At 62.8% G+C, this 112864-nt stretch carries 113 protein-coding genes, 6 tRNA genes and 3 rRNA genes (2 of these 122 only partly in view); 29 read left to right on the plus strand and 93 right to left on the minus strand.

Annotated elements, in window-relative coordinates; translation table 11 throughout:
• Both P5W98_RS13245 and P5W98_RS13250 read right to left on the minus strand, forming a co-directional pair.
• Nucleotides 1–1324 carry the 5' portion of a cytochrome c biogenesis protein ResB gene (locus P5W98_RS13245; protein ID WP_421024915.1) on the minus strand. The gene continues 881 nt to the left of window position 1, outside the view, so only the first 1324 of its 2205 coding nucleotides appear in the window; its start codon is at nt 1322–1324; the stop codon falls past the left edge of the window.
• A 137-nt stretch (nt 1325–1461) separates the two neighbouring features.
• A complete protein-coding gene (locus tag P5W98_RS13250) occupies nt 1462–2133 on the minus strand; it encodes a c-type cytochrome (RefSeq protein WP_421024916.1) in 672 nt (223 codons plus the stop codon).
• Nucleotides 2134–2370: 237 nt separating this feature from the next.
• Between P5W98_RS13250 and yihA the strand changes: the two genes are divergently transcribed.
• Together yihA and hemB are read left to right on the plus strand one after the other, a co-directional pair.
• Entirely contained in the window at nt 2371–3015 is a 645-nt protein-coding gene (gene yihA / locus P5W98_RS13255) for a ribosome biogenesis GTP-binding protein YihA/YsxC (RefSeq protein WP_421024917.1), read from the plus strand.
• A 326-nt stretch (nt 3016–3341) separates the two neighbouring features.
• Nucleotides 3342–4340: a porphobilinogen synthase gene (gene hemB, locus P5W98_RS13260; RefSeq protein WP_213299019.1), complete on the plus strand. Its 999-nt coding sequence runs from the start codon at nt 3342–3344 to the stop codon at nt 4338–4340.
• A 95-nt stretch (nt 4341–4435) separates the two neighbouring features.
• On the opposite strand, the gene dsbD is transcribed toward hemB, so the two are convergent.
• From dsbD to P5W98_RS13575, 63 genes are all read right to left on the minus strand, one after another.
• The gene (dsbD, locus tag P5W98_RS13265; protein WP_421024918.1) at nt 4436–6403 is read right to left on the minus strand and encodes a protein-disulfide reductase DsbD; all 1968 of its coding nucleotides are present in this window, start codon (nt 6401–6403) and stop codon (nt 4436–4438) included.
• Nucleotides 6396–6728, minus strand: a complete 333-nt coding sequence (gene cutA, locus P5W98_RS13270) for a divalent-cation tolerance protein CutA (RefSeq protein WP_213299013.1) — start codon at nt 6726–6728, stop codon at nt 6396–6398. Before cutA ends, dsbD begins: the two co-directional genes overlap by 8 nt.
• A 247-nt stretch (nt 6729–6975) precedes the next feature.
• On the minus strand, nt 6976–7368 hold the full coding sequence (gene rplQ / locus P5W98_RS13275; protein ID WP_027797304.1) for a 50S ribosomal protein L17: 393 nt from the start codon (nt 7366–7368) through the stop codon (nt 6976–6978).
• A gap of 129 nt (nt 7369–7497) precedes the next feature.
• Nucleotides 7498–8475, minus strand: coding sequence for a DNA-directed RNA polymerase subunit alpha (locus P5W98_RS13280; RefSeq protein ID WP_028222614.1), 978 nt, complete (start codon nt 8473–8475; stop codon nt 7498–7500).
• Nucleotides 8476–8599: 124 nt separating this feature from the next.
• Nucleotides 8600–9223: a 30S ribosomal protein S4 gene (gene rpsD / locus P5W98_RS13285; RefSeq protein WP_042269728.1), complete on the minus strand. Its 624-nt coding sequence runs from the start codon at nt 9221–9223 to the stop codon at nt 8600–8602.
• Nucleotides 9224–9387: 164 nt separating this feature from the next.
• The gene (gene rpsK, locus P5W98_RS13290) at nt 9388–9792 is read right to left on the minus strand and encodes a 30S ribosomal protein S11 (RefSeq protein WP_006052224.1); all 405 of its coding nucleotides are present in this window, start codon (nt 9790–9792) and stop codon (nt 9388–9390) included.
• A 28-nt stretch (nt 9793–9820) separates the two neighbouring features.
• A complete protein-coding gene (rpsM, locus tag P5W98_RS13295) occupies nt 9821–10186 on the minus strand; it encodes a 30S ribosomal protein S13 (RefSeq protein WP_035531705.1) in 366 nt (121 codons plus the stop codon).
• Nucleotides 10187–10221: 35 nt separating this feature from the next.
• Complete coding sequence (rpmJ, locus tag P5W98_RS13300) at nt 10222–10338, minus strand: 50S ribosomal protein L36 (RefSeq protein ID WP_027819338.1); 117 nt, start codon at nt 10336–10338, stop codon at nt 10222–10224.
• Nucleotides 10339–10358: 20 nt separating this feature from the next.
• On the minus strand, nt 10359–10577 hold the full coding sequence (gene infA, locus P5W98_RS13305) for a translation initiation factor IF-1 (protein WP_004521905.1): 219 nt from the start codon (nt 10575–10577) through the stop codon (nt 10359–10361).
• 8 nt (nt 10578–10585) lie between these two features.
• Entirely contained in the window at nt 10586–11932 is a 1347-nt protein-coding gene (secY, locus tag P5W98_RS13310) for a preprotein translocase subunit SecY (RefSeq protein ID WP_129562996.1), read from the minus strand.
• Between the two features lie 59 nt (nt 11933–11991).
• Nucleotides 11992–12426 carry a 50S ribosomal protein L15 gene (gene rplO, locus P5W98_RS13315; protein WP_028222618.1) on the minus strand — a complete coding sequence of 145 codons (435 nt, stop codon included), beginning with the start codon at nt 12424–12426 and terminating at the stop codon, nt 11992–11994.
• A 34-nt stretch (nt 12427–12460) separates the two neighbouring features.
• Complete coding sequence (gene rpmD / locus P5W98_RS13320; RefSeq protein WP_006400644.1) at nt 12461–12643, minus strand: 50S ribosomal protein L30; 183 nt, start codon at nt 12641–12643, stop codon at nt 12461–12463.
• 11 nt (nt 12644–12654) lie between these two features.
• Nucleotides 12655–13173 carry a 30S ribosomal protein S5 gene (gene rpsE, locus P5W98_RS13325; protein ID WP_028206522.1) on the minus strand — a complete coding sequence of 173 codons (519 nt, stop codon included), beginning with the start codon at nt 13171–13173 and terminating at the stop codon, nt 12655–12657.
• A gap of 14 nt (nt 13174–13187) precedes the next feature.
• Nucleotides 13188–13553 (minus strand): 50S ribosomal protein L18, encoded by a 366-nt coding sequence (gene rplR, locus P5W98_RS13330; RefSeq protein WP_027819343.1) that lies wholly within the window; start codon nt 13551–13553, stop codon nt 13188–13190.
• 12 nt (nt 13554–13565) lie between these two features.
• Nucleotides 13566–14096 carry a 50S ribosomal protein L6 gene (rplF, locus tag P5W98_RS13335; RefSeq protein WP_421024919.1) on the minus strand — a complete coding sequence of 177 codons (531 nt, stop codon included), beginning with the start codon at nt 14094–14096 and terminating at the stop codon, nt 13566–13568.
• A gap of 18 nt (nt 14097–14114) precedes the next feature.
• Entirely contained in the window at nt 14115–14510 is a 396-nt protein-coding gene (gene rpsH / locus P5W98_RS13340) for a 30S ribosomal protein S8 (RefSeq protein ID WP_027819345.1), read from the minus strand.
• Between the two features lie 14 nt (nt 14511–14524).
• A complete protein-coding gene (rpsN, locus tag P5W98_RS13345; RefSeq protein WP_035531713.1) occupies nt 14525–14830 on the minus strand; it encodes a 30S ribosomal protein S14 in 306 nt (101 codons plus the stop codon).
• A gap of 7 nt (nt 14831–14837) precedes the next feature.
• Nucleotides 14838–15377, minus strand: a complete 540-nt coding sequence (gene rplE, locus P5W98_RS13350) for a 50S ribosomal protein L5 (protein ID WP_035531716.1) — start codon at nt 15375–15377, stop codon at nt 14838–14840.
• A gap of 16 nt (nt 15378–15393) precedes the next feature.
• The gene (gene rplX / locus P5W98_RS13355; RefSeq protein WP_421024920.1) at nt 15394–15702 is read right to left on the minus strand and encodes a 50S ribosomal protein L24; all 309 of its coding nucleotides are present in this window, start codon (nt 15700–15702) and stop codon (nt 15394–15396) included.
• Between the two features lie 9 nt (nt 15703–15711).
• Nucleotides 15712–16080 carry a 50S ribosomal protein L14 gene (gene rplN / locus P5W98_RS13360; RefSeq protein WP_028213345.1) on the minus strand — a complete coding sequence of 123 codons (369 nt, stop codon included), beginning with the start codon at nt 16078–16080 and terminating at the stop codon, nt 15712–15714.
• Between the two features lie 353 nt (nt 16081–16433).
• Nucleotides 16434–16706, minus strand: a complete 273-nt coding sequence (gene rpsQ / locus P5W98_RS13365) for a 30S ribosomal protein S17 (RefSeq protein ID WP_027797289.1) — start codon at nt 16704–16706, stop codon at nt 16434–16436.
• A complete protein-coding gene (rpmC, locus tag P5W98_RS13370) occupies nt 16703–16897 on the minus strand; it encodes a 50S ribosomal protein L29 (protein WP_035967606.1) in 195 nt (64 codons plus the stop codon). Before rpmC ends, rpsQ begins: the two co-directional genes overlap by 4 nt.
• Nucleotides 16898–16907: 10 nt before the next feature.
• The gene (gene rplP, locus P5W98_RS13375; protein WP_042269753.1) at nt 16908–17324 is read right to left on the minus strand and encodes a 50S ribosomal protein L16; all 417 of its coding nucleotides are present in this window, start codon (nt 17322–17324) and stop codon (nt 16908–16910) included.
• 2 nt (nt 17325–17326) lie between these two features.
• Nucleotides 17327–18109: a 30S ribosomal protein S3 gene (gene rpsC, locus P5W98_RS13380; protein WP_129562998.1), complete on the minus strand. Its 783-nt coding sequence runs from the start codon at nt 18107–18109 to the stop codon at nt 17327–17329.
• Nucleotides 18110–18120: 11 nt separating this feature from the next.
• A complete protein-coding gene (rplV, locus tag P5W98_RS13385) occupies nt 18121–18450 on the minus strand; it encodes a 50S ribosomal protein L22 (RefSeq protein ID WP_004199272.1) in 330 nt (109 codons plus the stop codon).
• Between the two features lie 12 nt (nt 18451–18462).
• Nucleotides 18463–18738 carry a 30S ribosomal protein S19 gene (gene rpsS, locus P5W98_RS13390; protein WP_027797286.1) on the minus strand — a complete coding sequence of 92 codons (276 nt, stop codon included), beginning with the start codon at nt 18736–18738 and terminating at the stop codon, nt 18463–18465.
• Nucleotides 18739–18748: 10 nt separating this feature from the next.
• Nucleotides 18749–19576 (minus strand): 50S ribosomal protein L2, encoded by an 828-nt coding sequence (gene rplB / locus P5W98_RS13395; RefSeq protein ID WP_421024921.1) that lies wholly within the window; start codon nt 19574–19576, stop codon nt 18749–18751.
• A gap of 2 nt (nt 19577–19578) precedes the next feature.
• Nucleotides 19579–19893, minus strand: coding sequence for a 50S ribosomal protein L23 (rplW, locus tag P5W98_RS13400; protein ID WP_028206513.1), 315 nt, complete (start codon nt 19891–19893; stop codon nt 19579–19581).
• The gene (gene rplD, locus P5W98_RS13405; protein WP_028213350.1) at nt 19890–20510 is read right to left on the minus strand and encodes a 50S ribosomal protein L4; all 621 of its coding nucleotides are present in this window, start codon (nt 20508–20510) and stop codon (nt 19890–19892) included. Before rplD ends, rplW begins: the two co-directional genes overlap by 4 nt.
• On the minus strand, nt 20510–21169 hold the full coding sequence (gene rplC, locus P5W98_RS13410; protein ID WP_421024922.1) for a 50S ribosomal protein L3: 660 nt from the start codon (nt 21167–21169) through the stop codon (nt 20510–20512). The genes rplD and rplC overlap by 1 nt, the downstream gene beginning before the upstream one ends.
• A gap of 199 nt (nt 21170–21368) precedes the next feature.
• Nucleotides 21369–21680, minus strand: a complete 312-nt coding sequence (gene rpsJ / locus P5W98_RS13415) for a 30S ribosomal protein S10 (protein ID WP_027819357.1) — start codon at nt 21678–21680, stop codon at nt 21369–21371.
• A gap of 142 nt (nt 21681–21822) precedes the next feature.
• Nucleotides 21823–23013 carry an elongation factor Tu gene (tuf, locus tag P5W98_RS13420; protein WP_129563002.1) on the minus strand — a complete coding sequence of 397 codons (1191 nt, stop codon included), beginning with the start codon at nt 23011–23013 and terminating at the stop codon, nt 21823–21825.
• 96 nt (nt 23014–23109) lie between these two features.
• Nucleotides 23110–25212: an elongation factor G gene (fusA, locus tag P5W98_RS13425; protein ID WP_421024923.1), complete on the minus strand. Its 2103-nt coding sequence runs from the start codon at nt 25210–25212 to the stop codon at nt 23110–23112.
• A 146-nt stretch (nt 25213–25358) separates the two neighbouring features.
• On the minus strand, nt 25359–25829 hold the full coding sequence (gene rpsG, locus P5W98_RS13430; protein ID WP_006053291.1) for a 30S ribosomal protein S7: 471 nt from the start codon (nt 25827–25829) through the stop codon (nt 25359–25361).
• Between the two features lie 185 nt (nt 25830–26014).
• Complete coding sequence (gene rpsL, locus P5W98_RS13435; protein WP_027797953.1) at nt 26015–26395, minus strand: 30S ribosomal protein S12; 381 nt, start codon at nt 26393–26395, stop codon at nt 26015–26017.
• Nucleotides 26396–26673: 278 nt separating this feature from the next.
• Entirely contained in the window at nt 26674–28521 is a 1848-nt protein-coding gene (gene recQ, locus P5W98_RS13440) for a DNA helicase RecQ (protein ID WP_421024924.1), read from the minus strand.
• Between the two features lie 146 nt (nt 28522–28667).
• Nucleotides 28668–29495, minus strand: coding sequence for a hypothetical protein (locus tag P5W98_RS13445; protein ID WP_421024925.1), 828 nt, complete (start codon nt 29493–29495; stop codon nt 28668–28670).
• A 52-nt stretch (nt 29496–29547) separates the two neighbouring features.
• On the minus strand, nt 29548–29838 hold the full coding sequence (locus P5W98_RS13450) for an acyl carrier protein (RefSeq protein WP_421024926.1): 291 nt from the start codon (nt 29836–29838) through the stop codon (nt 29548–29550).
• Between the two features lie 13 nt (nt 29839–29851).
• Complete coding sequence (locus P5W98_RS13455; protein WP_421024927.1) at nt 29852–30448, minus strand: hypothetical protein; 597 nt, start codon at nt 30446–30448, stop codon at nt 29852–29854.
• A 15-nt stretch (nt 30449–30463) separates the two neighbouring features.
• Entirely contained in the window at nt 30464–31219 is a 756-nt protein-coding gene (fabG, locus tag P5W98_RS13460; protein ID WP_421024928.1) for a 3-oxoacyl-ACP reductase FabG, read from the minus strand.
• Between the two features lie 17 nt (nt 31220–31236).
• Entirely contained in the window at nt 31237–31602 is a 366-nt protein-coding gene (gene acpS / locus P5W98_RS13465; RefSeq protein WP_421024929.1) for a holo-ACP synthase, read from the minus strand.
• A 579-nt stretch (nt 31603–32181) separates the two neighbouring features.
• Nucleotides 32182–32457, minus strand: coding sequence for a hypothetical protein (locus P5W98_RS13470; protein ID WP_421024930.1), 276 nt, complete (start codon nt 32455–32457; stop codon nt 32182–32184).
• A gap of 397 nt (nt 32458–32854) precedes the next feature.
• Nucleotides 32855–33052: a group II intron maturase-specific domain-containing protein gene (locus tag P5W98_RS13475; RefSeq protein ID WP_434718057.1), complete on the minus strand. Its 198-nt coding sequence runs from the start codon at nt 33050–33052 to the stop codon at nt 32855–32857.
• A 258-nt stretch (nt 33053–33310) separates the two neighbouring features.
• On the minus strand, nt 33311–33988 hold the full coding sequence (locus tag P5W98_RS13480) for a reverse transcriptase domain-containing protein (protein WP_434718058.1): 678 nt from the start codon (nt 33986–33988) through the stop codon (nt 33311–33313).
• 587 nt (nt 33989–34575) lie between these two features.
• Nucleotides 34576–38826, minus strand: coding sequence for a DNA-directed RNA polymerase subunit beta' (rpoC, locus tag P5W98_RS13485; RefSeq protein WP_421024931.1), 4251 nt, complete (start codon nt 38824–38826; stop codon nt 34576–34578).
• Nucleotides 38827–38847: 21 nt separating this feature from the next.
• Nucleotides 38848–42954, minus strand: a complete 4107-nt coding sequence (gene rpoB / locus P5W98_RS13490) for a DNA-directed RNA polymerase subunit beta (protein WP_421024932.1) — start codon at nt 42952–42954, stop codon at nt 38848–38850.
• A gap of 363 nt (nt 42955–43317) precedes the next feature.
• A complete protein-coding gene (gene rplL, locus P5W98_RS13495) occupies nt 43318–43692 on the minus strand; it encodes a 50S ribosomal protein L7/L12 (RefSeq protein WP_027821097.1) in 375 nt (124 codons plus the stop codon).
• A gap of 75 nt (nt 43693–43767) precedes the next feature.
• A complete protein-coding gene (gene rplJ, locus P5W98_RS13500; protein WP_421024933.1) occupies nt 43768–44265 on the minus strand; it encodes a 50S ribosomal protein L10 in 498 nt (165 codons plus the stop codon).
• A gap of 342 nt (nt 44266–44607) precedes the next feature.
• Nucleotides 44608–45303, minus strand: coding sequence for a 50S ribosomal protein L1 (gene rplA, locus P5W98_RS13505; protein ID WP_129563025.1), 696 nt, complete (start codon nt 45301–45303; stop codon nt 44608–44610).
• A complete protein-coding gene (gene rplK, locus P5W98_RS13510) occupies nt 45304–45735 on the minus strand; it encodes a 50S ribosomal protein L11 (protein WP_027821100.1) in 432 nt (143 codons plus the stop codon).
• A 189-nt stretch (nt 45736–45924) separates the two neighbouring features.
• Nucleotides 45925–46482 (minus strand): transcription termination/antitermination protein NusG, encoded by a 558-nt coding sequence (gene nusG / locus P5W98_RS13515; RefSeq protein ID WP_027821101.1) that lies wholly within the window; start codon nt 46480–46482, stop codon nt 45925–45927.
• Nucleotide 46483: 1 nt separating this feature from the next.
• Nucleotides 46484–46864, minus strand: coding sequence for a preprotein translocase subunit SecE (gene secE, locus P5W98_RS13520; RefSeq protein ID WP_183733352.1), 381 nt, complete (start codon nt 46862–46864; stop codon nt 46484–46486).
• A 37-nt stretch (nt 46865–46901) separates the two neighbouring features.
• A tRNA-Trp gene (locus tag P5W98_RS13525) sits at nt 46902–46977 on the minus strand.
• Between the two features lie 70 nt (nt 46978–47047).
• Nucleotides 47048–48238, minus strand: a complete 1191-nt coding sequence (tuf, locus tag P5W98_RS13530; protein WP_129563002.1) for an elongation factor Tu — start codon at nt 48236–48238, stop codon at nt 47048–47050.
• Nucleotides 48239–48346: 108 nt separating this feature from the next.
• Nucleotides 48347–48421: transfer RNA gene (locus P5W98_RS13535), tRNA-Thr, on the minus strand.
• A gap of 32 nt (nt 48422–48453) precedes the next feature.
• Nucleotides 48454–48527 (minus strand) — tRNA-Gly (locus tag P5W98_RS13540).
• A 51-nt stretch (nt 48528–48578) separates the two neighbouring features.
• Nucleotides 48579–48664 (minus strand) — tRNA-Tyr (locus P5W98_RS13545).
• Nucleotides 48665–48805: 141 nt separating this feature from the next.
• Nucleotides 48806–48919 (minus strand): 5S ribosomal RNA (gene rrf / locus P5W98_RS13550).
• 169 nt (nt 48920–49088) lie between these two features.
• Nucleotides 49089–51968, minus strand: a 23S ribosomal RNA gene (locus tag P5W98_RS13555).
• 292 nt (nt 51969–52260) lie between these two features.
• A tRNA-Ala gene (locus tag P5W98_RS13560) sits at nt 52261–52336 on the minus strand.
• Nucleotides 52337–52385: 49 nt separating this feature from the next.
• Nucleotides 52386–52462, minus strand: a tRNA-Ile gene (locus P5W98_RS13565).
• Nucleotides 52463–52527: 65 nt separating this feature from the next.
• Nucleotides 52528–54060 (minus strand): 16S ribosomal RNA (locus P5W98_RS13570).
• The 16S, 23S and 5S rRNA genes sit together here with 5 tRNA genes alongside, the layout of an rRNA operon.
• A 453-nt stretch (nt 54061–54513) precedes the next feature.
• A complete protein-coding gene (locus P5W98_RS13575) occupies nt 54514–55773 on the minus strand; it encodes an SGNH/GDSL hydrolase family protein (RefSeq protein ID WP_421024934.1) in 1260 nt (419 codons plus the stop codon).
• Nucleotides 55774–56047: 274 nt separating this feature from the next.
• On the opposite strand from P5W98_RS13575, the gene paaA reads away from it, so the two are divergent.
• The 8 genes from paaA to P5W98_RS13615 all read left to right on the plus strand — a co-directional run bounded on the left by paaA (nt 56048) and on the right by P5W98_RS13615 (nt 62496).
• A complete protein-coding gene (gene paaA / locus P5W98_RS13580; protein ID WP_421024935.1) occupies nt 56048–57046 on the plus strand; it encodes a 1,2-phenylacetyl-CoA epoxidase subunit PaaA in 999 nt (332 codons plus the stop codon).
• 29 nt (nt 57047–57075) lie between these two features.
• A complete protein-coding gene (paaB, locus tag P5W98_RS13585) occupies nt 57076–57360 on the plus strand; it encodes a 1,2-phenylacetyl-CoA epoxidase subunit PaaB (RefSeq protein WP_134747545.1) in 285 nt (94 codons plus the stop codon).
• A 10-nt stretch (nt 57361–57370) separates the two neighbouring features.
• Entirely contained in the window at nt 57371–58177 is an 807-nt protein-coding gene (gene paaC / locus P5W98_RS13590; RefSeq protein WP_421024936.1) for a 1,2-phenylacetyl-CoA epoxidase subunit PaaC, read from the plus strand.
• Between the two features lie 36 nt (nt 58178–58213).
• Complete coding sequence (gene paaD, locus P5W98_RS13595; RefSeq protein WP_421024937.1) at nt 58214–58741, plus strand: 1,2-phenylacetyl-CoA epoxidase subunit PaaD; 528 nt, start codon at nt 58214–58216, stop codon at nt 58739–58741.
• Nucleotide 58742: 1 nt separating this feature from the next.
• On the plus strand, nt 58743–59831 hold the full coding sequence (gene paaE, locus P5W98_RS13600; RefSeq protein WP_421024938.1) for a 1,2-phenylacetyl-CoA epoxidase subunit PaaE: 1089 nt from the start codon (nt 58743–58745) through the stop codon (nt 59829–59831).
• A 227-nt stretch (nt 59832–60058) separates the two neighbouring features.
• Nucleotides 60059–60970 carry a DUF1835 domain-containing protein gene (locus P5W98_RS13605; RefSeq protein ID WP_421024939.1) on the plus strand — a complete coding sequence of 304 codons (912 nt, stop codon included), beginning with the start codon at nt 60059–60061 and terminating at the stop codon, nt 60968–60970.
• 6 nt (nt 60971–60976) lie between these two features.
• A complete protein-coding gene (locus P5W98_RS13610) occupies nt 60977–61579 on the plus strand; it encodes a TetR/AcrR family transcriptional regulator (protein WP_421024940.1) in 603 nt (200 codons plus the stop codon).
• 251 nt (nt 61580–61830) lie between these two features.
• Nucleotides 61831–62496 (plus strand): GNAT family N-acetyltransferase, encoded by a 666-nt coding sequence (locus tag P5W98_RS13615; RefSeq protein WP_421024941.1) that lies wholly within the window; start codon nt 61831–61833, stop codon nt 62494–62496.
• Between the two features lie 87 nt (nt 62497–62583).
• On the opposite strand, the gene P5W98_RS13620 is transcribed toward P5W98_RS13615, so the two are convergent.
• On the minus strand, nt 62584–63078 hold the full coding sequence (locus P5W98_RS13620) for an Lrp/AsnC family transcriptional regulator (protein WP_421024942.1): 495 nt from the start codon (nt 63076–63078) through the stop codon (nt 62584–62586).
• A 143-nt stretch (nt 63079–63221) separates the two neighbouring features.
• Here P5W98_RS13620 and hppD point away from each other — a divergent pair, with 143 nt between their 5' ends.
• Nucleotides 63222–64319, plus strand: a complete 1098-nt coding sequence (gene hppD, locus P5W98_RS13625; protein ID WP_421024943.1) for a 4-hydroxyphenylpyruvate dioxygenase — start codon at nt 63222–63224, stop codon at nt 64317–64319.
• A 144-nt stretch (nt 64320–64463) separates the two neighbouring features.
• Here hppD and P5W98_RS13630 read toward each other — a convergent pair whose 3' ends face one another.
• On the minus strand, nt 64464–64658 hold the full coding sequence (locus P5W98_RS13630; RefSeq protein ID WP_421024944.1) for a hypothetical protein: 195 nt from the start codon (nt 64656–64658) through the stop codon (nt 64464–64466).
• 429 nt (nt 64659–65087) lie between these two features.
• Here P5W98_RS13630 and P5W98_RS13635 point away from each other — a divergent pair, with 429 nt between their 5' ends.
• Nucleotides 65088–68687, plus strand: a complete 3600-nt coding sequence (locus P5W98_RS13635; protein ID WP_421024945.1) for an indolepyruvate ferredoxin oxidoreductase family protein — start codon at nt 65088–65090, stop codon at nt 68685–68687.
• Nucleotides 68688–68812: 125 nt separating this feature from the next.
• On the opposite strand, the gene P5W98_RS13640 is transcribed toward P5W98_RS13635, so the two are convergent.
• Nucleotides 68813–71095: an NADP-dependent malic enzyme gene (locus P5W98_RS13640; protein WP_421024946.1), complete on the minus strand. Its 2283-nt coding sequence runs from the start codon at nt 71093–71095 to the stop codon at nt 68813–68815.
• Nucleotides 71096–71488: 393 nt separating this feature from the next.
• Nucleotides 71489–72670 (minus strand): MFS transporter, encoded by a 1182-nt coding sequence (locus P5W98_RS13645; protein WP_421025283.1) that lies wholly within the window; start codon nt 72668–72670, stop codon nt 71489–71491.
• Nucleotides 72671–73220: 550 nt separating this feature from the next.
• Between P5W98_RS13645 and P5W98_RS13650 the strand changes: the two genes are divergently transcribed.
• On the plus strand, nt 73221–73907 hold the full coding sequence (locus P5W98_RS13650; protein WP_421024947.1) for an orotate phosphoribosyltransferase: 687 nt from the start codon (nt 73221–73223) through the stop codon (nt 73905–73907).
• A 122-nt stretch (nt 73908–74029) separates the two neighbouring features.
• On the opposite strand, the gene P5W98_RS13655 is transcribed toward P5W98_RS13650, so the two are convergent.
• Complete coding sequence (locus P5W98_RS13655; protein WP_421024948.1) at nt 74030–74728, minus strand: response regulator; 699 nt, start codon at nt 74726–74728, stop codon at nt 74030–74032.
• Nucleotides 74729–74995: 267 nt separating this feature from the next.
• On the opposite strand from P5W98_RS13655, the gene P5W98_RS13660 reads away from it, so the two are divergent.
• From P5W98_RS13660 to argC, 3 genes are all read left to right on the plus strand, one after another.
• Nucleotides 74996–75598 (plus strand): YbhB/YbcL family Raf kinase inhibitor-like protein, encoded by a 603-nt coding sequence (locus P5W98_RS13660; RefSeq protein ID WP_421024949.1) that lies wholly within the window; start codon nt 74996–74998, stop codon nt 75596–75598.
• A gap of 124 nt (nt 75599–75722) precedes the next feature.
• Nucleotides 75723–76304 carry a flavodoxin family protein gene (locus tag P5W98_RS13665; protein ID WP_421024950.1) on the plus strand — a complete coding sequence of 194 codons (582 nt, stop codon included), beginning with the start codon at nt 75723–75725 and terminating at the stop codon, nt 76302–76304.
• A gap of 157 nt (nt 76305–76461) precedes the next feature.
• Nucleotides 76462–77409, plus strand: coding sequence for an N-acetyl-gamma-glutamyl-phosphate reductase (argC, locus tag P5W98_RS13670; protein WP_421024951.1), 948 nt, complete (start codon nt 76462–76464; stop codon nt 77407–77409).
• A gap of 354 nt (nt 77410–77763) precedes the next feature.
• Here the strand turns inward: argC and P5W98_RS13675 are convergent, their stop codons facing one another.
• Together P5W98_RS13675 and P5W98_RS13680 are read right to left on the minus strand one after the other, a co-directional pair.
• Nucleotides 77764–78132, minus strand: a complete 369-nt coding sequence (locus P5W98_RS13675) for a response regulator (protein WP_421024952.1) — start codon at nt 78130–78132, stop codon at nt 77764–77766.
• Between the two features lie 177 nt (nt 78133–78309).
• The gene (locus P5W98_RS13680; protein WP_434715267.1) at nt 78310–79182 is read right to left on the minus strand and encodes an NAD(P)-dependent oxidoreductase; all 873 of its coding nucleotides are present in this window, start codon (nt 79180–79182) and stop codon (nt 78310–78312) included.
• Between the two features lie 115 nt (nt 79183–79297).
• Between P5W98_RS13680 and P5W98_RS13685 the strand changes: the two genes are divergently transcribed.
• Both P5W98_RS13685 and P5W98_RS13690 read left to right on the plus strand, forming a co-directional pair.
• Complete coding sequence (locus P5W98_RS13685) at nt 79298–80080, plus strand: Mut7-C RNAse domain-containing protein (protein ID WP_421024954.1); 783 nt, start codon at nt 79298–79300, stop codon at nt 80078–80080.
• A gap of 75 nt (nt 80081–80155) precedes the next feature.
• The gene (locus P5W98_RS13690) at nt 80156–80437 is read left to right on the plus strand and encodes a hypothetical protein (protein WP_421024955.1); all 282 of its coding nucleotides are present in this window, start codon (nt 80156–80158) and stop codon (nt 80435–80437) included.
• Nucleotides 80438–80547: 110 nt separating this feature from the next.
• Here the strand turns inward: P5W98_RS13690 and P5W98_RS13695 are convergent, their stop codons facing one another.
• Complete coding sequence (locus tag P5W98_RS13695; protein ID WP_421025284.1) at nt 80548–80775, minus strand: hypothetical protein; 228 nt, start codon at nt 80773–80775, stop codon at nt 80548–80550.
• Between the two features lie 315 nt (nt 80776–81090).
• Between P5W98_RS13695 and P5W98_RS13700 the strand changes: the two genes are divergently transcribed.
• Nucleotides 81091–82008, plus strand: a complete 918-nt coding sequence (locus P5W98_RS13700) for a DMT family transporter (RefSeq protein ID WP_421025285.1) — start codon at nt 81091–81093, stop codon at nt 82006–82008.
• Nucleotides 82009–82449: 441 nt separating this feature from the next.
• Here the strand turns inward: P5W98_RS13700 and P5W98_RS13705 are convergent, their stop codons facing one another.
• Entirely contained in the window at nt 82450–82926 is a 477-nt protein-coding gene (locus tag P5W98_RS13705; protein WP_421024956.1) for a CinA family protein, read from the minus strand.
• 91 nt (nt 82927–83017) lie between these two features.
• Nucleotides 83018–83800 (minus strand): SIR2 family NAD-dependent protein deacylase, encoded by a 783-nt coding sequence (locus P5W98_RS13710; protein WP_421024957.1) that lies wholly within the window; start codon nt 83798–83800, stop codon nt 83018–83020.
• Between the two features lie 225 nt (nt 83801–84025).
• On the opposite strand from P5W98_RS13710, the gene P5W98_RS13715 reads away from it, so the two are divergent.
• Entirely contained in the window at nt 84026–84307 is a 282-nt protein-coding gene (locus P5W98_RS13715) for a hypothetical protein (RefSeq protein ID WP_421024958.1), read from the plus strand.
• Between the two features lie 9 nt (nt 84308–84316).
• Here the strand turns inward: P5W98_RS13715 and P5W98_RS13720 are convergent, their stop codons facing one another.
• The 6 genes from P5W98_RS13720 to P5W98_RS13745 form a co-directional block, all read right to left on the minus strand.
• Complete coding sequence (locus P5W98_RS13720; RefSeq protein ID WP_421024959.1) at nt 84317–85087, minus strand: L,D-transpeptidase; 771 nt, start codon at nt 85085–85087, stop codon at nt 84317–84319.
• A 238-nt stretch (nt 85088–85325) separates the two neighbouring features.
• Nucleotides 85326–87143 carry a glutamine--fructose-6-phosphate transaminase (isomerizing) gene (glmS, locus tag P5W98_RS13725; RefSeq protein ID WP_421023242.1) on the minus strand — a complete coding sequence of 606 codons (1818 nt, stop codon included), beginning with the start codon at nt 87141–87143 and terminating at the stop codon, nt 85326–85328.
• Between the two features lie 80 nt (nt 87144–87223).
• On the minus strand, nt 87224–88597 hold the full coding sequence (glmU, locus tag P5W98_RS13730; RefSeq protein WP_421024960.1) for a bifunctional UDP-N-acetylglucosamine diphosphorylase/glucosamine-1-phosphate N-acetyltransferase GlmU: 1374 nt from the start codon (nt 88595–88597) through the stop codon (nt 87224–87226).
• Nucleotides 88598–88802: 205 nt separating this feature from the next.
• On the minus strand, nt 88803–89789 hold the full coding sequence (gene ttcA, locus P5W98_RS13735; protein ID WP_421024961.1) for a tRNA 2-thiocytidine(32) synthetase TtcA: 987 nt from the start codon (nt 89787–89789) through the stop codon (nt 88803–88805).
• 3 nt (nt 89790–89792) lie between these two features.
• Nucleotides 89793–90188, minus strand: coding sequence for a dihydroneopterin aldolase (locus tag P5W98_RS13740; RefSeq protein WP_035534057.1), 396 nt, complete (start codon nt 90186–90188; stop codon nt 89793–89795).
• 255 nt (nt 90189–90443) lie between these two features.
• Nucleotides 90444–91223, minus strand: coding sequence for an SDR family oxidoreductase (locus tag P5W98_RS13745; protein ID WP_421024962.1), 780 nt, complete (start codon nt 91221–91223; stop codon nt 90444–90446).
• A 169-nt stretch (nt 91224–91392) separates the two neighbouring features.
• On the opposite strand from P5W98_RS13745, the gene P5W98_RS13750 reads away from it, so the two are divergent.
• Nucleotides 91393–92619, plus strand: coding sequence for a class I SAM-dependent methyltransferase (locus P5W98_RS13750; RefSeq protein ID WP_421024963.1), 1227 nt, complete (start codon nt 91393–91395; stop codon nt 92617–92619).
• A 6-nt stretch (nt 92620–92625) separates the two neighbouring features.
• On the plus strand, nt 92626–92820 hold the full coding sequence (locus tag P5W98_RS13755) for a DUF2905 domain-containing protein (RefSeq protein ID WP_035534054.1): 195 nt from the start codon (nt 92626–92628) through the stop codon (nt 92818–92820).
• A gap of 65 nt (nt 92821–92885) precedes the next feature.
• Here the strand turns inward: P5W98_RS13755 and P5W98_RS13760 are convergent, their stop codons facing one another.
• From P5W98_RS13760 to P5W98_RS13775, 4 genes are all read right to left on the minus strand, one after another.
• Complete coding sequence (locus P5W98_RS13760) at nt 92886–94142, minus strand: multifunctional CCA addition/repair protein (RefSeq protein ID WP_421024964.1); 1257 nt, start codon at nt 94140–94142, stop codon at nt 92886–92888.
• Nucleotides 94139–94786, minus strand: a complete 648-nt coding sequence (locus tag P5W98_RS13765) for a glutathione S-transferase family protein (protein ID WP_421024965.1) — start codon at nt 94784–94786, stop codon at nt 94139–94141. Before P5W98_RS13765 ends, P5W98_RS13760 begins: the two co-directional genes overlap by 4 nt.
• 117 nt (nt 94787–94903) lie before the next feature.
• Nucleotides 94904–95860, minus strand: a complete 957-nt coding sequence (locus P5W98_RS13770) for a complex I NDUFA9 subunit family protein (RefSeq protein WP_421024966.1) — start codon at nt 95858–95860, stop codon at nt 94904–94906.
• A gap of 94 nt (nt 95861–95954) precedes the next feature.
• Nucleotides 95955–97934, minus strand: a complete 1980-nt coding sequence (locus P5W98_RS13775; RefSeq protein WP_421024967.1) for a lytic transglycosylase domain-containing protein — start codon at nt 97932–97934, stop codon at nt 95955–95957.
• A 20-nt stretch (nt 97935–97954) separates the two neighbouring features.
• Here P5W98_RS13775 and P5W98_RS13780 point away from each other — a divergent pair, with 20 nt between their 5' ends.
• Complete coding sequence (locus P5W98_RS13780; RefSeq protein WP_421024968.1) at nt 97955–98569, plus strand: 5-formyltetrahydrofolate cyclo-ligase; 615 nt, start codon at nt 97955–97957, stop codon at nt 98567–98569.
• A 60-nt stretch (nt 98570–98629) separates the two neighbouring features.
• Here P5W98_RS13780 and P5W98_RS13785 read toward each other — a convergent pair whose 3' ends face one another.
• On the minus strand, nt 98630–99142 hold the full coding sequence (locus P5W98_RS13785; RefSeq protein ID WP_421024969.1) for a winged helix DNA-binding protein: 513 nt from the start codon (nt 99140–99142) through the stop codon (nt 98630–98632).
• Between the two features lie 175 nt (nt 99143–99317).
• On the opposite strand from P5W98_RS13785, the gene pxpB reads away from it, so the two are divergent.
• The 5 genes from pxpB (at nt 99318) to P5W98_RS13810 (ending at nt 103797) form a co-directional block, all read left to right on the plus strand.
• Nucleotides 99318–100010 carry a 5-oxoprolinase subunit PxpB gene (pxpB, locus tag P5W98_RS13790; protein ID WP_421024970.1) on the plus strand — a complete coding sequence of 231 codons (693 nt, stop codon included), beginning with the start codon at nt 99318–99320 and terminating at the stop codon, nt 100008–100010.
• Entirely contained in the window at nt 100007–101086 is a 1080-nt protein-coding gene (locus tag P5W98_RS13795; RefSeq protein WP_421024971.1) for a biotin-dependent carboxyltransferase family protein, read from the plus strand. Before pxpB ends, P5W98_RS13795 begins: the two co-directional genes overlap by 4 nt.
• Nucleotides 101087–101168: 82 nt before the next feature.
• The gene (gene pxpA, locus P5W98_RS13800; RefSeq protein WP_421024972.1) at nt 101169–101924 is read left to right on the plus strand and encodes a 5-oxoprolinase subunit PxpA; all 756 of its coding nucleotides are present in this window, start codon (nt 101169–101171) and stop codon (nt 101922–101924) included.
• A 179-nt stretch (nt 101925–102103) separates the two neighbouring features.
• A complete protein-coding gene (locus P5W98_RS13805; RefSeq protein WP_421024973.1) occupies nt 102104–102847 on the plus strand; it encodes a DUF969 domain-containing protein in 744 nt (247 codons plus the stop codon).
• Nucleotides 102844–103797, plus strand: coding sequence for a DUF979 domain-containing protein (locus tag P5W98_RS13810; RefSeq protein WP_421024974.1), 954 nt, complete (start codon nt 102844–102846; stop codon nt 103795–103797). The genes P5W98_RS13805 and P5W98_RS13810 overlap by 4 nt, the downstream gene beginning before the upstream one ends.
• On the opposite strand, the gene P5W98_RS13815 is transcribed toward P5W98_RS13810, so the two are convergent.
• Entirely contained in the window at nt 103794–104627 is an 834-nt protein-coding gene (locus tag P5W98_RS13815) for a glycosyltransferase family 2 protein (protein WP_421024975.1), read from the minus strand. The two genes, P5W98_RS13810 and P5W98_RS13815, sit on opposite strands and share 4 nt — an antisense overlap.
• Nucleotides 104628–104868: 241 nt before the next feature.
• Between P5W98_RS13815 and P5W98_RS13820 the strand changes: the two genes are divergently transcribed.
• A complete protein-coding gene (locus P5W98_RS13820; protein ID WP_421024976.1) occupies nt 104869–106980 on the plus strand; it encodes a tetratricopeptide repeat protein in 2112 nt (703 codons plus the stop codon).
• On the opposite strand, the gene P5W98_RS13825 is transcribed toward P5W98_RS13820, so the two are convergent.
• From P5W98_RS13825 to P5W98_RS13850, 6 genes are all read right to left on the minus strand, one after another.
• Nucleotides 106961–108235 (minus strand): TraB/GumN family protein, encoded by a 1275-nt coding sequence (locus tag P5W98_RS13825; RefSeq protein ID WP_421024977.1) that lies wholly within the window; start codon nt 108233–108235, stop codon nt 106961–106963. The two genes, P5W98_RS13820 and P5W98_RS13825, sit on opposite strands and share 20 nt — an antisense overlap.
• Complete coding sequence (locus P5W98_RS13830; RefSeq protein WP_421024978.1) at nt 108213–109238, minus strand: peptide ABC transporter ATP-binding protein; 1026 nt, start codon at nt 109236–109238, stop codon at nt 108213–108215. Before P5W98_RS13830 ends, P5W98_RS13825 begins: the two co-directional genes overlap by 23 nt.
• A complete protein-coding gene (locus P5W98_RS13835; RefSeq protein WP_421024979.1) occupies nt 109235–110245 on the minus strand; it encodes an ABC transporter ATP-binding protein in 1011 nt (336 codons plus the stop codon). The genes P5W98_RS13830 and P5W98_RS13835 overlap by 4 nt, the downstream gene beginning before the upstream one ends.
• Before the next feature lie 83 nt (nt 110246–110328).
• The gene (locus P5W98_RS13840) at nt 110329–111246 is read right to left on the minus strand and encodes an ABC transporter permease subunit (protein WP_421025286.1); all 918 of its coding nucleotides are present in this window, start codon (nt 111244–111246) and stop codon (nt 110329–110331) included.
• Nucleotides 111247–111300: 54 nt separating this feature from the next.
• On the minus strand, nt 111301–112314 hold the full coding sequence (locus tag P5W98_RS13845) for an ABC transporter permease subunit (protein ID WP_421024980.1): 1014 nt from the start codon (nt 112312–112314) through the stop codon (nt 111301–111303).
• Between the two features lie 128 nt (nt 112315–112442).
• Nucleotides 112443–112864: the end of an ABC transporter substrate-binding protein gene (locus P5W98_RS13850; RefSeq protein ID WP_421024981.1), read on the minus strand. 1213 nt of this gene lie beyond the right edge of the window; only the last 422 of its 1635 coding nucleotides appear in the window; the start codon falls outside the window, past its right edge — the gene reads right to left on this strand; the stop codon is at nt 112443–112445.

Genomic DNA, 112864 nt, shown 5'->3' on the forward strand with positions numbered 1-112864 from the left:
TGTACTCGCGCGCCTGGCCGTCCTTGTCACGCACCTTGTACTGCACCGAGGGGCCGACGTTGTGCAGATCGATCGGCTTCGAGCTCTTCGCGCCGGAACCGAGGCGCTCGTCGAACGCTTCCTTGAGGGTCTGATGCGCGACGCCGCGCACGTCGGTCTGGCCGCTGCCGTTCGAAATGTTCTCGACGTTTATCGCGCGGAAGTCGGCGAATTCGATGGTCTGGCCATCCACGCCCGGCACGCTCTGGCCCGCGGGCAGCGCAAGCTTCGCCGAATTGCCGATGGTGCCTTCGAACGGAAAGCTCTTCGCGCTCGCGCCGGCCATGGGCCACGCGGTCATGTGCATCTGCGAGCCGCCGTCCTGGAAGCTCGACTGGTAGATCGACACGCCGTCGTACTCGAACGGCTCGTTGACCTCGATACGCGCCGGAATGCGCTGGCCGGTCTTGTGATCGATCACGACGATGTCGCTCGCGAAGAGCTTGGGCATCCCGGTCGAGTAGTAATCGACGATGAACTTGTTGAGCTGGATCGAGAACGGCAGATCCTGGATCAGCGAGCCGTTGGGCTGGTTCAGGATGGCCGTGGAGACGTACTGGCCCTCGGGCACCCACGCGTAGCCGCGGAACGTCGGGTTCGCGGTGGAAAGCCGATGCTCGGGCGGAATGTCGTTGATGACGGCATTGCTCTGGATGGGCGTCTTGTTGAAGAGCCACATCTGGAATTTGATCGGCAGATTGCTGTCGAGCAGGCCGCCAATGCAGATCACCACGATGGCGAGGTGGGCAAAAATATAGCCGATTTTCGCGAGGGCGCCGCGCTTGGCGGCGATGAGTGTCGCGCCCTCGCTTTCGCGCGTGACGAACTTGTAGCCGAGGCGCTGCGCGAGCTTGCCTAGCGTCGCGGCGGTCTGCGCGCGCGAGCCGCCCTCGAGCACGAACTCGCCCTTGTGGTGGAACGCGCGCAGGCTGCCTTCGCGGACTTTGTCCTTCCAGCTCTTCGTGTCGGCAATCATCTTCGGCGCGTTACGGATCACGCACAGCGAGATCGACACCACGAGAAAGCCGAGGATGGTCATGAACCACCACGCGCTATATACGGTGTAGAGGCTCAGGGCGCGGAAGATGTCGGCCCAGAACGGGCCGAACTGATTGACGTAGTTGGGATACGGGTCGTCCTGCGTGAGCACCGTGCCGATAATGCTCGCAATGGACAGCACCACGAGCAGCGCGATGGCAAAGCGCATCGAGCTGAGCAGCTCGATGGTGCTTCTGACCGCTCTCTGGCGGATATTCAACTGCAGACCCTGCGTGGTGACGCTCATTCAAACTCCGCTTCTCATGGCACTTCTCACTGCGCTTTTCGTCAGCGCATTACAGCAAAAAAGGGTGCGGGACCGCCGCATCCATGCGGCGCCCACACCCTTTTCTTGTTCTTGGACTGCCCGGCGCGACGCCGGGATCAGTGCAGGCCGGCTGCGTAGTCGGCGACAGCCTTGATCTCGTCGTCCGAGAGACGGTGCGAGATTTCACGCATCGGCTCGTTGTTGTTGCGCGTGCGCTGCTGGAACGCCTGCAACTGCGCGACGATGTACTCCGACCATTGGCCCGACAGCCGCGGGTACTGAACCGGAATGCCCTGCCCCGTGGGTCCGTGGCACCCGGCGCATGCAGGCACGCCTTTGTCCGCGATACCGGCGCGCCAGATCTTCTGGCCGACCGGCACGGTCTTCGCGTCGTGGGCGGTGCCGGGCTTGGGCGTCTGCGATGCGAACCACGCCGCAACGTTGATCATATCCTGATCGTTAAGCGCGCTGGCAAAGCCAACCATAATTGGATTATTACGCACAGGGGGCTTGCCACCGGGCTGTGGCTTGAAATCCTTGAGCTGCTTGACGAGATACTCGGCGTGCTGACCGGCGAGCTTGGGATAGGCGCCGCCGCTGCTGTTGCCATCGGCGCCATGACAGGCGGCGCAGACCTGCCCCGCGATGGCCTGCCCCCGGGCCAGATCGGGCTTGGCCGGCGCCGACTCGGCTGCCGTCGCCATCATCGAAACACTTGCTACGAGACCTGCTGCTGTCGCACCTATCGCAAATTGGAGTACCTTCAAGGACTTGCCCAATCGATTCATTCGCGCACCTTGTTTCGTCTTGTGGGAATCAGGTTCTGCAAATACACGACAGCGACCGATCTACCCGAAAAGCTCCGCGCTGGCCTTCCCGGTATTCAGTAAACCGTCGCATTGTACAATAGCGCGCAAGGCGCCACGGCGCCAGTCGGGCCTCCCCCCGATATCTTCAGATCGTTCCCGGCACCTCCGGGCTTGGGCGGTCCCGCCCGCCTCGCTACTTCACTTGTGGTCCTACCGATGGCCTTCCTGCTGCACCAAGCCCGTTTCTTCACGACGGTGAATCATCTGCGCGACCTGCCCGCTACGGCACGGCCCGAAGTCGCGTTCGCCGGCCGCTCGAACGCGGGCAAATCCACGGCAATCAATCTGCTGTGCAACCAGAAGCGCCTCGCCTTCGCGTCGAAGACCCCGGGCCGCACGCAGCACATCAACTATTTCGGCGTGGGCAGCGCCGACGATCCCACAGGCTATCTGGTCGACTTGCCGGGGTACGGCTATGCCGAAGTGCCGGAAGCCGCGAAGGCGCATTGGGAGCAACTGCTCTCGCTCTATCTGCAAACGCGCGCCCAACTCGCCGGCCTCGTGCTGATGATGGATGCGCGCCGGCCGCTCACCGAACTGGACCGGCGCATGATCGAGTGGTTCGCGCCGACCGGAAAGCCCGTCCACGCGCTTCTGACGAAATGCGACAAATTGACGCGCCAAGAAAGCGTTCTCGCACTGCGCACGACGAACAAGGCCTTCGACGAGTACCGCAAGCTGGGTTATGAAGGGAAGCTGAGCGCACAGCTCTTTTCCGCGCTCAAGCGCGTGGGGCTCGACGAGGCGCACGCGGTCATCGAAAGCTGGATCGCGCCCGAGGTCAAATCCGGCGAGGTTTAAGGCCGGCGCGCTCGCACGCGAAGCCAGGCCGACGCTTCGCTTGCCACGTTCGGTGCACGAATGTGCGTTAGCCACATAACGGGACGTGCGACGCCGCACGTCCTCGCCGGCGTACCGGCATTGCTCAATTTCGGCGGCACATAAAAAAACCCGCCGTAAATGCCGGCGGGCCAAACAGCCTTATCGAAAAACGACAGGCACCCGCTCAGGGAGGAGAAGCGGGGAGTCCGGCGCCAGGCGCCTCGCTCGATCGGTATGATATACCATTGTCCTGAAAAGTTTCCTGTGCGCCAAGGCGCGCCCCGTTTCAAGATATCCCTGCCGACATGAGCTTCTATCCGCATCATCGTCCGCGCCGCATGCGCCGCGACGACTTCTCGCGCCGCCTGATGCGCGAAAACCTCCTCACCACCAATGACCTGATCTACCCCGTATTCGTGGTCGCTGGAACCAACGTGCGCGAAGCCGTGCCGTCGATGCCCGGCGTCGAGCGCGTTTCGGTCGATCTGCTCATGGGCGTGGCCGAGCAATGCGTCGAACTGGGCATTCCGGTGCTCTCGCTCTTCCCCGCCGTCGATCCGGCGCTGAAGACACCCGACGGCATCGAAGCGACCAACCCCGACGGCACGATTCCGCGCGCCGTGCGCGAACTCAAGAAGCGCTTTCCCGAACTCGGCGTGCTATGCGACGTCGCGCTCGACCCGTACACGAGCCACGGCCAGGACGGCGTGATCGACGAAAACGGCTACGTCATCAACGACGAAACCATCGAGATCCTTGTCGCTCAGGCACGCGCGCAGGCTGAAGCGGGCGTCGATATCGTCGCGCCTTCGGACATGATGGACGGCCGCATCGGCGCGATCCGCGAGATGCTCGAGAGCGAGAACCACATCCATACGCGCATCATGGCGTACTCGGCGAAGTATGCTTCGGCGTTCTACGGACCGTTCCGCGATGCCGTGGGCTCCGCGTCGAATCTGGGCAAGGGCAACAAGATGACCTACCAGATGGACCCGTCGAACTCGGACGAAGCGCTGCGCGAAGTGCGCCTCGACATCGAAGAAGGCGCCGACATGGTGATGGTCAAGCCCGGTATGCCGTATCTCGACATCGTGCGCCGCGTGAAGGACGAGTTCCGCTTCCCGACCTACGTGTACCAGGTGAGCGGCGAATACGCGATGCTCAAGGCTGCAGCGCAAAACGGCTGGCTTGACCACGACAAAGTGATGATGGAGTCGCTGCTCGCGTTCAAGCGCGCGGGCGCCGACGGCATTCTCACGTACTTCGCGCTCGACGCCGCTCGCCTGTTGCGCGCGCAGAAATAAGCGCCGCGCGGATTCGCGCTTGACGCATGAAAAAAGGCACGTCTCGCGACGTGCCTTTTTGTTTGCGCGAATGCTCGATGCGTCGTGCGGTGTGCTTACGATCTGCCCGTGAGCGTCGAAAGCACCGATTGCACGGACTTGGCCGAAGGCGCCGGCGTCTGTCCCTGCGCCACCACGCGATCGAGCCGGGCGAGGAATTTATCCGCGTTTTCGTAGCCCACCACGCGCAGCACCTCCTGACCGCTTGCATCGAAGAAAATGATGCCCGGCGGGCCGAACAAGCCAAAGCGCTTGAGCAGCGCCTGATCGTCGCGGTTATTGGCCGTCACGTCGGCGCGCAGCAGACCGAGTTGCGCGAGGCGCGCCTGCACGCGCGAATCGCTGAACGTGAGGCTCTCCATCTCCTTGCAACTCACGCACCAGTCTGCGTAGAAGTCGAGCATCGAGGGCTTGCCCGCCGTCTTGAGCATCGCGTCGAGTTGCGCCGACGAGCGCACCGGGGCGAAGGTCAGTGCATCGGCCTCGGCCACCCGCGCCGCGTCGTTGCCTGCAGCGCCGCCCGCGCGTGCGGCCAGCACGGCGAGCGGGCGCAGCGGATCGGTCGAGCCAGCCGAAAGACCGACGATGAGCGTAGCGGCCCAGATCGCGAACGCCGCGCCTACGCCGCGCCCCAGACGCCACCAGACATTGGAGCCGCCCGCATTCGGCGTAAAAAGTCCAAGCCCGGCGGCGGCGAGCAGGAGCCAGAGCGCAGCCAGCAGCATTTGCGCGCTCGCGCCCAGCACAGGCCATACGATCCACAGCGCGGCTGCGAGCAGCGCGATGCCGAAGAAGACCTTCACGCCATCCATCCACGTGCCCGCGCGCGGCAGCAGCGTGCCTGCGCCGAGCCCGATGATCATGAGCGGCACGCCAAGGCCGATGCCCATTGCGAAAAGCGCGGCGCCGCCGAGAACGGCGTTGCCTGTGTGCGCGATGAACGCGAGCACGGCGAAGAGCGGCGCGGTCATGCAGGCGCCCACCACCAGGGCGGACAGCGCGCCCATCACGGCAACAGCCACGAACTTGCCGCCCGAGCGGCCCTGAGACGCGCGAGATGCACCATCCTGCCAGCGCTGCGGCAATGCGAGGTCGTAGCCGGCGATCAGCATGAGCGCAAAGGCGGTCAGCAGCCCGGCGAACACGCCGAGCACCCACGGGTTCTGCAACCACGCCCCAAGGCTTTGCCCGATCAGCGCCGCGGCAATGCCGAGCACCGTGTAGACCAGCGCCATGCCGAGCACGTAGACGAACGACAACGCGAAACCGCGTGCGCGCGTCACCTGCGCGCCCTCGCCCACGATGATGGCCGAGAGGATCGGAATCATCGGATACGAGCAGGGCAGCAGGCTGAGCACGATGCCCGCGAGAAAATACAAACCGACTACGCCGAAAAAGCCACCGCCTTGCAGCAGCGATTGCGCATAGTCCGCGCTCGTCGCGCGTTCGTACCACGACTGCCGTGCGTTGTCCGCCGGTGCCGAAGGCGTGGCCGAAGTGGCCGGCGCAACGGTGGCCGCCGCACTCTGCCCGCCGGCCGCGGCTTGAAGCGCCGCGCCGCTCACGTGATAGACATGCTCCGCCGGCGGATAGCAGATGCCGGCGTCGGCGCATCCCTGGGACGTCACCGCAAGATCGAATGCCCCGCGCGCCTGCTTCACGGGCACGCGGATCGTAAGTTCCTTGCGATAGGTCTCGACGTTCTTGTTGAACGTTGTATCGAACTTCACATGCCCTGGAGGAATCTGTGCATCGCCGAGCGTGGCCGTATCGTTGCGCGTCGCAAATGCAAAGCGCTCGCGGTACATGTAATAGCCATCGGCAATCTTGAAGTGAACATCGACGACGCCCGGCTCCTCGCTCGCAGTGAACGTGAAGGCCTGATCGGGCGGCAGGAAGTCGTCGTCGGCGCGGGCGGGCGCTGCACCGAACAAGAGCGGCAGCACGCAACCGACGAGTGCGAGGAAAGCCAGAAACGAGGTGTACGGCACGGCGCGCAAGCGCCGATCGAAACGCTTAAACATGAATGGGACGCTGTGTCTCGGCATTGACCCATTGGCCATAGGCGTTCGACGCCGTGACCTGCCACGAGAGAATCTCGGGCGTCTCGTAAGGATGCTGGGTCTGGATGAACTGTTCGAGCTCGGCCGCGCGCGCGAGACTCGTCTTGAAAAGAAGCTGCACCTCGTCGCTGGACTCGATCCTGCCCTGCCAGTGGTACTGCGAATGGACCGGGCCAAGCCGCGTCACACAGGCCGCGAGATGGGCTTCGAGCGCCGTCGACGACAGCTTTTCGGCGGCGTCCTCGTCGGGCAAGGTGGTCAACATCAAGATTACATTGAGGGTCACGACAAGCTCCGTCATGGTGCCCCGCCCCCACGGCGCGAGAGCCGGGGGCGCCTGAGGCAGAACGTTATCGTACCACCGGCGTCAACTGGCTTCGCTCATGCGCCGTAAGCATGCGGAGCGACGACACAGCGGTGACATACAGCAAACACATTCCCGAGCCGTTTAATCCACTGCTGAAAACAAAAAAGCCAGGCTAGGCCTGGCTTTTTCGCACGCCGCTTGATCCGGGGACCAGGCGACCGAAAGCTTATTCCGCTTCCTGGACGTTCTCTTCCGCGACTTCCGGACGGTCGAGCAGTTCGACCAGAGCCATCGGTGCGTTGTCGCCAACACGGAAACCGAACTTCAGGATGCGCAGGTAGCCACCCGGACGGTTCGCGAAACGCGGACCGAGCACGTCGAACAGCTTCGTGACCGAGTCACGATCGCGCAGGCGGTTGAACGCCAGACGACGGTTCGCCAGCGAGGGCTTCTTGCCGAGCGTGATGAGGGGCTCGACCACTTTACGGAGTTCCTTCGCCTTCGGCAGCGTCGTCTTGATGACTTCGTGCTCGATGAGCGAGTTGGACATGTTACGGAGCATTGCCAGACGGTGGCTGCTCGTGCGGTTCAGTTTCCGCAGACCATGACGGTGACGCATTTCAATTTCCTTGAAACAAAGTTTTGGTCCAGCTCTTCTATCGCCAGAGCATCAAACTCGGGCACGGGCCGGTACAGAAAAAAGCAAGACGCGGATTTTAAAGGAAAATCCGCGTCCGTGCCACTTACATTACTTGTCGAGACCAGCCGGCGGCCAGTTTTCGAGCTTCATGCCGAGCGTGAGACCGCGCGAAGCGAGCACTTCCTTGATCTCGTTGAGCGACTTGCGACCCAGGTTCGGGGTCTTGAGCAGCTCGTTCTCGGTACGCTGGATCAGGTCGCCGATGTAGTAGATGTTCTCGGCCTTCAGGCAGTTCGCCGAGCGAACCGTGAGTTCGAGATCGTCCACCGGACGCAGCAGGATCGGGTCGATCTGCGGCGCGCGCGACGGGGCTTCCGCTGCCGTTTCCGTGCCTTCCAGAGCCGCGAACACCGACAGCTGATCCACGAGGATGCGCGCCGACTGGCGAATCGCTTCCTCAGGCGAGATCACGCCGTTGGTTTCGATGTTCATCACGAGCTTGTCGAGGTCGGTACGCTGCTCGACACGCGCGCTCTCGACGGCGTAGCTCACGCGGCGAACCGGCGAGAACGACGCGTCCAGCACGATGCGGCCGATGATCTTGGCCGACTCGTCGCCGTAGCGGCGCACGTTGCCCGGCACATAGCCACGGCCCTTCTCGATCTTGATCTGCACGTCGAGCTTGCCGCCCTTCGTCAGATGCGCAACCACGTGTTCCGGGTTGATGACTTCGCAGTCGTGCGAGAGTTCGATGTCGCCAGCGGTGACAACGCCTTCGCCTTCCTTGCGCAGCGTAACCGTCACTTCGTCACGGTTATGCAGCTTGAACACCACGCCCTTCAGGTTCAGCAGCAGGTTGACCACGTCCTCTTGCACACCATCGAGCGTCGAGTATTCGTGCACGACGCCTGCGATCGTCACTTCGGTCGGCGCATAGCCCACCATCGACGACAGCAGCACGCGCCGGAGCGCGTTACCCAAGGTGTGGCCATAACCGCGTTCGAACGGCTCCATGACCACTTTCGCGTGGTTCTCGCCGAGCGATTCCACAGCGATGATCTTGGGTTTCAACAAACTGGTTTGCATAGGTTTTCCTTTTCAATACCCTCGGCTCGTTACACCGATAAGGCTGAGATGGCAACAACCTGAAAAAAACAGCCGAGGCCACCTCCTGCGCGAAGCACAGAGGCTACCCCGGCCGTCAATCCGATTAACGCGAATACAATTCGACGATCAGGCTTTCGTTGATGTCGCCAGCGATGTCGCTGCGCTCAGGCATGCCCTTGAACGTGCCTTCGAACTTCTTCGCGTCGACCGACACCCAACCTGCCATGCCGCCTTGCTCAGCGAGCGACAGCGCTTCGACGATACGCGCCTGCTTCTTCGCCTTTTCGCGAATTGCGACGACGTCGCCTGCCTTCACTTGCATCGACGGGATGTTCGCGACGACGCCGTTCAGCGTGAGAGCCTTGTGGCTCACGAGCTGACGCGCTTCAGCGCGGGTCGATGCGAAGCCCATGCGGTACACGACGTTGTCGAGACGCGATTCGAGCAGCTTGAGCAGGTTTTCGCCGGTGTTGCCCTTGATACGGTCAGCTTCCGCGAAGTAGCGGCGGAACTGGCGCTCGAGCACGCCGTAGATGCGCTTCACTTTTTGCTTTTCGCGAAGCTGCGTGCCGTAGTCGGACGTGCGGGCGCCCGAGGTGCGGCCGTGCTGACCCGGCTTGCTGTCGAGCTTGCACTTGTCGGCGAGCGAGCGGCGTGCGCTCTTCAGGAAGAGGTCGGTGCCTTCACGGCGGGACAGCTTGGCCTTCGGGCCGATATAACGTGCCACGTTGCTTTCCTTCGATAATTGATCACGCGAAACCTGAATGGGCGAACCCGCGGTTTCACGCTAGTCCGGCTCTTTGAACCGAACGGTGGGCTTAGTCAATTCAATAACGCCGAGAGCCTGGGTCGCCGTTTCCGGCGGCTCAGGCGTTCGGCTCAAGCGACGCCTTAGATGCGGCGGCGCTTCGGCGGACGGCAGCCGTTGTGCGGGACCGGCGTCACGTCGGAGATCGCGGTGATCTTGATGCCAAGACCATGCAGCGCGCGCACCGCCGATTCGCGGCCAGGGCCGGGGCCCTTGATACGCACTTCGAGGTTCTTGACGCCGTATTCCATCGCGACACGGCCAGCCGACTCGGCTGCGACCTGAGCTGCGAAGGGAGTCGACTTGCGCGAGCCCTTGAAGCCCTGACCGCCCGAGGTTGCCCAGGCAAGCGCGTTGCCTTGACGATCGGTGATCGTGATGATGGTGTTGTTGAACGACGCGTGAACGTGAACCACGCCCTCGGCGACGTTCTTCTTGACCTTCTTGCGAACGCGTTGCGCCGCGGAGTTGTTCGAAGCCTTAGCCATTACGTTTTCCTGTAACTGTCAGTTCCGCTTACTTCTTCAGCGACTGTGCTGCGCGGCGCGGACCCTTGCGCGTACGTGCGTTGGTGCGCGTGCGCTGGCCACGCAGGGGCAGGCCCTTGCGATGGCGCACGCCGCGGTAGCAGCCGAGGTCCATCAGGCGCTTGATGTTCATCGTCACTTCACGGCGCAGATCGCCTTCGACGACAAACTTGCCCACTTCCTCACGCAGCTTTTCGAGATCCGCGTCGTCCAGGTCCTTGACCTTCTTGTTGAACGGCACACCCGCGGCAACGCAGATGTTGCGCGAACGCGTGCGGCCAACACCGAAAATTGCCGTCAGGCCGATTTCAGTGTGCTGGTGGTTCGGGATGTTAACCCCTGCAATACGAGCCATTGTTTTTCCTCAAACAAAAAGCGCAAGCGCGCTAATCAGCCTTGACGCTGCTTGTGGCGCGGGTCCGAGCTGCAGATCACGCGAACGACGCCGTTGCGCTTGATGATTTTGCAGTTGCGGCAAATGCGCTTTACCGATGCCATCACTTTCATGATATTACCCTTTTTCTAAATCACTTCGCCCGGAACACGATCCGCGCACGCGACAGATCGTAAGGCGTCAACTCAACCGTCACCTTGTCGCCCGGGAGAATGCGGATGTAGTGCATCCGCATTTTTCCGGAAATATGCCCGAGAACGACATGGCCGTTTTCCAGCTTCACCCGGAAGGTTGCGTTGGGGAGGTTTTCGATGACCTCACCCTGCATCTGGATTACATCGTCTTTGGCCATAGGTCCTTTCAACGCATCGGGACGCCGCCGCCCTTGAAGTTGGCCTTCTTGAGCAGCGATTCATATTGTTGCGACATCACGTACGACTGCACCTGCGCCATGAAGTCCATTGTGACGACGACAATGATCAGCAGCGACGTACCACCAAAATAAAACGGCACATTCCAGCGCAGCACCAGAAACTCGGGCAGCAGGCAAACGAACACGATATAGATCGCACCGGCCAGCGTCAGACGCGTGAGGATGCGGTCGATATAGCGAGCCGTCTGATCGCCCGGGCGGATGCCAGGTACGAACGCGCCACTCTTTTTCAGGTTGTCGGCCGTTTCCCTGCTGTTGAACACCAGAGCGGTGTAGAAGAAGCAGAAGAAGACGATCGCCAACGCGTACAGCAACACGTACACAGGCTGACCAGGCTTGAGAGCTTCGGCCACGTTGTGCAGCGTGTCCGCGAACCAGCCGGTCCGCGACCCCGAACTGAACCAGTTCAGGATGGTTGCCGGGAACAGGATGATCGACGACGCGAAGATCGGCGGAATCACGCCCGACATGTTCAGCTTGAGCGGCAGGTGCGACGACTGCCCACCGTAAATCTTGTTGCCAACCTGACGCTTCGCATAGTTCACGAGGATCTTGCGCTGGCCGCGTTCGATGAACACCACCAGATACGTCACGGCTGCGATCAGCACCACGATGATGATCGCCGAGATGGGACCCATCGAGCCGGTGCGAACCAGTTCGAAGAGACCACCAATCGCATTCGGGAAACCCGCTGCGATCCCGCCGAAGATGATGATCGAAATGCCGTTGCCAAGCCCGCGTTCCGTGATCTGCTCACCAAGCCACATCAAGAACATCGTGCCCGTCACGAGCGTCACCACCGTCGTCAGGCGGAACACCATGCCCGGATCGATCACGAGGCCAGGCTGGTTTTCCAGCGCGACCGCGATGCCGAAAGCCTGAAAGGTTGCCAGCACCACCGTGAAGACCCGCGTGTACTGCGTGATCTTGCGTTGTCCAGCCTGCCCTTCCTTCTTCAGCGCCTCGAGCTGCGGCGAGACGATCGCCATCAGCTGCAAGATGATCGACGCCGAGATATACGGCATCACACCCAGCGCGAAGATCGTGAAGCGAGACAGCGCGCCACCCGAGAACATGTTGAACATGCCCAGGATGCCGCCTGACTGGCTCTGGAAGAGCTTCGCCAGTTGGTCCGGGTCGATACCGGGAACCGGAATGTGCGCTCCGATCCGATAAACGACCAACGCCAGCAGCAAGAACATTGCACGCCGGCGCAGGTCGCCGAACTTCGGAGCGCTGCGACCGGTTTTTGCGAGACTCGGGCTGTTAGCCAAGTAGCTTCTCCGATGCAGATGTTAGTGACGGCGGGCAAGCCCGCACGCACCACCCACAATCACTCGGCAAAAGAACCGCCTGCTGCTTCGATCGCAGCACGCGCATTCTTCGTCGCACCCAGGCCCTTGACCACGACCTTGCGCTTGATCTCGCCAGTAGCGATGATCTTCGCGCTGCGGGTCATTTCGCCAACGAGGCCTGCCTGCTTGAGAGCCAGCAGATCGATTTCGTCGACCGGCAGCTTCTCGATATCCGCGAGGCGCACTTCACCAACGAATTCCTTCGTCAACGAGGTGAAGCCACGCTTGGGCAGACGACGTTGCAGCGGCATTTGACCGCCTTCGAAGCCGACCTTGTGGAAGCCGCCCGAACGCGATTTCTGACCCTTGTGACCACGGCCAGCGGTCTTGCCGAGGCCAGAGCCGATGCCGCGACCGACGCGACGCTTTGCGTGCTTCGCGCCTTCTGCCGGCTTCAGGTTATTCAATTCCATTTTCAACTCCTGGAGTCTTTTGGTCCGAGTGCGCTTAAGCGATGACCTTGACGAGGTACGAGACCTTGTTGATCATGCCGCGCACTGCCGGCGTGTCCTGCAGCTCGGAAACCGAGTTCAGGCGACGCAGGCCGAGACCGCGCACGGTGGCACGGTGCGATTCGCGGGTCCCAATCAGGCTCTTGACGAGCTGAACCTTGACAGTTTTTTCAGACATGGTGCCCACCCTTAGCCCAGAATGTCTTCGACGGACTTGCCGCGCTTCGCCGCGATGTCAGCCGGGGTCGACTGCTTGCGCAGGCCGTCCAGCGTCGCACGAACGAGGTTGTACGGATTCGTCGAACCGTGGCTCTTGGCCACGACGTTCTGCACGCCCATCACGTCGAACACGGCACGCATCGGGCCGCCGGCGATCACGCCCGTACCTGCCTTCGCCGGAGCGAGGAGGACGACCGATGCGCCGTGCTTGCCGTGCACTTCGTGTTGCAGGGTGCCGTTCTTCAGGGGCACCTTGAACATGTTGCGACGAGCTTGTTCCATCGCCTTCTGGACAGCAACCGGCACTTCCTTCGACTTGCCCTTGCCCATACCGACGCGGCCATCACCATCGCCAACCACGGTCAGTGCGGCGAAGCCGAGAATACGGCCACCCTTCACGACCTTGGTCACGCGGTTGACCGAAATCATTTTTTCGCGAAGGCCGTCGTCGCGTTCGTCAGCCTGAACTTTCGCTTGCATCTTTGCCATGACGAATTCCTTCCTTAGAACTTGAGCCCGGCTTCGCGCGCAGCATCAGCCAGCGCCTTGACGCGGCCGTGATAGCGGAAACCCGAGCGGTCAAAGGCGACGGATTCGATGCCGGCGGCCTTAGCCTTTTCTGCAATACGCTTGCCGATCAGCGAGGCAGCGGCGACGTTGCCGCCCTTGCCCGACTGGTCAGCCAGTTGCGCACGCACTTCGGCTTCAAGCGTCGACGCGCTGGCCAGCACCTTGGTGCCGCAGGGCGAGAACACTTGCGCATAGATGTGCGTGTTCGTGCGATGCACGGCCAGGCGCGCGACCTGCAGCTCAGCGATCTTGAGACGCGTCTGACGAGCGCGGCGCAGGCGAGATTGAGTCTTATCCATGATTGCGCACCCTTACTTCTTCTTCGTTTCTTTGAGGATCACAACCTCGTTGGCGTAACGCACACCCTTGCCCTTGTAGGGCTCCGGCGGGCGATAACCGCGCACTTCGGCAGCGGTTTGGCCAACTTTCTGCTTGTCGATCCCCTTGATCACGATTTCCGTTTGCGACGGGGTTTCAGCCTTGACGCCTTCCGGCATCTGGTGCACCACGGGGTGCGAGAAACCCAGCGACAGGTTCAGCTTGTCGCCTTGCGCTTGAGCACGGTAACCAACGCCAACCAGCGTCAGCTTGCGCTCAAAACCCTTCGTCACGCCTTGCACCATGTTCGCGACGATCGCGCGCATCGTGCCCGACATCGCATTGGCTTCGCGGCTGTCGTCCGTCGGCTCAAACTTGAGCTGACCGTCTTCGCTCACCACCTTCACGAGGCGGTTCGCAGCTTGCGAAATCGTACCCAGCGCGCCCTTGACGGTAATCTTCTCGTCGCTGAGCGTCGCTTCTGCGCCTTGCAGCGCGACCGGGCTCTTACCTACTCGAGACATGTTTCTTCTCCTTAGGTCTTAAGCGACGTAGCAGATAACTTCGCCGCCGACGCCAGTAGCGCGCGCCTTGCGGTCCGTCATCACACCCTTCGGCGTCGACACGATTGCAACGCCCAGGCCATTCATGACCTGCGGGATGTCGTTGCGGCCGCGGTACACGCGCAGGCCCGGCTTCGAAACGCGTTCGATGCGCTCGATAACGGGACGGCCAGCGTAGTACTTCAACGCGATGTTCAATTCCGACTTCGCACCTTCGGTTTTCACCGCGAAGTCGTCGATATAACCTTCGTCCTTCAGAACCTGCGCAATGGCAATCTTCACTTTCGACGAGGGCATAGCAACCGAAACCTTCTCGACCATCTGCGCATTGCGGATGCGAGTCAGCATATCGGCGATAGGATCACTCATGCTCATTTATGTTTCTCCTATTACCAGCTCGCCTTGGTGATGCCAGGGATCTCACCACGGAACGCGATTTCACGAATCTTGTTACGTGCGAGACCGAATTTGCGGAACGTACCACGCGGACGACCCGTGATCGCGCAGCGGTTACGCTTGCGGGTCGGGTTCGAGTTGCGCGGCAGTTGTTGCAGTTCGAGGCGAGCTGCGTAGCGCTCTTCTTCCGACTTGCTTTGGTCGTCGATGATCGCCTTCAGCGCTGCGCGCTTCGGCGCGAACTTCGCTGCCAGACGAGCGCGCTTCTTTTCACGTTCAATCAGTGCCAGTTTAGCCACGGTAACCTCAGTTTCTGAACGGGAACTTGAAGCCGGCGAGCAGTGCCTTTGCTTCTTCATCGGTCTTCGCGGTCGTCGTGATGCTGATGTTCAGCCCACGCAGCGCGTCGATCTTGTCATAGTCGATTTCGGGGAAAATGATCTGCTCTTTCACACCGATGTTGTAGTTACCACGGCCGTCGAACGCCTTGCCCGACACACCACGGAAGTCGCGCACGCGGGGGAGCGCAACCGTCACGAAACGGTCCAGGAATTCGTACATGGCATTGCCACGCAGCGTAACCATCGTGCCGATCGGATAACCTTCACGGATCTTGAAGCCGGCGATTGCCTTGCGCGACTTCGTCACAACAGGCTTCTGGCCGGCGATCTTCGTGAGGTCGCCAATGGCGTGCTCGAGGACCTTCTTGTCAGCGACGGCCTCACCCACACCCATGTTCAGGGTGATCTTCGTGAGGCGCGGCACTTCCATGACCGACTTGTAACCGAACTTCTCGATCAGGCCGGGGACGACCTTCTCTTTATAAAATTCTTGCAAACGTGCCATTTTTTACTCCGCAGCGTCAGGCGCTCAGGACAGCACCGGTCGTCTTCAGGAAACGAACCTTCTTGTCCCCTTCGACCTTGATGCCCACGCGCGACGGCTTGCCGTTCGCGTCGACCAATGCGACGTTCGAGATAGCCAGCGGCATTGCCTTGGCTTCCACGCCACCCGTCGTACCCTTCATGGGGTTCGGCTTCACATGCTTCTTCGCAATGTTGATGCCTTCGACAGTAACGCGCTCTTCACCGATGGCGACCACGACACCGCGCTTGCCCTTGTCTTTGCCGGTAATGACGATAACTTCGTCACCCTTGCGAATCTTGTTCATCGCGACTCCTTACAGCACTTCCGGCGCCAGCGAAACGATCTTCATGAATCGTTCGCTACGCAGCTCACGCGTAACCGGCCCGAAAATGCGGGTGCCGATCGGCTCAAGCTTGGTATTCAAAAGCACGGCGGCGTTGCCATCGAACTTGATCAGCGAGCCGTCTTGACGGCGCACGCCCTTGGCGGTGCGAACCACAACAGCGTTGTAGATTTCGCCCTTCTTCACGCGCCCGCGCGGCGTTGCTTCCTTGACGCTCACCTTGATGATGTCGCCAATGCTGGCATAACGACGCTTCGAGCCGCCGAGCACCTTGATGCACATGACTTCACGCGCACCCGTGTTGTCGGCTACTTCAAGCCGAGTTTCGGTCTGGATCATGGTTTATCTTTCCCAACTTAATCCGGTTGCGCCACCATGGCACATCCGGTCAGTCTTGGTCCCGTCAGCCGCGCCGCCACTAGAACGACCGCTCAGCTGCTTGGGTTAGAACAGCAGCGACGGCAAACGAAACCGGCCATCGCATTCCGGTGAATCTTGCAGATCCGGACTGGCGCCCGAACCACCTCCCCCACTACTTTCGCCCGTTGCTTTGCCAACAACGAACCCATAAAGAGGGAAGACCAAGACTATAACTCGATAATCTTGGTCTCGCAAGCGAAATCTTTAGCGATTTCAACAACTTCTCTACCCCGGGGAGGGCCCCCGGGGTACTGCATCATCTGAAACGGCTCTTAGATGACGCGTGCTGCTTCGATCAGCTTCGACACGGTCCAGGCCTTCGTCTTCGAAATCGGACGGGTTTCCTGGATTTCAACGAGGTCACCCTCGTTGTACGTGTTCGATTCGTCGTGAGCGTGGTACTTCTTCGACTGCACGACGTACTTGCCGTAGATCGGGTGCTTGACGCGGCGCTCGACCAGGACGGTGACCGTCTTGTCCATCTTGTTGCTGACGACCTTGCCGACCAGCGTCCGCTTAAGCGAGGTTTTCACGCTTTCGTTCATTTCTGGTTCGCCTTCTCAGTCAGGACGGTCCGCACACGTGCGATGTCGCGACGAACCTTCTTCAGCTGGCTCGTGTTCGTGAGCTGCTGGGTCGCGAGTTGCATGCGCAGGCCGAATTGCGCCTTAAGCAGGTCCGACAACTCTTGGTTGAGCGCGGCCTGGTCTTTCTGGTGAAGTTCAGAAGCCTTCATCATTCACTCCTTAGGCGCCGAGCTGGCGAACCATGAAGACCGTCTTCAGCGGCAGCTTGGCTGCAGCCAGACGGAAGGCTTCACGGGCCAGTTCTTCGGACACACCATCCATTTCGTACAGCATCTTGCCCGGCTGGATCTCAGCGACGTAGTACTCAGGGTTACCCTTACCGTTACCCATACGCACTTCCGCCGGCTTTTGCGAGATCGGCTTGTCCGGGAAGATACGGATCCAGATGCGGCCGCCACGCTTGATGTGACGCGTCATTGCACGACGCGCTGCTTCAATCTGACGCGCGGTCAGGCGACCACGACCGATAGCCTTCAGACCGTATTCACCGAACGAAACCGCGTTGCCGCGCGTTGCGATACCGGTGTTACGACCCTTCTGCTCTTTGCGATACTTCCTGCGTTTCGGTTGCAGCATCGTTATTCTCCACTCTTGCCGTCGCCACGGCGCGGTGCGCCACGACGGGCACCCGGTGCGCCTTCGCCATCACGGCGCGGACGACGATCGCCCGGACGCGCATTGCGGCGCGGACGCTTTTCTTCGGCGACTTCTTCCACCACCGGTGCGTCGTTGCGGCCGAGCGTGTCGCCCTTGTAGACCCAAACCTTCACGCCGATGATGCCGTACGTCGTCTTCGCTTCCGAGGTTGCGTAGTCGATGTCAGCACGCAGCGTGTGAAGCGGCACTCGACCTTCGCGGTACCACTCGGTACGTGCGATTTCGATACCGTTCAGACGGCCGGCGCTCATGATCTTGATGCCCTGGGCACCCAGACGCATCGCGTTCTGCATCGCGCGCTTCATTGCGCGACGGAACATGATGCGGCGCTCGAGCTGCTGCGTGATCGAGTCGGCGATCAGCTGCGCGTCGGTTTCCGGCTTGCGAATTTCTTCGATGTTCACGTGAACCGGAACGCCCATGCGCTTCTGGAGTTCGGCCTTGAGGAGTTCGATGTCCTCACCCTTCTTGCCGATCACCACACCCGGGCGCGAGCTGTAAATCGTGATGCGAGCGTTCTTAGCCGGGCGCTCGATCACAACACGGCCCACCGAAGCGTTCTTCAGCTTCTTCTTCAGGTATTCACGAACACCGATGTCTTCCTTCAACATCGCCGCGAAATTGTTGTTGTTCGCGTACCAACGCGAAGCCCAATTGCGGCTGACGGCCAAACGGAAGCCAGTCGGATGAATTTTCTGTCCCATCGTATGGCTCCTTAATTCCCGACCGTCACAGTGATGTGACAGGATTGCTTCTCGATGCGGTTACCGCGACCCTTTGCGCGTGCGGTGAAACGCTTCAGCGAAGCAGCCTTGTCGACGTAGATGCTCTTGATCTTGAGCTCGTCGATATCGGCGCCTTCGTTGTGTTCCGCATTGGCGATAGCCGAGAGCACAACCTTTTTCACGATGCCAGCCGCTTTCTTCGGCGAGAACGTCAGAACGTTCAGAGCCTTGTCGACCGGCAGACCGCGGATCTGGTCAGCCACAAGGCGCGTCTTCTGCGCCGAGATGCGGGCACCGCGATGAATTGCCTTCACTTCCATCTTGATTGCCCCTTATTTCTTGGCCTTCTTGTCGGCCGCGTGACCCTTGAACGTACGGGTCAGTGCGAACTCGCCAAGCTTGTGGCCGACCATGTTTTCCGTGACATACACCGGAACGTGTTGACGGCCGTTGTGCACGGCGATCGTCAGGCCGATGAAGTCCGGCAGGATCGTCGAACGACGCGACCAGGTCTTGATCGGTTTCTTGTCGCGCGTAGCTGCAGCCGCCTCAACCTTCTTCAGCAAATGGGCGTCGCAGAACGGACCTTTCTTAATAGAACGTGCCATTGCCTACTCCTTAACGCTTGTGACGGCGCTGGACGATCATGCTCGTCGTGCGCTTGTTGCTGCGGGTGCGATAGCCCTTCGTCGGCGTGCCCCACGGGCTCACCGGGTCGCGACCAGCCGCAGTCTTGCCTTCGCCACCACCGTGCGGGTGGTCGACCGGGTTCATTGCAACGCCACGGACCGTCGGGCGGATACCGCGCCAGCGGTTCGCGCCAGCCTTACCGATTTGACGGAGGCTGTGCTCTTCGTTGCCGACTTCACCGATCGTTGCACGACATTCAACGTGCACGCGACGGATTTCGCCCGAACGCAGACGAACCTGCGCGTAGACGCCTTCACGTGCCAGCAGCATGGCCGACGTACCAGCCGAACGCGCGATCTGCGCGCCCTTGCCCGGCAACATTTCGATGCAGTGGATCGTCGTACCGACCGGGATATTGCGGATCGGCAGCGTGTTGCCTGCCTTGATCGGCGCTTCCGAGCCCGACATCAGCGGCGTGCCAACCGTCACGCCCTTCGGCGCAATGATGTAGCGGCGCTCGCCGTCTGCGTACAGAACCAGCGCAATATTCGCGCTACGGTTCGGGTCATACTCGAGACGCTCCACCTTCGCGGGGACGCCATCCTTCGTACGACGGAAATCGATCACACGGTAGTGCTGCTTGTGACCGCCACCCTGGTGACGCGTCGTGATGTGACCGTTGTTGTTACGACCCGCCTTCACGGATTGCTTTTCGAGCAGCGGTGCGTACGGCGCGCCCTTGTGCAGATCCTTGTTGACGATCTTCACCATCGCGCGGCGACCCGGCGAGGTCGGCTTAACTTTCACGATTGCCATGATTACTTGGCCTCCGCTTCAAAGTTGATTTCCTGGCCGGGCTTCAGGCAGACATACGCCTTCTTCACGTCCTTGCGCTTGCCGTTGAAGCGGCCAAAGCGCTTGGCTTTGCCCTTCTGGACCAGCACATTGACGGACTCGACTTCCACCTTGAACAGCAGCTCGACAGCAGCCTTGACTTCCTGCTTGTTCGCGTCCGGCGCGACTTCGAAGACGACTTGTTCGTTCTTCTCCGCAACCAGCGTCGCCTTTTCGGAGATCACCGGTGCGAGCAGGACCTGCATCAAACGATGATCGTTCTTGCGAATCTCGCTCATGACAGCAACTCCTCGATCTGGGCGACCGCTGCCTTCGTGATCAGGATCTTCTTGAAGTAGATCAGCGAGAGCGGGTCGGCAAAACGCGGCTCAACGACTGCCACGTGGGGCAGGTTGCGCGACGCGAGATACAGGTTCTCGTCGACCGTGTCGGTGATGACCAGCACGGATTCGAGACCCATGGCCTTGAACTTTTCGGCCAGCAGCTTCGTCTTGGGCGCTTCGAGCGAGAGCTCTTCGACGACCGAGATGCGGCCTTCGCGGGCCAGCTGCGAGAAGATCGAGCAGAGGCCTGCGCGATGCATCTTCTTGTTGACCTTGTGCGAGAAGTTTTCTTCCGGCGAATTCGGGAAGATGCGGCCACCGCCACGCCACAGCGGGCTCGACGACATACCGGCACGAGCACGGCCCGTACCCTTCTGGCGCCACGGCTTCTTGGTGGTGTGCTTGACTTGCTCACGATCCTTCTGCGCGCGGTTACCGCTGCGCGCGTTCGCCTGGTAGGCGACAACGATCTGGTGAATCAGTGCTTCGTTGTAGTCACGGCCGAACACGACGTCCGACGCATTGACTGCAGCACCTTCTTGACCATTAGCGTTCAGGAGCTTCAGTTCCATTATTGCGCTCCTTTCTTGGCGCGCGCCTTGACGGCCGGCGTCACGAAAACCTTGCCGCCCTTAGCACCCGGCACGGCACCCTTGACCAGCAGCAGCTTGCGCTCTGCGTCGATACGGGCGATTTCGAGGTTTTGCACCGTTACGGTCTCGTCGCCCATGTGACCGGTCATGCGCTTACCCGGAAACACGCGGCCCGGATCCTGCGCCATACCGATCGAACCCGGCACGTTGTGCGAGCGCGAGTTACCGTGCGAAGCACGGCCGGAGCTGAAGTTGTAACGCTTGATGGTACCGGCGTAGCCCTTACCGATCGAGGTGCCTTGCACGTCGATCTTTTGGCCTTCCGTGAAGAGTTCCACACCGATCACGGCGCCAGCGGACAGTTCGGCAGCCTTGGCGGCGTCGATCTGGAATTCCCTGAGGATTTCACCGGCTTGAACGCCAGCTTTAGCGAGATGACCTGCGAGCGGCTTCGTCACGCGCGATGCACGGCGCGTACCGAACGCAACCTGAACGGCCGTGTAGCCGTCGGTTTCAACAGTCTTGATCTGCGTCACGCGGTTGTCGGACACGTCCAGCACGGTCACGGGAATCGAATCCCCGTCAGCCGTGAAGATACGCGTCATGCCAACCTTGCGACCTACGAGTCCAAGGCTCATCGTTTTCTCCATTCCCGACTGCGATTGGTCGGGGCTAATTTACAAAGTACCGGCGTGTTTTCAGGGTAAAGGCCCGAAAAATCACACCGATTTTTTGCGCAAATGCGCGAAAAGACGTCAAGTATAACGTCCTCCCACGATTTCCGCAAGCAATCAAAGACTTAGCACGATCAGGCTATCCTGGCCGCGCTCGAGACTTTTACTGCAGCTTGATTTCGACGTCCACGCCAGCCGGCAGGTCCAGCTTCATCAGCGCGTCGACGGTCTTGTCCGTCGGGTCGACGATGTCCATCAGACGCAGGTGGGTGCGGATTTCGAGCTGGTCGCGCGAGGTCTTGTTGACGTGCGGCGAACGCAGGATGTCGAAACGCTGGATGCGCGTCGGCAGCGGCACCGGACCGCGAACGATTGCACCCGTCCGCTTCGCCGTTTCGACGATTTCAGCAGCCGATTGATCGATCAGGCGATAGTCGAAGGCCTTCAGGCGAATACGGATTTTTTGGTTCTGCATGGCAATTCCTTGAAAAGAGCGAGGCGGACTTGCGCCGCCAGACGATATAAAGAGCGCAGGACCGGCCTGCGGCGGAGAGCCGCAGGCCGGTCCAAGTACCTCAACTACTACTGCTTACAGCAAGCCGAGTATTCTACTCGATTTACTCGATGATCTTGGCAACCACGCCGGCGCCGACGGTACGGCCGCCTTCGCGGATTGCGAAGCGCAGACCTTCTTCCATCGCGATCGGAGCGATCAGCTTCACCGTGATCGACACGTTGTCGCCCGGCATGACCATTTCCTTGTCCTTCGGCAGCTCGATCGAGCCCGTCACGTCCGTCGTACGGAAGTAGAACTGCGGACGGTAGTTGTTGAAGAACGGCGTGTGGCGGCCGCCTTCATCCTTGCTCAGCACGTACACTTCAGCCGTGAAGTGCGTGTGCGGCGTGATCGAACCCGGCTTGGCCAGAACCTGGCCACGCTCCACGTCTTCACGCTTCGTGCCGCGCAGCAGGATACCGACGTTGTCGCCTGCCTGGCCCTGGTCGAGCAGCTTGCGGAACATTTCCACGCCCGTGCAGGTCGTCTTCACCGTCGGCTTGATACCGACGATTTCGATTTCCTCGCCGACCTTGACGATGCCGCGCTCGACGCGACCCGTCACCACCGTGCCGCGACCCGAGATCGAGAACACGTCTTCCACCGGCATCAGGAACGCGCCGTCAACCGCACGCTCCGGCGTCGGGATGTACGTGTCCAGTGCGTCGGCCAGGTTCATGATCGCCACTTCACCCAGCTCGCCCGTGTCGCCTTCGAGCGCCAGCTTGGCCGAACCCTTGATGATCGGTGTGTCGTCGCCCGGGAAGTCGTACTTCGACAGGAGTTCGCGCACTTCCATTTCGACGAGCTCGAGCAGCTCGGCGTCGTCGACCATGTCGCACTTGTTCAGGAACACGATGATGTAAGGCACGCCAACCTGACGGGCGAGCAGGATGTGCTCACGCGTTTGCGGCATCGGGCCGTCAGCGGCCGAGCACACCAGGATTGCGCCGTCCATCTGTGCCGCGCCCGTGATCATGTTCTTCACGTAGTCAGCGTGGCCCGGGCAGTCGACGTGTGCGTAGTGGCGGTTAGCCGTTTCGTACTCGACGTGCGCGGTGTTGATGGTAATACCACGTGCCTTTTCTTCCGGTGCTGCGTCGATCTGGTCGTACGCCTTGGCTTCACCGCCGAACTTCTTGGTCAGAACCGTCGTGATCGCTGCCGTCAGCGTGGTCTTGCCGTGGTCAACGTGACCGATCGTGCCCACGTTCACGTGCGGCTTGGTCCGTTCGAATTTACCTTTTGCCATGTTTCTCTTCTTTCAAAAAAGTGATGAATCGGTGACTTGTGCAAAGTGAGCCAGACCCATGTCTGGCCCACTGCGTGCTCAAATGAGCGCCGATGCTTACTTCGCCTTCGCGCTGATGATCGCGTCGGCCACGTTACGCGGTGCTTCTGCGTAGTGCTTGAATTCCATCGTGTACGTTGCGCGACCCTGCGTGAGCGAGCGCAGCGACGTCGAGTAGCCGAACATTTCCGACAGCGGCACTTCGGCGCGAACGATCTTGCCGCCGCCAACCATGTCTTCCATGCCCTGGACGATACCGCGACGGCCCGACAGGTCGCCCATCACGTTGCCCATGTAGTCTTCCGGCGTTTCGACTTCGACAGCCATCATCGGTTCGAGGATGACCGGCTGCGCCTTGCGCATGGCTTCCTTGAACGCCATCGAACCGGCCATGCGGAACGCGTTTTCATTCGAGTCCACGTCGTGGTACGAACCGAACGTCAGGTGAACCTTGACGTCGACGACCGGGAAGCCCGCCAGCACGCCAGCCTTCAGCGTGTCCTGGATACCCTTGTCGACCGCGGGGATGAATTCGCGAGGAATCACACCGCCCTTGATCTCGTCCAGGAACTCGTAGCCCTTGCCCTGCTCGTTCGGCTCGAGCGTGATGACCGCGTGACCGTACTGGCCGCGACCACCCGACTGCTTGACGAACTTGCCGTCCACGTCTTTCGCCGTTGCGCGGATCGTTTCGCGGTAGGCAACCTGCGGCTTGCCGACGGTCGCTTCCACGTTGAATTCACGCTTCATGCGGTCGACCAGAATTTCGAGGTGGAGCTCGCCCATGCCCGAAATGATGGTCTGGCCCGATTCTTCGTCCGTCTGGACGCGGAACGACGGGTCTTCCTGCGCCAGGCGGTTCAGGGCGAGGCCCATCTTTTCCTGGTCAGCCTTGGTCTTCGGCTCGACGGCCTGCGAAATCACCGGCTCCGGGAACACCATGCGTTCCAGAACGATCGGGTGCGCCGGGTCGCACAGCGTGTCGCCCGTGGTCGCTTCCTTCAGGCCGACCGCGGCGGCGATGTCGCCAGCGCGAACTTCCTTGATTTCTTCGCGGTTGTTCGCGTGCATCTGCAGAATACGGCCGAGGCGTTCCTTCTTGCCCTTGGTCGAGTTCAGCACGGTGTCGCCCGAGTTGACGATGCCCGAGTACGCGCGGAAGAAGATCAGCTGGCCGACGAACGGGTCGGTCATGATCTTGAACGCGAGTGCCGAGAACTTCTCGTCGTCGGCTGCGCGGCGCTCGGCCGTTTCACCGTTTTCGAGCTCGCCCTTGACCGGGGGAATGTCCACCGGCGACGGCAGGAAGTCGATCACGGCGTCGAGCATGCGCTGCACGCCCTTGTTCTTGAACGCGGTGCCGCACAGCATCGGCTGGATTTCGCACGCGATCGTACGGTCGCGCAGTGCCTTGACGACTTCGGCTTCCGACAGCTCTTCGCCGCCGAGGTACTTTTCCATCAGCTCTTCGCTGGCTTCAGCAGCCGATTCGATCATCTTTTCGCGCCACTCGTTGCACGTGTCAACGAGTTCAGCCGGGATGTCGACGTAGTCGAACTTCGTGCCTTGCGAGGCCTCGTCCCAAATGATCGCCTTCATCTTCAGGAGGTCGACGACGCCCTTGAAGTTTTCTTCCGCGCCGATCGGCACCACGACCGGAACCGGGTTCGCCTTGAGGCGGTTCTTCAGCTGGTCGTAGACCTTGAAGAAGTTCGCGCCGGTACGGTCCATCTTGTTGACGAACGCGAGACGGGGCACCTTGTACTTGTTCGCCTGGCGCCACACCGTTTCCGACTGCGGCTGCACGCCGCCCACTGCGCAGTAGACCATGCACGCGCCGTCGAGCACGCGCATCGAGCGCTCGACTTCAATCGTGAAGTCGACGTGGCCCGGGGTGTCGATGATGTTGATGCGGTGCTCGGGGTAGTTACCGCCCATGCCCTTCCAGAACGCGGTCGTAGCAGCGGAGGTAATCGTGATGCCACGCTCCTGCTCCTGCTCCATCCAGTCCATGGTCGCAGCGCCGTCGTGAACTTCACCAATCTTGTGGTTCACGCCGGTGTAAAACAGAATGCGCTCGGTCGTCGTCGTCTTGCCGGCGTCGATGTGAGCGCTAATACCGATATTGCGGTAGCGCTCGATAGGAGTCTTGCGAGCCACTTTGATCCTCTATGGGGAGGTGCGCGCCGGATCGATCCCGACCGGGTGATCCCAACGCGTCTGAACACAAACGGGCGAGGCGCTCGATAAGCGCACCCGCCCGGATTTTTTCCGCTTTTTGAGCAAACCCCGGTAGGGGCTTTCTCTTAGAAGCGGAAGTGCGAGAACGCCTTGTTCGCTTCTGCCATCCGGTGAACTTCGTCGCGCTTCTTCATCGCGCCGCCACGGCCTTCGGCCGCTTCGGAGAGTTCACCTGCCAGACGCAGGGCCATCGACTTCTCGCTACGCTTCTTCGCGGCTTCACGCAGCCAACGCATCGCCAATGCCATACGACGCGAGGGGCGCACTTCGACCGGAACCTGATAGTTCGCACCACCAACGCGGCGGCTCTTCACTTCCACCACCGGCTTCACGTTGTTGAGCGCAACAGTGAACACTTCCAGCGGGTCCTTGCCACCCTTGGTCTGGATCTGTTCGAAAGCGCCGTACACGATACGCTCGGCAACCGACTTCTTGCCGGAGAGCATCAGCACGTTCATGAACTTGGCTACATCAACGTTGCCGAACTTCGGATCCGGCAACACTTCCCGCTTGGGGACTTCGCGACGACGCGGCATGTTTCTTCCTTTAACTTTTCAGTTGAAGCGTGGATTGAACCCAACGCTCCGCGGCCACCAACTAACCCGATTCATCTCACGACTTACCAGCCTGGTCGGGTGACCACTTACTCGACAGCACCGGCCAATCCGGCACCTGTCGCTTTTATCGCCGGCACTCTCGCGAGCACGACGACACTTGACTCTTACTTCGCAGCCTTCGCGCGCTTTGCGCCGTACTTCGAACGAGCCTGCTTACGATCCTTGACGCCCTGGGTATCCAGCGAGCCGCGAACCATGTGGTAGCGCACACCCGGCAAGTCCTTCACACGGCCGCCGCGGATCAGCACAACCGAGTGCTCCTGCAGGTTGTGGCCTTCACCGCCGATGTACGAAATGACTTCGAAGCCGTTCGTCAGACGAACCTTGGCGACCTTACGAAGTGCCGAGTTCGGCTTCTTCGGCGTCGTCGTGTACACACGGGTGCACACGCCGCGACGCTGCGGGCAGTCCTGCAGGGCCGGCGACTTGCTCTTCGTAGCTTCCGAAGCGCGGCCTTTGCGAACCAGTTGATTGATGGTTGGCATTGTTTATTCCTGAAATTGAACAAAATCGACGCATTTATTTCCGGGCAAAGCGGAAAACCATGCGTATCGAACTCCAGAACCTGAAAATGACAGGCACTTTATGCGTTGCTCAGCCGACGAATTAGTCAAACTAACCGACGCGCGCAAGCATCCCAGAAACCGGAACCCAGCATGATATTCCGAAAATACCAAGCGAGTCAACGGCTTGCGACATTTCGGGGGACGGAGAATGTGGCAATCACGTGACACAGCACGAACGCGCCGCCCCGCCAGCGCGCTCAATCGTCGCCGACGACCTCGACCAGCTCCTCGCCGAAGCGTTCGAGCTTGCGCGCGCCGATGCCCGGAATATCACGCAACTCGTCGACCGACTCGGGGCCGTTGCGCGCGATCTCCGCCAGCGTGGCGTCGTGAAAGATTACGTAGGCAGGCACACCCTCGCTCTTCGCGGTATCGGTGCGCCACAACCGCAGGCGCTCCCAGCGCGCGCGCTGGCGCTGACTCATGCCAAGGGTCGGATCAGCGCGCTCGCTGGTGCGGCTCGACGAGGTGCGCGTGCGTGTGGGCTTCACATAGCGGCGCATCGTGACGTGCTGCTCGCCCTTGAGCACGGGCTTGCTTGCCTCCGTGAGCACGAGCGCGCCAAAACCGTCGTGATCGACGGTGAGATAGCCGAACGCCACCAGCTGGCGAAAAATGGCGCGCCATTCGGCTTCCGAGAGCGCCGAGCCGATGCCGAACGTCGAAATTTTCTCGTGCCCGCGCTGCATGATCTTCTCGTTGCGGTTGCCGCGCAGAATGTCGATCAAATGGCCTGCGCCGAAGTTGAAACCGCTCGCGCGCTGCGCGCGAAATACGCACGAAAGCGCCATCTGCGCCTCGCGCGTGGCGTCCCACGTGGCCGGCGGCTCGATGCAGGTGTCGCAGTTGCCGCAGGGCTTGCTCGCTTCGCCGAAGTACGCGAGCAGGCGCACGCGCCGGCACGTGGCGGTTTCGCACAGGCCGAGCAGCGCATCGAGCTTGCCCGTCTGGACGCGCTTGTGCTGATCGTCGGCGTCGGACTCGTCGATCATCTTGCGTTGCTGCACCACGTCGCCGAGACCATAGGCCATCCACGCATTGGCCGCCAGCCCGTCGCGGCCCGCACGGCCGGTTTCCTGGTAATAGCCTTCCACGCTCTTGGGCAGGTCGAGGTGCGCGACGAAACGCACGTCCGGCTTGTCGATGCCCATGCCGAACGCAATGGTTGCGCACATGACCACGCCTTCCTCGCGCTGGAAGAGTTCCTGGTGCTTCTGGCGTACCTCGAACTCCATGCCGGCGTGGTACGGCAAGGCGCGCACGCCCTGCCCCTTCAGCCACTCCGCGGTCTCTTCCACCTTGCGGCGCGAGAGGCAGTAGACGACGCCCGCATCGGTCGTGCCGTCGGCCCGTGTGTGCTCCGCACGGATGAAGTCGAGCAGCTGCGTGCGCGCGTTGTCCTTCTCGACGATGCGGTAGCGGATATTCGGCCGGTCGAAGCTCGACACGAAGATACGGGCGTCGTCGAGCGCGAGACGATGCACAATCTCGTCGCGCGTGATCGCATCCGCGGTGGCGGTAAGCGCGATGCGCGGCACGTCGGGGAAACGCTCGTGCAGGATCGAGAGCTGAATGTACTCGGGCCGGAAGTCGTGCCCCCACTGCGACACGCAGTGCGCTTCGTCGATGGCAAAGAGGCCGATGCGCGCGCGCTCGAGCAGATCGAGAAAGCGCGCCGTCATGAGCCGCTCGGGAGCGACATAGAGCAAATCGATGTCGCCCTCGCGCAGCGCGCGCTCGGTGGCGGCGGCCTCGGCGCCGGTGAGCGTGGAATTCAGATACGCGGCGCGCACGCCCACTTCGGTGAGCGCGGCCACCTGGTCCTGCATGAGCGCGATGAGCGGCGACACCACGATGCCGGCGCCGTGACCCGCTTCGTGGCGCACGAGTGCCGGGATCTGGTAGCAGAGGGACTTGCCGCCGCCCGTGGGCATGAGCACGAGGGAATCGCCGCCCGCCGCGACATGCTCGACGATCTCGGCTTGCTGCCCTCTAAAGGCGGGATAACCGAAGACTTCGTTGAGAATTTCGAGGGAGCGGGACATGTAGGCGGCACACGTGATGAGGCGGGGTTGCCGCATTTTACCAACCCCTACCCGCCCCGACCGCCAATCTCCGCGACATTGGCCAAACGGCAGTGGGGGCGGACTGCCGCGCGGCCCGACGCGGCCCGCTGCGCACGCGGGCAACGCTAATCCGTGGGCAATGCCAGTTTCACGTCCTTGAACGTCAACAGCACACGACGCTCGCCGTCCCGAGCCTCGATCAGATCGCGATGCATCGACACGCAACGCTCGCCGGCATACATGATCATCAGCGGCACGAGTGCAACACAATAAAGCGGCACGAAGCCCGCCCCCGGCGCCCACTTCTCGAATGCCGCGCACACGAGCGCCGCCCAGATGACCGTCGACAAGAGATAGAGCGTATAGCGCCCGATTGCGGACATGCCCAACCAGCGGCTCGTCGCCCCGGCGAGCTGAATGAACCGCTCATCCGCCTTGCCCATCAACAATTCACCCGTCAACGTGGCGCGTCTTGACCGGGACGCAAAGCCAATCATGAAAGCGCACACAATCACCAGCAAGATTGCAAAGGCCACCACGAACGGCGCGTAGCCGCCGTTGATAAACGTGACCGTATCGAAGTAGCTCTTCCATTCGTTGCGGCTATAACCCTGGCTCTGGCCGTAGTACTCGATGCCGTATTCCGTACGCTCGGAATCGGTGTAGCGCAGGCCAATGGCAATATCGGTGCGCGCGCCGGTCCGGTCGATTGAAAAAGGATCGCCGACGTTCTCATACGAGCGGATGGCCGCCGCCTTGGCCATGTTCAAATGACGCCAGCGCTGCCCCTTGCTGACCGACGCCTGCGCGCCCAGCATGAGGTTGTCCGTCAAATAACCGCGGGCGGCAGCGATTTCGCGCGCGGTATCGCCATAACTCAGCGGGATTTCAACACCATTGCGCACGCCCATCTTTGCGCCGTCGCTGATATGCATGTCTTTCAGGCTCGTCATAGCTTGCTCGTCTCTTCGTGTCGAGTTTGGATCGGACTTTCGTCAGGCTGCGTTAGCTTGTGCGTTTTTGCTGCGCTCCAGAATGAACGAGCGTATTGATGCTTCGCAGATAGGAAGGCTCGTCGCCCTCCGACACGCGGATGCCAAAGGATTCGTCGAGCAGCACGAACACTTCGGTTGCATCGACCGAGTCGAGACGCAGGCCGCTGCCGAACAGCGGCGTGTCGTCGTCGATCTGCTCGACGGTCTGCGGAAGATTGAGACGCTGGATCAGCCCCGCCTTGAGTTTTTCGAGCACAGCCTTGCGTCGCTCGACATCGTCCAGGATCGTTGAATTGGTCATTTCTTTTCGCTCTTTATCGTGAGATTCCGGCAGCAACATTGCTACCGAGCTTGTCCCGGTAGGTCCGGAAATTGATAGTGGTTCCCTCTACAACGACGTGGCGCCCGACGGGCGCCTCCACGTTGAAATGATTGAAACCCTGGGTATCGGTAAGCGCCAGCCGGCACTCGGCATAGATCGTGTAACCCGGATAGACCACCCTTCTGAACTTGACGTTCTGCGCAGCCAGAAACCCGATCACCTGGGATTTTTGCTCTTTTATGATGCGCTTACCTTCTGGTATGCTAATTATTTCGGCAACGTCTTCGAAACGCTTGGCGGCACGCCCCGTCTCCGTCTCGTATGCCGCGCAGACGTCGTTGAAGAAGGCGCAGTATTCGCCTGCCCGACCAAAGATCTCCGCGATCATCACGCCGGGCATGACCGGATTGTCGGTAAAGTGGCCGGCAATATAGGACTCGTTGAAGGTGACGTGCTTGACAGCAGTGATGCTCGGCTTGGGGCCGACCACGATATCGGCAATACGGTCCACCATGAATATCGGGGATCGCCACACGCCGATCTCAAACAGCTGCTGCGCGGGAATCAGACTACGATCTAGTTTAGACATGAAAATTTCCGCAAATTAGCGCATTACAAGGCCACCGTCGGCCACCAGCGTCTGCCCGACGATGTAGCTTGCGGCGTTGGAACTGAGAAATGCGACCACCTCGGCAATCTCTTCTGGACGCCCGAAACGGTTCAATGGAATCGCATCGGAAATGGTGCGGACGATGTGGCGCGGCACCTTCTTGACCATCCGGGATTCGATCATGCCAGGAGCAATGGCATTGACCCGGATCCCCTTTGATGCGAGCTCTTTCGCAATCGAGCGCGTGAAGCCGGAAATGCCCGCCTTGGCGGCACTGTAGTTGGACTGCCCGAAGCTCGCCGTCACCCCCGCAACGGACGTCACGTTCACGATGCTGGCTTGCGTCGCGTGCCTCATCAGCCTCAGCATCCCCTGGGTCATGTTGAACGTTCCATGGAGATTGACGCGAACCACCTCGTCGAACTCCTCGAACGTCATCGTGGAAACCAGGTTGTCCTTGTTGATGCCGGCGTTATTGACGAGAACGTCGATGGCTTCGAGGCGCTGCTCCAGCTCGCCGCGCAAGCGCTCGACGTCGTCACGGTTTGCGACATCGCATTTCGCGATGGTCAATCGCCCTGCGCTTGCCGGTTCGGCCGCGAGTTCGTCGAGACTGGCCTTCGTGTTGTTGTAGAGCGCGATCACATTGCTGCCGAGCGCGAGGTACTTGCGACAAATCGCCAAACCGAGGTCACCACTGGCGCCCGTTACAACCACGGTCTTACCTTCAAGTTCTGAATAAATGGCCATAATTTTTTGCAGGTTTATTAATCGAGCACAGCCGCCGCGACTGCATGTGATCTGCAATGCGAGATTGTCAAAATTGATGTCTTCAGATTTTCGAGACGCATTACCCTGTCGAATTCGCCCGAAAATTCGAAATATGGCTTGCCAAGCGGATCGTGAAGGATTTTTATATCGTGAAAGGTGATGCCATTGCGAAAGCCTGTTCCGAGTGCTTTCACCGCAGCCTCCTTGGCAGCCCAAATTCCGGCGAGGCGCTCGACGTTAGCGGGATCGGCGTGCTCAAGCATTTCCTGCGCAGAAAGCAAACGCCCGACGAATGCTTCGCCGCTGCGTTCGATCGCTTGCGCGATTCGTCCCGTTTCAACGATGTCTATACCAATTCGCATATCTAACGATATACCCCGTACGCTTTATTTGATTTTAGGCTGCGGTGACCGCCAGCATTGTTTGGTCGTTGTCGCGTTCTTATCGCAGGGCGCTTCCCGGCTCAATGCTCAAAAATCTGCCATCTGGAAGCATGCGCGCTTCATCTGGCGTGAACTACAGCGTTGCGCAACTTTAGTCGTTAGATGCTTATAAGAAAATAAGGAGTTTTAAATTTCCTGCGATTTGTCTCGTGACTTGATTTTCCTCAACAGAAAATTGTCCCTAAAGAACACGCTCTTACTTAGGAATTCACCCCGGATGTCTCCACACCAATGCAGAAATTAACGTACACCTGAGCACGTAATTCAGACAGGAGAAAGCGATTTCTGCCATCAATCCGTAACGAGGGAATAAAGAGAATAATTAAAAGATGGCGGAATCAATTGATTTAATATTCAGAGAAACAAGATACGTCATAAATGACGGCAAATATTGTAGCAAACATTCTTTTATTAAGGACGCCGATATATTTACTACGCGCCAGATTCGGATAATCACTCGATGCCACACGAGCGCGACACCGAGAGCAAGTTATGTACTCAGACTGGGCGCCTGCGCGCGACTCGAATGCTGCCAATAATCGCAACAAAACCCACAGGCACAAAAACCAGCGAGCCAATGCAAATCAGCAGCGCGCCGGTCCGCACCTTTCCTGCGACCTGCATGATGAATCCGATGATGATGAATGCCCAGACGACCAGGAAGATTGCAAAGAAAGTTGCAGCAGGCTGGATGCCGACGTGGTGCAGCAAATACGAGAAGATGCCGACCGACGCCACCAGATTCAAAATCAGACCAACGCCTACAACCCACATGATTCACGCCTCCGGAATGGGTGAAAGTTACACGACAAAGCCCGTCCCACGGACGCGCGGGCCGCGCGAGGCGCCACATTAGCATGGGTGGCCCGTCCGTGCCGGGAATCCGCGTGACGGGACAGCAAACATGATAGGGCGTCGCGCCCCGGTTCTAGCGGGATCGGGATAGGGGCAGGCCTCGCGGCCCGACCCCTCCCACACCACCGTGCGTACGGGGCCGTACACGGCGGTTCGGATCGGTTGATCGACTACTGACGTAAAGATGGAAGACCGAGGGACCGCAGGAAGCGGTTGGTGAGTGCGTGCTGGAGCGCGGGGCTATTGCTCAGTCTCCATGCAGCGTGCGGAGAACCCGCCGTCTGGGCGGCAAGGTCCCGGCTGACACCACGCGCGGTCAACTCCCGGAATCGTGTTCGGCCCCGCTTCCACTGCTCCAGAAGAAGCAGCGTACGCGACGGCGAACCCATTCATCCAGGCGCTGCAGCACGCTGGGCGTTTCGCAGAAACCAAAGTAGCCACGCCAACCCGTCAGGTAACGGTGCAGCGTCCCGATCATCTGGTCAGCGCTGACCCCTCGCGTGCGTTGAGTCAACTCCCGGATTCGATCCTTGAAGCGAGTCAGCGCCTTGGGCGCAATGCGCCGTTTGACCTGTGCCCGGTTCGAGAAGGTGAAGCCGAGGAATTTGCGTGTGTGTGGCGCGCGACCGCGCTCTTCGCCTCATTGACCTTTAGCTTCAGCTTGCCGGTGAGGAAGGCTTCCAGCCCGGCCATCACCCGCTGGCCCGCGCGTTCGCTGCGTACGTAGACGTTACTGTCGTCGGCGTACCTCACGAATCGCAGTCCGCGCCGCTCAAAGCTCCCGGTCGAGATCGTCGAGCATCAGGTTGGATAACAACGGCGATAGCGGACCACCCTGCGGCGTCCCTTCGTCCGTTGCGCCAACCAGCCCGTTTTCCATCACCCCTGCCGTCAGAAAGGAGCGAATCAGTTTCAGGACGCGCCTGTCACTGACCCGCTTTGCCACCCGGCTCATCAGGATGTCGTGGTTCACGCGATCGAAGAACTTTTCGAGGTCGAGGTCTACCACCCAGCGGTATCCCGCCTGAATGTAGCCCTGCGCGCGCTCCACGGCCTGATGTGCCGAGCGTCCCGGACGGAAGCCATAACTGGAATCCGAGAACGTCGGGTCCCACTGCCTTTGCAGCACCTGCAGTACCGCCTGCTGGACGAGCCTGTCGAGCGCAGAGGGAATGCCGAGCTTGCGCACGCCCCCTCCATCCGGCTTGGGTATTTCGACCCGCCTCACAGGTTGCGGCCTGTACGTGCCGTTCAGCAGCGTGACTCGAATCGCCGGCCAGTGCTCACGCAGGTACGCCGGTAATGCCTGAACCGTCATGCCGTCCACACCCGGTGCACCCTTGTTCGCTTTCACACGCCTCAACGCCTGCTTGAGGTTCTCCCGTTCACATATTTCTTCCATCAGTCGGTCACAAGCCGACGGGCTTTCAGACTCGGGGTTCGCCGCCATAGGTTCAGCCCCTCGGACGGCGGCCTTCGGGGCTTCACCCCTACCTCCGGCGCCAAGGACGCGATGCGTTTTCTGCTGCGCTCCCATGTCGAGTTCTCCGGCTTACTCGCCGCTCCTCTCCGTTTGGGCCTTCAGGCGTCGCCGCCCTAATATGCCCGCTGCTGACTCCTGCACGGTGGTCAGCGGCCCTTACGAACCGCTCAGTCCTGAATCCAGGACACCGGGCAGGCCTCCCGAGGTAAGTGCAACCGCCTTCGCCACACACCCGCCAGATTTACCACCCCGGGCCTTGATGGCTATGGACTTCGCGATCATTGGCTCGCTCGTCCGCCCGGGTAGGCCTCGCATCTGGTTTCTGTTCGTCGGGTCATGGCTTTGCTACACGCTTCCTTCAGACCCCGCCTCACGGCGACGCCCTTGCGTTTCGCTAGTCCTTCACCACCATCAGGTTGGACAGGGACTCACACCCCCAAGCTGTTGCGCATGCTCGGCGCACCAAAAAAAAAAAAAAAAAAAATCCGCCCGGTTGAACCGGGCGGATTTCATCCGACAGTTTCAGCCAATGGCGAAACATGTTCGCCAGAAGCTTACTCGTCCGTCGTGTGCGGCTGCTCCGGCTGTTCTGCAGCCGGGGTTTCCGGCGTACCGAACTCGAACGCTTCTTCCGCTGCAATCTGGTCGAAACGCTCGCGATCCGACGATTCCTTCGCGCGGCGCGCCTTGTGGAACGCGAGGCCCGTACCAGCCGGAATCAGACGGCCGACGATCACGTTTTCCTTCAGGCCACGCAGATCGTCGCGCTTGCCCATGATCGCCGCTTCGGTCAGCACGCGGGTCGTTTCCTGGAACGACGCCGCCGAGATGAACGAGTCGGTCGAGAGCGATGCCTTCGTGATACCGAGCAGCACGTTCTCGTACGTTGCCGGACGCTTGTCTTCCGCGATCATCTTGTCGTTCTCGTCGAGCATGTCCGAACGCTCGACTTGTTCGCCAGGGATGAAGCGCGTATCGCCGTTGTCGGTGATCTGCACGCGGCGCAGCATCTGACGCACGATCACTTCGATGTGCTTGTCGTTGATCTTCACGCCCTGCAGACGGTACACGTCCTGCACTTCGTCCACGATGTAGCGCGACAGCGCCTCGATACCCTGCAGACGCAGGATGTCGTGCGGATCGGCCGGGCCGTCCACGATCATTTCGCCCTTGTTGACGACCTGACCGTCGTGGACCAGCACCTGCTTTTCCTTCGCGATCAGGAACTCGTGCTGGTTGCCCTCGAGGTCCGTGATGACGAGACGCTGCTTGCCCTTCGTGTCCTTACCGAACGACGTCGTACCCGTGACTTCCGCCAGGATACCGGCGTCCTTCGGCGACCGTGCTTCGAACAGTTCCGCCACACGCGGCAGACCACCGGTAATGTCACGCGTCTTCTGCGCTTCGGTCGGGATACGTGCGAGCACTTCACCCACCTGAACCTGCTGACCATCCTTCACGGTGATCAGCGCGCCGACCTGGAAGCCGATCTGCACCGAATGCTCCGTGCCCGGGATCTTCACTTCGTCGCCGTTCGCGTCGATCAGCTTGACCTGCGGACGCACGCTCTTCGCCGCTTGCGAACCGCGGCGCTTCGCGTCGATCACGACGAGGGTCGACAGACCCGTGACGTCGTCGATCTGCTTGGCCACGGTCACGCCTTCTTCGACGTTCTCGAACTTCACCGTACCGCCGTACTCGGTGATGATCGGACGCGTGAGCGGATCCCACGTGGCGAGCTGCGTGCCGGCCTTGATCGCGGCACCGTCGAGCTGCAGCAGCGTCGCGCCGTACGGCACCTTGTGACGCTCGCGCTCGCGGCCGTGATCGTCGGCGATGATGGCTTCGCCCGAACGCGAGATGACGATCTGCTCGCCCTTCGCGCTCGTGACGTAACGCATCGTCGCCGTGAAGCGCAGCGTACCGTTCGACTTGGCTTCCACCGACGAGGCCACTGCCGCACGCGATGCCGCACCACCGATGTGGAACGTACGCATCGTGAGCTGCGTGCCCGGTTCGCCGATCGACTGTGCCGCGATCACGCCGACGGCTTCGCCGACGTTCACGCGCGAGCCGCGGCCGAGGTCGCGGCCGTAGCACGAGGCGCACAGGCCATAGCGCGTTTCGCAGGTGAGCGGCGTGCGCACGCGCACTTCGTCGATGCCGAGGCTTTCGATCGTTTCGACCGCGTCTTCGTCGAGCAGGTCGCCCGAAGCGTAGATCGTTTCCTGCGTTTCCGGATTGACGACGTCCGCCACCGCCACACGGCCGAGAATACGGTCGCGCAGCGCTTCGACGACTTCACCGCCTTCCACGAGAGCCTTCATCGCCACGCCGTTCGACGTGCCGCAGTCGTCCTCGACGACCACGAGATCCTGCGTGACGTCGACGAGACGACGCGTCAGGTAACCCGAGTTCGCGGTCTTCAGTGCCGTATCAGCAAGACCCTTACGTGCACCGTGGGTCGAGATGAAGTACTGCAACACGTTCAGACCTTCGCGGAAGTTCGCGGTAATCGGCGTTTCGATAATCGAGCCGTCCGGCTTTGCCATCAGGCCGCGCATACCCGCCAGCTGGCGAATCTGGGTCGCGGAACCCCGCGCGCCCGAGTCGGCCATCATGTAGATCGAGTTGAACGATTCCTGACGCGTTTCCTTGCCGTCACGGTCGATGACCGGTTCGGTCGCGAGCTGCTCCATCATCGCCTTGCCGACCGCTTCCGACGTGTTCGACCAGATGTCGACCACGTTGTTGTAGCGTTCCTGCGCGGTGACGAGACCCGACATGTACTGACGGTCGTACTCCTTCACCTTCTTCGCGGCTTCGCCGACGATGGTTTCCTTCTGCGGCGGCACGAGCATGTCGTCCACGCAGATCGAAATACCGGCGCGCGTAGCCAGGCGGAAGCCCGACTGCATCAGCTGGTCGGCGAAGATCACCGTTTCGCGCAGACCGCACTTGCGGAATGCGGTGTTGATCAGACGCGAAATTTCTTTCTTCTTCAGCGGCTTGTTCAGCACCGAGAACGGCAGGCCCGGCGGCAGGATTTCCGACAGGATCGCGCGGCCAACCGTGGTCGCGTACAACGAGATCTTCGGCACAAATGCCGGTGCGCCTTCCGACTTGTCCTCGTTGTGGACCATTTCGGTAATACGCACGTTCACGCGCGAGGCCAGTTCGACTTCCTTGTTCTCGTACGCGCGGAGCACTTCCGACACGCCCGTGAACGTCATGCCTTCGCCCTTGCCGTTGATCGCTTCACGCGTGGCATAGTACAGGCCCAGCACGATATCCTGCGACGGCACGATCGACGGATCGCCGTTGGCCGGGAACAGGACGTTGTTCGACGCGAGCATGAGCGTGCGCGCTTCCATCTGCGCTTCGAGCGACAGCGGAACGTGAACGGCCATCTGGTCACCGTCGAAGTCGGCGTTGAACGCCGCGCAAACGAGCGGGTGCAGCTGGATTGCCTTACCTTCGATCAGCACCGGCTCGAAAGCCTGAATGCCAAGACGGTGCAGCGTAGGCGCACGGTTGAGCATGACCGGATGTTCGCGGATCACCTCTTCCAGAATGTCCCACACCACCGGCGTCTGGTTCTCGACTTCCTTCTTCGCAGCCTTGATGGTCGTGGCGACGCCCATCGTTTCCAGCTTGTTGAAGATGAACGGCTTGAAGAGTTCGAGCGCCATCAGCTTCGGCAGACCGCACTGGTGCAGCTTGAGCGTCGGACCCACCACGATGACCGAACGGCCCGAGTAGTCCACGCGCTTGCCCAGCAGGTTCTGACGGAAGCGGCCGCCCTTACCCTTGATCATGTCGGCGAGCGACTTCAGCGGACGCTTGTTCGCGCCCGTCATCGCCTTGCCGCGACGGCCGTTGTCGAGCAGCGAGTCAACCGCTTCCTGGAGCATCCGCTTTTCGTTGCGGACGATGATCTCCGGCGCCTTCAGCTCGAGCAGACGCTTCAGACGGTTGTTACGGTTGATGACGCGGCGATACAGGTCGTTCAGGTCCGAGGTCGCGAAGCGGCCACCGTCCAGCGGCACGAGCGGACGCAGTTCGGGCGGCAGCACCGGCAGCACTTCGAGCACCATCCATTCGGGCTTGATGCCCGAACGCTGGAAGGCCTCGAGCACTTTCAGGCGCTTGGCGTACTTCTTGATCTTCGCTTCCGAGCCGGTGTTCTTCAGCTCGGTGCGCAGCGTTTCGACCTGCTCGTCGATGTTGATCGCGCGCAGGAGTTCACGCACGCCTTCCGCGCCCATTTCGGCACGGAATTCGTCGCCGTATTCCTCGACCTTGTTGTAGTAATCCTCTTCGGTCATGATCTGACGCGCCTTCAGCGGCGTCATGCCCGGTTCGATCACCACGTACGCTTCGAAGTACAGCACGCGCTCGATATCACGCAGCGTCATGTCGAGCACCATGCCCAGACGCGACGGCAGCGACTTCAGGAACCAGATGTGCGCGACCGGCGAGGCCAGCTCGATGTGGCCCATGCGTTCGCGGCGCACCTTCGCCAGCGTGACTTCCACGCCGCACTTCTCGCAGATCACGCCACGGTGCTTCAGGCGCTTGTACTTGCCGCACAGGCACTCGTAGTCCTTGATCGGCCCGAAGATCTTCGCGCAAAACAGACCATCCCGCTCCGGCTTGAACGTGCGGTAGTTGATGGTTTCCGGCTTCTTCACTTCGCCGAACGACCACGAACGGATCTTGTCCGGCGAGGCCAGACCGATCTTGATCGCGTCAAAAACTTCTTCTTGTTGGACTTGCTTGAATAGATCGAGCAGAGCTTTCATTGCCTTCTCTCCGTAGTCCGATTAGTTGCGGTCGAGGTCGATGTCGATGCCGAGCGAGCGGATTTCCTTCACCAGCACATTGAAGGATTCCGGCATGCCCGCGTCGATCACGTGGTCGCCCTTGACGAGGTTCTCGTACACCTTCGTCCGGCCCGTCACGTCATCGGACTTCACCGTCAACATTTCCTGCAGCACATACGAAGCGCCATACGCTTCGAGCGCCCACACTTCCATTTCACCGAAGCGCTGACCACCGAATTGCGCCTTACCACCCAGCGGCTGCTGCGTGACGAGCGAGTACGGACCCGTCGAACGCGCGTGCATCTTGTCGTCGACAAGATGGTGCAGCTTCAGGTAGTGCATGTAGCCCACGGTCACCGTGCGCTCGAACATTTCGCCCGTGCGGCCGTCGTACAGACGCACCTGGTTCTTCGACGGCGTCATGCCGAGGTTTTGGGCGATTTCGTCCGGGAACGCCAGATCGAGCATCTTGCCCATTTCCTCTTCGGTCGCACCGTCGAACACCGGCGTTGCGAACGGTACGCCTTCGCGCAGGTTCTTCGCGAGTTCGAGGATTTCGTCGTCGCTGAAGCTGTCGAGGTCTTCCTTGTGGCCCGACTCGTTGTAGATCTTCGTGAGGAACTCACGCAGCTCTGCAATCTTCGTCTGACGCGCAAGCATTTCGCCAATACGCCAGCCCAGACCCTTCGCGGCCCACCCGAGATGCACTTCGAGAACCTGACCCACGTTCATCCGTGACGGTACGCCGAGCGGGTTCAGCACGACGTCTGCGGGACGGCCATCGGCCATGTACGGCATGTCTTCGATCGGGACGATCTTCGACACCACACCCTTGTTACCGTGACGGCCTGCCATCTTGTCGCCAGGCTGCAGACGGCGCTTCACCGCAAGGTACACCTTGACCATCTTCAGCACGCCCGGCGGCAGTTCGTCGCCTTGCGTGAGCTTCTTGCGCTTCTCTTCGAACGCCAGATCGAACTGGTGACGCTTTTCTTCGATCGAGTTCTTGATGGCTTCGAGCTGCGCCGCTGCTTCTTCGTCCGCGAGGCGGATGTCGAACCAGTGGTAGTGGTCGAGGTCTTCCAGGTAAGCCTGGTCGATCTTCGTGCCCTTCGCGAGCTTTTTCGGACCGCCATTGGCGACCTTGCCGTCGAGCATGCGGGCGAGACGCTGGAACGCGTCGCCTTCGACGATGCGCAGCTGGTCGTTCAGGTCGAGGCGATAGCGCTTCAGTTCATCGTCGATGATCTGTTGCGCACGCTTGTCACGCGTGATGCCTTCGCGCGTGAACACCTGCACGTCGATGACCGTGCCGCTCATGCCCGAGGGCACGCGCAGCGACGTATCCTTCACGTCCGAAGCCTTCTCGCCGAAGATCGCGCGCAGCAGCTTTTCTTCCGGCGTGAGCTGGGTTTCGCCCTTCGGCGTGACCTTGCCCACGAGCACGTCGCCCGCTTCGACTTCCGCGCCGATGTACACGATGCCCGACTCGTCGAGACGGCCAAGTTGCACTTCCGCGAGGTTCGAGATGTCGCGCGTGATTTCTTCCGGTCCGAGCTTCGTGTCGCGAGCAACGACATTCAGTTCTTCGATGTGGATCGACGTGTAGCGATCGTCGGCAACCACCTTCTCCGAGATCAGGATCGAGTCTTCGAAGTTGTAGCCGTTCCACGGCATGAACGCGATCAGCATGTTCTGGCCGAGCGCGAGCTCTCCCAGATCGGTCGATGCGCCGTCAGCCAGCACGTCGCCGCGCGCAACCTTGTCGCCCATCTTCACGATCGGACGCTGGTTGATGTTCGTGTTCTGGTTCGAACGCGTGTACTTGATGAGGTTGTAGATGTCCACGCCGACTTCACCGGCGACCGCTTCATCATCGTTCACGCGAATCACGATACGGCCTGCGTCGACGTAGTCGACCACGCCGCCACGCAGCGCCTGAACCGTCGTACCCGAGTCGACCGCAACGGTGCGCTCGATACCCGTACCGACGACCGGCTTTTCCGGACGCAGGCAAGGCACGGCCTGACGCTGCATGTTCGAGCCCATCAGTGCACGGTTCGCGTCGTCGTGCTCGAGGAACGGGATCAGCGATGCAGCCACCGAGACGATCTGCGACGGCGCCACGTCCATGTACTGGATGCGGTCCGGCGTGACCATCAGCGTTTCGCCCGCTTCACGCGACGAGACGAGTTCGTCGGTCAGCGTGCCGTCGTCGGCCACCGCCGCGTTCGCCTGAGCGATCACGTAACGGCCTTCTTCGATCGCCGACAGATAGTCGATCTGGTCGGTCACCTTGCCGTCCTGCACCTTGCGATACGGCGTTTCGAGGAAGCCGTATTCGTTCAGGTGCGCGTACAGAGCGAGCGAGTTGATCAGACCAATGTTCGGACCTTCCGGCGTCTCAATCGGACACACGCGGCCGTAGTGGGTCGGGTGCACGTCGCGGACTTCGAAGCCTGCGCGCTCACGCGTCAGACCGCCCGGGCCCAGTGCGGAAACACGACGCTTGTGCGTGATTTCCGAAAGCGGGTTGGTCTGGTCCATGAACTGCGACAGCTGCGACGAGCCGAAGAACTCCCGAATCGCCGACGAAATCGGCTTCGAGTTGATCAGGTCGTGCGGCATCAGGTTTTCGCTTTCGGCCTGGCCGAGGCGTTCCTTCACTGCGCGCTCGACGCGCACGAGACCCGCGCGGAACTGGTTCTCCGCGAGTTCGCCCACGCAACGCACGCGACGGTTGCCCAAGTGGTCGATGTCGTCCACTTCGCCCTTGCCGTTGCGCAGCTCGACGAGGATCTTGATGGTCGCGAGGATGTCGTCGTCCTGCAGCGTCATCGGACCGACGATTTCGTCACGGCCGACGCGGCGGTTGAACTTCATACGACCCACCTTCGAGAGGTCGTACGCTTCTTCGCTGTAGAACAGGCGGTTGAACAGCGCCTCGACCGCTTCTTCGGTCGGCGGCTCGCCCGGACGCATCATGCGGTAGATCGCGATGCGCGCAGCCATCTTGTCGGCGGTTTCGTCGATACGCAGCGTCGACGAGATGTACGGCCCCTGATCCAGATCGTTCGTGTAGAGCGTCTGGATGTCCTTGATCTTCGCTTCGCGCAGCTTGTCGAGCACGCTTTCTGTGACTTCGTCGTTCGCGTTCGCGATGACTTCGCCCGTGTCGCCGTCGACAACGTTCTTCGCGAGCACGCGGCCGAGCAGATAATCTTCGGGAACCGAAATAAACGTGGTCTTCGCGTTTTCGAGGTCGCGGATGTGCTTCGCGTTGATCCGCTTGTCCTTCTGGACAATGACCTTGCCTTCGCGATCGCTAATGTCGAAGCGCGCGACTTCACCACGCAGACGCTCCGGCACGAACTCCATCTGCGCGCCTTCCGGCATCAGCGAGAAGTTGTCGAACACGAAGAAGTTCGCGAGGATCTGTTCCGGCGTGAGGCCGATGGCCTTCAGCAGGATCGTGACCGGCATCTTGCGGCGACGGTCGACGCGGAAGTACAGCACGTCCTTCGGATCGAACTCGAAATCGAGCCACGAACCGCGATAAGGAATGATACGTGCCGAGAACAGCAGCTTGCCCGAGCTGTGCGTCTTGCCCTTGTCGTGCTCAAAGAACACGCCAGGCGAGCGGTGCAGCTGCGAGACGATGACACGCTCGGTGCCGTTGATGACGAACGAGCCCGTCGGCGTCATGAGCGGAATTTCGCCCATGTACACTTCCTGCTCCTTCACTTCCTTCACGACTGGCTTGCTCGGCGATTCCTTGTCGAGCAGAACGAGACGCACCTTGGCACGCAGCGCCGAACAGTACGTGAGGCCCCGCTGCTGGCATTCCTTGATGTTGAATGCCGGCGGCGAGAGCATGTAGCTCACGAACTCTAGACGAGCAAAGCCGTTATGGGAAACAATGGGAAAAACAGACGAAAACGCAGCCTGCAGACCTTCCGGTTTGCGTTGTGCGGTCGCCGTTTCTGCTTGCAGAAACGTGCTGAATGATTCAAGCTGGGTAGCCAGCAGGAAAGGAACTTGGTGAACGATGGGGCGTTTCGCGAAACTCTTGCGAATACGCTTCTTCTCGGTGAAGGAATATTGCATACGATCTCCGAATCACGGCGGGTAGGACGACCCGAGTGTTCACCGACTGAGACCCGATGGCTGCGCGAGCCCTGGAAGCTTGGTGGTTGGCCTCTACCAACCGCTGGCTGACGGCAGCGGATACCGGCTTGTCATAACTTGCCCGCTGCCCGACCAAACTTGCCTTCTGCAGTCGCTTCAGAAGACAAAGAGAAGCGTCGTGCGCCTTGAGGTTTTCACCCGGCGAAAGACGTTTTTCTTTGGCTTCTAGGTCCCGCATCCTGCCTCCAGTTCTCAAAAATCGAGCACAAAAACGCAGTTCCCACAAAGCACAAAAAGGCCGGCGGTGTAAAAACCGCCAGCCTTCGCACAGCGCGCTGAAACTTACTTGATTTCAGCCTTCGCGCCGGCTTCTTCCAGCTTCTTCTTCGCTTCTTCAGCAGCAGCCTTGGGCACCGCTTCCTTCACGGGCTTCGGTGCGCCGTCGACCAGGTCCTTCGCTTCCTTCAGGCCGAGACCCGTCAGTTCACGAACGGCCTTAATGACCGAAACCTTGTTTGCGCCAGCTTCGAGCAGGTTGACCGTGAATTCGGTCTGCTCTTCAGCAGCAGCAGCAGCGCCGCCGCCTGCCGGGCCAGCGACTGCCACAGCAGCTGCCGACACGCCAAACTTCTCTTCGAATGCCTTGACCAGTTCGTTCAGTTCGAGAACCGACATCGAGCCAACGGCTTCGAGGATGTCTTCTTTTGCGATTGCCATTTGAAATTACTCCAGATTTGAATTCGGAAACAGCTAGCGATCTTCGCTCGCTCTTGCTTGTTCGACTGCCTGAAATCAGGCAGCTTCTGCTTGCTTCTTCTCTGCCAGCGCGGCGAGAGCACGCGCGAAGCCGGAGACAGGAGCTTGCATAACGAACAGCAGCTTCGAGAGCAGTTCTTCGCGGCTCGGGATGTTGGCCAGCGCTTGCACGCCTGCCACGTCCATCACATTGCCTTCGTAGGAACCAGCCTTGATGACCAACTTGTCATTGCTCTTTGCGAAGTCGTTGACGACCTTCGCAGCAGCAATTGCATCTTCCGAGATGCCGTAGATCAGGGGGCCAGTCATCTGCTCTGCCAGCGGAGCAAACGGGGTACCTTCGACAGCGCGACGCGCCAGCGTGTTCTTCAACACGCGCAGGTACACCTGCTGCTCACGCGCTTTCGCGCGCAGCTTGGTCAGATCGCCAACCGCGATTCCACGATACTCGGCCAGCACCATGGTCTGAGCCTTCGCGACTTGCGCGGAGACTTCAGCCACGACGGCCTGCTTACCTTCTTTGTTCAGTGGCACGGTTAACCTCCAGATTCGACACCCAACGCTCTCGCGCCAAGTGCCGCATTCAACAACGGCGACCGACCAGTCCGGAGTAAATCAGCTTGCATCGTCAGGCGTTGCCGCCTGCCCTGCTCACATCAACACTTCAAAACTTTTTCGGGTTCGCCATCTGCGTTGGCTTGCATTAAGGAAGCACCCAACGACTGCGCCTCCACCAACGGTCTTTGACAACCGGTCGTGCGATGCAAACTGCCACCTCACAACCGCCCAAAGCCCTTTAAATCCGCGCTGCGATCCGCAGCAAACTTCGTTCCAGACCTCAGCGCGGCAAAACTGTTGCGACGCTTATTGCGGCAATCAGGCTGCCAGCGACGACTGATCGACGCGAACGCCGACGCCCATCGTGCTCGAGACAGCGATCTTGCGCAGGTACACACCCTTGCTCGTTGCCGGCTTCGCCTTGGTCAGCGCTTCGAGGAGCGCGTCCAGGTTGCTGCGCAGCGCGGTCGGCTCGAACGATGCACGGCCGATGGTCGCGTGAATGATACCGGCCTTGTCGACACGGAATTGCACCTGACCTGCCTTCGCGTTCTTGACCGCGGTAGCGACGTCCGGCGTCACGGTGCCGACCTTCGGGTTCGGCATCAGGCCGCGCGGGCCGAGGATCTGACCGAGCGTACCGACGACGCGCATCGTGTCCGGCGAAGCGATCACGATGTCGAAGTTCAGGTTGCCGCCCTTGATCTGTTCGGCGAGGTCTTCCATGCCGACGATCTCTGCACCAGCAGCCTTGGCTTGCTCAGCCTTTTCGCCTTGTGCGAACACAGCGACGCGAACCGACTTACCCGTACCTGCGGGCAGCACGACCGAACCGCGAACGACCTGGTCCGACTTCTTCGCATCGATGCCGAGTTGAACTGCGACGTCGATCGACTCGTCGAACTTCGCCGTAGCGCATTCCTTCACGAGCGACAGTGCGTCGCCGATCGGGTACTGCTTCTGGCGGTCGATCTTGGCTGCGAGTGCCTTTTGACGCTTCGAAACCTTAGCCATTTACACGCCCTCCACGACGATGCCCATCGAGCGGGCGCTACCAGCGATCGTGCGGACCGCTGCATCCATATCGGCTGCCGTGAGGTCCGGCATCTTGGTCTTGGCGATTTCTTCGGCTTGCGCGCGCGTGATCGTAGCGACCTTGTCGGTGTGCGGCTTGGCCGAACCCTTGTCGACCTTCGCTGCCTTCTTGATCAGGACCGTAGCCGGCGGCGTCTTCAGAACGAACGTGAAGCTCTTGTCCGCAAATGCCGTGATGACGACCGGAATCGGCAGACCCGGCTCCATCGCTTGAGTTTGCGCGTTGAACGCCTTGCAGAACTCCATGATGTTCAGGCCGCGCTGGCCCAGTGCCGGACCGACCGGCGGCGACGGGTTGGCTTTACCTGCAGGAATCTGCAGCTTGATAAAGCCAATGATTTTCTTTGCCATGTTGAAAAAACCTCATTGGAACGCGTGAGCGTTCAGGTGAGTGATAGCGCGCTTTCGCCGCAATCTTCGCTGTGCCAACTACCGCACACAACCGCTGCGCTGGACTACTGGCGCTCCTCTACGGCCATAACGCGGACCGTAAGCGCGGAAAAACGGACCGCATCAGGGATGCGATCCGTCGTGTTCGATTTACAGCTTTTCGACTTGGCCGAATTCGAGTTCGACTGGTGTGGCGCGACCAAAAATTGTGACGGAGACCCGGACGCGCGATTTTTCGTAATTGACTTCTTCGACGCTGCCGTTGAAGTCCGTGAAAGGACCTTCCTTCACGCGGACCATCTCGCCGACTTCGAACAGGGTCTTGGGGCGCGGCTTCTCAACGCCTTCCTGCATCTGCGACATGATCTTTTCGACTTCGCGCGGCGAAATCGGACTCGGGCGATTGCGCGCCCCGCCGACAAAACCGGTCACCTTTGCCGTGTTTTTCACGAGGTGCCACGTTTCGTCCGTCATTTCCATTTCAACCAGGACATAGCCCGGGAAGAAACGACGCTCGGTCACTGATTTGTGACCACCCTTCACCTCGACCACTTCTTCAGTCGGAACGAGGATCTGACCAAACTTGTCCTGCATGCCGGCCCGATCAATGCGCTCCTGAAGCGCACGTTGCACGCTCTTCTCCATGCCGGAGTAGGCGTGCACCACATACCAACGCTTTCCGCTCGGGGATGCCGGTGTATCGCTCATATCATTTCCAACCCAGAATCGCCGAGAAAATCACCCACTCAATGGATTTATCGCAAACCCAGAGGAAGATGGCCATTACCAGCACAAAACCGAAGACCACCAAAGTCGTTTGCGTGGCCTCTTTGCGAGTCGGCCAGACGACCTTGCGAACTTCCTTGTACGAGTCTTTGGCAAACGCGATGAAGCTCTTGCCGGGCGCGGAGAGAAGACCGACTACCACCCCCGCGATCACGCCCACTGCGAGCGCTGCACCGCGGACATACCATTCCTGGCTACCGAGCCAGTAGAACCCTACGAACCCGGCCACAACCAACAATACACCTACCACAAGCATCAGCTTGTCGCTGGAAGTATTAACAGTTTCGACGGAAGGATTCGCCATAACACCTTAAAGCACAACGCGCCGAAGCGCGAGAAGTTGGCAGGGGCAGAGGGAATCGAACCCCCAACCTTCGGTTTTGGAGACCGACGCTCTGCCAGTTGAGCTATACCCCTAAACCATTTTGGGGTTGGCCGCATCGCCAACCCCGAAACCACTTAATCGATCAACGAGACTGGCAGAAACTTACTCGATGATCTTGGCAACCACGCCGGCGCCGACGGTACGGCCGCCTTCGCGGATTGCGAAGCGCAGACCTTCTTCCATCGCGATCGGAGCGATCAGCTTCACCGTGATCGACACGTTGTCGCCCGGCATGACCATTTCCTTGTCCTTCGGCAGCTCGATCGAGCCCGTCACGTCCGTCGTACGGAAGTAGAACTGCGGACGGTAGTTGTTGAAGAACGGCGTGTGGCGGCCGCCTTCATCCTTGCTCAGCACGTACACTTCAGCCGTGAAGTGCGTGTGCGGCGTGATCGAACCCGGCTTGGCCAGAACCTGGCCACGCTCCACGTCTTCACGCTTCGTGCCGCGCAGCAGGATACCGACGTTGTCGCCTGCCTGGCCCTGGTCGAGCAGCTTGCGGAACATTTCCACGCCCGTGCAGGTCGTCTTCACCGTCGGCTTGATACCGACGATTTCGATTTCCTCGCCGACCTTGACGATGCCGCGCTCGACGCGACCCGTCACCACCGTGCCGCGACCCGAGATCGAGAACACGTCTTCCACCGGCATCAGGAACGCGCCGTCAACCGCACGCTCCGGCGTCGGGATGTACGTGTCCAGTGCGTCGGCCAGGTTCATGATCGCCACTTCACCCAGCTCGCCCGTGTCGCCTTCGAGCGCCAGCTTGGCCGAACCCTTGATGATCGGTGTGTCGTCGCCCGGGAAGTCGTACTTCGACAGGAGTTCGCGCACTTCCATTTCGACGAGCTCGAGCAGCTCGGCGTCGTCGACCATGTCGCACTTGTTCAGGAACACGATGATGTAAGGCACGCCAACCTGACGGGCGAGCAGGATGTGCTCACGCGTTTGCGGCATCGGGCCGTCAGCGGCCGAGCACACCAGGATTGCGCCGTCCATCTGTGCCGCGCCCGTGATCATGTTCTTCACGTAGTCAGCGTGGCCCGGGCAGTCGACGTGTGCGTAGTGGCGGTTAGCCGTTTCGTACTCGACGTGCGCGGTGTTGATGGTAATACCACGCGCCTTTTCTTCCGGTGCTGCGTCGATCTGGTCGTACGCCTTGGCCTCACCGCCGAACTTCTTGGTCAGAACCGTCGTGATCGCTGCCGTCAGCGTGGTCTTGCCGTGGTCAACGTGACCGATCGTGCCCACGTTCACGTGCGGCTTGGTCCGCTCAAACTTACCCTTGGCCATTTTCGACTCCTAAGAGGATTTTTCCGTACGTTGCGCGGGGCGCGCAAACAATCACTGGTGCTGCTGCCTGCTCGATGCGAGGCCTCTGGAGGCCTGCTAGATACCGGCTGGTGCCCATGGGCAGGATCGAACTGCCGACCTCTCCCTTACCAAGGGAGTGCTCTACCACTGAGCCACATGGGCGAAAACTGCTCTAAAACCGCTTAATACTTCGCTGGAGCGGGTGAAGGGAATCGAACCCTCGTCGTAAGCTTGGAAGGCTTCTGCTCTACCATTGAGCTACACCCGCAAGGATTTGCCGACTCTTCGTCAATTCCCGACACTAACTACAACTGAATTCTGGTGGAGGAGGTTGGATTCGAACCAACGTAGGCGTAAGCCAACAGATTTACAGTCTGCCCCCTTTAGCCACTCGGGCACCCCTCCGTAGAGAACTGATGATTGTGGGGGAACATCCGAACCGTGTCAAGCACTTTATTCGGCGCTGAACCCACAACGCTCTCACTTATAGGGAGAGCGGAAAAGCAAAAACCCCGGCTTTTTAGGGCCGGGGTTTCGCAATAAGGAGCCTGACGATTACCTACTTTCACACGGGCAATCCGCACTATCATCGGCGTGGAGCTGTTTCACGGTCCTGTTCGGGATGGGAAGGGGTGGGACCAGCTCGCTATGGTCATCAGGCATGACGGGTTGCTGCGTCGCACGGGTTTGGGTGAACCTGGCGCCACAGCCAATCGGGAAGAAGCGTAAAGAGGTGCTGTTTCTTGGGGTTGTGTTGTTTCTGGCACAACACCGATCTCTCAACCTGCGCGTCCTTCACTCCACACCGGGAGGAAGACACACCTGTTATAGGATCAAGCCTTACGGGCAATTAGTATCAGTTAGCTTAACGCATTACTGCGCTTCCACACCTGACCTATCAACGTCCTGGTCTCGAACGACCCTTCAAGGGGATCTAGTCCCCGGGGAAGTCTCATCTTGAGGCGAGTTTCCCGCTTAGATGCTTTCAGCGGTTATCTCTTCCGAACATAGCTACCCGGCAATGCCACTGGCGTGACAACCGGTACACCAGAGGTTCGTCCACTCCGGTCCTCTCGTACTAGGAGCAGGCCCCCTCAAACTTCCAGCGCCCACGGCAGATAGGGACCAAACTGTCTCACGACGTTTTAAACCCAGCTCACGTACCTCTTTAAATGGCGAACAGCCATACCCTTGGGACCGGCTACAGCCCCAGGATGAGATGAGCCGACATCGAGGTGCCAAACACCGCCGTCGATATGAACTCTTGGGCGGTATCAGCCTGTTATCCCCAGAGTACCTTTTATCCGTTGAGCGATGGCCCTTCCATACAGAACCACCGGATCACTATGACCTGCTTTCGCACCTGCTCGACTTGTCAGTCTCGCAGTCAAGCACGCTTATGCCATTGCACTATCAGCACGATTTCCGACCGTACCTAGCGTACCTTCGTACTCCTCCGTTACACTTTGGGAGGAGACCGCCCCAGTCAAACTGCCTACCATGCACTGTCCCCGACCCGGATCACGGGCCAAGGTTAGAACCTCAAACAGATCAGGGTGGTATTTCAAGGACGGCTCCATGCAGACTGGCGTCCACACTTCACAGCCTCCCACCTATCCTACACAAACCGGTTCAAAGTCCAATGCAAAGCTACAGTAAAGGTTCATGGGGTCTTTCCGTCTAGCCGCGGGGAGATTGCATCATCACAAACACTTCAACTTCGCTGAGTCTCGGGAGGAGACAGTGTGGCCATCGTTACGCCATTCGTGCAGGTCGGAACTTACCCGACAAGGAATTTCGCTACCTTAGGACCGTTATAGTTACGGCCGCCGTTTACCGGGACTTCAATCAAGAGCTTGCACCCCATCATTTAATCTTCCGGCACCGGGCAGGCGTCACACCCTATACGTCCACTTTCGTGTTTGCAGAGTGCTGTGTTTTTATTAAACAGTCGCAGCCACCAGTTTATTGCAACCCCTTCACCCTCGGAGCGCAGGCTCCTCAAGCTACCAGGGCGTACCTTATCCCGAAGTTACGGTACCAATTTGCCGAGTTCCTTCTCCCGAGTTCTCTCAAGCGCCTTAGAATACTCATCTCGCCCACCTGTGTCGGTTTGCGGTACGGTTAATGTTGAACTGAAGCTTAGAGGCTTTTCCTGGAACCCCTTCCAGTTGCTTCGCTTCCGAAGAAGCTCGCGCCACACCCTTGAATTACGCGCCCGGATTTGCCAAAGCGCCTTCTCCAATGCAGCGACCGGGACTTCCAACACCCGGACAACCTTCCGCGATCCGTCCCCCCATCGCATTCAACACTAGTGCAGGAATATTGACCTGCTTCCCATCAGCTACGCATTTCTGCCTCGCCTTAGGGGCCGACTCACCCTACGCCGATGAACGTTGCGTAGGAAACCTTGGGCTTACGGCGAGGGGGCCTTTCACCCCCTTTATCGCTACTCATGTCAGCATTCGCACTTCTGATACCTCCAGCACACTTTCCAGTGCACCTTCGCAGGCTTACAGAACGCTCTCCTACCATGCACATAAATGTGCATCCGCAGCTTCGGTATATGGCTTAGCCCCGTTACATCTTCCGCGCAGGACGACTCGATCAGTGAGCTATTACGCTTTCTTTAAAGGGTGGCTGCTTCTAAGCCAACCTCCTGACTGTTTTAGCCTTCCCACTTCGTTTCCCACTTAGCCATATTTGGGGACCTTAGCTGGCGGTCTGGGTTGTTTCCCTCTTGACACCGGACGTTAGCACCCGATGTCTGTCTCCCGTGATTGCACTCTTCGGTATTCGGAGTTTGCTATGGCGACGTAATCCGCAATGGACCCATCAACCATGACAGTGCTCTACCCCCGAAGGTGATACACGAGGCACTACCTAAATAGTTTTCGGAGAGAACCAGCTATTTCCAGGTTTGTTTAGCCTTTCACCCCTATCCACAGCTCATCCCCTAACTTTTCAACGTTAGTGGGTTCGGTCCTCCAGCACGTGTTACCGTGCCTTCAACCTGGCCATGGATAGATCACCTGGTTTCGGGTCTACACCCAGCGACTAATCGCCCTGTTCGGACTCGCTTTCGCTACGCCTGCCCTATTCGGTTAAGCTTGCCACTGAATGTAAGTCGCTGACCCATTATACAAAAGGTACGCCGTCACCCCTTGCGAGGCTCCGACTGTTTGTATGCATGCGGTTTCAGGATCTGTTTCACTCCCCTCCCGGGGTTCTTTTCGCCTTTCCCTCACGGTACTGGTTCACTATCGGTCGATCACGAGTATTTAGCCTTGGAGGATGGTCCCCCCATCTTCAGACAGGATTTCACGTGTCCCGCCCTACTTGTCGCATCCCTAGTTCTTCCATTCCGTTTTCGTCTACAGGGCTATCACCTGCTATGGCCGCACTTTCCAGAGCGTTCGACTAACGGTACAGATAAAGAATGCAGGCTGATCCCATTTCGCTCGCCACTACTCTGGGAATCTCGGTTGATTTCTTTTCCTGCGGCTACTTAGATGTTTCAGTTCGCCGCGTTCGCTTCACGTGACCTATGTATTCAGTCACGGATACTCCATTCGGAGTGGGTTTCCCCATTCGGACATCTCCGGATCAAAGCTTGTTTGCCAGCTCCCCGGAGCTTTTCGCAGGCTACCGCGTCCTTCATCGCCTGTGATCGCCAAGGCATCCACCACATGCACTTGTTCGCTTGACCCTATAACGGGTGCGTCTCTCGACTCACTCGCTACAGGCTGAGTTTTCGCGTTGTGCCGTATTCCAAAGCCCTCTTTCGAGGAACTTAAAAATACATCGATACAATCACAACCCTGATTCACCTACTCCACACCCATCTCTAAGTGTGTTTCAGATAAATCTCTTTACTACTTCTTCCTGATTGTTAAAGAACGACAGCCGATACGTTTTCACATACCGCTCTGACTGGCTCAATCGCCAATGCAAAACTCCCTGCATTTAACTGCTCCTGCAGGATGCTGTGCATTAGGGATTGGTGGAGGATGACGGGATCGAACCGACGACCCCCTGCTTGCAAAGCAGGTGCTCTCCCAGCTGAGCTAATCCCCCAGTCATGCATACTCAAGGGGGTTACCAGTCAGCCACCGCGCAGACAAATTGGTGGGTCTGGATGGATTCGAACCATCGACCCCCGCCTTATCAAGACGGTGCTCTAACCGACTGAGCTACAGACCCCTGAGTCTGTCTTTTCTACAGCCGACAAGTGTGAGCGCTTCAATGAACTTCGCAATGAGCTCTGGAAAGGAGGTGATCCAGCCGCACCTTCCGATACGGCTACCTTGTTACGACTTCACCCCAGTCATGAATCCTGCCGTGGTGACCGTCCTCCTTGCGGTTAGACTAGCCACTTCTGGCAAAACCCACTCCCATGGTGTGACGGGCGGTGTGTACAAGACCCGGGAACGTATTCACCGCGGCATGCTGATCCGCGATTACTAGCGATTCCAGCTTCACGCAGTCGAGTTGCAGACTGCGATCCGGACTACGATCGGTTTTCTGGGATTGGCTCCACCTCGCGGCTTGGCAACCCTCTGTTCCGACCATTGTATGACGTGTGAAGCCCTACCCATAAGGGCCATGAGGACTTGACGTCATCCCCACCTTCCTCCGGTTTGTCACCGGCAGTCTCCCCGGAGTGCTCTTGCGTAGCAACTGGGGACAAGGGTTGCGCTCGTTGCGGGACTTAACCCAACATCTCACGACACGAGCTGACGACAGCCATGCAGCACCTGTGTGACGGCTCCCTTTCGGGCACTCCCGGCTCTCACCAGGATTCCGTCCATGTCAAGGGTAGGTAAGGTTTTTCGCGTTGCATCGAATTAATCCACATCATCCACCGCTTGTGCGGGTCCCCGTCAATTCCTTTGAGTTTTAATCTTGCGACCGTACTCCCCAGGCGGTCAACTTCACGCGTTAGCTACGTTACCAAGCCAATGAAGGCCCGACAACCAGTTGACATCGTTTAGGGCGTGGACTACCAGGGTATCTAATCCTGTTTGCTCCCCACGCTTTCGTGCATGAGCGTCAGTATTGGCCCAGGGGGCTGCCTTCGCCATCGGTATTCCTCCACATCTCTACGCATTTCACTGCTACACGTGGAATTCTACCCCCCTCTGCCATACTCTAGCGATGCAGTCACCAATGCAGTTCCCAGGTTAAGCCCGGGGATTTCACATCGGTCTTGCATCACCGCCTGCGCACGCTTTACGCCCAGTAATTCCGATTAACGCTTGCACCCTACGTATTACCGCGGCTGCTGGCACGTAGTTAGCCGGTGCTTATTCTTCCGGTACCGTCATCCCCCCGGGGTATTAACCCAGAGGTTTTCTTTCCGGACAAAAGTGCTTTACAACCCGAAGGCCTTCTTCACACACGCGGCATTGCTGGATCAGGCTTGCGCCCATTGTCCAAAATTCCCCACTGCTGCCTCCCGTAGGAGTCTGGGCCGTGTCTCAGTCCCAGTGTGGCTGGTCGTCCTCTCAGACCAGCTACGGATCGTCGCCTTGGTGAGCCTTTACCCCACCAACTAGCTAATCCGCCATCGGCCACCCCAATAGCGCGAGGTCTTGCGATCCCCCGCTTTCATCCTAAGATCGTATGCGGTATTAATCCGGCTTTCGCCGGGCTATCCCCCACTACTGGACATGTTCCGATGTATTACTCACCCGTTCGCCACTCGCCACCAGGTGCAAGCACCCGTGCTGCCGTTCGACTTGCATGTGTAAGGCATGCCGCCAGCGTTCAATCTGAGCCAGGATCAAACTCTTCAGTTCAATACCTGTTACTGTTTTCGGTTCAGTCAAGAACCGGTCGCTCACTCAAAGCTGACAGGTTCTGAATAAATTCAAAAACCTGACTTACTTTTGTGTGAGACTCTTGATACTTTCGCTACTCCCGGTCATCCCCGAAAGAATCACCAGGTCACGAAACCCATCAAGCGCCCACACTTATCGGCTGTAAATTTTTAAAGATCGCGTCGCACAAGACACCGGAACCACTTCGAACTACCCGGCGCTTTCTGCGTTGCTGCGTCAGCAGCAGAGAAACGAGATTATGCAGACTCTTTCGCGTTTCGTCAACATCTTTTTTAACGTCGCCGTTTAAAAACTGATGACTTCACGCCCCGCCGTTTCTCGCGGCAGGCTTCGCTGCCGGACTTCAGCGGGCGAAGGGGGCGAATCTTAGCGCTAGCGAAACCGATGCGCAAGCCCCTCCGGGTAAATTTCTCACTTCCCGACCAGCGCGGCCAGTGACACGGCATTCGCCATCGCGGCGTAGCCCGCGTCGCTCGGGTGTATATGGTCGCCGCTGTCGTATTCGCTGCGCAGGCGCAGCGGATCAGCCGGGTTGCGCAGCGCCGCATCGAAGTCCACCACGCCGTCGAATGCATGACTCGTGCGGATCCACTCGTTCACTTTCGCACGGATCGCTTCGCGCTCCGGCGGCAGTGCTGCGGGCGTGAGCGTCGCGCCGAGAATGCGTACGCCACGCGCGTGCGCCGCCGCAATCACACGCCGATACCCGGCGATCAGATCATCGGCATTCACGTGCGTATGCGGAGAATCGCAGTCGAGGCCAGAACGCGCCGGCATCGCCTGGAAGTTGATGTCGTTGATGCCGATTAGCAGGACAGCCGTCCTCACGCCCGGACGCAGCGCGTCGCGCCCGAAGCGGCGCTCGAGTGCCTCGCCATAGCACGGCGAGTCGCTCAATAGACGGTTGCCGCTGATCCCCATGTCGATCACGGCCAAATTGGCGCCCTGCTCGCGAGCGAGACGGCGCGCCAGCGCATCGGGCCAACGCCGGTTTTCATTGAGCGAGGATCGCATGCCGTCGGTGATGGAGTCGCCGATCGCGGCAATCGTCAACGCCCCCGGCGCCTCGACCGCCAGCCCCGTTACCCACGCGTATTGCGTGAAGCGCTGCGTGAACGCGCCAATAGACGGATCAGCCACGTGGTCGCCGGGCCGGGACACATAATTCAACTGATTTGCTACCCGATGCCAGGCGACCATCTTCTGCTGCGCTCCCATGTAGGTGCTGACCGCATACGGCGCGCCGCGCTTCAGGCCAATTCGAACCGGATCGCTATCGAGATCGGCGCCGGGCGGCAATGACACCGACGTCCGCCCGCCAAACGTCACTCGCACCGTTCCGGCCTCGCCGACTGCCGCGCCCCCGGCAGAAGGCGCAATCGCCATTGCCTCAATCACCAGCGGCGTGCGTCCATAGAGATTGCTGATATGCACGCGAGCCACCTCGCCACCGAGCGTCGGATAGACGATCTGCCTGACTGTCCGGCCAGCAACGTCCGGCGCACGATAGAGCGGCGGCAGCGCATCGCGTTGCGGAATGGCCTGAAGCGGCGTCGCCCAGCTCGTCACCCATGGGGCGCCAGAAGGCTGTTCGGCAAAAAGGGGCGTGGAACAGGCGAGTGCGGCGAGCAGCGCGGAACCAGCCGCGGTGGTGACGAGGGAAATCTTCATCCGGGAGCGAGGGGGAGTAACGGGCAAAGCGCTCATTGTGCCGCATAGCACGGCCCGCGACCTTCCATCCTCCCGACAAAAGCAGTGCCCGACGGCAGCGCAAGCCACGCGCTAAATTCGCCCGGCCCGGCCTTCCATCCGCTAAAACTCAGTAGCGGAGCATCCGACGTTCACTCGAGACCCGGGCTCCTTTTGACAAAGCGCAAAAAATTGATTTACCGACCGGTCGGTTGGTTTATACTGCGCCATACCCAACACCGACGAGAGCGTCTTCATGTACACGCAATCCCTCGACATTCCCGGCAATGTCGCCCCGCTCGATGCGGACGCGGCCTCGCCAGAGCAGGCGCAATTCGACGCCATCATGGCCGCGGACGGCAAGATCGAGCCGCAGGACTGGATGCCCGAAGCCTATCGCAAGACGCTCGTGCGCCAGATTTCGCAGCACGCGCACTCGGAAGTGGTCGGCATGCTGCCGGAAGGCAACTGGATCTCGCGCGCGCCGAGCCTCAAGCGCAAGGCCATCCTGCTCGCCAAAGTGCAAGACGAAGCGGGCCACGGCCTCTATCTCTATAGCGCGGCGGAAACGCTCGGCGTTTCGCGCGACCAGTTGGTCGATGCGCTCCACGCCGGCAAGGCCAAGTATTCGAGCATCTTCAATTACCCGACGCCCACGTGGGCCGATGTCGGCGTAATCGGCTGGCTCGTCGACGGCGCCGCGATCATGAACCAGATCCCGCTGTGCCGCTGCACCTACGGCCCATATGCACGCGCGATGATCCGCATCTGCAAGGAAGAGTCGTTCCACCAGCGCCAGGGCTTCGACGCCCTGCTCGCCATGATGCAAGGCACCGAAGCGCAGCGCGAGCTGGTCCAGCAGGCGGTGAACCGCTGGTGGTGGCCGGTGCTGATGATGTTCGGCCCGAGCGACGCCGATTCGGTCCACAGCAACCAGTCCGCCAAATGGGGGATCAAGCGCATCTCCAACGACGATCTGCGCCAGAAGTTCGTCGATGCCACGGTCGAGCAGGCCAAGGTGCTCGGCGTCACGCTGCCCGACCCCGATCTGAAATGGAACGAGGCACGCGGCCACTACGATTACGGCACGATCGACTGGGAGGAATTCTGGCGCGTCGTGAACGGCGACGGTCCGTGCAATCGCGAGCGTCTCGGCACACGCGTCAAAGCGCACAACGAAGGCGCGTGGGTACGCGAAGCCGCCCTCGCCCACGCCGAAAAGCAGCGTCAACGCGCCGAAAAGCACGCCGCATAACCCATACACAGGAAGCAAGGAGATCCACGATGAACAAGGAATGGCCAATCTGGGAAGTGTTCGTGCGCAGCAAACAGGGCCTCGACCACAAGCACTGCGGCAGCCTGCACGCCAGCGACGCGTCGATGGCGCTGCGCATGGCGCGCGACGTCTACACGCGTCGTCAGGAAGGCGTGAGTATCTGGGTGGTGCCGTCGTCGGCGATCACGGCTTCGGATCCGGGCGAGAAGGCCGAACTCTTCGAGCCGGCCGGCGACAAGATCTATCGCCACCCGACCTTCTACACGCTGCCTGACGAAGTCAACCACATGTAAGAGCGCCAACATGACGACGCCCACGCAAGAACATCTGGCATATGTGCTGCGCCTCGCCGATACGGCACTGATCCTCGGTCAGCGCAACACGGAATGGTGCGGCCACGGTCCGATTCTCGAAGAAGACATCGCGCTCGCCAACATGAGTCTCGACCTGATCGGCCAGGCACGCATGCTCTACACGCACGCCGCCACGCTCGAAAAGACGCTCAACGGCCGCGAACGCACCGAGGACGATTACGCCTACTTCCGCGCCGAGCGCGAATTCGCGAATTACACGCTCGCAGAACTGCCGCACTTCGGACCGCTCGTCGGCACCACGCATTCGTCCAACGATTACGCTGTGACGATCGTGCGCAACTTCCTCTACGCCTCGCTGATGGCCCATCTGTGGACCGCGCTGCTGCGCTCCGCCGACCCGCAGCTGGCCGCGATCGCCGAGCGCTCGATCAAGGAAACGCGCTACCACGTCCATCATGCGCGCGAGTGGCTGATCCGCTTTGGCGACGGCACGGAGGAGTCGCACGGCCGCGCCCAGGCCGCGCTCGACTGGCTGATGCCGTACACGCGCGAGTTCTTCAGCACCGACGCCGTGGAAACGGCTGTCGCCGAAGCCGGCATCGCGCCGCTCACGGCGCAGTTCGAAGCCGCGTGGCGCGCCGATGTGGAAGCCGCGCTCGAAGAGGCGACGCTCACCATGCCCGCGCCTGTGAAGCACATCACGACTGGCAAGCTCGGCGAGCACTCGGAACACATGGGCTACGTGCTCGCCGAGATGCAGAGCCTCGCGCGCCAGCATCCCGACGCGCGCTGGTAAGCCGCTCTCGCACCCACGCCTGAAGAGGAAGTCACGATGCAAGCGACAGCAGATCACGCGCTCGAACGCGCCTGGGAAGTGCTGGAATCGGTGCCAGATCCGGAGATCCCGGTCGTGTCGATCCGCGAACTGGGCATCCTGCGCGACGTGCGCCGCGCCGCCGACGGCCAGATCGAAGTGGTCATCACGCCCACGTATTCGGGCTGCCCGGCGATGTCGCAGATCGCCGAAGACGTCGCGCACGCGCTCGATATCGCAAAGCTCGCGCCGTACCGCATCGCGACCACCCTTACGCCGGCATGGACCACCGACTGGATCACCGACGCAGCGCGCGAGAAGCTGCGCGCCTACGGCATCGCGCCGCCCACGGGTAACTGCGGCAGCGGCGCGGCCGCCGGCGAGCAGCCGATCACGTTCATGCCGAAGCCGCTGCCGGCGCCCGCCTGCCCGCACTGCGGCTCGCACCATACCGAGCGCCTCGCGCAATTCGGCTCGACCGCGTGCAAGGCGCTGTACCGCTGCATCGACTGCCGCGAACCCTTCGACTACTTCAAACCGTACTGATATGGCCACTCCGCAATTCCATTCGCTGCGCATCCGCGAAGTGCGGCCCGAAACCGCGGACGCGGTCTCTGTCGCTTTCGAAGTCCCACCGGAGCTGCGCGACGCGTATCGCTTCACCCAGGGGCAGTTCGTCACGCTCAAGACCCACATCGAAGGCGAGGAAACGCGCCGCTCGTACTCGATCTGCGTCGGCGTGACCGACTACGACCGCGACGGCGAGCTGCGCATCGGCATTAAGCGCGTGCGCGGCGGCCGCTTCTCGAACTTCGCGTTCGAGCAGCTTGCGCCGGGCCACGAAATCGACGTGATGACGCCCGATGGCCGCTTCTTCACGCACCTGAACGCCGAGCACGGCAAGCACTATGTGGCGTTCTCGGGTGGCTCGGGCATCACGCCGGTGCTCGCTATCATCAAGACAACGCTGGAAACGGAGCCGCGCAGCGCGTTTTCGCTGGTGTACGGCAATCGCAGTGTCGACCAGATCATGTTCGCCGAAGAGCTGGAGGACCTGAAGAACCGTTACATGGACCGCTTCCGGCTTTATCACGTGCTTTCCGACGACATCCAGGACGTCGAGCTCTTCAACGGCGTGCTCGATCAGGCCAAATGCGCGGAGTTCCTGGCGACGCTGCTGCCGGCCGACGAAATCGACGAGGCGTTCATCTGCGGCCCGGCGCCGATGATGGACGCCGCCGAAGCCGCGCTCAAGGCGGCGGGCGTGCCGCAGCAGAAGGTGCATGTCGAGCGCTTCGGCTCGCCTCTGCCGCAAGCGGGCGTGCCGGCGGTCGAGATCACCGAAAGCACACCGGCCGCCGACCTGGAGATCGTCATCGATGGCAAGAAGCGCAAGCTGCGTCTGCCCTACGAGGGCGTGAGCCTGCTCGATGTCGGCCTGAAGGCGGGGCTCGCGCTGCCCTACGCTTGCAAGGGCGGCGTGTGCTGCACCTGCCGCGCGAAGGTGCTGGACGGCGAAGTGAAGATGGACAAGAACTACACGCTCGAAGAGCAGGAAGTCCGGGATGGGTTCGTGCTCACCTGCCAGTGCCATCCGGTCAGCGAGCGCGTGGTGGTGAGCTTCGACGAGCGTTGATGAAAGCGGCGGGGCCTGTTCGCGCCCCGCCACACGGTCCAGCGTCATCAGGATTGGCGAATAAGCCTTAGATTAACGCCACGCTTTCGGCCCTCAGGCGATCCGCTTACACTAGGGGCCGCCCGCCGGTGTTGCAGCGCAACGCTGCACGCTCGCGGGCGGCCCCTTTTGTCTTTGGCGCGCTTTCGGGCGCCTTCGGCGTTCGCCCCGAGCGCAACGAGTTGTCGATGACCACGATCCACCTCATCCACGGCGAGCCGGCAGCGGCTGCGCTGCGCCAGGCCCTTCTGGCCCATGAAGCTTCGCGCGGCAGCGAAGCCGCCCCCGCAGCGGGCACGGCCGGGCACGTGATCGCACTGGCCGACGACCTGACGGTCGGGCCGCTGCGCGACATCGACGAGGCCGGCGACCCGGGTGCCGCACAGCGCGCGGCGTTCTGGCAGCGCCTTGGCGGTATGCGCGAGACGCTCGTGCAGGACGACTGCGTGGCGCTTGCGGCCCTGGAGGCCGCCGATTCTCACGTGGTGATCTGGCACACGCCCGACGCCGCCGACCAACTCGCGCTGCGGCGCATCTGCTACCGGCTGCGCACCGCGCCGCAGCGGCTGAACGAGGTGCGCCTCGCAGCCGACGACCTGAGCGGGCCGCCCAGCGCCGCTGCCGCACGCCTCCTTGCGCATCTTCCGGACGCCGCGCCGATTTCGGTGCTGCGCATCACCCGGCTCGCGCTCGAGTGGCAGGAAGCGAAATTCGCCAACGGCGAAACGCGCCGGTGGCGCAACAATACGTTCACGAGCGGCACGTGGGCCGATCTGGATGCCCGAATCCTCGAGATCCTTGGCGCGGCCACCCTTGAGGATGCGCATGCCATGCCTGGCGCAGCTGGCGCCCCTTGGCTCGCATGCGACACGCTCGGCGCAGCGCTCGCGCGCCGCGGCGCGGGCTTCAAGGTTGGCGAGCCGCTGGTGCTATGGCGCCTGCGCGAACTGGCCGCAGCAGGCGAATTGCGTCTGCGCGACGACATGTGCGCCGCATGCCCAGGCGTCGCTGAAGCCGGCGCCGACGCTGCCGCCCACCACTCGCGCGCCGCGCACCCCTCGCTCTCTTACACCGCAGTCCATCTTTTCCTTTCCCGCTGAACTCCCATGGCACGCACCCGAGCGCCCGACCACGAAACGCAACGCGACCAGATTCTCGAGCTCGCGGCAGCCAAGTTCGCACAGACGAGCTACCCGAGCACATCGATGTCCGATCTCGCAGCGGCGAGCGGGACCTCGAAAGCGCGCCTCTATCACTATTACGAGAGCAAGGAAGCCATCCTCTTCGATCTGCTCGACCGCTACACGAAGCGACTGATGTTGATCATCGCGGAGGTCGAAGGCGCCAGCCAGCGGCGGGGCCTGGACGAGCGCGAGACGTTCGCCGAGCTGATCCGCGCATTCCTCGCCGAATACGAGACCTCGCACAGCCGCCATGTGGCGCTGCTCAACGACGTGAAGTATCTCGTCGACGCACAGCGCGAGATCGTCCTGAACCGCCAGCGCGACGTGGTCGCCGCGTTCACACGCCAGCTCGCGCGCGCCTATCCGGACCACGTCACTACAGAGAACCAGACCTCGCTGACCATGATGGTGTTCGGCATGATCAACTGGACGTTCACCTGGCTCAAGCCGGGCGGACGCATGGGCTACCGGGACTTCGCGGAGCAGGTCATTGAGATGATCGACCACGGTCTGAAGGCCGCCTGACCAGCCGCGGTTTTTTAGATCGGATTGATGCAACGCAACAAGACATGCCGACACAATCGTTGATTCGTCAAATTATCCAAAAATAATATCCGTTCAAAATCAATAGATTACGACTGAATTCAGAAAAATTAGACGCAACCCTCAGACCAAAAATACGGGTTTTCCCTAGATCGCACCCAGGGTTTCCGCTAGAATCCGTTTTGCATCGCATCATGCATGCGCTGCACCTCGCATTCTAAGGAGAACCCATCATGACCCAGCATCCGACCCCAACCAACGAGCCCATCCTGCCGTCCGGCCGCTCGCTGTCGTCCGGTCATTCGCCGGCCATGGTGCGCGTCCTCACCTCCGCCGATCGCGAGCGCTTGCTGACCCACTTCCTCGCGCTCGACACCGAGGACCGCCTCCTGCGCTTCGGCCAGGCAGCACCGGACCACGTGATCGAAAACTACGTCCGCTCGATGGACTTCACCCGCGATACCGTCTTTGGCGTGTTCGACCATCAGCTGCAACTCATGGGCGTCGGCCATCTGGCCTATCTGCCTGCAGACGGCAACGGCCGCACGGCCGAGTTCGGCGTCTCCGTGCTCGAATCGGCGCGCGGCCAGGGCATCGGCACGAAGCTGTTCGAGCGCGCCGCTATTCGCAGCCGCAACACGCACGTCACGACGCTCTATATGCACTGTCTGTCGCGCAACTCGACCATGATGCATATCGCGAAGAAGTCAGGCATGAAGATCGAGTACGCCTACGGCGAAGCCGATGCGTACCTCTCGCTCAAACCCGCCGATCAGAGCAGCATCATCGCGGAAATGCTTCAAGAGCAAGCGGCGGTGTTCGACTACGCGCTCAAGCGCCAGGCTCGCCAGGCGTCCAGACTGATCGAGACGATCCTCCCGCAAGCGGTTGCGGCGTGACTCCTGCCCCGTTGGGTGAAGTAGATCGGAAAAAGCGGCTTCGGCCGCTTTTTCACCATCTGCGGGGTGGAATCGGCGCGCAAAGGCTCAAAGGATCGGCAACGCCGTCGTCTCCTTGAAAGTCTGAAGCGAGAAGCTCGACTTCACGTCGATCACGGACGAGTGATGCAGCAACTGGTCCTGCACGAAGCGAGAGAAATGCGCCATGTCCTCAACCTGTACGCGCAGCAGGAAATCCATGTCGCCCGTCATTGCGTGGCACGCCACCACTTCCGGCCAGGTCTGCACCGCCGCCCGAAAGAGCTCCGCGTGGGTGACACCTTCACGCCCCGCCGCTGTGGGCCCGCGCTTTTCCAGCCGCACGTTCACGTAGGCCAGCAGGTCGAGCCCGAGCTTCTGCGCGTCGAGCAACGCCACATAACTCCGTATCACGCCGATCTCCTCGAGCCGCCGAATACGCCGCAAGCATGGGCTTGGAGAGAGATTCACACGCTCGGCAATTTCCTGATTCGAGAGCCGACCATTCTCCTGAAGAATCGCCAGAATCCGCCGGTCGATCGCGTCTAATTCAATGCTCGCCATTTTCTGCCATCTCATGTATCGATAATGGCAGTTTATAGCGCAAATCACTGGCTGACAGACTCAACTCGCAAGCTTTTGCCCAATCTGTACAGCTACACTTTGCCGCACGAAATCACCATTCCGCGATCGGCAAGGAGACAGCCATGCAAGTCCCTCATTGGGAGAACCCCGTCGGCACCGACGGCTTCGAGTTCATCGAATACACCGCGCCGGATCCCAAGGCGCTCGGCAAGTTGTTCGAACGCATGGGCTTCACCGCCGTTGCGCGCCATCGGCACAAGGACGTGACGCTTTACCGCCAGGGCGACATCAACTTCATCGTCAACGGCGAGCCGGATTCGTTCGCACAGCGTTTCGCGCGCCTGCATGGCCCGTCGATCTGCGCGATTGCGTTCCGCGTGCAAGACGCCGCCAAGGCGTACAAGCACGCGCTCGAACTGGGCGCCTGGGGCTTCGACAACAAGACCGGCCCGATGGAGCTGAACATCCCGGCGATCAAGGGCATCGGCGACTCGCTGATCTATTTCGTCGACCGCTGGCGCGGCAAGAACGGCGCGGCGCCGGGCAGCATCGGCGACATCAGCATCTATGACGTCGACTTCGAGCCGATTCCGGGCGCCGAGCAAAACCCGACGGGACATGGCCTCACCTACATCGACCACCTCACGCACAACGTGCATCGCGGCCGCATGAACGAATGGGCGGAGTTCTACGAGCGCCTCTTCAACTTCCGCGAAATCCGTTACTTCGACATCGAAGGCAAGGTGACGGGCGTGAAGTCGAAGGCAATGACCTCGCCCTGCGGCAAGATCCGCATTCCGATCAATGAGGAAGGCGGCGAGACGGCCGGCCAGATCCAGGAATATCTCGACGCGTACCACGGCGAAGGCATCCAGCACATCGCGCTCGGCACCAATGACATCTACCGTACGGTGGATGGCCTGCGCGCCTCGCAGATCGCGCTGCTCGATACGATCGATACCTATTACGAACTTGTGGACCGCCGCATTCCGAATCACGGCGAGCCGCTGGACGAACTCAAGAAGCGCAAGATCCTGATCGACGGGATGCCTGAAGACCTGCTGCTGCAGATTTTCACCGAGAACCAGATTGGGCCGATCTTCTTCGAGATCATTCAGCGCAAGGGGAATCAGGGCTTCGGCGAGGGCAACTTCAAGGCGCTGTTCGAATCGATCGAACTCGACCAGATCCGCCGCGGCGTGGTGAAAGACAAGGCCTGAGCCTGACGAAATTCCACGCTTCAGTATGCAAAAAGGGCGAAGATCGCATGATCTTCGCCCTTTTTAGTTTTGGAATCCGCCGCCGCACACCCCGCAACGGATTCGGATGAATGGAATGCTGCGCGGATCAGCGCGGCATCGGGATCAACGTTTGACGCTCGGCCCGACCTTCACAGCCGGCGTGGCGTTCGAGTCAGCCTTTGCACACAGCGTGTACTGCGCGCACGACGTCGATGCATTCGCGCCGCTTTTCGTGCTGGCGTTCGAATGCAGGGGCGCGCTCATGGCGAAGAACGCGGCCGAGACCATCAGGAAGGTCTGGATATGTCGATTGTTCATGCGGTACTCCTATTTTGAAACAACCTTTCACTGCGCAATGGCACGTTCGCACCCTGAATTTCTCGGGCGCGTCGCGGTTTGCACAAATGAGGGAGTGAGAGAGGATATTCAAGAATCGCCCGCTGCGGTGCAACTTTTACATGCCGTTACCTCGCGCCCAACTCCGACACATCCTTTGTTACACGGCCCCTTCAGGCCTTTCAGCGTCCTTACCCGGCCACTGAATTCGGCCCGACAGAGCCCGGTGACGCGCACGATTCATGCAGGGTTTCCCGTGGGGGCGGCGGGTTTGCCCGAGTGCTACCATCGCTCAAAAGAAGCCACGATGGCGAGCCTCGGCCAACGCGTCCACAAGACGCCAAGGTCCCCCGAAGTTCTGGCGATCCCACAACGGATTGAACGGATTGGTTCGATGGAGGAAGACGCATAATGAATGCCCCGCTAGAAGCCGGTCAGCGCGCTTCGCTCGAAGCCGCACTCGCTTCCGTCACGCTCGACGACAAATACACCCTCGAACGCGGCCGCGCGTACATGAGCGGCATCCAGGCGCTGGTCCGTCTGCCGATGCTGCAGCAGGAACGCGACAAGGCCGCCGGTCTCAATACCGCGGGGTTCATTTCAGGCTATCGCGGCTCGCCCCTGGGCGGTCTCGATCAGTCGCTCTGGAAGGCGAAGCAGCATCTCGCCGCCCATCAAATCGTATTTCAACCCGGCGTCAATGAAGACCTCGCCGCGACCGCCGTATGGGGTTCGCAGCAGGTGAACCTGTACCCATCGGCGAAATACGACGGCGTGTTTTCCATGTGGTACGGCAAGGGCCCCGGCGTCGACCGCTGCGGCGACGTCTTCAAGCACGGCAATTCCGCCGGCTCGTCGCCCCACGGCGGCGTGCTCGTGCTCGCCGGCGACGACCATGCCGCCAAGTCGTCCACGCTCGCGCACCAGTCCGAACACATCTTCAAGGCCTGCGGACTGCCGGTGCTGTTCCCCTCGAACGTGCAGGAGTATCTCGACTTCGGGCTGCACGGCTGGGCAATGAGCCGCTACTCGGGTCTCTGGGTCGCGATGAAGTGCGTGACCGACGTGGTCGAATCGTCGGCATCGGTGGAGATCGATCCGCATCGCACCCGCATCGTCCTGCCCGAAGACTTCGCGATGCCCGAGGGCGGCCTGAACATCCGCTGGCCCGATCCGCCGCTCGTGCAGGAGGCGCGGCTGCTCGACTACAAGTGGTACGCGGGCCTCGCCTACGTGCGGGCCAACAAGCTCGATCGCATCGAGATCGATTCGCCGCACGCGCGCTTTGGCATCATCACCGGCGGCAAGGCCTATCTCGACGTGCGCCAGGCGCTCACCGACCTCGGCCTCGACGATGAAACCTGCTCGCGCATCGGCATCCGGCTCTACAAGGTGGGCTGCGTGTGGCCGCTCGAAGCCCAGGGCGCGCATGCGTTCGCGCGCGGGCTCGAAGAGATTCTCGTGGTCGAGGAAAAGCGCCAGATTCTCGAGTACGCGATCAAGGAAGAGTTGTACAACTGGCCGGACGCGCAGCGTCCGCGCGTGTACGGCAAGTTCGACGAAAAGGATGGCGCCGGCGGCGAATGGTCGGTGCCGATGGGCAACTGGCTGCTGCCCGCGCACTATGAGCTGTCGCCCGCGATCATCGCCAAGGCTATCGCCACGCGCCTCGACAAGCTCGATCTGCCCTCCGACGTGCGCGCGCGCATCGCGTCGCGCATCGCGGTGATCGAAGCGAAGGAAAAAGCGCTCGCGAAGCCGCGCGTGCAGGTCGAGCGCAAGCCGTGGTTCTGCTCGGGCTGCCCGCACAACACGTCGACCAATGTGCCCGAAGGCTCGCGCGCGATGGCCGGCATCGGCTGCCACTACATGACCGTGTGGATGGACCGCAGCACGAGCACCTTCAGCCAGATGGGCGGCGAAGGCGTGGCGTGGGTCGGCCAGGCGCCGTTCACGAACGACAAGCATGTGTTCGCGAACCTCGGCGACGGCACCTACTTCCACTCGGGCCTGCTCGCGATCCGCGCGGCGATCGCCTCGAAGGCAAACATCACCTACAAGATCCTCTACAACGACGCGGTCGCCATGACGGGCGGCCAACCCGTGGACGGCGTGCTCACCGTGCCGCAGATCACACATCAGCTCGCCTCCGAAGGCGCGGCGAAGATCGTGATCGTGACCGACGAGCCCGAGAAGTATCAGGGCGTCACCACACTCGCACCAGGCGTGACGATCCACCATCGCGATCAGCTCGACGCGATCCAGCGCGAGCTGCGCGAGATTGCCGGCACCACCATCCTGATCTACGACCAGACCTGCGCAACCGAGAAGCGCCGCCGCCGCAAACGCGGCACGTATCCCGATCCGGCGAAACGCGTCGTCATCAACGAAGCGGTCTGCGAAGGCTGTGGCGATTGCTCCGTGCAATCGAATTGCTTGAGCGTCGAGCCGCTCGACACCGAATACGGCACCAAGCGCAAGATCAACCAGTCCACCTGCAACAAGGACTTCTCGTGCGTGAAGGGCTTCTGCCCGAGCTTTGTCACGGTCGAAGGCGGCCAGTTGCGCAAGCCGAAATCGAACACCGTGGTGAGCGACGCGATGCCGCCCGTGCCGAGGCCCGAGGTGCCCGCGATCGGCCAGCCCTATGGCGTGCTCGTGACGGGGGTGGGCGGCACCGGCGTGGTGACGATCGGCGCGCTGCTCGGCATGGCCGCGCACCTCGAAGCAAAGGGCGTAACCGTGCTCGACGTCACCGGCCTCGCGCAAAAGGGCGGCGCGGTGATGAGCCACGTGCAGATCGCCAACCGCCCCGCGGACATCCACGCGACGCGCATCGCCATGGGCGAGGCGGGGCTCGTGATCGGCTGCGACGCCATCGTGACGGCCAGCGACGACTGCGTTTCGCGCATGCAGGAAGGTCAGACGCACGTCGTGCTCAACAGCGCACCCACGCCCACCGCCGAGTTCATCAAGAACCCGCAGTGGCGATTCCCGGGCTCCAGCACCGAAGCCGACGTGCGTGCGGCGGCCGGCGCCGACAACGTCGCCACCGTCGATGCGAACCGCTATGCGCTCGCCCTGCTCGGCGATGCGATCTACACCAACCCGTTCGTGCTTGGCTACGCGTGGCAGCGCGGCTGGCTGCCGCTCATGCACGAGTCGCTCACGCGCGCGATCGAGTTGAATGCGGTGCAGGTCGAAAAGAATCTCGCCGCGTTCGAATGGGGCCGGCGCGTCGCGCACGACCGCGAGGCCGTGGACCGGCTCGTGAAATCGCCCGCGCCGGGCGCCGATGCCGGCGGTGCGAAAATCGTTTCGCTGCACACGCCCAGGTCGCTCGACACGCTCATCGAAAAGCGCGCGCGCTATCTCGCCGCGTATCAGAACGAGGCCTATGCGCAGCGCTATCTGGCGTTCGTCGACGAGGTGCGCCGCGCCGAAGCGAAGCTCGAACGCGCCGATGCCGGCCCGAACGAGCAACCGCTGACCGAATCCGTCGCGAAAAACCTGCACAAGCTGATGGCGTACAAGGACGAGTACGAGGTCGCGCGCCTTTACGCCGATCCGGCGTTCGTCGAGAAACTCAAGGCGAGCTTCGAGGGCGACTGGAAGCTCAACTTCCATCTCGCGCCGCCGTCGTTCGCGAAGCACGACGGAAAGGGCCATCTGGTGAAGAAGCAGTACGGCCCGCGCATGTTCACGGCCCTGCGCGTGCTCGCGAAGCTCAAGTTCTTGCGCGGCACGGCGCTCGATCCGTTCGGCCGCACCGAGGAGCGCCGCCACGAGCGCGCACTGATCGGCGAGTACGAAGCGCTCGTGCGCGAAATCATCGGCGGGTTGAGCGAGGTGAACCTCCCGCTCGCGATCGAACTGGCGAATCTGCCCGACGCGATTCGCGGCTACGGCCACGTGAAGGAGAACAACCTCAAGGCCACGCGCGCGAAGTGGGCAACGCTGCTCGCGAAGTGGCGTTCGCCGGAGAACGGGACAGCGCGCCACGCGGCTTGATCGTGGCTTGATCGCAAATTCAAAGCCGTAAAAAACGAAGGGCGCTCCGCCAAAAGCGAAGCGCCCTTCTCATCGCACGAGGCCGACGGCACGCCGCCAGCCTCGGCTAACCCGCAAAACCCCGCTTAGCGCGCGGCCTTGTTCACCGCGGCATTCGCAGAAGCCACGGCCGTCATGTTGATGATGCGTCGCACCGTCGCCGCCGGCGTGAGAATGTGCACGGGCTTGGACGCGCCCAGCAGGAACGGGCCCACCGTCACGCCTTCGCCGCCCACCACCTTCAGCAGGTTGTACGCGATGTTCGCCGCTTCCACGTTCGGCATGATCAGCAGGTTCGCCTCGCCCGAGAGCGTGGTGCCCGGGAACGACTGCTTGCGGATCAGTTCGGAGAGCGCCGCATCGCCGTGCATTTCCCCATCGACTTCGAGTTGCGGCGCGCGTTGCGCGATCAGCTCGCGCGCGGCCTGCATGCGCTGCGAGGTCGACGAACGCACGCTGCCGAAGTTCGAGCTCGACAGCAGCGCCACCTTCGGCGTAATGCCGAACTTCTCGATCTCGCGCGCAGCCAGGATCGTCATGTCGGCGAGTTGCTCGGCGCTCGGCACTTCGTTCACGTAGGTGTCGCTGATGAAGAGGTTCCGGCCCGGCAGCATCAGCAGATTCATCGCTGCATAGTTGTCGGCGTCGGCCGCCTTGCCCAGCACCTGCTCGATGTACTTGAGGTGATAGTCGAAGCTGTTCATCAGACCGCAGATCATGCCGTCCGCGTCGCCCAGATGCACGAGGATCGCGCCGATCAGCGTGTTGAACTTGCGCATCGACGCTTTCGCGACGTCGGGCGTGATGCCATGGCGCGCACCAAGCTCGTGGTACGCCTGCCAGCTCTTCTGGAAGCGCGGATCGTCTTCGGGATCGACGATCTCGAAGTCGGTGCCCGGGCGCAGCTTCGAGCCCATCTTCTTCAGGCGCATCTCGACCACCGAAGGACGGCCCACGATGATGGGCTTCGCAATCTTTTCGGTGAGCACGAACTGCGCGGCGCGCAGCACGCGCTCGTCCTCGCCCTCGGCGAACACGATGCGCGCGCAGTTGGCCTTGGCCGCCGCAAACACCGGACGCATCACCATGCCCGAGCGGTAGACGGTCGCGCCGAGCTGCTCGCGGTAGGCGTCCATGTCGGCGATCGGGCGCGTGGCCACGCCCGACTCCATCGCGGCCTGTGCAACTGCCGGCGCGATCTTGATGATGAGGCGCGGATCGAAGGGCTTCGGAATCAGATATTCCGGACCGAATTCGAGCGTGTGGCCTTCATAGGCCTTGGCCACTTCGTCGCCCTGGTCGGTTTCCTCGGCGAGTTCCGCGATCGCGCGCACGCATGCGAGCTTCATCTCTTCCGTGATGGTGGTCGCGCCCACGTCGAGCGCGCCGCGGAAGATGAACGGGAAGCACAGCACGTTGTTGACCTGGTTCGGATAGTCCGAACGGCCCGTGGCGATGATCGCGTCCGGACGCACCTTCTTCGCTTCTTCCGGGCGGATTTCCGGCTCCGGGTTCGCGAGTGCCAGGATCAGCGGCTTGTCGCCCATTTCCTTGACCATCTCGGGCTTGAGCACGCCCGCGCCCGAGCAGCCGAGGAACACGTCGGCGCCCTTGGTGGCGTCGCCGAGCGTGCGCGCTTGCGTGTTGGCGGCGTAACGCGCCTTGGACGGATCGAGATTGCCGCGGCCTTCGTAGATCACGCCCTTCGAGTCGGCAACGAGGATGTTCTCTTTCTTCAGACCCAGCTTCACGAGCAGGTCCAGACAGGCGATGGCCGCCGCGCCCGCGCCCGAGCACACGAGCTTCACGCTGCCCAGTTCCTTGCCCACGACCTTCAGGCCGTTGAGGATGGCGGCCGAAGCGATGATGGCCGTGCCATGCTGGTCGTCGTGGAAGACGGGGATCTTCATGCGCTCGCGCAGCTTCTGCTCGATGTAGAAGCACTCGGGCGCCTTGATGTCCTCGAGGTTGATGCCGCCGAGCGTGGGCTCGAGCATGGCGATGGCTTCGACGAGCTTGTCCGGATCGTTCTCGTCGAGCTCGATGTCGAACACGTCGATGCCGGCGAACTTCTTGAACAGGCAGCCCTTGCCTTCCATCACGGGCTTGGCCGCAAGCGGGCCGATGTTGCCGAGACCGAGCACGGCCGTGCCGTTGGTCACGACGCCGACGAGGTTGGCGCGCGACGTGTACTTCTGCGCATCGAGGGGATCGGCGTGGATCGCCTCGCAAGCCGCGGCCACGCCCGGCGAATACGCGAGCGAAAGATCGAGCTGGTTGGAGAGCGGTTTGGTAGGCGTGACCGAAATCTTGCCGGGCTTCGGATTCTGGTGATACGCGAGCGCGCTTTGCTTCAGTTGTTCATCCATTTTCGGGCCTGCCAGGACGTGAGAGACGAGTGAAATTTTATGTTCGTAGGCCCGCCGGTTCGCGCGACGCTCAGGCTCTCGGCGATGGCAGGTCCTGCGCACATGCAACAAACAACGCGGCGGCGGCAGACCCGGACCATAGGCGAAACGGCGCGGGCGAAATGGCGGGGGAATAGTGTACACCCCACCATGTTCGCAGCGAGTCGGGGCAAAGACTGATACCGGGAATTTGTAGCGCGCTGGAGTCACTGTCACGCTTGCGACACATCGCCCGGCATCAGGTTGCATCGGGCCCCGCATCAGACCTCGCATCAAGCCCCATACGCACGCCATCAAGACACTCGAGTGACATCGCGCCCCATCTCGATATACCGTCTTCGCGAACTTCAGCGCTTATTCGAGCGCTGCGCCGCGCCGTTCGGGAATCAGGAAAAGCGTCGCGAGAATGTCCAGCACGTAAATCGCCGCGAGCATGCCGAGCGCCGCCGTGAATGAGTAGCGGGCCGCCATCGCGCCGACCGCCAGCGGCCCGAAGCCGCCCACCGCCCGGCCGATGTTGAACAGGACGTTCTGGGCGGTGGCGCGCGCGGCCGTCGGATAGAGCTCCGAAATGAGCGCGCCATAGCCGCCGATCATGCCGTTCACAAACACGCCCATGGCCGCCCCGCCGATCAGCAGCGCGAACGGCGTGCTCAGATGGGCGTAGACGTACACCATCGCCACCGCTCCCACCTGATAGAACAGGAACGTGGGCCGGCGCCCGAAGCGGTCGGCCGCCACGCCGAAAAGCCAGATTCCGAGCGCCATGCCCGCGACGGTCGCAGCGGTCCAGAGGCCGGACTTCGTGAGCGAATAGCCAAAGGACTTCGAAAGATAGGCGGGCAGCAGCCAGATCATGAGCCCGTAGTAGCCAAAGTTCTGCACCGAGCAGAGCACCGTCACGCCAAGACTCGCGCGCGCCGTGCGGGCGTCGGCGACCAGCAGCCGGAGCGCGCGCAGCCATGCGCCGCGCTCGCGTGCAGGCGCCTGGGCCTGCATCCGCTCAACACGCGCCCGATGGGCCACGAACAACTCGGGTTCTTCCACGCTCCGGCGCACGACGAACGACACCACGGCGGGTAACAGGCCGATCGCAAACATGCCGCGCCAGCCGATCAGCGGCAAGAGCCACGGCGTGAGTAGCGCCGCGGCGAGCACGCCCACCTGCCAGCCCAGCCCGACATACGACGACGCTCGCGCGCGCAGCCGGTCGGGCCAGGCCTCGGCAACCAGCGCCATGCCGATGCCGAACTCGCCGCCGAGCCCGATGCCGGCGATCGTCCGGTAGACCAGCAAATCGGCATAGCCGCGCGAAAGCGCGCACAGCCCGGTGAAGACGGCGAACACCAGAATCGTCCAGGTCAGCACGCGCACGCGCCCGAAGCGGTCAGAAAGCAGCCCGAACACGATGCCGCCCACCACTGCGCCCACCAGCGTCCATGTGACGAGCGAGCCGGCCTGCGCGCCCGAGAGATGCAGATCGGCGCTGATGGCGGGCAGCATGAAGCCGAGCATCAGCAAGTCGAAACCGTCCATGGCGTAGCCGAGCACCGAGGCAATCAGCGCGCGCACGGCGTGGCCGCCCACGGGCGCCGCATGCAGGGCTTCGCCTGCTGTATGCGGGACGGCGGCGGGCGCGATGGCGGTATCGGCGGGCGAGAGTTCCGACGACCCGGAAGGGGGTCCGGGATTCGGTTCAGGACGGGAGGCGGCAGTCATTCGGACAATCCTTTGCAAGGCGCGGGCCAGACGAAAACCGGCGTGAGTTTACTGGCGTGCCCGCGCAGCCACAACCAGAGCGACGTGGCCGGCGCACTCCCCGGGCGCACCCCATCCCACCCTATAAAGCCGGCGTGCGCTGTCAGCGCGACTCGTCGGCGAAGGTCAAGTCGGGTAAAATACCCGCCTACGCGCGCAAGAAAAGCCGTCCGGAGCGAGCGAGTCGCCAGAAGCCAAACCTCTGACGATCGACGCCATCCGGGCCGTGCATCGCGAGTTCCGCTGCATGCCGCGCAGACTCGCCGTGCCAGCGCCACCGGGCCCAGCGCCCGCCCTCCTCCGCATTCATCTATCCAAGGATTCGCCCATGACAGGCTACGATCGCCAGACGATCTCGGACGCAACCGCGAAAATGCTGCTCGAAGTGAAGGCCGTGCACTTCAACGCCGAAAAACCCTTCATCTTCACTTCCGGCTGGGCGAGCCCGGTCTATATCGACTGCCGCAGGCTGATCTCGTATCCGCGCGTGCGCCGCGGCTTGATGGAAATGGCTGAGGCCACCATTCTGCGCGACGTCGGCTACGAGCAGATCGACGCCGTGGCCGGCGGCGAAACCGCGGGCATTCCGTTCGCGGCGTGGCTCTCGGACCGCCTGATGGTGCCGATGCAGTACGTGCGCAAGAAGCCGAAGGGCTTTGGCCGCAACGCGCAAATCGAAGGTCTGCTCACCGAAGGCCAGCGCGTGCTGCTGGTCGAGGACCTGACCACCGACAGCCGCAGCAAGATCAACTTCATCAACGCGCTGCGCACCGCCGGCGCGCAGGTGAACCACTGCTTCGTGCTGTTCCACTACAACATTTTCAAGGAAAGCGTCTCGGTCCTGAAAGACATCGACGTCGACCTGCACGCGCTCGCCACGTGGTGGGACGTGCTGCGCGTCGCCAAGGAATCGGGCTACTTCGAAACGAAGACGCTCGACGAAGTCGAGAAATTCCTCCACGCTCCCGCCGAATGGTCGGCGGCGCATGGCGGCGCGACCTCGGCGCCGCAATAAGTCTGCGAGCGGTGCGCGCGACTCGTCCGCCGCGCGCACCGCTCACAAACAAAAAAGCCATCTGTCGAAAGGCAGATGGCTTTTTTCATGCGCCGCGCAAAACATCATGCGGCGGCGCGCGCTCAGGACGCGGCTTCGCCAGTCACGCCGTCGTCAGGCGCATGCGATGAAAGATTGAGCAGGCCGTTGCTCTGTGCGTACTGAAACAGTTCCGAGTCGCGATCGAGCCCGAGCTTGCGCATGGCCGTGTTCTTCTGAGTGCTGATCGTTTTGATGCTGCGATTGAGCTTCTCGGAAATTTCCTTGATCGTCATGCCCGAAACAAAAAGCCGCACCACTTCGAGTTCCCGCTTCGACAGGATGACTTCCTCGTTCTTGCCGCCGCTGTTGATGCGCAATGATTCGAGCGCCACCTTCACCTGCGGGCTCATGTATTCGAGATTACGGCTCACATGCTGCACGGCGAGTCCGATATGGCTCAGGTCGTCGGACTTGTGAACCACCGCGATCACGCCGAGTTCGCCCAGCCGCTTCAGGAGCGCCGCGTTTTCGAGCATCGTCAGGACGACGATGGGAATATTCGGGAAATTGCGGCGCAAATAGCCGATGAGCGGCAGGCCGTCGCCGTACTGGCCGCCCGGCATGGCGAGGTCCGTGACGAGCACGTCGCATGGCGTGGTCTGCAGCGCCTTGATCAGTTCGGTGGACTGACGGGCACGGCCGACGATCTGAATACCCGGGAACTTAAGTAGCGCATGCTCGGCGCCGAACAAGATCACCGGATGATCGTCCGCGACTACGACCCTGATTGGCTGCTGCATTACCCCTCCGTGGAGACCGTCCTGGTCATCTTTCTTTGTGGTCGGCCAGTTGCCCGAGAAACCGCTCGTTGCCGAAACATCGTCTTTTGCGTGGGCAGGAAAGCAGGCGACTATAGCCGATTTTCGCGCGCGCGCGACCTTCAGACGGCCAAAACGCGTTAGCTTAACGCCTTATTATTGAACGAAGTTCAGTGTGGCACACAATTCTAAACACCCCGTCGGCAGTGTGTCATGCGTCTTTAACCAACATACAGGAGAACTGCTTCCATGCTAGCTCCATGCACCCATGCACGCGCATGTTCCCCGTTGCTGTCCGCCAGGTCTTTGCGCGCCATCGGCGCAGGCCTTACTCTCGTCGCGCTGGCATGCGCGAATGCACACGCGCAAGGCACGTTTGCGCTCAGCAGTGCGGACTTTCGCGACGGCGGACGGGTTGCCGCGCCGCAGGTGTTCAACGACAACGGCTGCACGGGCGCGAATCGGTCGCCGCAATTGGCGTGGCGCAATCCGCCGGCAGGCACGCGCAGCTATGCGGTCACGGTTTTCGATCCCGATGCGCCGGGCCGCGGATGGTGGCACTGGGCCGTCGCCAACATTCCGGCGCGCGTGAATGCGCTGGCCGAAAACGCCAGCGCCTCGGGCACCATAACAAAGCTCGGCGCGCTCGAGGCGCGCAACGACTTCGGCAGCACCGGCTACGGCGGCCCGTGCCCGCCGCCGGGCAAGCCGCACCGCTATATCGTGACCGTCTACGCACTTGGGGTCGACAAACTCGCGCTCTCCGCAGACGGGCCCGCGATGGCGTTCGATCACCAGATTCACGGCGCCGCGCTCGGCAGCGCGCGGATAACTGTTATGTATGGGCGCTGAAATATACGCCTGTCGCACGGTTTGTGCGTAGTCCGGACGAATCGCAGCGACCAGAATGTCACGTGAAGTCCCGGCGCAACCCCAGCGCCCCTTTCGTCGTTCAACCTTTCTGCTGGAGTCGTACATGTCTCGAATCGTCATTGCGTATCACAGCGGCTACGGCCACACAAAAAAACTTGCCGAGGCCGTGTTCGCCGGGCTGCAAAGCGCGGGCGCAGATGCGAAGCTGCTCGCGGTCGCCGAGATCGACGATGCCGGCTGGGCCGAGCTCGACGCCGCCGACGCCATCGTGTTCGGCGCGCCGACCTATATGGGCGGGCCGTCCGCCGACTTCAAGAAGTTCGCCGACGCAAGCTCCAAAGCCTGGTTCACGCAAAAATGGAAGGACAAGATCGCTGCGGGCTTCACGAACTCCGCCACGATGAACGGCGACAAGTTCTCCACCATCCAGTATTTCGTGACGCTCGCGATGCAGCACAGCATGATCTGGTCGGGCACCGGCATGATGCCCTCGAACACGAAGGCGGCCACCCGCAACGACCTGAACTTCGTGGGGGGATTCACGGGCCTGCTCGCGCAATCGCCCGCCGACGCCTCGCCCGATGAAGCGCCGCCCGCCGGCGATCTCGAAACCGCCCGGGCGTTCGGCGCGCGCATCGCCGCCGTTACGGCCCGCTGGCTGGCCGGGCGGGCCGCCACGGCTTGATACGGGTTCCTCCCGATTTTTTTCCGGCGGCCGCCGCACGTCGGGCGGCCAACGGTCTTAAAATACCGTTCCGGCGCCGCATGAGTGAGCGCCGCGCGGCTACCCTCGCTGGCGCGGCGGGTAGCGCCCGCAATCCCCGAGTTTCAGAGAGACCGAGATGAGCACGAAAGTTTTTGTCGACGGACAGGAAGGCACGACCGGCCTGAAGATTTTCGAATACCTGTCGCAGCGCGCCGACGTCGAGATCCTGCGGATCGACGAGGCAAAGCGCAAGGACGTCGAGGAACGCCGCCGCCTCATCAACGCGTCCGACGTGACCTTCCTGTGCCTGCCCGACGTCGCCTCGCGCGAGTCGGCGTCGCTGGTCGAAAACGAGCGCACGGTGCTCATCGACGCGAGCACGGCCTTCCGCACCCATGCCGACTGGGCCTACGGCCTGCCCGAGCTGACCCGCGCGCAGCGCGAGCGCGTACGCAGCGCCAGGCGCATCGCCGTGCCGGGCTGCCACGCGTCGGCATTCGTGCTGGCCATGCGCCCGCTCGTCGAGGCTGGGCTCGTGGCACCCGATTTCGCGGCGCACGCCTACTCGCTCACCGGTTACAGCGGCGGCGGCAAGAAGATGATCGCGGAGTACGAAGCCGGCGGCAACGCGAAGCTCATGAGCCCGCGCCCCTACGCGCTCGGCCTCACGCACAAGCATCTGCCGGAAATGGCGTTTCACGGCGGCCTGACAAGCGCGCCCGTGTTCACGCCGATCGTGGGCCCGTTCTACAAGGGACTCGCGGTCACGACCTATTATTCGCCGCAGCAACTCGCGCGCCGCGCCAAGCCCGAAGACGTGCTGGCGCTCTACGCCGAGTACTACCGCGGCGAAAAATTCGTGCGCGTGATGCCGTTCGACGCCGAGGCCAATCTGGACTCGGGCGCGCTCGATGTCCAGGCGAATAACGACACCAACCGCGTCGACCTGTTCGTGTTCGGCAACGACGAGCAGTTCGTCACCGTCGCGCGTCTGGACAATCTGGGCAAGGGCGCTTCGGGCGCGGCGATTCAGTGCATGAACCTTGCGATCGGCGCGGCCGAGGACACCGGGCTGAAGGGCTGAGGCTGCGGCAAGCCATCCAGCATCCCCGGCGGCGGATAACAGCAAAAGACCCGGCACTGCGAAATGCCGGGTCTTTTTGTTTGTGCAGGCGTTGTGCGAAATGCACAGGCAAAAAAAAAGCCCGCCATGGTTGGCGGGCTGAATCCATATCAGAGGAGACATGGAGGAGACAGAAACAAGTATATCGAACTACTTGGTGCGATGCAACATGTAAAGTAGTATGGACCCTGAACGTTGCTAATAAACAACAAAAATGACGATCAGGATTACCCGGATAGGAATCCACAGGTCCGCGCGGCGTGCCCACGGCCTGCAGGAGCGGTCCGGGATGTCCGTGAGAAACCCCGGCAGCCGCTACTGGGAAACCATCGAGAGAATGAACGTCAACTGGTCGAGTCCCACCGGGCGCACCAGATGCACGTCGAAGCCGGCAGCAAGCGCTTCGTCGCGGTGGCGCGACTCGCCCCAGCCGCTCAGCGCGATCAAAAGCGGCGCACGCGCACCGCAGGCTTCCCGCAGACGCTGCACGAGAGCGGCCGGCTCGCCATCGGGTGCGAGCGACAGCGCGACGATCGCCACGTCCGGCACGAAACGCGCAGCGGCTTCGGCGGCGGCGTCGAGTGTTTTCGCCATGGCGGTCGCGTAGTGCAGGTCGGCCAGCAACGTGCCGAGCCCTGCCAGCGACTTCTCGTCATGATCGGCGATCAGGATGCGCGTCTCCATCCGCCGTCTCCATTCCCACTGGTTCCACTGATTTGCATCGTTCCCCGTACGCTCGCGTGGCGCGGAGCCTTGCCGTCAACCCTTGTCCAAGCGCCTTATTCGTCCCACATTATCCCCCCGCGCCGGTCCTCGCTGTGTGCGTCAGCGCGCGAGCCCCGAGGATTTTGACCGCGCCGATCAAGCACGCCCCGCCCGGCGCGCCGCAACCTTGCCGAGCACCGCGAAATCGCTTTCTCCGTCGCCGTGTGCAACGGCATCGAGCAAACTGTCGCGCAGCACGCTCGCGACGGGCAGCGGCGTCGCGACCGCGTCGGCGGCCTCCAGCGCGAGCCGCACATCCTTCAGGCCGAGGCGCGCCTTGAACTGCGCCGGCTCGTAGCGACCCTCCGCGATCATGCCGCCATAGCCCGCGTAAACGGGTCCCGGAAACGGCCCGCCCGTGACCACGTCGAGGAAATCGCGCATCGCCACGCCGTGGCCGCCCAGCAGCGCCGCCGCCTCGCCGAGCGCCTCCACTGCCGCCGCCAGCATGAAGTTCGCGGCCAGCTTCATCACGTTCGCCTGTTGCGGCAGCGCGCCGATGCGCCAGGTCTTCTGGCCGATGGCGTCGAAGAGCGGTTGCACGCGGTCGATGGCTTCGGCGGCGCCCGCCGCGATGATCGTCAACTTCGCTGCCGCGGCGACGTCGGGCCGGCCGAGCACGGGTGCCGCTACATAGTGAAGGCCCAATTCCGCGTGCTCGCGCGCGAGCGTCTCGGCAAGCGCGACCGAAATCGTCGCCATGTTCACGTGCACGAGATCGCGAGGCGCGTGCGCGAGCAGCGCGGCGTCAAACACTTCGCGCAGCGCCGCGTCGTCGGCGAGCATGGACATCACGGCGTCGCCGCCGAACGCCTCGGCCGGGGACGCGACCACGCGCGCGCCCGCGTCGGCCAGCGCCTGCGCCTTCGCCGGCGTGCGGTTCCAGACGCGCACCGTGTGCCCGGCCTTCAGCAAGTTCGCGACCATCACGGCCCCCATTTCTCCAAGGCCGATAAAGCCGATATCCATCGCCTGCTCCTCGTGGTGAAAAACGCGAGTAGAACACAGTACGCCCGCCGCCGCAGTGCATCTTGCAGCACATCCGGGCACCACCCGGCGCACGCGCCGGTGCGATACTGGCGCCATGGTCACCGCCACTTTCCGCTTCTACGAGGAGCTGAACGATTTTCTCGCGCGGCCGCTGCGCCGGCGCGCGTTCAGCTGCGCGTGCGCGCGCGATGCCACGGCGAAGCACATGATCGAGGCGCTCGGAGTGCCGCACACCGAAGTGGAACTGATCCTCGTGAACGGCGAATCGGTGGGATTCGATCATCCGCTCGCGGATGGCGACCGCGTGGCCGTCTATCCGAAGTTCGAGGCGCTCGACATCCGGCCCTTGCTGCGCGTGCGCGCAAGCCCGCTGCGGGAGCTGCGCTTCATCGCCGACGCCCATCTGGGCGGCCTCGCGCAGCTATTGCGGCTAGTGGGATTCGACACGCTTTACGACAACCATTTCGCCGACGACGCCATCGAATCGCTCGCCCTGACCGAACACCGCATCGTCCTTACACGCGACCGCGAGCTGCTCAAGCGGCGCAGCATCACGCACGGCTGCTACGTGCGCGCGCTCAAGCCGCGCGCGCAGCTCCACGAACTCTTCGAGCGGCTCGATCTCGCTGCGAGCGTGCGGCCGTTCCGGCTCTGCCTCGCATGCAACGCCCCGCTGCGCCACATCGCGCGCGCCGAGGTGCGCTCGCGCGTGCCCGCCGGCGTGTTCGAGCGGCATACGCGCTTCGTCACTTGCGACGTCTGCGAGCGGGTATTCTGGGAGGGTTCGCACTGGCAGCGCATGCGTGCGCTGATCGACGAGGTGCGTGACAACACCAACGTCGGCAACGGCAATCACAACGGCAGCGCGGCACCTTGATGCGCCCCGCCGCGATGGACGCGCGCGGGCGTTTGCGTACAATGCGCGCCACTGCCCAAACTCGGAGCCGAACCCATGGCCATGAAGAAATTCGACCTTGAAAAAAACAAGGCGCTCAAACTGATGCAATCGACTCACAAAGCCGGCCCCGACCGCTTCGGCAAGGACTCGGCGCCAGCGGCGCTCGACCGCCGCGAGCAGCGCAAGCTCGATCAGGCCGCCGGCCTCGTGCCGTTTGCGTGCAAGCTCAACGCCGATCTGGTGGAAAAGCTGAAAGTTCGCGCACAAAGCCATCCGCAGGGCATGACCGGTCTTTTGACGGAATTGCTCGAAGCCGGGCTCGCGCATGACGCGTGAAATAAGCGCCATATAAAGCACCCCAAACGGGGACAAAAAAGCCAGGGCACGTGCCCTGGCTTTTTTCTTTCCACCTGCCGCGCCCGTTGCCGCGCGGCCCGACGAATGCTTTAGTTCGCCGTGCCCTTGCCGCTCGTGCCGGCGGCCGAAGCAGCTTCCTCAACCGGAGCGCGCTTGCCGTGGTGCTTGAGCGTCTTGTGTTGCTTCTTGGTCTTGGCCTTGGCCGGAGCGCTGGCTGCGGGTGCTGCTGCAGCGGCACCCGATGCTTCCTGAGCAAAAGCCTGAGCCGAAATCAGTGCGACGGATGCTGCGATGAGCGAGGCGAGAATCTTTTTCATCTGTTGTTCCCCAAACCTGGTATGACCGGCACGTTGTGAATTGAGCATTGCAGTACGGCGAAACGGCCCGCTGGCCGATCTGGGCGGGCGATTCGCGCGAAGCAGTATCACGCAGCGTAGGCCGTTTGTCATCCGTAATTGGACCAGTGTATTTTCGGTGAGACATTTTGCTTTCAATTCGGATACGATCGAGGTTTCGCACGGATGTTCACCTTGCGGATCTGCCTCCATGGCAGAGTCACACCAGAATCGAGAATTCCCCGCTTGAAATCCCGCTTGAATCCCGCCAGTCACCACCTGCGCGCCAATCTTCTGATGTTGGCCGCCGCCATGATTTGGGGCTCCGCGTTCGTCGCCCAACGACTGAGCCTCGATACCATCGGCCCATTCCTCTTCACCGGCCTGCGGTTCCTGCTCGGGGCCGGTGTCGTATCGGCATTTGTCGTCGTGATGTACCGGCTGCAGCACATGCGCCAGGGACTCGACCAGGCCGACCACGTTTATAAGCCCCGAATCGATACCGCGCTGCTGCGCTCCGGTGCGGTGCTCGGGCTCGTGCTCGCCGTGGCCATCTCGTCGCAGCAAATCGGCTTGCGCTATACGAAGATCGCCAATGCCGGGTTCATCAGCTCGCTCTATGTCGTCATCGTGCCCATGCTGGGCGTGCTGCTGCGTCATCGCACCGGCCCCGGCACATGGATCGGCGCGGCTCTCGCGACGGCCGGACTCTATCTGCTGAGCATCAACGAGCATTTTTCGATCATGTACGGCGACTGGTATCAGCTCGGCTGCGCGCTCGTCATCTCCATTCAGGTGATGCTCGTGGGCCATTACGCGCCGCGCCATGACCCGCTCTTGCTCTCGATCGTGCAGTTCGTCGTCTGCGGGCTGGTTTGTCTCGTCATCGGCGTGGCGATCGAGCCCATGCATTTCGCCGGCATCGTCCGCGCGGCGCCCGCCATTCTCTATGGCGGCGCGCTCTCCGTGGGCGTGGGCTACACGATCCAGGTAGTCGCGCAACGCGACGCGGCGCCCTCGCACGCCGCGGTGATCTTCAGCATGGAAGGCGTGTTCGCGGCGCTCGCGGGCTGGATCGCGCTTGGCGAGACGCTTAGCACTCGCGCGCTCGTGGGTTGCGCGCTGATGCTCGCAGGGCTGCTTGCCTGCCAGTTGCTGCCAACCGCGCGCGAACGCGTCGATGCGCGCGAGCCCCAAGCGACCGAATCCGCGTGAGTACGTGCTAAAAAGCGTACGCCGGTTTCGTCTGCTCGATTCATCGGATTAATGCGGTTTCCCGCACTGGCCTGCGAATCTTCATCGCCAAACAGCGTCGCCTTCGGGCGGCGTTTTTTTTGCCTTCAACGATGGTGTGGATATCACGTCGCCCCCCAGGTTATCCACTCCAGGCTCTGGACAAACTGGGGATGACCTGGCGAATGATCTGTGGATCACTTCTTGATAACTCCCGGCTGTTCATCAAAGGCCAAAAAGTTATCCGCGCAGTTCGAAATGCATACAGAAATTGTCCGCATGCCTGTCCGGATTGCATCGAATTGAACCGAATAAGAAATACCGCGTTATCCACAGGAAATGCCAGGGCTTGTTAACTATTACTACGTATACATATATAAATTCATAACTCTTATTGAATAACGCGCGCCGTCAGATGCGGCCTCAGCATGCATACGCCTCGACAAAGCGCGGCAGTCCCAGCAACGCACGACGCACAACAGAACGCCGGAGCTCCGGGCGACGCCCCGAAAAGAGCACGGTCTCGCTCGCGGACACCACATGGTCCCCCTGCATGCACGCCCATGCAAAGCAATGCGCAACGCTCGCCCTGCCCTCCTGCTCCGGCGCCGGCCATCCAATGCTTGCAAGTACAACATTCGCATGTCCGGCGCGTTGCGCGAGCAACGCTTCGGCCAGCGCACGGGCAAGCGGCTCATCGGGCTTCGCCCTGCCCGCTGCGCCGGGCAACCCCGCCAAAGCCGCGTGCGTATGCGCGACGACGCCGATATCCAGGCACCCGACAGCGCCTGCCGCATCGGCGAGCATGCCCGTGATGGCTCCGGCGGTGCCGGTTTCGATGCTCGCGAGCACGAGCGAGCGCGAACGCAGATAACCGACGATCTGCTTCGATATGTTCATGGTTCGTGGAACCTTCGTAAGTGCAAGCAACAAAAAGGGCGTGCAGCCGTTCAGCCAGCACGCCCTCGTGGCGATCCAGATCGCGGCTGCGTCAGCTGCCTTCCATCATCTGCTCGATGGCGGGTTCGAGCTTGCTCAAGCCGACAGTCGCAGGCTCCTGCTCGACCACGCCGAAAAACTCGGTGCGCTGCGGCGCGGGGTCGACGAGCATATTGCGCGCGTAACAGCCGTAGCGCGTGGGCGGCAGCAGCCGCTCGGGCGGAATGACTTCGAACGCCGTGCCAACGGCGATGAACAGATCGTCGTCGGTCATGGCCTGCTGAATGCGCCAGAGCGTCTGATATTCGGGCGCGGCCTCGTTGAAGAACACGACGCCCGGCTTCACGCTGTCCACCTGGCCGCACGACGGACAGGCCGCGCCCGGATCGAGCTTCGCCCCGACGCTCGGAAAGCGGTAGTCGCAGTCGGTGCAGAGCAGCGAGATCATGTCGCCGTGCAGATGCGTGATCTGGCGCGCGCCGGCCTGCTCGAGCATGTCGTCGATGTTCTGCGTGACGAGATGCACGCGCTCGGTGCCCCACGTGTTTTGCCACTGCGCGAGCAGGCGGTGGGCTTCGTTCGGGCGCGCGCCCGAGCATTCGGCGATGCGCTGGTTGTAGAAGCGAAATACCGCGGGCCGGTTGCGGCGCCACGTGTGGTAATTGCAGACCTCGTCGATGCTCGCATGCGTCCAGATACCGTCGCCGGTGCGGAACGTCGAAATGCCGCTTTCCGCCGAGAGCCCCGCGCCCGAGAACACATACAGGCGAGGCAAGCGCGCCTGCTGCGCGCGTTGCTGACCCGGTCGTTGCCGGACTTGCTCAAAATCGGCCACTTTCATCTCCTGAATTCGATCGGAGCCATTATGACCGTGCATTCGGGCTTTCGTCAGGAGGCGGCGGGACCGGTGGGAGCAAACGGGGCACAACCGGTTTTTTTACAGACGGTTACAGCAGAGCGCATGCCGTTTCACCTTGGAGCGATTCCAGTGTCTAGTATCCGGGCATCCGCGGGCGCCTCGCTGCGCCCGGACACACGATACAAAAGACGAGGAAGCACCATGAAACGCGCACTGATTCTTTCCGCTCTCGGCGTGGCACTGGCGGCGGCGTGCGGCGAGGCGTCGGCGCATACCGACCTGAGCGTGATGCTGGGCGTCCCGGCGCCGGTCTACGCGGCGCCGCCGGAGGTGGTCTACGAGCAGGCCCCTGTGGCCTACGCTGCGCCCGCCTATGGCTACGGCTATGGTTACAGCGAAGATGACGACTGGGACCACCGCTGGCGCGACCACGGCCGTCATCGCGGCTGGTACAAGCACCATCGCGAAGACGACGACAATTAAGCCGCTGCATCAACTGCGGTATGTGTAGACTTTGTCGCCCGGTTTGAAGGTTTCCCACATCCGTTGCATCACGGCCTCGGAGCCGACGCCCATGCAGCCGTGGCTAAAGCCGTCATAACCCTCGCGCTGGAAATCATAGGAGAGGTGAAATGCCTGGCCTCTGCGCGAATCCTTGTCCCAAGCGATAAACATCGCATAGGGCATGGGGGTGCCATAAAGACTGGAGACGTGATGGCGCGATTTCCAGTCGATTCGCCCATGGCCGTCCCCGGTGGCGAAGCTGCCGCCTCGCCCATCGCCGGGGCGGAAGGGGAAAGAAAACTGCGGCGCCCCGTTGATATAGGCCGTAGCCACATAGGTGGTCTTGTCGGCGCAGATGATCCGCTTTGCCGTGGTGCAGATCCTTGGGGCGGAGGCCGGGGTAGCGGCGGTATCGAAAGAGAATCCGTCGGGCAGCGCCGGCGAAGTTTCGCCTGCGTGGGGCTCCTGAGTTCCATTGGCGGTCCACTTCGTCGTGGCCGCATTCTGGATGGCACGGATCGCGTCCGGCATGGTCATGGAAGATGCGGCGGCGCTCGGCGGGGCCACGGTCGCCTCCGCGACAGCCCGCGCCACAGGTACGGGCTTTGCCGTAGCCAGGGTGCGAGTTGTGTCGATGGCTGCATCGACGTCATCCTGACGGCCCTCGCCCGATACCGTGGCCGCTATGACGATACCCATGCCGGCAATCAGCACGGATCCATATCCGATCAGGCGCTTCACCCCTACGCGTGATTTCACCACCGTTCTCCGCAATCATTCACGGGTCCATTACCAGGACTCTCAGGACCCCGAGCGATTCTACGCGACGCGACGCGAAGATTACTGTCTTGAAAGACTTCAGGTGACGCACTGACGCCTTCCGTCAAATGTGAAGCGGGATCTCAAATCGCCGCACGTAAAAAAAGGCCGGACACTCGTTGAGCATCCGGCCTCGTGATGGACGTGTCAGCGACACGTCACCGCTCATTCCACGCGCTTATTCCACCGTCACCGACTTCGCGAGATTGCGCGGCTTGTCCACATCCGTGCCGCGCGTGCAGGCCGTGTGATACGCGAGCAGTTGCAGCGGCACCACGTGCAGGATCGGCGAGAGCAGACCGTAGTGTTCCGGCATGCGGATCACGTGGATGCCGTCTTCGCTGGCGATATGCGTATCCGCGTCGGCGAACACGTACAGATGGCCGCCGCGCGCGCGCACTTCCTGCATGTTCGACTTGAGCTTCTCCAGCAGCGCGTCGTTCGGCGCCACCGTCACGACCGGCATCGCCTCCGTCACCAGCGCGAGCGGCCCGTGCTTCAACTCGCCGGCCGGATACGCCTCGGCGTGGATATACGAGATCTCCTTGAGCTTGAGCGCGCCTTCGAGCGCGATCGGGTAATGCAGCCCGCGCCCGAGGAACAGCGCGTTTTCCTTGCGCGCGAACTCCTGCGACCACGCGATGATCTGCGGCTCCAGCGCCAGCACGCCATTGAGAGCCGCCGGCAGGTGGCGCAGCGCCTTCAGGTACGCATCCTCCTGCTGAGCATTCACGTGGCCGCGCAGCTTGCCCAGCGTCACTGCGAGAACGAACAGGCCCACCAGCTGCGTCGTGAACGCTTTCGTCGACGCCACGCCAATCTCGCGCCCCGCATGCGTTAGGAACTTGAGCTCCGTGAGGCGCACCATCGCGCTCGTCGCTACATTGCAGACCGCCAGCGTGTGCTCCATGCCCAGCGACTGCGCGTGCTTGAGCGCCGCGAGCGTGTCCGCGGTTTCGCCCGACTGCGAGATCGTCACCACCAGCGCGCGCGGATTGGGCACCGACTCGCGGTAGCGGTACTCGCTTGCGATCTCCACTTCGGTACGGATCTTCGCGACTGACTCGAGCCAGTACTTCGCGGTCAGGCCCGCATAGTAGCTCGTGCCGCACGCGAGAATCAGGATGCTGTCGATGCCCCTGAACACCTCGCCCGCGTTTTCGCCGAACTGCACGGGATCGAAGGCGGCATCGGCGGGAATCGTGTCGGAGATCGCGCGCGGCTGCTCGAAGATCTCCTTTTGCATGTAGTGGCGATACGGGCCCAGCTCGACCGCGCCGCTATAGGCCTGCACGTCGCGCGCCGCGCGCTCGGCGGGCTTGCCCGCGCGGTCGACGATGCGCACGCCCTCGAGCGTGATCTCGCACACATCGCCTTCTTCCAGATAGCTGATGCTCGTCGCGCTGCCCGCGATCGCGAGCGCGTCCGAGGCGATGAAGTTGCCGCCCTCGCCATGGCCCACCACGAGCGGCGAGCCCGCGCGCGCGCCCACCACGGTGTGCGGCTGGTCCTTGTGCACCACGCCGATCGCATAGGCGCCCGCGAGCTGCTGCACCGCCTCGCGCACGGCGGCGAACAGATCGCCCTTGTAGAGGCTGTGAATGAGGTGCGCGATGACTTCGGTGTCGGTCTGCGAGACGAACTCGTAGCCCTTGCCGCGCAGCGTCTCGCGCAGCGACTCGTAGTTCTCGATGATGCCGTTGTGCACGATTGCGAGCGTGTTGCGCGAGAAGATCGGGTGCGCGTTGTTCACCGTGGGTGCGCCGTGCGTGGCCCAGCGCGTGTGCGCAATGCCCGTGACGCCTTCGAAGCGCGCTTCGCGCACCTGGTCGTCGAGCTCGGCCACGCGCGCGACGCTGCGCATGCGCTGCGGGCCTGCGGCCGTGACGATGGCCACGCCGCACGAGTCGTAGCCGCGGTATTCGAGCCGCCGCAGGCCTTCGATGAGAACGGGGACGATATTACGAAGCGCAACTGCGCCGACGATGCCGCACATGGAGTTCGATCCTTTGCAATGAGAGACGGGGCGCCCGATGGAGTCACTGCGCCCGCGATGTTCCGCCGTTCAGTTGTCTATCAGCGCTTGTTCTTCACCGGCCGAACGTAGCCGGTTTTCGCGATCTGGGTTTTTTCGTTGAGCACGAGCGTGTCTGCGGGCACGTCCTTCCAGACGGTCGTGCCGGCCGCGATGGTCACGCCGCGGCCCACGCGCACCGGCGCGACGAGCTGCGTATCGGAGCCCACGAACACATGGTCTTCAAGCACGGTACGGTGCTTGTTCGCGCCGTCGTAATTGCAGGTGATGGTACCCGCGCCGATGTTCACGCCTGCGCCCACGTCGGCGTCGCCCACGTAGCTCAGGTGATTGGCCTTCGAGCCCAGGCCGATGTTCGCGTTCTTCACCTCGACGAAGTTGCCCACGTGCACCTCGTCGGCGAGCTGTGCGCCCGGACGCAGGCGCGCGTAGGGCCCAAGCACGGCCTGCGCGCCCACCGTGGCGCTCTCGATATGCGTATAGGCATCCACGCGCGTGCCCGCGCCAATCACGGCATCGCGGATCACGCAGTTCGGGCCGATGCGCACGTTGTCGGCGAGCGTGACCGCGCCCTCGAACACGCAGTTCACATCGATGAACACGTCGCGCCCGCAGCTGATCGAGCCGCGCAGGTCGAAGCGCGCTGGGTCCGCGAGCGTGACGCCGGCCCCCAGCAATGCGTCGGCGGCGTTGCGCTGGTACACGCGCTCGAGTTCGGCGAGCTGCTGCTTGCTGTTCACGCCGAGCGTTTCCCATTCGGCCTCGGGCTGCGCGGTCACGACCGGATGGCCGGCGGCAATGGCCGCTTCCACGACGTCGGTGAGGTAGTACTCGCCCTGCGCGTTGTCGTTGCCGAGCGACGCGAGCCAGCCCGCCAGCGGCGCGGTGGGCGTCACGACGATGCCGGTGTTGATCTCGTCGATGAGGCGCTCGTCGTCGTTCGCATCCTTCTGCTCGACGATGCGCAGCACCTCGCCGGTCGCGCCGCGCACGATGCGCCCGTAGCCGGTGGGATCGTCGAGGGTCACGGTGAGGATGCCGTAGCCCGCCTTGTCGCCCGCCTTGGCCGCGGCGTCGGTCAGGCGCTTGAGCGTGGAGGTGCGCGTGAGCGGCACGTCGCCGTAGAGCACGAGCGTGGGCTGATTGGCGTCGAGCAGCGGTAGCGCCTGCGCGAGCGCATGGCCGGTGCCGTGCTGCTGCTCCTGCACGGCGAACTGCACGTCGGGCGCGGACACGGCCGCGCGCACGGCCTCGCCGCCATGGCCGATTACGACCACGAGGCGCGTGGGCGCAAGGCTGCGGGCGGTGTCGATGACGTGCGAGAGAAGCGGCTTGCCTGCGAGAGGATGGAGTACTTTCGGCAGTGCGGAGTGCATGCGTTTGCCCATGCCTGCCGCGAGGATCACGATGTTCATTGCATCGGTGACTTTGAGAGGGAAGAAGCGGTCGATTTTAGCATGGGGGGTATCCCCAACGCCGCCTGCCGGCGGGCCTTTGCCGCACCATCGAACACTCTTTTACACCTGCGCAACAGACGCAAAAAAAGACGGCCCTGCCGGGCCGCCTTGGGGTCGAATCGATTCCGCGATCGGCGCGGATGCTGCGCGCCCGCGCCAGGCTTCAGAGTTCGTCGAGCGGCGTGAACTTGAGGGTCGCGCCGCCGCTGCCGGGCATCTCGGACGAATCGGTCGAGCACGGCTCTTCGTCGAACGCGATATCGCCTGCCGGATCGGCCACGCCCGTCGCGCGCAGGTCCTTGAAGCCGAACAGCGAAGCGTCCATCAGGTGCGAAGGCACGACATTGCCGAGCGCATTGAACATGTTCTCGACGCGGCCCGGGAAGCGCTTGTCCCACTCGCGAATCAGCGCTTTCATTTCCGCGCGCTTGAGGTTGGGCTGGCTGCCGCACAGGTTGCACGGAATGATCGGGAATTCGCGCAGTTCGGCGTACTTTTCGAGATCGGTTTCCTTCACGTAGGCGAGCGGCCGGATCACGATGTTCTTGCCGTCGTCGGACTGCAGCTTGGGCGGCATGCCCTTGAGCTTGCCGCCGTAGAACAGGTTCAGCAGCAGCGTCTGGAGGATGTCGTCGCGATGGTGGCCGAGCGCGATCTTGGTCGCGCCGAGCTCGCCCGCCACGCGGTACAGAATGCCCCGGCGCAGGCGCGAGCACAGCGAGCAGGTGGTCTTGCCCTCGGGCACGAGGCGCTTGACGATGCTGTAGGTGTCCTGATTCTCGATGTGGTACGGCACGCCCACCTTGTCGAGATATTCGGGCAGCACGTGCTCGGGAAAGCCGGGCTGTTTCTGGTCGAGGTTCACCGCGACGATCTCGAAGTCGATCGGCGCGCGCTCGCGCAGGCGCATCAGGACATCGAGCAGCGCATAGCTGTCCTTGCCGCCGGACAGGCACACCATCACCTTGTCGCCGTTCTCGATCATGTTGTAGTCGCCGATCGCCTGGCCGACCTGGCGCACGATGCGCTTGAACAGCTTGTTGTTCTCGTAGGCTTCCTTCTGCTCGCGGCGCGTGAGCGCGCGGCGGCCGCTTTCCTCGGCGGAAGCGTCAGCCGATGTATCGATAATCGGCGTTTCGGGGGCGTTCATGAATCAGTCCTCCTTGATGCGAAAGACCTCGACGCCCACCGCGTCGCAGTCCGGGTACACGTCGGGTTTCTGGGTCGACACGCACACGGCGCGCACCTGCTCGTGCGAGAGCAGCGCGGCGGCGAGGTCGTCGCAGAGGGTCTCCTGCAGATGGATATGGCCCTGGCCCACGCGTGCAGCAACGGTCGCGCGCATGAAGTCGTAATCGACGACTTCGCGCAGCTTGTCTTCGCGCGGCGTGGTCGACGAAAGCGGAACGAACAGGTCGACGTTGATGATGACGCGCTGTTCACCGCGTTTTTCGAAGTCATGCACGCCGATGTTGATGTGCACTTCGTAGTTGCGCAAGAAAAGCCGGCGGCAATCGGCAAGCCGGGGATGCAGGAGTACAGCGGACATGTTCGTTCCAGTCGATAAAAGCGTGCATGTTCTTGCACGTGCGCGGGCGCTGCGCGCCACACGGGTCAAACGGGTTACAGGCTTACAAAGCCAGGGTTGCAAAGCCTTCGTGCGATTGCATCGCAGGTGCGTTGCGGAATCCGGGCCGCGATGGAATGTTTTCGCAGCCATCGCGGTTTATGCATTTAGTTGCATTGTTGGGCGTCGATCGCGAAACGCGCCCGCAGCGCGGTTCGCCGCCCGAACAGGTGCACCTCAGCCCTGCGCCTGTTCGCCAGTCAAAAACATTACATCGCGCGGCAGCGGCACGAGATGCTGGCCGCCATCGACCACCAGCGTCGTGCCGGTCACGCCCGAGGCCTGGGCGAGATACAGCGCGGCCTCCACGAGATCGCCGGGGCGCGACGCGCGCCCGAGCGGCGTGACCTTGTGCGCGGCGGCGAAGCTCTCCGGCGTCTGGTCGCCCGATTGCAGCGTGAGGCCCGGCGCGAGACCCACTACGCGCATCTTCGGCGCGAGCGCCTGGGCCAGCGCGACGGTGGCGTTCTGCAGGGCGGCCTTGGACAGCGTGTACGACAGGTAGTCGGGATTCATGTTGTACAGCTTCTGGTCCAGCACGTTGATCACGCAGGTGCGCAACGATTCGTCCTGCAGCGCGGCTTCGGGCGTCGCCGCCCACAGCGTGCGCGCCAGCACCAGCGGCGCACCCACGTTGATCGCCATGAGATGCTGCAGCCTCGCGTAGCCGGCATCGCGCGCCGTGTCTTCCTCGAAGCGCGACGCGTTGTTCAGCACGCACGCGGGCAGGCCGAGCGCCGCGGCGCAATCCGGCACGAGGCGCGCCACCTGGGCCTCGTCCGCCAGATCGGCATGCAGCGCGACCGCGCGGCGGCCCATGGCGCGGATCTGCGCGACGACGTCATCGGCCTCGGCCCGCGAGCCGCCGTAATGCACCGCCACGTCCCATCCGCGTTCGGCAAAGCCCAGCGAAAATGCGCGGCCGATGCGGCGCGCGCCGCCCGTCACGAGGATCACACGCGCGGCAGCGGCTGCGCCAGAATGCGGAGACGATCCCGGCGGCTGGCTCGCGCTCGATGCGGGGTCGGATGAAAAGGCGCCCTTTGGCTGGCCCCCCTTTGTTGGGCCCCCCGAATCCCCGCCAGACCGGCGGATGCCCGATGTTTCGCTCATTTACAATGCCGGGATGAATCCGAAAGCTCACGAACCCGCTAGTTTACCTGTTCCCGAGCCGATCGCGCTCGCACAGTCCGAGGCGCTCGCCGCAACCGTGCGCGCGGAAATTGCCGCAGCGGGCGGCTGGCTGCCGTTCGACCGCTACATGGAGCGCGCGCTTTACGCGCCGGGGCTCGGCTATTACAGCGGCGGCTCGCGCAAGTTCGGCCTGCTGGCCGACGACGGCAGCGACTTCGTGACCGCGCCCGAAATGTCGCCGCTGTTCGCAGCCACGCTCGCGCGCGCCGTGGGCGAAGCGCTCGCGGCCAGCGGCACGCATGCGCTGATGGAGTTCGGCGCGGGCACGGGGCGGCTCGCGGCGGGCGTGATGCTCGCGCTCGAAGCGCTAGGTGTCGCATTTGATTCGTATGCCATCGTCGACCTCTCGGGCGAGTTGCGCGAGCGCCAGCGCGAGACCATCGCCGAGCTTGCGCCGCATCTGGCTTCGCGCGTGCAATGGCTCGACGCGCTGCCCGCGCGCTTCGAAGGCGTGGTGATCGGCAACGAAGTGCTCGACGCAATGCCGGTGCGCCTCTTCGCGCGCAAGGACGCCGTGTGGCACGAGCGCGGCGTGAGCGTGAACATGGAGGCGAACGGCGGCGGCGCGCTCCAGTTCTCGGACCGCCCGGCCATGAGCGGGCTCGATGCGGGCTGGGCGCAGAGCGTACCCGGCAGCGTGCTGGCGCAGATCGACGGCAGCGAAGACTACGTGACGGAAACGCACGAGGCTGCGCTGGCCTTCACGCGCACGATCTGCACGATGCTCGCGCGCGGCGCGGCGTTCTTCATCGACTACGGTTTTCCGCATGGCGAGTACTACCATGCGCAGCGCGTGCAAGGCACGCTGATGTGCCACTACCGCCACCGCGCGCACGGCGACCCGTTCCTCTACCCCGGCTTGCAGGACATCACGGCGCACGTGGAATTCAGCGGCATCGCGCAAGCCGGCGTCGAAGCGGGCGCGGACCTGCTCGGCTACACCTCGCAGGCGCGTTTTCTGATGAACGCGGGCATCACCGAAGTGCTCGGCGAGATCGATCCGCGCGACGCCGCGCGCTTTCTGCCAGCCGCGAACGCGGTGCAGAAGCTCGTCTCGGAAGCGGAGATGGGCGAGCTCTTCAAGGTGATCGCGTTCTCGCGCGGCATCGACGCGACCATCGCCGCATTCGCGCGCGGCGACCGCAGCCACACACTCTGAGCGCTCATGATCCGCTGGTTCATCACCACCTTCATCGCCGTGGCGATTCTCTCCAGCGCCCAGCCGTGGCTCAGGAAGCTCGGCATTGGCCGGCTGCCCGGCGATGTCACGCTGCGCATCTTCGGCCGCGAATATCCGCTGCCGTTCATGTCGACGCTCGTGCTTTCGATGGCGCTTTCGTTTATCGTGCGTGCGCTTTGAGCACGCGCTGAACGGAAAAACGGCGCACAGGTGCGCCGTTTCGAACACCGCCACGACGCGCTGCGTCAGCCAGTCTTCAGCGCCTCCTCCACCGCGCCAACGCGCGCGCGGTGCACCGCTTCCTTGATCTTCTCCGCGGCGTTTTTGTCCGCGCCCGCCTCGGTAATCGCCCGCGCGATCGCGCCCGCGTCCACGCTGCGCGCCGCGGCAAGCGCCACGCGCAGCCGCTCCGCCTGCGGATATGGCGCGTTCTCCCAGTTCAGGCGCCCGCGCAAATCGGCCTCGCAGGCCTGCAGCGCCTCGGCAAAGCGCGCGGGCTTGCGCAGCGCGTCGCTGCGCTCGAGCATGCGCACGAGCGCGGCCGCGCCCATGTCCATCACGCGATGCACGTTGCCGTGCTCGCGCGCGACGAGCAGCGCGAGGTCGCGGCATTCGTTGGGCACGCGCAGCCGGTCGCAGAGCGGCTTCAACAGATCGACGCTGCGCCCTTCGTGGCCGATGTGGCGCGGCAGCATGTCTTCGGGCGTGGTCGCCTTGCCGAGATCGTGCGTGAGCGCCGCGAAGCGCACCGTCAGCACATAGCCCTGCGCAGCGGCATGATCGATCACCATCATCACGTGGATGCCGGTATCGACTTCGGGGTGATAGTCGGCGCGCTGCGGCACGCCGAAGAGGCTGTCCACCTCGGGCAGCACGCGCGCGAGCGCGCCGCATTCGCGCAGCACCGCGAACATGCGCGAGGGCTTGTTTTCCATGAGCCCGCGCGAGACTTCCTGCCAGACGCGCTCGGGCACGAGCGCATCGACTTCGCCCGAGGCCACCATCGACTGCATGAGCGCCATGGTCTCGGGCGCGACCGTGAAGTCGGCGAAGCGCGCCGCGAAGCGCGCGATGCGCAGGATGCGCACCGGGTCTTCGAGAAACGCGTCGCTCACATGACGGAATACCCGCGCGCGCAAATCGTTCGCACCGCCAAATGGATCGACCACGCGCCCGGTCAGCACGCCGCCGGGCTGAACCTCGCGCGCCATCGCATTGATGGTGAGGTCGCGCCGCGCGAGATCTTCCTCGAGCGTGACGTCGGGCGCATAGAAGAACTGGAAGCCGTGATAGCCCGCGGCCGTCTTGCGCTCAGTGCGCGCGAGCGCGTACTCCTCCTGCGTCTGCGGATGCAGGAACACCGGAAAGTCCTTGCCCACTGGGCGATAGCCCTGCGCCGCCATCTGCTCGGGTGTCGCGCCCACGACCACGTAGTCGCGGTCGCGCACGGGCAGGCCCAGCATGTCGTCGCGGATCGCGCCGCCTACCACGTAAATCTTCATGCGTCGGGTTCGTCGTGCTCGATACGGTGGGTTTCCTTGCGCGCGGCTTCGATCCATGCCGCAACGGCGGGCTCGGCGCTCACGCGCGCCGCATAGGCGGCCGCTTTGGGCGAGAGCGCGGGGGCGTAGCTGTTGAAGCGCATCACAACGGGCGCGTACATCGCATCGGCGATACTGAATTCACCGAACAGGAACGAGCCGCCGCTGGCGTCGAGACAGGCGTTCCACAGCGCGTCGATGCGCGCGATGTCCGCGAGCGTGCCGGGCGTAGCACCCGCGCCCGGATTCGATGTGCGGATCGCCATCGGCATGGTCGAGCGCAAGTCCGTGAAGCTCGAATGCATCTCGGCGCTCACGCTGCGGGCGCGCGCACGCGCGTTGGCGTCGCGCGGCCACAGCGCGTGCTGGGGAAAGCGCTCCGCGAGCGTTTCGGCGATGGCAAGCGTGTCCCACACGGCGAAACCCTCGTCGGTGACGAGGCAAGGCACCTTGCCCGACGCCGAAAACGCCAGAATCGACGCTTTGGTTTCGGGTTCGCCGAGTTCGATCAGCACCTCTTCGAACGGAATGCCGAAATGCGTCATCAGCACCCAGGGACGCATCGACCACGACGAGTAGTTCTTGTCTCCAATGACGAGTTTCATATGGACCGTTTTACCGTTGAATAAAGAGTCAAGGTTGGACGCGCCACGCGCCGTGCCCGGCTTCGTGATGCGTGGCGCAGGTGTTGCGTATTGCGTTCGTTCGTGCGGCTTCGGACGCTATCGATGCGCGCTCGTGCGAAAGAGGTTCAGGCGCGAGCGCAGCGAGGCGTCGGCGAGATAGAGCGGCGCGATCGTCTCGATGCTCGCGGGCTCCACGCCCAGTTCGGGTGCGAGCGGCCCGGCGAGCACGCTGTCGACTTTCATCGAATCGAGATTATCGCGCGTGAGCACCGGCACGCCGGGCGCCATCTCGAACGAAAGCGCCTGCAAGCGCGCGAACGCATTGGGCAAGCGCACGATGCGCGCGTGACGGCCCACGACTTCGCCGCAGTACTGCACCAGTTGCTCTAGTGTGTAGACCGTCGGACCGCCGAGTTCATAAGTGTGCCCGCTCGCGGCGTCGAGATCGAGTACGTTGACGATCGCTTTCGACACGTCGCCCACATAGACGGGCTGGAACTTCGCATCGGGCATGCCGAGCGGGATCACCGGGAAAAGCTTTTGCAGCACGGCGAAGCGATTGAGGAACGTGTCGTCCGGACCGAACACCACGGACGGGCGCAGGATCGTCGTGGCAAGCGCGGTGGCCGCGTGCACGGCTTTTTCGCCGTCGCCTTTCGAGCGCAGATACATGCTCGGCCCGCGCGGATCCGCGCCAATCGCACTCACGTGGATCAAGCGGTGCACGCCCTTGCTCTCGCAGGCGGCGACGATCTTCGTGGGCAGTTCGACATGCAGCTTCGCGAAGCCCGGGCCGTAGGGCGTGCCGTGGCCGCCGTTGAGCGTGCCGATGAGATTGATGACGGCATCGGCATTTTCGACGAAGCCCGCGAGCGCGACCGGATCGCTCACGTCGGCTTCGACCACGTCGATGGGAAGCACGGTGAGATGGCTGGCATTGGCGCGCCGCCGGGTGGCCACGCGCACATCCTTGCCTGCCTCGACGAGCGCATTGACGAGATGGCTGCCGATGAATCCCGAACCGCCGATGACCGCGATGGCTTGATGTCTCATCCTCGACCTCCTCGCGCACTCTCGTGCGCGCACCGGCGCGAGGCGCCGGGGTTCGTGCGGCGGCGAGGCTCGCAAAAGCCGTGCCGCGCGACGTTTACTGCAGCGGCGAGATAAAGCCGAGACGCGTCTTCAGCGATTGCGGACGGCCCTCGAACAGCGCCGCGTAGTAGACCGTGTTCGACAACACGTTTTTCACGTAATCGCGGGTTTCCTGGAACGGAATGGTTTCCGCGAAGATTGCGCCCTCGACGCCGCGGGGCATGTTTGCGCGCCACTGGCGCGGGCGGCCCGGTCCGGCGTTGTAGCCCGCGGTGGCGAGCACGGCGGAACCGTCGAACTGATTGTAGATCATCGACAAATAGTTCGTTCCGAGCAGGATATTGGTGTCCAGCTCGTTGAGCTGGTCGCGCGAGAGCGGGCCGAGGCCGATCTTCTTGGCCACCATCTGCGCCGTGGCCGGCATGATCTGCATGAGGCCGCTCGCGCCCACGCCCGACTTCGCATTGAGAATGAAGCGCGACTCCTGGCGAATCAGCCCATAGGCCCATTCGACGTCGAGGCCATTGCTTTGCGCGTCGCGCTCCACCACGTCGCGGAACGGCGCGAGATAGCGCAGCGAGAAGTCGTGCTCGGTCTGCGTGCGGTCGGCCGTGTTGACGGTGCGATCGAGCAACCGGATGCGCTTCGCGTATTCGGCGACGGCCAGCAACTGGCGATCGCTCATGCCGCGCAGCGGCCAGTTCCATTCGCGATTGCCTTCGAGCCGCAGGTTCAGCGCGTAAAAGCGTTGCGCGAGCGCGAAGCCCGGCGTCTGCGCAACCTGGGCGATGTCGGCGTCGCTGACCGAGGTCTTCGGCGGGATGGTGATCTTCTGACCCAGTTCCTCGGTCGCAAGCTGGCCGTAGAAGTTATAGCCTGCCGAGATCGACGCGAACTCCTGGTTTGCCTGATTCGTCTCGCCGGCCTGCTTGAGCGCGCGCGCGTGCCAGTAGACCCATGCGGGTTGCGAGCGCAATGCCGCGGGCATCTGCTCGATCGACCAGCGGACCATGGTCCAGTCGCCGCCGAGCAGCGCGGCGCGCGTGCGCCATTCGTAGGCGGGATTCGAGAGCGGCGCGTTGGCCGAGAGGCGATACCAGTCGAGCGCGGCCGGCATGCGCTTGAGCGCGCCCTGATAGCCGATCGTGCCCCAGCCGATTGCACGCTCGGGCGAGGTGAGCGAAGGCGCGACCTGCGCGAAAGTAGCGGCCGCCATGGCGGGGTCGTTGCGCGCCATCAGGGTGACCGCGAGCAGCGCGAGCTGATGCGATTGCGGATCGGCGCTCACGCCGCGCGCGAGTGTGAGCGGCGGCGTGCTGACCGCCTGGCTGAACGCGGTAGGGTCGGGGCGCTGCGCGAGGCCGTCGAGCAGCTTCGCGCCCGTCGAGGTCTGGTTCTGTTCGTAGGCGAGGCGGATCTGCTGCCAGACATCGTCGCTGGTGAACTGGCCTTTGATGGCGAGCGCCGTGATGAGGTCGACGCAGCCGTCGCCGTAATAGCGCGGCTCGACCAGCAGCGCGCGTGCATCGCTGGCGACGTTTTCGCCGCGCGCCGCACGCGACTCCAGCGCGTAGCACTTCACCTGCGTGTCGTCGTTGAGCACGAAGCGCGCATACTGCTGGTCGAAGTTCGCCCAGTCGTGGCGCGCGCCGAGCACGGTCAGATAGTCGTTGCGCAGACGGTCGGCGATGGCCTCGCCGTCGTGGCGCTGCAGGAACGACAGCACCGCCGCGTCGGGCGCGTCCACGCGCGCATGGCCCTGCGAATCGAACAGTTGTGGCTTCAACTGGAAGTATTCGAGGTACGACGGCGCAGGATAATCCGGAATCGTCGCGGCGAGCTGCGCGGCGCGCGCGGCATCGTTATTGCGCGCGGCCTCGCGAAGCTGGATGAAGATTTGGTCGTCGCTTGAAAGCTCAGCGCCCGGAGCGAGGGCAACCGGCCGCACGGCAGAGGCCGTGCTGCACGCGACGAGTGCCACGGCTGCCAGTGCAAGACCGGCCGCGCGATATACTCGGACAAAGCGTTTGGACATCGTTATTTCTGGAGCGCGAGGTGAACCCAAGCATAGCATGCAACCCTGCGGCCCCATCCAAAAAGGCGTGGCGTTTACGACTTCGCACAGCCCGTCTTGAGGCGTCTGCCGACGCGCTGGCCAACGCGGCGCTGAGCGCGCATCTCGATGCCCTCGTCGGCCGTCTCGCGCCGCGTTCGATCGGCTTTTACTGGCCGTTGCCGGGCGAGTTCGATGCACGGGAATGGATTGCCTCGTGGCTCGCCGCCGACGCGTCGCGTCGCGCCGCGCTGCCCGTCATTGCCGAGCGCTACGCGCCGCTGCAGTTCTATTTCTGGTCCCCGGGCGCGCCGATGCGCGAGGGTCATCACGGCATTCCCGAACCGGAGTCCGCCGAGGCGGCGCTGCCCGATCTGCTGCTCGTGCCCTGCATGGGGTTCGACCGCGACGGCTACCGGCTCGGGTACGGCGGCGGCTATTACGACCGCACGCTCGCTGCCTGGCCCGGCGCGGCGTTGCCGCTCACGGTGGGCATCGCGTATGAAGCGTGCCGCATCGACGACGGCGTGCCCGAGCGCGGCGCGCACGATCTGCCGCTCGACGCCGTGGTCACCGAAGCCGGCGCGCATCTCGTGGGGCGTCTCGCGGCGCGCTGAGCTGCGTGTCGAGTTGTGCATGCGTTGTGCATGCGTTGCGCGTCGTGCCGCGGCACGTGCTCAAAGCGACGCCGCGGCGCGCGCCGCCGTGTCGTAAAGTCCGGACGCATTGCGCATCAACTGCGCCGCGTCGCCGATCTGCTCATTGGTGAGGCCGCTTTCCTTGAGCGTGGCGATCAGGCAGCTCTCGCGCACGTCGCGATAGCGCATGCATAGATCGCGCCCCGCCGGCGTCACCGAAAAGAACACTTCCTTGCCGCTTTTCTCGCTCTCGACGAGACCGCGCGCGACCAGCTTCTTGAGCGCGTAAGTGGCGACGTGCGTATCCTCGATATTGAGCACGAAGCAAATATCGGCGAGCTTCTTGCGGCGCTCGCGATGACCCACGTGATGGAGCAGCGAGACCTCGACCGGCGTCATGTCCTTCGCGCCGGCCGCCGACATGCAGCGCACCATCCAGCGATTGAATGCATTGCTTGCCATGATGAGCGCGTACTCGAGCTCGGAGAGCTCTGCGCTCGCCTCGGAGACGAGATGCTCGGACGAAACGATCTTGGTCGGCTGACGCGACATGACTCAACCCTGTGGTCGAAACGGTGTGCCGCCAGTGTAGTGATGTCGCGCGCGCGTCGCGCCTGGCAGAAACGCTTATTGATAATTTATCGATAAATTGTCGAGAATGTATCCTGACAAAATCGGACGCCGGCCACGACGCCGGAGCCTGAACCGCCTGCAACCGCTTGAGACGATGAGCCATCCTGTTCCCCGTATTTACTTCCTCGGCGACGAGGCGCTCGTCTGCGAGGCCTCGCCGCCCGCCACGCTGGAGGTCCAGCGCCGCATCTGGGCCGTGGCCGCGCAGGTGCGCGGCTGGGACGCCGTGCGCGAAGTGGTGCCCGGCATGAACAATCTGACGATCACCTTCGATGCGCTTTCCACCCGCGCCAACGCACTCGCCGCCGCGCTGGAAACGGCATGGCACGACGCCGAGGGCGCGCCCGAAGCCGCCTTCGAGGGCCGCGAAGTCGAGATCCCGGTGAGCTACGGCGGCGCCGCGGGCCCCGATCTCGGCGCGGTCGCGCAGCACACCGGGCTCGCGCCTGCCGACGTCGCCGCGCGTCATGCGGCAGGCATCTACACCGTGTTCTTCCTCGGCTTTCAACCGGGCTTCGCCTATCTCGGCGGACTCGACGCCGCGCTTCACACGCCGCGCAGGCGTGCGCCGCGGCTCGCCGTCCCCACCGGGTCAGTCGGCATTGGCGGCGAGCAGACCGGCATCTATCCGGCGCAGGCGCCCGGCGGCTGGCAGCTGATCGGCCGCACCGCGCTCACCCTCTTCGATCCCGCGCGCAATCCGCCCACGCTGCTCATGCCGGGCGACCGCGTGCGCTTCGCCATCGAGAGCATCAACGAAGCCATCCCCGAGGAGACCCACGCATGATCGAAGTGCTGCGCGCAGGTCTGCTCACCACGGTTCAGGATCTCGGCCGGCCGGGCTACCGGCATCTCGGCGTCGCCACCGGCGGCGCGCTCGATACGCTCGCGCTCGAAGTGGGCAACCGCCTCGTCGGCAACCGGCACGACGCGGCGGGGCTCGAAATCACCTTCGGCCCGGTGGCGCTGCGCTTTGCGCGCGCGACGCGCGTGGCCATCACCGGCACCGACTTTGGCGCGACGCTCGACGGCAAGCCGGTATGGTCGTGGTGGAGCCTGCCGGTCGCGGCCGGCGAAACGCTCGTGCTCAATGGCGCGAAGCGCGGCATGCGCGCCTATGTGTGCGTCGCGGGCGGCATCGACGTGCTGCCGATGCTCGGCTCGCGCAGCACCGACCTCGCCGCCGGGTTCGGCGGGCTCGCGGGCCGCGCGCTCAAGGACGGCGACCGCCTCGCCACGGGAGCCTCGTTCGCGGCGGGCGGCGAGCGCGCCTCGCTTGCCGCGGGCGCGCCGCCGTTCGGCGTGAAAGCGCCGTCGCAATGCGGCTTCGCGTACCCGGACGAAGTGCCGCCGAGGCGCGGCCGCCATCCGGACGGCATGCTGTGGGCCGTCCCCGTGCGCGTGCTGCACGGTCCCGAGTACGACAGCTTCACGCCCGAGGCGCAGCGCGCCTTCTGGTCCGACGAATGGCAAGTCACGCCTAACAGCAACCGCATGGGTTATCGGCTCGAAGGCACGCCGCTCGCGCGCGAAACGCCCGCCGACCTGCTCTCGCACGCGGTGCTGCCGGGCACGATCCAGGTGCCGCCGAACGGTCAGCCCATCGTGCTGATGAGCGATGCGCAGACCACGGGCGGCTATCCGAAGATCGGCGCCGTAATCCGCGCCGATCTGTGGAAGCTCGCCCAGGTGCGGCTCACGACGGGCGTGCGCTTCATCGAGACGACGCCGGCCATCGCGCGCCGCGCGCTCGAGGAGGAACGCGCCTATCTGCGGCAGATCGATACCGCGATCGCCATGCAGGACGAGCGCCACGCGAGCCGCCGCATGCGGGCGGCGTCCGCACAGGGCTCAGGCGCATGACGCGGACCGCGACAGCCGCGACACGGCATTGAAGCAAGACGCGCAGCGACACAGGGCGCGCAGCAATACGGAGAGAATCACCATGACGACCATCGATCTGAACGCCGATCTCGGCGAAGGCTGCGGCTCCGACGAGGCGCTGCTCGACCTCGTGAGCTCGGCCAACATCGCGTGCGGCTGGCACGCGGGCGGCGCCAACGCCATGCGCGAATGCGTGCGCTGGGCGGTGGACAAAGGCGTGTCGATCGGCGCGCACCCGAGCTTCAACGACCCCGAGAACTTCGGCCGCAAAGAGATGAACCTGCCCGCCGAGGAAATCTACGCGGGCGTGCTCTACCAGCTGGGCGCGCTCTCGGCAATCGCCCAGGCGGAAGGCGGCCGCATCGCGCACATGAAACCGCACGGCGCGCTCTACAACCAGGCCGCGCGCGACCCGAAGATCGCCGACGCGATCGTCTCGGCCGTGCACGACTTCGATCCATCGGTGACGGTGTTCGCGCTCGCGGGCAGCGGGCTCGTCGCCGCCGTGCGCGAAGCGGGCCTCGTGGCCGTGGAAGAAGTGTTCGCCGACCGCGGCTACCGCGCCGATGGCTCGCTCGTGCCGCGCAGCGAACCGGGCGCGCTGCTCGACGACGAAGACGCCGTGCTCGCGCGCACGCTCGCGATGATCCGCGAGCAGCGCGTGCAGTCCGTGGACGGCGCGTGGGTGCCGCTCAACGCCCAGACCATCTGCCTGCACGGCGACGGGCCGCATGCGCTCGCGTTCGCGCGGCGCATCCGGGCGGCGCTCGATGACGCCGGCATCGGCGTGCGCGCGGCGGGCGTCGCCGAGGCCTGAGCGCACTGCAGGTAAACGGATTCAAGCATTACCGAAGCAAGAACAGGGCCGACAAGAGCCGGGCAGTCAGAGCGCCGCGCCGCGCTACACGCGTCGCACGGCGTTTCATCACCGCGACTCGCTGCACATGACGCAGCGGGTCGCGGCAATAACGACGCACAAAAACTGGAGACAAAGAGATGCAGAGCACTGTCAATTTATGGCCGCTCATCGGAGTGGCCGTCATCATCGTCGGCTTTGTATTGCGCTTCAATCCGATGCTGATCGTCGCGGCGGCGGCCATCGTCACCGGCTTCGGCGCCGGGTTCCCGCCCGGCAAGATCCTCGCGGCCATCGGCACTGGCTTCATCAAGACCCGCAACCTGCCGCTCATCATCCTGCTGCCGCTCGCCGTGATCGGGCTTTCGGAGCGCCACGGCCTGCGCGAGCGCGCGCAAATCTGGATCGGCAACATCAAGGCCGCGACGGCCGGGCGTCTGTTGATCGTCTACCTGTTCGTGCGCGAGATCACCGCCGCAGTCGGGCTCACGGGGCTCGGCGGGCATCCGCAGATGGTGCGTCCGCTGATCGCGCCGATGGCCGAAGGCGCCTCCGAAAATCGCTTCGGCAAGCTTCCCGACACGGTGCGCTACAAGCTGCGCGCCTGGTCCGCCGCGACCGACAACGTGGGCCTCTTCTTCGGCGAGGACATTTTCGTGGCGTTCGGCGCGATCGTGCTGATGGTCACGCTGCTCAAGGAAGCGGGCGTCGCGGTCGAGCCGATCCACGTCGCGTTCTGGGGCATTCCCACTGCGATCTGCGCGTTCCTGATTCACGGCGCGCGGCTGTGGCTGCTCGACCGCAAGCTCGAGCGCGAGTTGGGCGGCACCCGGCGCGGCGCGCAGCGCGACGCCACGAGCCGGCAGCAAGGAGACGAGGCATGACCATCACCCTCAACTGGCTCTACTGGCTGCTCGGCATTGTGCTGCTGATCGTCGGCGGCATGATCGTGCTCGACCGCGAGCATCCGCGCCGCCTCACCGCAGGCGGCTTCTGGATCCTCTATGCGCTGATCTTTCTCGTCGGCGACCACCTTCCCGCCGAACTCGTGGGCGCGCTCGCACTCGCCATGGCGGTGATCGCCGGCTTCGGCGGCGTGACCGGCGGCAAGCCGAAGGTGCTCCCCCTCGAAACGCGGCTCGCGAGCGCGAAGCGCCTCGGCAACAAGCTCTTCGTGCCCGCGCTCACCATTCCCGCTGTCACCGTCGTGCTCACCTTCGCGGCCAGCCATCTCGTGGTGGGGGCCACGCCGCTCATCGATCCGAAAAACGTCACGCTGATCGGCTTCGGCATTGGCTGCGTGCTCGCGCTCGTGATCGCCTGCATCATCACGCGCGACAGCGTCGGCCAATCGATGCAGGAGACGCGCCGTCTCGTCGACGCGCTCTCGTGGGCCGCCGTGCTGCCGCAAATGCTCGGCATGCTCGGTCTCGTGTTCTCGGACGCGGGCGTGGGCAAGGCGGTCGCGCATGTGACTACGTCGTACATCAACATGGACCTGCGCTTCGTGGCCGTGGCGGTCTACTGCATCGGTATGGCGCTCTTCACCGTGATCATGGGCAACGGCTTCGCGGCATTCCCGGTAATGACGGGCGGCGTGGGCGTGCCCGTGCTGGTGGGCGCCTTCCACGTGAACCCGGCGATGATGGCGGCCATCGGCATGTTCTCGGGCTACTGCGGCACGCTCATGACGCCCATGGCCGCGAACTTCAACATCGTGCCCGCCGCGCTGCTGGAGTTGCCCGACAAGAACGCGGTGATCCGCGTGCAGGTGCCCACGGGGCTCGGCATTCTGGCGGCCAATATCGTACTGCTGTACGTGCTCGGGTTCTAGGCGGGTCCGGGCGGCGCTTTGCGCAGCGTCTCGACGAACTGCGCAAGGTGCGGGAAATGCCGCGTCACGAGCGCTTCGGGCAGGAGGTACTGCGGAAAGCCCGCCGTGGCGCTGTGCGCGTGAAGGACGTGCAGGCACAAGCCGATGTCGTCGGCAAAGTGCGCGAGGTTCGCGCCGCGTCCGAGCGCGGCATGCAGAAACTCGCCGTCCTCATTGGACGAACCCGACTCGAACGGGCCGGCGGCCCACAGGCGCTTCGTGTAGACGTAGCTGAAGCCGTAGCCGGAATGGTTGTCGGCGAACGCCCGGTGGTCGGCGGGAAAGTTGAGCGCCGTCATCGGTCGCGGGCTCCAGTGAAAATGCAGCCCGTTCTTGTGCAGCAAGTCCCACCAGGCGAGCTGGTCGTACACGCGGCTATACAGAAAGAATGCGCTGAGCTTGACGAAATCGGCGCGGCGCTCGCTCAACTGCGCGCACATGACGCGCAGATAGTCGGGCGCGTAGTATTCGCAGTCATCGAAATGGGCGATGACTTCGGCGCGTGCGAGCGCCACCGCGAGATTGCGCTTGGCACCGACGCTCATGCGCTGCGGCACGTGGCGATACACCACGCGCGCGTCGCCGAGATTCTGCATGAATGCGCTGGGCCGCTCGCTGTCGTCTACCACGATCCATTCGCAGGCCGCCAGATCCTGACGCGCGAACGACTGGTAAGCATGCGGCAGCATGGCCTCGCGCCCCCCGGTGGGCGTGATGACGCTAACGACAGGTGCCATCGGCACACCAGGCTTGCCAGGCGCGTCGGTCCTGGCCTTCGGTGAATTCGTCATGTTGCGCTCCTGGCCAGACAAAAGCTGAAAAGCTGGATGGTAGGGCCGCCTCATGTGAACCGAAATCGAATTCCCACTAAAGCCGTGTTCGCCTCGTGGGCCGCACAGGGTGTTTCGTCACCGGCCGCAGCGCTTTCGGAATTTTCTTATCGAAGCGGCAGGGCCAGATCCCTACTTTGTACGGTTCTCTCCAATTCCGGTCAGATGCGCGCCCATCGCCCGCGCGCCGGATCGGCCTCACATGCCCATGACTTCGAACGCCGACGGTTCCTCCGCTTCCGCTGATTCCTCCCCGCCTGACGAACACGCCGAACATGCCGATTCCGGTGCGCGCCTTGCCGCCGCACTCGCAGCCCACGGCGCGGGGCGTCTTGACGAAGCACAAGCGATCTATCGCGCGCTGGTCGAGCGCGATTCGACCCATGCCGACGCCTTGCATTACTGGGGCGTGGCGCGCCACCAGCTCGGCGACCATCGTGGCGCACTCGCGCTCATGGATCGCGCGCTCGCGCACGCGCCCAACGACGCGGTCTGCTGGAGCAATCGCGGACTCGCCGCGCTCTCGCTCGGCCAGCACGAGGAAGCGGCGCACAACCTGCGCGAGGCGCTGCGCCTCGTACCCGGATTCGCCGATGCGCACAACAACCTCGGGCTCGCGCTGCGCGAAGCGGGCGACCTCGCGGGAGCCGAGCGCCACTGCCGTGCGGCGCTCGCGCTGGCGCCGGAGTCCGTGAACGCGCAGGTGAACCTGGGCAGCGTGCTCGCGAAGCTCGCGCGCGGCGAGGAGGCGCTCGCCTGCTATCGCGAAGCGCTTGCGCTCGCGCCCGCCGACGCCGCCATTCACTTCAACCTCGGCAACGCGCAGCGCGCACTCGGCGACGACGCTGCCGCCATCGTTCACTACCGCCAGGCCGTCGAGCTGGCGCCCGGCTACGCGGCCGCCTGGGTGAATCTCGGCACCACGCTCGGCCAGACCGGCGACTATCGGGCCGCGGAAACGTGCTATCGCAGGGCCGTGGAGCTGGAGCCGAACGCGGCGAATCTCGTGTGCCTCGGCGCTTCGCTGGGCGCGCAAGGGCGCAACGACGAGGAAGCGCCCTACTACCAGCGCGCGATCGAGATCGACCCGCAAAACGCCGACGCGCGCCAGAACCTCGTCTGGCTCAAGCTCAAGCGCGGCGAGTATCGCGAAGGCTGGGCCGAGTATGCTCGGCGCTGGCGCGCCTGCGATTACGCGCCGTTCGACATCGAAGGCATCGCCGAGTGGCAAGGCGAGCCGCTCGACGGCAAGCGCCTCTTGCTCGTGCACGAGCAGGGCTTCGGCGACCAGATCCAGTTCGTGCGCTACGCGAGCGTGCTTGCCGCGCGCGGCGCAAGCGTGGACGTCTGCGTGCCGCAGACCCTGCAGTTGCTCGCGCAGTCGGTGCCGGGCGTGCACCGCGCCTGGACCGGCACGCCCGCAGGCGACTACGACTACTGGCTATACGTGATGAGTGCCCCGTCCGCGTGCGGCACCGAACTCCACACGGTTCCGGCCACGGTGCCCTATCTCTTTGCACGCGACGTCGACATTCAGGCGTGGAAGCCGCGCGTGCAGGCCGCGATGCTCGCGGACCTCGCGCGCCAGGCCGGCAAAGCCCCGCCCCCGGCCCCGCTGGCCGCGCTAGAAGCAGTCGCCAAACCAACCGGTGCGACTAATGCGACCCATGCGACCGGCGCGGCAAGCACGCCCGGCCGCTTGCGCAAGCCCGCTGGCTACCGCAACATCGGCCTCGTCTGGGGCGGCAATCCCGGCTTCTATAACGACCACAACCGCTCGGTGGCGCTGGCGGCATTCCAGCCGCTCTTCACGCTGGAGAAAATCAGCTGGTTCTCGCTGCAAAAGGGCGAAGCGGCCCGCGCGCAGCTTGCGGCGCTGGCCGGCGGCGCACCGGTCCATGACTTCAGCGACGATCTGCGCGACTTCGGAGACACGGCCGCGCTCATCATGAATCTCGATCTCGTGATTGCCGTGGATACCTCGGTCGCGCATCTGGCCGGCGCGCTTGGCAAGCCGGTCTGGATCCTCGTGCCCGCGAACGGCGAATGGCGCTGGCTCGAAAAGCGCGCGGACTCGCCGTGGTACCCCACGGCGCGGCTGTTCCGCCAGCGCGAAGTGGGTAACTGGCAACCGGCGCTCGAAGAACTGCGCGAGGCGCTCGCCGAAAAACCCGGGCGCGTGACAGGCACCAGTGGCGCAAGCGGCAAAAGCGGCGCAAGCAGCGCAGGCGCGCGCAAGTCCGCGCAGAAAGCGCGCAAGGCAACCGGGTTGCCCATCAACGAAGAGCTGGACCTCAGCCCGGATCAACGGTGAAGCCGCGCTGCCGCAGCAACTGGAGCACGCCGTTGCGTCCGCCCAGGTGCAGCGCGCCGACTGCCACGAAGAGCGGCTTGTTGGGCGCGGTATACAGTTGCATGCGCGCGACGAAGCGGCGGTTGCGCTCGTAGACGATGCGGTTATCCACCGACGCCGCCACGCGCGGGTCGTGCGCGAGCTTTTCGGTGTGGGCGGCATCCCAGGCCGCGATTGCGTCGGCGTCGCCGAGGCGCCACAGCCGCAACAGCGTCTGCACGTCTGCGACGTTTTGCGCGGGCGTTTGCGCGAGATCCTGCGCGAGCATCTCGCGCTGCTGCGCAAGCGTGAGGTGAGTGAACGCGCGCATCTGCTCAGCCAGCGTTTCCAGCCCAACCACGCGCCGCCCCTTCAGGCGCAGGTACACGTTCTGCAGCTGCGCCTCGGTACCGTACTCGGTCTGCAAACCCGCGCTCAGCGAATCGTAGGTTTCCACCAGCAGCGAGGCGAGCCACGGCTTCATCTTGCGGATCTCGGCGAGCGCCTCGGGATTGCCGCGCAAGCGCGCCGCGAGCTTCGCCCAGAGCGGATCGGGCAGCAGTTGTTGCAGGCAGGGCTTGCGGCACACGCCATATTTCGAGACGTCGTCCTGCGAGACGAGCAGGTCATCGGGCGAAAGTTCGAGCGCAAGCGTGGGCGAGGCGTTGAGCGCCGCGAGGATCGGCGCACGGAACGGCTGGTTCGGCGGATAGTCGGCGGGGTCGCCCACGTGCAGCGTGCCGAGCAGATAAATGGTGGTGGTGCCGCGCGTGGCGACATAGAACGGCATGCGTGCCGGCTGCGTGCGCACCGGACCGCCCGCCGTCGTACCCGATGCGTAGCTCGGCATGGGCGGCGGCGAGTGGAAGCCCGGCAGGCCGCCGCCCGAAGGCTGGCCTGGCGCGGGAACGGCAGGATGCACGCCGGGGACATTGGCGACGGTGGCGGCCGCATACGCGCTGGGCAGGAACGCGCGCAGCGGCCGGTCGAGCGACGGCCCGAGCGCAACGGCCAGCGCAAGCGCCGTTGCCAGCGCCGCGCGCAGCCATGAGCGCGCCCGCGCGAACGCAGCGGCGAACGCAGCTGCAATTGCTCGCGCAAGCCCCCGTGAAAGCGCGCCGCCCGCCCGCAGGCGGCCCCGGTTTTGCATCGTCGATGCGGCGCGACGGCCGCCCTTTGGCTTGCGGCGCGCAAACCGGCGCGCCGCCGTTACTTCAGGCCGGCATGGGCCGCCCATCTTCTTCCCCCACCTCCTCAGCACGATGGCAGGATACCTGACGCCCATCCACTTCGCGTAAAACCGGCACTTCCTTGCGGCACCGTTCGACCGCATACGGACAACGCTGATGGAAAGTGCAGCCCGAAGGCGGGTTCAGCGGCGAAGGCAGCTCGCCCTCCAGCTTGATCTTCACGCGCCGGTCCGCTTCGAAGATCGCGGGCGTCGCCGAAAGCAGCGAGCGCGTGTACGGATGGCGCGGCCGCCCGATCACCGTGTGCTTGTCGCCAAGCTCGGCCACGCCGCCCAGGTACATCACCATCACGTCGTCGGCGATATGCTCGACCACGGCCAGGTTGTGCGAAATGAACACGTAGCTGGTGCGGAACTGCTCCTGCAGATCCATGAACAGATTGAGGATCTGCGCCTGGATCGACACGTCGAGCGCGGACACCGGCTCGTCGGCCACCACGATCTGCGGGTCGAGGATCATCGCGCGCGCAATGGCGACACGCTGACGCTGGCCGCCCGAGAACATGTGCGGATAGCGCTTCGCATGCTCGGGCCGCAGGCCCACGATGCGCATCATGTGCGCGATGCGGTCGGCGCGCTCGCTCGCCGTGAGCTTGGTGTTGATCGCGAGCGGCTCGCCGAGCGTCTGCTCGACGGTCTTGCGCGGATTGAGCGAGGCGAACGGGTTCTGGAACACCATCTGCACGCGGCGGCGCAGCGCGGCGATCTTCTCGTGGCTCGCGTGCGCGACGTCCTCGCCGTCGATGGTCAGCTTGCCCGAGGTGGGCGGCTCGATCATCGTGAGCTGGCGCGCGAGCGTGGACTTGCCGCAGCCCGACTCGCCCACCACCGCGAGCGTGCGCCCGCGCGTGAGCGAGAACGACACGCCATTGAGCGCCTTCACGGTGCCCGTGCCGAACATGCCGCGCTTCACGCTGTAGTGCTTCTTGAGGTTGTCCGCGACGAGTACTTTGTCATCCTCGCGAGCCGCGGATTGCCGGACTGCGTTCATCGCGCGCCTCCGTTGGATTGAGTCAGGGCCACGTTCAGCGGCTTGATGCAGCGCACCTGCGCGTAGCCGGCGCTCTGGTCGGCGCGATCGGCGACTGGATCGAGCGCCGGCCGCGCCTTCATGCAGCCGTCCACCACGTACTTGCAGCGCGGCGCGAACAGGCATCCGCCCGGCCGGTCGTCGCGGCCGGGCACCATGCCGGGCAGCGCGGCCAGACGCATGGCCCCCTTGTTGTGCTCGGGGATCGCGGCGAGCAGCGCCTCCGTGTACGGATGGTGCGGCTTGGCGAAGATATCGGGCACGCGGTTGGTCTCGATGATCTCGCCCGCGTACATCACGGCCACGCGCTGCGCGACTTCGGAGACCACGGCCAGATCGTGCGAGATCAGCACGAGCGCCATGCCGCGCTCCTTCTGCAACTGCACGAGCAGCGCCATGATCTGCGCCTGGATGGTCACGTCGAGCGCCGTGGTGGGCTCGTCGGCGATCAGGAGCTTCGGGTTGCAGGCCACGGCCATCGCGATCATCACGCGCTGGTTCATGCCGCCCGACATCTGGTGCGGGAAGTTGTCGATGCGGTTCTTCGCGTCGGGAATGCCCACCTGGTCGAGCAATTCCAAGGCGCGCGCATGGAGCGCGGAACCGCGCAGGCCCTCATGCAGCTTGAGCACTTCCTTGATCTGATAGCCGACCGTGTAGCTCGGATTCAGGCTCGTGAGCGCGTCCTGGAACACCATGGCGATGTCCTTGCCCACGATGCGGCGGCGCTCCTTGCCGGTGGCGTTGAGCAGGTCGCGGCCATCGAAGGTGATGGAGTCGGCGCTCACCTTGCCGGGCGCATCGATGAGGCCCATCAGCGCCATCATCGTCACGCTCTTGCCCGAGCCCGATTCGCCGACGATGCCGAGCACTTCGCCCGGCGCCACCGAGAGATTCACGCGGTCGACGGCGGGCAAGCCGTTGAAGTTCACCGCCAGATTGCGGATGTTCAGTAGTTCTTTCGTCATGTCAGTCCTCGCCGGGCCGCCCCAAGAGGACTGACGCCCCCGCGGGGGGCAGCGACTGTAAGGAGCGTGGGGGTCGTTTTCATTCAGGCCATCCGCTTGAGCTTGGGATCGAGTGCATCGCGCAGCCCGTCGCCGAGCAGATTGATCGCGAGCACCGAGATCAGGATGGAAAGGCCGGGCATCGTGACGATCCACCAGGCGCTGTCGATATAGTCGCGCGCCGAAGCGAGCATCGCGCCCCACTCCGCAGCGGGCGGCTGCACGCCGAGGCCGAGAAAGCCCAGCGCCGCAGCATCGAGAATCGCCGAGCTGAAGCCGAGCGTCGCCTGCACGATCAGCGGCGCGGTGCAGTTGGGCAGCACCTGCGAGAACATCAGCCGCAGCGTGCCGGCGCCGGCCACGCGCGAGGCGGTCACGTACTCCTTGTGCAGTTCGCCGAGCGCCGAGCCGCGTGTCAGACGCACATAACCGGGCAGCGCGACGATGGCGATCGCGAACATGGTGTTCGTGAGGCCCGGGCCGATGATCGCGACCACGGCCACCGCGAGCAAGAGCGACGGCAGCGCGAGCAGCACGTCCATCAGACGCATGATCGGCGTGTCGGCCCACTTCTCGAAGAACGCGGCCACGAGCCCGAGCACGACGCCCGGAATCAGCGCGAGCATCACCGAGACGCAGCCGATCCACAGCGAGAGCCGCGCACCGTACATCAGGCGCGAGAGGATGTCGCGGCCCGCTTCGTCGGTGCCCAGAATGAACTTCCAGTTGCCGCCGTCGAGCCAGGCGGGCGGGATCTTCACGAAATCGCGGTACTGCTCGACGGGGCTGTGCGGCGCGATCAGCGGCGCGAGGACCGCGATGACGATCAGCGCGAGCACGATGATGCCGGCGCCCACGGCGCCCTTGTTGCGCGAGAAGTTCGCCCAGAATTCGCGCAGCACGAGCGCGCGGCCCGAGGGCGGCGTGACGGCGCGGGGCACGCTGTTCTGAATGTCAGCCATCATGCCTCCACGGTTCGATGAATGGATTGAAGGGTTTGCATCGTCATGGCGTGATTACCTCGTATGTCGAATGCGCGGATTGAGCACGCCGTACAGCAAATCGACGAACAGGTTCACGACGATCACGAGCGTCGCGATCATGAGAATGCCGCCCTGCACCACCGGGTAGTCGCGCCGGCTGATCGCGTCGATCAGCCATTTGCCGATGCCGGGCCACGAGAACAGCGTCTCGGTGAGCACCGCCCCGGCCAGCAGCGTGCCGACCTGCAAACCGATCACGGTCACCACGGGAATCAGCGCGTTGCGCAGCGCGTGCACGACGATCACGCGCACGGGCGAGAGGCCCTTGGCGCGCGCGGTGCGGATGTAGTCCTCGCGCAGCACTTCGAGCATGGACGAGCGCGTCATGCGCGCGACCACGGCCAGCGGAATCGTGCCGAGCACGATGGCGGGCAGGATCAGATGCGAGAGCACCGACTTGAACGCGCCTTCGTCGGTGCCTGGCAGCAGCGAATCGATCAGCATGAAGCCGGTGACGTGCGGAATGTCGTATTCGACGGCGATGCGTCCCGACACCGGCGTCCAGCCGAGCTTCGACGAAAACACCATGATGAGAATGAGGCCCCACCAGAAGATCGGCATCGAATAGCCGGTGAGCGCGGTGCCCATCACGCCGTGATCAACGACGGTGCCGCGCCTCAGGGCCGCGAACACGCCGGCGGGCAGGCCCATGGCGAGCGCGAAGATGAGCGCGCACAGCGAAAGTTCGACGGTGGCCGGAAAGCGCGCGAGGAACTCGCCCATCACACTGGTGTTGGTGATGATCGACGTGCCGAGGTTGCCGTGCAGCGCGCGCCACACATAGTGCACGTACTGCATCGGCAGCGGCTCGTCGAGCCCGAGGCGGTGCATGGCCTCGGCGTGCATTTGGGGATCGACGCCGCGCTCGCCCATCATCACTTCGATGGGGTCGCCCGGAATCAGGTGGATGAGCGCGAACGCAAGCAGCGTAATACCGATGAAGGTGGGTATCACCATGCCGATGCGGCGCAATACGAAGCGGAACATGTGACGTTCCCCCTTAAAGCCTGAAATGAAACGCAACCGGCGACAGGGGCTCGTGACCCCGGTCGCCGGACCATTTTCGCGGGCCTTCCGTGTGTGTGAAGGCTGCGCGAAAAACTACCCGATAGACGTTACTGCATGCCGACGCCGTCGAAGCGCGCATAGCCGAGCGGCTCGATGCGCATGTCGGTCACCTTCTTGCTGACCGGCTGATAGACGGTCGAGTGGGCGATCGGCGAGAACGGCAGTTGCTGCGCGAAGATCTGCTGCGCCTGAATGTAGAGATTCGTGCGCACCGCCTGCGCCGAGCTCTGGCGGCCCTTCTGGACCAGCTCGTCGAACGGCTTGTAGCACCACTTGCTGAAGTTGTTGCCGTTCACGGCCTCGCAGCCGAGCAGCGTGCCGAGCCAGTTGTCGGGGTCGCCGTTGTCGCCCGTCCAGCCGATCAGCATCGAGTCGTCCTCGCCCGCGTGCGCGCGCTTGATGTACTCGCCCCACTCGTACGTGACGATCTTCGCCTTCACGCCGATCTTGGCCCAGTCGGCCTGGATCA

Source organism: Paraburkholderia sp. A1BS-2L (assembly GCF_051125205.1).
In the GTDB taxonomy this organism is placed as follows: Bacteria; Pseudomonadota; Gammaproteobacteria; order Burkholderiales; family Burkholderiaceae; genus Paraburkholderia.

Coding starts and splice junctions, on each gene's coding strand:
- P5W98_RS13250 (WP_421024916.1), bottom strand. CDS start 2,133: ATGAATCGATTGGGCAAGTCCTTGAAGGTACTCCAATTTGCGATAGGT.
- yihA (WP_421024917.1), top strand. CDS start 2,371: ATGGCCTTCCTGCTGCACCAAGCCCGTTTCTTCACGACGGTGAATCAT.
- hemB (WP_213299019.1), top strand. CDS start 3,342: ATGAGCTTCTATCCGCATCATCGTCCGCGCCGCATGCGCCGCGACGAC.
- dsbD (WP_421024918.1), bottom strand. CDS start 6,403: ATGTTTAAGCGTTTCGATCGGCGCTTGCGCGCCGTGCCGTACACCTCG.
- rplQ (WP_027797304.1), bottom strand. CDS start 7,368: ATGCGTCACCGTCATGGTCTGCGGAAACTGAACCGCACGAGCAGCCAC.
- P5W98_RS13280 (WP_028222614.1), bottom strand. CDS start 8,475: ATGCAAACCAGTTTGTTGAAACCCAAGATCATCGCTGTGGAATCGCTC.
- rpsK (WP_006052224.1), bottom strand. CDS start 9,792: ATGGCTAAGGCTTCGAACAACTCCGCGGCGCAACGCGTTCGCAAGAAG.
- rpsM (WP_035531705.1), bottom strand. CDS start 10,186: ATGGCTCGTATTGCAGGGGTTAACATCCCGAACCACCAGCACACTGAA.
- rpmJ (WP_027819338.1), bottom strand. CDS start 10,338: ATGAAAGTGATGGCATCGGTAAAGCGCATTTGCCGCAACTGCAAAATC.
- infA (WP_004521905.1), bottom strand. CDS start 10,577: ATGGCCAAAGACGATGTAATCCAGATGCAGGGTGAGGTCATCGAAAAC.
- rplO (WP_028222618.1), bottom strand. CDS start 12,426: ATGGAATTGAATAACCTGAAGCCGGCAGAAGGCGCGAAGCACGCAAAG.
- rpmD (WP_006400644.1), bottom strand. CDS start 12,643: ATGTCTGAAAAAACTGTCAAGGTTCAGCTCGTCAAGAGCCTGATTGGG.
- rpsE (WP_028206522.1), bottom strand. CDS start 13,173: ATGGCAAAGATGCAAGCGAAAGTTCAGGCTGACGAACGCGACGACGGC.
- rplR (WP_027819343.1), bottom strand. CDS start 13,553: ATGGATAAGACTCAATCTCGCCTGCGCCGCGCTCGTCAGACGCGTCTC.
- rplF (WP_421024919.1), bottom strand. CDS start 14,096: ATGTCTCGAGTAGGTAAGAGCCCGGTCGCGCTGCAAGGCGCAGAAGCG.
- rpsH (WP_027819345.1), bottom strand. CDS start 14,510: ATGAGCATGAGTGATCCTATCGCCGATATGCTGACTCGCATCCGCAAT.
- rplE (WP_035531716.1), bottom strand. CDS start 15,377: ATGGCACGTTTGCAAGAATTTTATAAAGAGAAGGTCGTCCCCGGCCTG.
- rplX (WP_421024920.1), bottom strand. CDS start 15,702: ATGAACAAGATTCGCAAGGGTGACGAAGTTATCGTCATTACCGGCAAA.
- rplN (WP_028213345.1), bottom strand. CDS start 16,080: ATGATCCAGACCGAAACTCGGCTTGAAGTAGCCGACAACACGGGTGCG.
- rpsQ (WP_027797289.1), bottom strand. CDS start 16,706: ATGAACGAAAGCGTGAAAACCTCGCTTAAGCGGACGCTGGTCGGCAAG.
- rpmC (WP_035967606.1), bottom strand. CDS start 16,897: ATGAAGGCTTCTGAACTTCACCAGAAAGACCAGGCCGCGCTCAACCAA.
- rplP (WP_042269753.1), bottom strand. CDS start 17,324: ATGCTGCAACCGAAACGCAGGAAGTATCGCAAAGAGCAGAAGGGTCGT.
- rpsC (WP_129562998.1), bottom strand. CDS start 18,109: ATGGGACAGAAAATTCATCCGACTGGCTTCCGTTTGGCCGTCAGCCGC.
- rplV (WP_004199272.1), bottom strand. CDS start 18,450: ATGGAAGTGAAGGCAATTCATCGCGGTGCCCGCATCTCGGCGCAGAAG.
- rpsS (WP_027797286.1), bottom strand. CDS start 18,738: ATGGCACGTTCTATTAAGAAAGGTCCGTTCTGCGACGCCCATTTGCTG.
- rplB (WP_421024921.1), bottom strand. CDS start 19,576: ATGGCAATCGTGAAAGTTAAGCCGACCTCGCCGGGTCGCCGCGCGATG.
- rplW (WP_028206513.1), bottom strand. CDS start 19,893: ATGAGCGAGATTCGCAAGAACGATCATCGTTTGATGCAGGTCCTGCTC.
- rplD (WP_028213350.1), bottom strand. CDS start 20,510: ATGGAACTGAAGCTCCTGAACGCTAATGGTCAAGAAGGTGCTGCAGTC.
- rplC (WP_421024922.1), bottom strand. CDS start 21,169: ATGAGCCTTGGACTCGTAGGTCGCAAGGTTGGCATGACGCGTATCTTC.
- rpsJ (WP_027819357.1), bottom strand. CDS start 21,680: ATGCAGAACCAAAAAATCCGTATTCGCCTGAAGGCCTTCGACTATCGC.
- tuf (WP_129563002.1), bottom strand. CDS start 23,013: ATGGCAAAAGGTAAATTCGAACGGACCAAGCCGCACGTGAACGTGGGC.
- rpsG (WP_006053291.1), bottom strand. CDS start 25,829: ATGCCGCGTCGTCGCGAAGTCCCCAAGCGGGAAGTGTTGCCGGATCCG.
- rpsL (WP_027797953.1), bottom strand. CDS start 26,395: ATGCCAACCATCAATCAACTGGTTCGCAAAGGCCGCGCTTCGGAAGCT.
- recQ (WP_421024924.1), bottom strand. CDS start 28,521: ATGTCCCGCTCCCTCGAAATTCTCAACGAAGTCTTCGGTTATCCCGCC.
- P5W98_RS13445 (WP_421024925.1), bottom strand. CDS start 29,495: ATGACGAGCCTGAAAGACATGCATATCAGCGACGGCGCAAAGATGGGC.
- P5W98_RS13450 (WP_421024926.1), bottom strand. CDS start 29,838: ATGACCAATTCAACGATCCTGGACGATGTCGAGCGACGCAAGGCTGTG.
- P5W98_RS13455 (WP_421024927.1), bottom strand. CDS start 30,448: ATGTCTAAACTAGATCGTAGTCTGATTCCCGCGCAGCAGCTGTTTGAG.
- fabG (WP_421024928.1), bottom strand. CDS start 31,219: ATGGCCATTTATTCAGAACTTGAAGGTAAGACCGTGGTTGTAACGGGC.
- acpS (WP_421024929.1), bottom strand. CDS start 31,602: ATGCGAATTGGTATAGACATCGTTGAAACGGGACGAATCGCGCAAGCG.
- P5W98_RS13470 (WP_421024930.1), bottom strand. CDS start 32,457: ATGTGGGTTGTAGGCGTTGGTCTGATTTTGAATCTGGTGGCGTCGGTC.
- P5W98_RS13480 (WP_434718058.1), bottom strand. CDS start 33,988: ATGGCGGCGAACCCCGAGTCTGAAAGCCCGTCGGCTTGTGACCGACTG.
- rpoC (WP_421024931.1), bottom strand. CDS start 38,826: ATGAAAGCTCTGCTCGATCTATTCAAGCAAGTCCAACAAGAAGAAGTT.
- rpoB (WP_421024932.1), bottom strand. CDS start 42,954: ATGCAATATTCCTTCACCGAGAAGAAGCGTATTCGCAAGAGTTTCGCG.
- rplL (WP_027821097.1), bottom strand. CDS start 43,692: ATGGCAATCGCAAAAGAAGACATCCTCGAAGCCGTTGGCTCGATGTCG.
- rplA (WP_129563025.1), bottom strand. CDS start 45,303: ATGGCTAAGGTTTCGAAGCGTCAAAAGGCACTCGCAGCCAAGATCGAC.
- rplK (WP_027821100.1), bottom strand. CDS start 45,735: ATGGCAAAGAAAATCATTGGCTTTATCAAGCTGCAGATTCCTGCAGGT.
- nusG (WP_027821101.1), bottom strand. CDS start 46,482: ATGAGCGATACACCGGCATCCCCGAGCGGAAAGCGTTGGTATGTGGTG.
- secE (WP_183733352.1), bottom strand. CDS start 46,864: ATGGCGAATCCTTCCGTCGAAACTGTTAATACTTCCAGCGACAAGCTG.
- tuf (WP_129563002.1), bottom strand. CDS start 48,238: ATGGCCAAGGGTAAGTTTGAGCGGACCAAGCCGCACGTGAACGTGGGC.
- P5W98_RS13575 (WP_421024934.1), bottom strand. CDS start 55,773: ATGAAGATTTCCCTCGTCACCACCGCGGCTGGTTCCGCGCTGCTCGCC.
- paaA (WP_421024935.1), top strand. CDS start 56,048: ATGTACACGCAATCCCTCGACATTCCCGGCAATGTCGCCCCGCTCGAT.
- paaB (WP_134747545.1), top strand. CDS start 57,076: ATGAACAAGGAATGGCCAATCTGGGAAGTGTTCGTGCGCAGCAAACAG.
- paaC (WP_421024936.1), top strand. CDS start 57,371: ATGACGACGCCCACGCAAGAACATCTGGCATATGTGCTGCGCCTCGCC.
- paaD (WP_421024937.1), top strand. CDS start 58,214: ATGCAAGCGACAGCAGATCACGCGCTCGAACGCGCCTGGGAAGTGCTG.
- paaE (WP_421024938.1), top strand. CDS start 58,743: ATGGCCACTCCGCAATTCCATTCGCTGCGCATCCGCGAAGTGCGGCCC.
- P5W98_RS13605 (WP_421024939.1), top strand. CDS start 60,059: ATGACCACGATCCACCTCATCCACGGCGAGCCGGCAGCGGCTGCGCTG.
- P5W98_RS13610 (WP_421024940.1), top strand. CDS start 60,977: ATGGCACGCACCCGAGCGCCCGACCACGAAACGCAACGCGACCAGATT.
- P5W98_RS13615 (WP_421024941.1), top strand. CDS start 61,831: ATGACCCAGCATCCGACCCCAACCAACGAGCCCATCCTGCCGTCCGGC.
- P5W98_RS13620 (WP_421024942.1), bottom strand. CDS start 63,078: ATGGCGAGCATTGAATTAGACGCGATCGACCGGCGGATTCTGGCGATT.
- hppD (WP_421024943.1), top strand. CDS start 63,222: ATGCAAGTCCCTCATTGGGAGAACCCCGTCGGCACCGACGGCTTCGAG.
- P5W98_RS13630 (WP_421024944.1), bottom strand. CDS start 64,658: ATGAACAATCGACATATCCAGACCTTCCTGATGGTCTCGGCCGCGTTC.
- P5W98_RS13635 (WP_421024945.1), top strand. CDS start 65,088: ATGAATGCCCCGCTAGAAGCCGGTCAGCGCGCTTCGCTCGAAGCCGCA.
- P5W98_RS13640 (WP_421024946.1), bottom strand. CDS start 71,095: ATGGATGAACAACTGAAGCAAAGCGCGCTCGCGTATCACCAGAATCCG.
- P5W98_RS13645 (WP_421025283.1), bottom strand. CDS start 72,670: ATGGACGGTTTCGACTTGCTGATGCTCGGCTTCATGCTGCCCGCCATC.
- P5W98_RS13650 (WP_421024947.1), top strand. CDS start 73,221: ATGACAGGCTACGATCGCCAGACGATCTCGGACGCAACCGCGAAAATG.
- P5W98_RS13655 (WP_421024948.1), bottom strand. CDS start 74,728: ATGCAGCAGCCAATCAGGGTCGTAGTCGCGGACGATCATCCGGTGATC.
- P5W98_RS13660 (WP_421024949.1), top strand. CDS start 74,996: ATGCTAGCTCCATGCACCCATGCACGCGCATGTTCCCCGTTGCTGTCC.
- P5W98_RS13665 (WP_421024950.1), top strand. CDS start 75,723: ATGTCTCGAATCGTCATTGCGTATCACAGCGGCTACGGCCACACAAAA.
- argC (WP_421024951.1), top strand. CDS start 76,462: ATGAGCACGAAAGTTTTTGTCGACGGACAGGAAGGCACGACCGGCCTG.
- P5W98_RS13675 (WP_421024952.1), bottom strand. CDS start 78,132: ATGGAGACGCGCATCCTGATCGCCGATCATGACGAGAAGTCGCTGGCA.
- P5W98_RS13680 (WP_434715267.1), bottom strand. CDS start 79,182: ATGGATATCGGCTTTATCGGCCTTGGAGAAATGGGGGCCGTGATGGTC.
- P5W98_RS13685 (WP_421024954.1), top strand. CDS start 79,298: ATGGTCACCGCCACTTTCCGCTTCTACGAGGAGCTGAACGATTTTCTC.
- P5W98_RS13690 (WP_421024955.1), top strand. CDS start 80,156: ATGGCCATGAAGAAATTCGACCTTGAAAAAAACAAGGCGCTCAAACTG.
- P5W98_RS13695 (WP_421025284.1), bottom strand. CDS start 80,775: ATGAAAAAGATTCTCGCCTCGCTCATCGCAGCATCCGTCGCACTGATT.
- P5W98_RS13700 (WP_421025285.1), top strand. CDS start 81,091: ATGTTGGCCGCCGCCATGATTTGGGGCTCCGCGTTCGTCGCCCAACGA.
- P5W98_RS13705 (WP_421024956.1), bottom strand. CDS start 82,926: ATGAACATATCGAAGCAGATCGTCGGTTATCTGCGTTCGCGCTCGCTC.
- P5W98_RS13715 (WP_421024958.1), top strand. CDS start 84,026: ATGAAACGCGCACTGATTCTTTCCGCTCTCGGCGTGGCACTGGCGGCG.
- glmS (WP_421023242.1), bottom strand. CDS start 87,143: ATGTGCGGCATCGTCGGCGCAGTTGCGCTTCGTAATATCGTCCCCGTT.
- glmU (WP_421024960.1), bottom strand. CDS start 88,597: ATGAACATCGTGATCCTCGCGGCAGGCATGGGCAAACGCATGCACTCC.
- ttcA (WP_421024961.1), bottom strand. CDS start 89,789: ATGAACGCCCCCGAAACGCCGATTATCGATACATCGGCTGACGCTTCC.
- P5W98_RS13740 (WP_035534057.1), bottom strand. CDS start 90,188: ATGTCCGCTGTACTCCTGCATCCCCGGCTTGCCGATTGCCGCCGGCTT.
- P5W98_RS13750 (WP_421024963.1), top strand. CDS start 91,393: ATGAATCCGAAAGCTCACGAACCCGCTAGTTTACCTGTTCCCGAGCCG.
- P5W98_RS13755 (WP_035534054.1), top strand. CDS start 92,626: ATGATCCGCTGGTTCATCACCACCTTCATCGCCGTGGCGATTCTCTCC.
- P5W98_RS13760 (WP_421024964.1), bottom strand. CDS start 94,142: ATGAAGATTTACGTGGTAGGCGGCGCGATCCGCGACGACATGCTGGGC.
- P5W98_RS13765 (WP_421024965.1), bottom strand. CDS start 94,786: ATGAAACTCGTCATTGGAGACAAGAACTACTCGTCGTGGTCGATGCGT.
- P5W98_RS13770 (WP_421024966.1), bottom strand. CDS start 95,860: ATGAGACATCAAGCCATCGCGGTCATCGGCGGTTCGGGATTCATCGGC.
- P5W98_RS13775 (WP_421024967.1), bottom strand. CDS start 97,934: ATGTCCAAACGCTTTGTCCGAGTATATCGCGCGGCCGGTCTTGCACTG.
- P5W98_RS13785 (WP_421024969.1), bottom strand. CDS start 99,142: ATGTCGCGTCAGCCGACCAAGATCGTTTCGTCCGAGCATCTCGTCTCC.
- pxpB (WP_421024970.1), top strand. CDS start 99,318: ATGAGCCATCCTGTTCCCCGTATTTACTTCCTCGGCGACGAGGCGCTC.
- P5W98_RS13795 (WP_421024971.1), top strand. CDS start 100,007: ATGATCGAAGTGCTGCGCGCAGGTCTGCTCACCACGGTTCAGGATCTC.
- pxpA (WP_421024972.1), top strand. CDS start 101,169: ATGACGACCATCGATCTGAACGCCGATCTCGGCGAAGGCTGCGGCTCC.
- P5W98_RS13805 (WP_421024973.1), top strand. CDS start 102,104: ATGCAGAGCACTGTCAATTTATGGCCGCTCATCGGAGTGGCCGTCATC.
- P5W98_RS13810 (WP_421024974.1), top strand. CDS start 102,844: ATGACCATCACCCTCAACTGGCTCTACTGGCTGCTCGGCATTGTGCTG.
- P5W98_RS13815 (WP_421024975.1), bottom strand. CDS start 104,627: ATGACGAATTCACCGAAGGCCAGGACCGACGCGCCTGGCAAGCCTGGT.
- P5W98_RS13820 (WP_421024976.1), top strand. CDS start 104,869: ATGCCCATGACTTCGAACGCCGACGGTTCCTCCGCTTCCGCTGATTCC.
- P5W98_RS13825 (WP_421024977.1), bottom strand. CDS start 108,235: ATGGGCGGCCCATGCCGGCCTGAAGTAACGGCGGCGCGCCGGTTTGCG.
- P5W98_RS13830 (WP_421024978.1), bottom strand. CDS start 109,238: ATGAACGCAGTCCGGCAATCCGCGGCTCGCGAGGATGACAAAGTACTC.
- P5W98_RS13835 (WP_421024979.1), bottom strand. CDS start 110,245: ATGACGAAAGAACTACTGAACATCCGCAATCTGGCGGTGAACTTCAAC.
- P5W98_RS13840 (WP_421025286.1), bottom strand. CDS start 111,246: ATGGCTGACATTCAGAACAGCGTGCCCCGCGCCGTCACGCCGCCCTCG.
- P5W98_RS13845 (WP_421024980.1), bottom strand. CDS start 112,314: ATGTTCCGCTTCGTATTGCGCCGCATCGGCATGGTGATACCCACCTTC.